The organism is Rhodanobacter sp. FW104-R8, from assembly GCF_001617365.1.
In the GTDB taxonomy this organism is placed as follows: domain Bacteria; phylum Pseudomonadota; class Gammaproteobacteria; order Xanthomonadales; family Rhodanobacteraceae; genus Rhodanobacter.
The window spans coordinates 1-87156 of the sequence record NZ_LVJR01000017.1 but is presented as its reverse complement, the minus strand read 5'-3'; the positions used below and the strand labels follow the sequence as shown (position 1 = coordinate 87156).

Annotated in this window: 59 protein-coding genes, 1 pseudogene and 1 CRISPR repeat array; of the genes and pseudogenes, 35 read left to right on the top strand and 25 right to left on the bottom strand. The window is 68.3% G+C overall.

The window, feature by feature from the left end:
• The 3 genes and pseudogenes from RHOFW104R8_RS04410 to fabG all read left to right on the top strand — a co-directional run.
• Positions 1-1321 (top strand): annotated as a pseudogene (locus RHOFW104R8_RS04410) (MMPL family transporter); the annotation flags it as partial.
• A gap of 207 nt (positions 1322-1528) precedes the next feature.
• Positions 1529-1921, top strand: a complete 393-nt coding sequence (locus RHOFW104R8_RS16865; protein ID WP_082823526.1) for a phosphotransferase — start codon at positions 1529-1531, stop codon at positions 1919-1921.
• A 62-nt stretch (positions 1922-1983) separates the two neighbouring features.
• On the top strand, positions 1984-2721 hold the full coding sequence (fabG, locus tag RHOFW104R8_RS04405; protein ID WP_068096178.1) for a 3-oxoacyl-ACP reductase FabG: 738 nt from the start codon (positions 1984-1986) through the stop codon (positions 2719-2721).
• 6 nt (positions 2722-2727) lie between these two features.
• On the opposite strand, the gene RHOFW104R8_RS04400 is transcribed toward fabG, so the two are convergent.
• From RHOFW104R8_RS04400 to RHOFW104R8_RS04390, 3 genes are read right to left on the bottom strand one after another with little or no spacing between them, the layout of a single operon-like run.
• Positions 2728-3483 (bottom strand): glycosyltransferase family 2 protein, encoded by a 756-nt coding sequence (locus RHOFW104R8_RS04400; protein ID WP_068096176.1) that lies wholly within the window; start codon positions 3481-3483, stop codon positions 2728-2730.
• Positions 3480-4277 (bottom strand): beta-ketoacyl synthase chain length factor, encoded by a 798-nt coding sequence (locus RHOFW104R8_RS04395; protein ID WP_068096174.1) that lies wholly within the window; start codon positions 4275-4277, stop codon positions 3480-3482. The genes RHOFW104R8_RS04400 and RHOFW104R8_RS04395 overlap by 4 nt, the downstream gene beginning before the upstream one ends.
• Positions 4274-5467, bottom strand: coding sequence for a beta-ketoacyl-ACP synthase (locus RHOFW104R8_RS04390; protein ID WP_068096172.1), 1194 nt, complete (start codon positions 5465-5467; stop codon positions 4274-4276). Before RHOFW104R8_RS04390 ends, RHOFW104R8_RS04395 begins: the two co-directional genes overlap by 4 nt.
• A 305-nt stretch (positions 5468-5772) precedes the next feature.
• Between RHOFW104R8_RS04390 and hemF the strand changes: the two genes are divergently transcribed.
• The gene (hemF, locus tag RHOFW104R8_RS04385) at positions 5773-6687 is read left to right on the top strand and encodes an oxygen-dependent coproporphyrinogen oxidase (protein WP_068096170.1); all 915 of its coding nucleotides are present in this window, start codon (positions 5773-5775) and stop codon (positions 6685-6687) included.
• Between the two features lie 88 nt (positions 6688-6775).
• Here hemF and RHOFW104R8_RS04380 read toward each other — a convergent pair whose 3' ends face one another.
• The gene (locus tag RHOFW104R8_RS04380; protein ID WP_068096168.1) at positions 6776-7447 is read right to left on the bottom strand and encodes a hypothetical protein; all 672 of its coding nucleotides are present in this window, start codon (positions 7445-7447) and stop codon (positions 6776-6778) included.
• Between the two features lie 146 nt (positions 7448-7593).
• Here RHOFW104R8_RS04380 and gpmA point away from each other — a divergent pair, with 146 nt between their 5' ends.
• Together gpmA and RHOFW104R8_RS04370 are read left to right on the top strand one after the other, a co-directional pair.
• Positions 7594-8337 carry a 2,3-diphosphoglycerate-dependent phosphoglycerate mutase gene (gene gpmA, locus RHOFW104R8_RS04375; protein WP_068096166.1) on the top strand — a complete coding sequence of 248 codons (744 nt, stop codon included), beginning with the start codon at positions 7594-7596 and terminating at the stop codon, positions 8335-8337.
• A gap of 223 nt (positions 8338-8560) precedes the next feature.
• The gene (locus tag RHOFW104R8_RS04370; RefSeq protein WP_068096164.1) at positions 8561-9103 is read left to right on the top strand and encodes a hypothetical protein; all 543 of its coding nucleotides are present in this window, start codon (positions 8561-8563) and stop codon (positions 9101-9103) included.
• A 32-nt stretch (positions 9104-9135) separates the two neighbouring features.
• Here RHOFW104R8_RS04370 and RHOFW104R8_RS04365 read toward each other — a convergent pair whose 3' ends face one another.
• The 4 genes from RHOFW104R8_RS04365 to RHOFW104R8_RS04350 are packed head-to-tail and all read right to left on the bottom strand — an operon-like array spanning position 9136 to position 12765.
• Positions 9136-10440, bottom strand: a complete 1305-nt coding sequence (locus RHOFW104R8_RS04365) for an amidohydrolase (protein ID WP_082823524.1) — start codon at positions 10438-10440, stop codon at positions 9136-9138.
• A 53-nt stretch (positions 10441-10493) separates the two neighbouring features.
• The gene (locus RHOFW104R8_RS04360) at positions 10494-10880 is read right to left on the bottom strand and encodes a peptidase C13 (RefSeq protein WP_068096160.1); all 387 of its coding nucleotides are present in this window, start codon (positions 10878-10880) and stop codon (positions 10494-10496) included.
• 40 nt (positions 10881-10920) lie between these two features.
• Positions 10921-12045, bottom strand: coding sequence for a cell division protein ZapE (zapE, locus tag RHOFW104R8_RS04355; RefSeq protein WP_068096158.1), 1125 nt, complete (start codon positions 12043-12045; stop codon positions 10921-10923).
• A gap of 30 nt (positions 12046-12075) precedes the next feature.
• Positions 12076-12765: an alpha/beta hydrolase gene (locus RHOFW104R8_RS04350; RefSeq protein ID WP_068096219.1), complete on the bottom strand. Its 690-nt coding sequence runs from the start codon at positions 12763-12765 to the stop codon at positions 12076-12078.
• A 48-nt stretch (positions 12766-12813) separates the two neighbouring features.
• Between RHOFW104R8_RS04350 and RHOFW104R8_RS04345 the strand changes: the two genes are divergently transcribed.
• Positions 12814-13407, top strand: coding sequence for an ACP phosphodiesterase (locus RHOFW104R8_RS04345; RefSeq protein WP_068096156.1), 594 nt, complete (start codon positions 12814-12816; stop codon positions 13405-13407).
• Between the two features lie 202 nt (positions 13408-13609).
• Here RHOFW104R8_RS04345 and RHOFW104R8_RS04340 read toward each other — a convergent pair whose 3' ends face one another.
• Positions 13610-14131 carry a cytochrome c5 family protein gene (locus tag RHOFW104R8_RS04340; protein ID WP_068095090.1) on the bottom strand — a complete coding sequence of 174 codons (522 nt, stop codon included), beginning with the start codon at positions 14129-14131 and terminating at the stop codon, positions 13610-13612.
• Between the two features lie 483 nt (positions 14132-14614).
• Between RHOFW104R8_RS04340 and RHOFW104R8_RS04335 the strand changes: the two genes are divergently transcribed.
• From RHOFW104R8_RS04335 to RHOFW104R8_RS04325, 3 genes are all read left to right on the top strand, one after another.
• The gene (locus RHOFW104R8_RS04335; protein WP_068095088.1) at positions 14615-15856 is read left to right on the top strand and encodes an efflux RND transporter periplasmic adaptor subunit; all 1242 of its coding nucleotides are present in this window, start codon (positions 14615-14617) and stop codon (positions 15854-15856) included.
• 101 nt (positions 15857-15957) lie between these two features.
• Positions 15958-19197: an efflux RND transporter permease subunit gene (locus RHOFW104R8_RS04330; protein WP_068095085.1), complete on the top strand. Its 3240-nt coding sequence runs from the start codon at positions 15958-15960 to the stop codon at positions 19195-19197.
• Between the two features lie 148 nt (positions 19198-19345).
• The gene (locus RHOFW104R8_RS04325) at positions 19346-22477 is read left to right on the top strand and encodes an efflux RND transporter permease subunit (protein WP_068095083.1); all 3132 of its coding nucleotides are present in this window, start codon (positions 19346-19348) and stop codon (positions 22475-22477) included.
• A 117-nt stretch (positions 22478-22594) separates the two neighbouring features.
• Positions 22595-32305: a CRISPR direct-repeat array (repeat unit 36 nt; unit sequence GCTTCAATGAGGCCGCAGCGAATCGCTGCGGATCAC).
• Positions 32306-32533: 228 nt separating this feature from the next.
• Here the strand turns inward: RHOFW104R8_RS04325 and cas2 are convergent.
• From cas2 to RHOFW104R8_RS04285, 9 genes are all read right to left on the bottom strand, one after another.
• Entirely contained in the window at positions 32534-32803 is a 270-nt protein-coding gene (gene cas2, locus RHOFW104R8_RS04320) for a CRISPR-associated endonuclease Cas2 (protein WP_235604358.1), read from the bottom strand.
• Positions 32804-32849: 46 nt separating this feature from the next.
• Positions 32850-34568 (bottom strand): CRISPR-associated endonuclease Cas4/Cas1, encoded by a 1719-nt coding sequence (locus RHOFW104R8_RS04315; protein WP_068097639.1) that lies wholly within the window; start codon positions 34566-34568, stop codon positions 32850-32852.
• A gap of 102 nt (positions 34569-34670) precedes the next feature.
• Complete coding sequence (locus tag RHOFW104R8_RS04310; RefSeq protein ID WP_068097596.1) at positions 34671-35927, bottom strand: type II toxin-antitoxin system HipA family toxin; 1257 nt, start codon at positions 35925-35927, stop codon at positions 34671-34673.
• The gene (locus RHOFW104R8_RS04305) at positions 35924-36241 is read right to left on the bottom strand and encodes a helix-turn-helix domain-containing protein (RefSeq protein ID WP_068097593.1); all 318 of its coding nucleotides are present in this window, start codon (positions 36239-36241) and stop codon (positions 35924-35926) included. The genes RHOFW104R8_RS04310 and RHOFW104R8_RS04305 overlap by 4 nt, the downstream gene beginning before the upstream one ends.
• Positions 36242-36453: 212 nt before the next feature.
• Positions 36454-38625, bottom strand: coding sequence for a type I-U CRISPR-associated protein Csb2 (gene csb2, locus RHOFW104R8_RS04300; protein WP_068097590.1), 2172 nt, complete (start codon positions 38623-38625; stop codon positions 36454-36456).
• Positions 38625-39770, bottom strand: a complete 1146-nt coding sequence (gene cas7u, locus RHOFW104R8_RS04295; protein WP_068097588.1) for a type I-U CRISPR-associated RAMP protein Csb1/Cas7u — start codon at positions 39768-39770, stop codon at positions 38625-38627. The genes csb2 and cas7u overlap by 1 nt, the downstream gene beginning before the upstream one ends.
• A gap of 52 nt (positions 39771-39822) precedes the next feature.
• Positions 39823-40698, bottom strand: coding sequence for a type I-U CRISPR-associated protein Cas8c (gene cas8c / locus RHOFW104R8_RS16860; protein ID WP_082823523.1), 876 nt, complete (start codon positions 40696-40698; stop codon positions 39823-39825).
• Positions 40698-43541: a type I-U CRISPR-associated helicase/endonuclease Cas3 gene (gene cas3u, locus RHOFW104R8_RS04290; protein WP_068097586.1), complete on the bottom strand. Its 2844-nt coding sequence runs from the start codon at positions 43539-43541 to the stop codon at positions 40698-40700. Before cas3u ends, cas8c begins: the two co-directional genes overlap by 1 nt.
• 485 nt (positions 43542-44026) lie before the next feature.
• The gene (locus RHOFW104R8_RS04285) at positions 44027-47383 is read right to left on the bottom strand and encodes a DEAD/DEAH box helicase (protein WP_068097583.1); all 3357 of its coding nucleotides are present in this window, start codon (positions 47381-47383) and stop codon (positions 44027-44029) included.
• A 143-nt stretch (positions 47384-47526) separates the two neighbouring features.
• On the opposite strand from RHOFW104R8_RS04285, the gene RHOFW104R8_RS04280 reads away from it, so the two are divergent.
• Positions 47527-49752: an NADP-dependent isocitrate dehydrogenase gene (locus RHOFW104R8_RS04280; RefSeq protein ID WP_068097582.1), complete on the top strand. Its 2226-nt coding sequence runs from the start codon at positions 47527-47529 to the stop codon at positions 49750-49752.
• A gap of 142 nt (positions 49753-49894) precedes the next feature.
• A complete protein-coding gene (locus tag RHOFW104R8_RS04275; protein ID WP_068097577.1) occupies positions 49895-50896 on the top strand; it encodes a TraB/GumN family protein in 1002 nt (333 codons plus the stop codon).
• Between the two features lie 92 nt (positions 50897-50988).
• Here RHOFW104R8_RS04275 and RHOFW104R8_RS04270 read toward each other — a convergent pair whose 3' ends face one another.
• Positions 50989-51933 (bottom strand): aldo/keto reductase, encoded by a 945-nt coding sequence (locus RHOFW104R8_RS04270; RefSeq protein WP_068097572.1) that lies wholly within the window; start codon positions 51931-51933, stop codon positions 50989-50991.
• Positions 51934-52018: 85 nt separating this feature from the next.
• The gene (locus RHOFW104R8_RS04265) at positions 52019-52198 is read right to left on the bottom strand and encodes a hypothetical protein (protein WP_068097569.1); all 180 of its coding nucleotides are present in this window, start codon (positions 52196-52198) and stop codon (positions 52019-52021) included.
• Between the two features lie 112 nt (positions 52199-52310).
• Between RHOFW104R8_RS04265 and RHOFW104R8_RS04260 the strand changes: the two genes are divergently transcribed.
• The 6 genes from RHOFW104R8_RS04260 (at position 52311) to RHOFW104R8_RS04235 (ending at position 57640) form a co-directional block, all read left to right on the top strand.
• The gene (locus RHOFW104R8_RS04260) at positions 52311-53228 is read left to right on the top strand and encodes a LysR substrate-binding domain-containing protein (protein WP_068097562.1); all 918 of its coding nucleotides are present in this window, start codon (positions 52311-52313) and stop codon (positions 53226-53228) included.
• 85 nt (positions 53229-53313) lie between these two features.
• Positions 53314-54426: an S-(hydroxymethyl)glutathione dehydrogenase/class III alcohol dehydrogenase gene (locus RHOFW104R8_RS04255; RefSeq protein WP_068097559.1), complete on the top strand. Its 1113-nt coding sequence runs from the start codon at positions 53314-53316 to the stop codon at positions 54424-54426.
• A gap of 198 nt (positions 54427-54624) precedes the next feature.
• On the top strand, positions 54625-55287 hold the full coding sequence (locus RHOFW104R8_RS04250) for an NYN domain-containing protein (RefSeq protein WP_068097556.1): 663 nt from the start codon (positions 54625-54627) through the stop codon (positions 55285-55287).
• A 130-nt stretch (positions 55288-55417) separates the two neighbouring features.
• Entirely contained in the window at positions 55418-56305 is an 888-nt protein-coding gene (locus RHOFW104R8_RS04245; RefSeq protein ID WP_153021773.1) for a class I SAM-dependent methyltransferase, read from the top strand.
• Positions 56306-56319: 14 nt separating this feature from the next.
• A complete protein-coding gene (locus RHOFW104R8_RS04240) occupies positions 56320-56853 on the top strand; it encodes a pseudouridine synthase (protein WP_068097546.1) in 534 nt (177 codons plus the stop codon).
• A gap of 40 nt (positions 56854-56893) precedes the next feature.
• Entirely contained in the window at positions 56894-57640 is a 747-nt protein-coding gene (locus RHOFW104R8_RS04235; RefSeq protein WP_068097544.1) for a class I SAM-dependent methyltransferase, read from the top strand.
• Positions 57641-57643: 3 nt separating this feature from the next.
• Here the strand turns inward: RHOFW104R8_RS04235 and RHOFW104R8_RS04230 are convergent, their stop codons facing one another.
• On the bottom strand, positions 57644-58441 hold the full coding sequence (locus RHOFW104R8_RS04230) for a TatD family hydrolase (protein WP_068097631.1): 798 nt from the start codon (positions 58439-58441) through the stop codon (positions 57644-57646).
• A gap of 304 nt (positions 58442-58745) precedes the next feature.
• Here RHOFW104R8_RS04230 and gspE point away from each other — a divergent pair, with 304 nt between their 5' ends.
• The 13 genes from gspE to RHOFW104R8_RS04165 all read left to right on the top strand — a co-directional run bounded on the left by gspE (position 58746) and on the right by RHOFW104R8_RS04165 (position 75105).
• Positions 58746-60479: a type II secretion system ATPase GspE gene (gspE, locus tag RHOFW104R8_RS04225; RefSeq protein WP_068097539.1), complete on the top strand. Its 1734-nt coding sequence runs from the start codon at positions 58746-58748 to the stop codon at positions 60477-60479.
• A gap of 165 nt (positions 60480-60644) precedes the next feature.
• Positions 60645-61862 (top strand): type II secretion system inner membrane protein GspF, encoded by a 1218-nt coding sequence (gene gspF, locus RHOFW104R8_RS04220; RefSeq protein WP_068097537.1) that lies wholly within the window; start codon positions 60645-60647, stop codon positions 61860-61862.
• 31 nt (positions 61863-61893) lie between these two features.
• Positions 61894-62319 carry a type II secretion system major pseudopilin GspG gene (gene gspG, locus RHOFW104R8_RS04215; protein WP_082823522.1) on the top strand — a complete coding sequence of 142 codons (426 nt, stop codon included), beginning with the start codon at positions 61894-61896 and terminating at the stop codon, positions 62317-62319.
• Between the two features lie 92 nt (positions 62320-62411).
• Positions 62412-62879, top strand: coding sequence for a GspH/FimT family pseudopilin (locus tag RHOFW104R8_RS04210; protein WP_255373128.1), 468 nt, complete (start codon positions 62412-62414; stop codon positions 62877-62879).
• A 101-nt stretch (positions 62880-62980) separates the two neighbouring features.
• Positions 62981-63406, top strand: coding sequence for a prepilin-type N-terminal cleavage/methylation domain-containing protein (locus RHOFW104R8_RS04205; protein ID WP_407071428.1), 426 nt, complete (start codon positions 62981-62983; stop codon positions 63404-63406).
• Positions 63403-64044, top strand: coding sequence for a prepilin-type N-terminal cleavage/methylation domain-containing protein (locus tag RHOFW104R8_RS04200; protein ID WP_068097529.1), 642 nt, complete (start codon positions 63403-63405; stop codon positions 64042-64044). The genes RHOFW104R8_RS04205 and RHOFW104R8_RS04200 overlap by 4 nt, the downstream gene beginning before the upstream one ends.
• A complete protein-coding gene (locus RHOFW104R8_RS04195) occupies positions 64041-64910 on the top strand; it encodes a general secretion pathway protein GspK (protein ID WP_068097526.1) in 870 nt (289 codons plus the stop codon). The genes RHOFW104R8_RS04200 and RHOFW104R8_RS04195 overlap by 4 nt, the downstream gene beginning before the upstream one ends.
• Positions 64907-66061 carry a PilN domain-containing protein gene (locus RHOFW104R8_RS04190; protein ID WP_068097523.1) on the top strand — a complete coding sequence of 385 codons (1155 nt, stop codon included), beginning with the start codon at positions 64907-64909 and terminating at the stop codon, positions 66059-66061. Before RHOFW104R8_RS04195 ends, RHOFW104R8_RS04190 begins: the two co-directional genes overlap by 4 nt.
• Entirely contained in the window at positions 66058-66705 is a 648-nt protein-coding gene (gspM, locus tag RHOFW104R8_RS04185; protein ID WP_068097520.1) for a type II secretion system protein GspM, read from the top strand. Before RHOFW104R8_RS04190 ends, gspM begins: the two co-directional genes overlap by 4 nt.
• Positions 66702-67430 carry a general secretion pathway protein GspN gene (locus RHOFW104R8_RS04180; RefSeq protein ID WP_068097517.1) on the top strand — a complete coding sequence of 243 codons (729 nt, stop codon included), beginning with the start codon at positions 66702-66704 and terminating at the stop codon, positions 67428-67430. Before gspM ends, RHOFW104R8_RS04180 begins: the two co-directional genes overlap by 4 nt.
• A 3-nt stretch (positions 67431-67433) precedes the next feature.
• On the top strand, positions 67434-69758 hold the full coding sequence (gene gspD, locus RHOFW104R8_RS04175; RefSeq protein WP_068097514.1) for a type II secretion system secretin GspD: 2325 nt from the start codon (positions 67434-67436) through the stop codon (positions 69756-69758).
• A 43-nt stretch (positions 69759-69801) separates the two neighbouring features.
• The gene (gene hrpB, locus RHOFW104R8_RS04170) at positions 69802-72336 is read left to right on the top strand and encodes an ATP-dependent helicase HrpB (protein ID WP_407071427.1); all 2535 of its coding nucleotides are present in this window, start codon (positions 69802-69804) and stop codon (positions 72334-72336) included.
• 141 nt (positions 72337-72477) lie between these two features.
• Positions 72478-75105, top strand: coding sequence for an EAL domain-containing protein (locus tag RHOFW104R8_RS04165; protein ID WP_235604361.1), 2628 nt, complete (start codon positions 72478-72480; stop codon positions 75103-75105).
• 54 nt (positions 75106-75159) lie between these two features.
• On the opposite strand, the gene RHOFW104R8_RS04160 is transcribed toward RHOFW104R8_RS04165, so the two are convergent.
• Positions 75160-76566 (bottom strand): M20/M25/M40 family metallo-hydrolase, encoded by a 1407-nt coding sequence (locus RHOFW104R8_RS04160; RefSeq protein WP_068097613.1) that lies wholly within the window; start codon positions 76564-76566, stop codon positions 75160-75162.
• A gap of 163 nt (positions 76567-76729) precedes the next feature.
• The gene (locus RHOFW104R8_RS16855; RefSeq protein ID WP_235604362.1) at positions 76730-78610 is read right to left on the bottom strand and encodes a PKD domain-containing protein; all 1881 of its coding nucleotides are present in this window, start codon (positions 78608-78610) and stop codon (positions 76730-76732) included.
• An 801-nt stretch (positions 78611-79411) separates the two neighbouring features.
• On the opposite strand from RHOFW104R8_RS16855, the gene RHOFW104R8_RS04150 reads away from it, so the two are divergent.
• A complete protein-coding gene (locus RHOFW104R8_RS04150; RefSeq protein ID WP_082823517.1) occupies positions 79412-80644 on the top strand; it encodes a TIGR03862 family flavoprotein in 1233 nt (410 codons plus the stop codon).
• Between the two features lie 9 nt (positions 80645-80653).
• Here the strand turns inward: RHOFW104R8_RS04150 and RHOFW104R8_RS04145 are convergent, their stop codons facing one another.
• Positions 80654-81616 carry a LysR family transcriptional regulator gene (locus RHOFW104R8_RS04145; RefSeq protein WP_068097511.1) on the bottom strand — a complete coding sequence of 321 codons (963 nt, stop codon included), beginning with the start codon at positions 81614-81616 and terminating at the stop codon, positions 80654-80656.
• Positions 81617-81867: 251 nt separating this feature from the next.
• On the opposite strand from RHOFW104R8_RS04145, the gene RHOFW104R8_RS04140 reads away from it, so the two are divergent.
• Genes RHOFW104R8_RS04140 through RHOFW104R8_RS04130 form a run of 3 tightly spaced genes read left to right on the top strand, consistent with a single transcriptional unit; the run spans position 81868 to position 86348 of the window.
• Entirely contained in the window at positions 81868-83007 is a 1140-nt protein-coding gene (locus tag RHOFW104R8_RS04140) for a DmsE family decaheme c-type cytochrome (protein WP_068097509.1), read from the top strand.
• 12 nt (positions 83008-83019) lie between these two features.
• Complete coding sequence (locus tag RHOFW104R8_RS04135) at positions 83020-85635, top strand: MtrB/PioB family outer membrane beta-barrel protein (RefSeq protein WP_068097506.1); 2616 nt, start codon at positions 83020-83022, stop codon at positions 85633-85635.
• Between the two features lie 11 nt (positions 85636-85646).
• Positions 85647-86348: a cytochrome c4 gene (locus RHOFW104R8_RS04130; protein ID WP_068097504.1), complete on the top strand. Its 702-nt coding sequence runs from the start codon at positions 85647-85649 to the stop codon at positions 86346-86348.
• Positions 86349-86360: 12 nt separating this feature from the next.
• On the opposite strand, the gene RHOFW104R8_RS04125 is transcribed toward RHOFW104R8_RS04130, so the two are convergent.
• Positions 86361-87134: a glutaminyl-peptide cyclotransferase gene (locus tag RHOFW104R8_RS04125; RefSeq protein WP_068097499.1), complete on the bottom strand. Its 774-nt coding sequence runs from the start codon at positions 87132-87134 to the stop codon at positions 86361-86363.
• Positions 87135-87156 lie beyond the last annotated feature (22 nt).

Here is an 87156-nt window from a genome sequence, read left to right as displayed (position 1 = left end):
CAGCGTGCGCACGCTGTGGCCGCTGCTGCTCACCGCGATCGCCTCGGCCTGCATCGCCTACCTGGCGTTCTACGCCTCCGGCGTGAACGGGCTGAAGCAGCTGGCGGTGTTCACCATCGTCGGCCTGCTGGTGGCCGGCTTCAGCACGCGCTACCTGCTGCCGCACCTGCTGCCGCGGCGCGTGCGCGACGTCGCCGACATGCGCTGGCTGGCGCGCGCGCGCGAGGTGGTCGACCGGTTGCCGCGGCCGCGCTGGATTCCCGCCGCGGTCGCCGTGGCGATCGTGCTGATGCTGGCGCTCGCGCCCGCGCCGTTCTGGCAGGACAACCTCGCCGCGCTGACCCCGTTGCCGCAGGATCTGCTGCAGCACGACGCGCGCCTGCGCGAGGCGCTCGGCGCGCCGGACGTGCGCTACCTGCTGGTGCTGCAGGCGCCGACCGAGCAGGGCGTGCTGGCACTGTCGGAAACACTGCAGCCGCGGGTGGATGCGCTGCTGGCGAAGCAGGCCGCCGACGCGCTGGAACTGCCGTCGCGCTATCTGCCCAGCGTGGCGGTGCAGCGCGAACGGCAGCAGAAGCTGCCCGACCGCGCCACGCTGCAGCGCGCGCTGGATGAGGCCTTGCAGGGTCTGCCGTTCCGCGCCGACCTGTTCCAGCCGTTCCTCGACGATGTGCAGGCGGCGCGCCGGCTGCCGCCGCTGACACCGCAGCGCTACGCGCAGGCGCCGCTGGGCCAGCGCCTCGCCGCGATGCTGGTGGAGCGCGACGGCCACTGGCTGGGCCTGGGCACGGTCAGCGGCGTGCACGACGTGGCTGCGTTGCAGGCGCTGGGCGAAAACACGCATGGCGCAGTGCGCCTGATCGACCTCAAGGCCGCTTCCGAGTCGCTGGTGGTCGGCTACCGCACGCGCATCCTGCAGGCGCTGCTGGCCGCCGCGGTGCTGCTGGTGCTGACCATCGCGTTCGCGCTGCGCAGCCTGCGCCGCGCCTGGCACGTGCTGGCGCCGATGACGCTGGCCACCTTCCTGGTGCTGGCGGTGGAGCGCGTGGCCGGCGTCGAGATCTCGCTGTTCCACCTGGTCGCGCTGATCCTCGCCGGTGGCCTCGGCCTGCACTACGCGCTGTTCTTCGAGCGCGACACCGGCGACCCGGCCGAGCAGCGGCGCACGCTGCACGCCACCCTGGTTTGCGTGCTGTCCGCGCTGCTGGTGTTCGGCATGCTGGCGTGGGCCACGATCCCGGTGCTGCGCGCGATCGGGCTCACCGTGAGCCTGGGCGTGGCGTTCCACTTCTGCCTGTCGATCCTGATGGCGCCGCATGCCAGGAGCCTGTCGGGCTTTGGTGGTCGAGGCGAAAATCTGGCTGAGCGAGGCCAGATTTTCGACGGTTCGCCGCCCCACAGTGGTTCTATGGGGCAAGACTCGGCGGAAATACGGATCGCTCAGACGGATTTGCAGCCCGGCCAACCGAAGTCCGACAGGCTCCTCGCGAAGACTGACTGGGCGCACCTGATCCCGCACGCGGGCGCGATGTGCCTGCTCGACGCGGTGCTGGCGTGGGACGAGCGGACGATCCACGCCACCAGTGCAGGCCACGCGCGCACGGACAACCCGTTGCGCGGCGCGCACGGTCTGCACGCAGTGCACCTGGCCGAATACGGCGCGCAGGCGATGGCGGTGCACGGCGCGTTGCTGGCGCGTGCGCGCGGCCGCGTCGGGATGCGCGCCGGCCGGCTGGTCAGCCTGCGCGAGGTGCAGCTGCACGAGGAATATGTCGATCGGCTCGACGGCCATCTGGACGTCCATGCCGAATGCCTTTACGCCGACGACGGCGGCGCGCAGTATGCGTTCCGCGTCGAGCATCGCGGCCGGCTGCTCGCCAGCGGGCGTGCCGCGGTGATCCATCCGGCCGACGCCGGCTGACCGCCGCGAGCGACGCCCCGGGGCGCTGCGCTAAACTCGCGCTTTTCACCGGGCCGCAAGCCATGACCGAACCCGCGAACCCGCGCCGCGCCCTCGTCACCGGCGGCAGCGGCGAACTCGGCGGCGCGATCTGCCATGCGCTCGCCGGCGCCGGCTGGCACGTGATCGTGCATGGCCACCACAGCCTGGCCCGTGCCGAAGAAACGGCGGCGGCGATCGTCGCCGCCGGCGGCAGCGCGCAGGCGGTCGCATTCGACGTCACCGATGCGGAAGTGGTGCATGCCGCACTGGACGTGCTGCTGTCCGAAGGGCCGATCCTGGCGCTGGTCAACAACGCCGGTATCCACGACGACGCGCCGATGGCGGGGATGAGCGACGAGCAGTGGCATCGGGTGATCGACGTCTCGCTGCACGGTTTCTTCCACGTCACCCGGCCGCTGCTGCTGCCGATGGCGCGCGCGCGCTTCGGCCGCATCGTCTCGATCGGCTCGGCGGCGGCGCAGTTGGGCAACCGCGGGCAGACCAACTACGCGGCGGCGAAGGCCGCGCTGGTGGGCGCCGGCAAGTCGCTGGCGCGCGAGATGGCCTCGCGCGGGATCACCGTCAACGTGGTCGCGCCCGGCGTGATCGAAGGGCGCATGGCCGAGGCGGCGTTCCCGCCCGGGCGCATCCGCGAACTGGTGCCCGCGCAGCGCGCCGGCAAGCCGGAGGAAGTCGCCGCGCTGGTGGCGTTCCTGTGCTCGGACGCGGCCGGCTACATCAATGGCCAGGTGATCGGCGTCAACGGCGGGATGGGCTGAGCCGGCTCAGGCCGCGGGGTCGTCGACGACGCGCGGCATGCCGCGCGAGCGACGGTAGCTGGCGACGATATCGCCGTAGTGGAACACCCGACCGATGGTGTAGAGGGTGATGCGGGTGACGTCGCGCACCGGCTTGAGGTGGCTGGGGCGGAACGCGCCGTGGTAGCGCGAGGCGATCGGCACCGAGACCACGCCGAGCTTCTTCTCGCGCGAGGCGGCGATCAGGAGCGCCGCCTCGAACACGAAGTGCTCCGCCGGCAGGTCGACCAGCGCCAGCGCCGCGCGCGGATACCAGCGTTGCCCGCTCTGGGTGTCGGCCACCGGTTGCGCGCAGGCCCACGAGATGCCCCAGTCGGCCACCGCGTTGGCGCGGCGGCGACCCTTCGGCTGCTGCTCGCGGTCGAGCAGGCGCGCGCCGATCACGATGTGCTGCGGGTAGCGCCGTGCGGCGGCTACGATGCGCGGGATGTCGCTGGCCAGGTGCTGGCCGTCGCCGTCCATCGTCAGCACCGCGTCGTAGCCCTGCCGCAGCGCCTCGTGGAAGCCGTGGCGCAGCGCCTCGCCCTTGCCGCGGCGTTCGTCGTGGCGCAGCAGGGTCACCGGCAGCGCGGCGACGATCCCGGGCGTGCGGTCGTCCGAGCCGTCGTCGATCACGATCACCGGCACGCCGAGCGCCAGCACGGATTCGACCACCGACTGGATCGCGGCCTCCTCGTTGAGGCAGGGAATCAGCACGCACCAGCGTGCGGCGGGGATATTCAAGCGACCCGTTCCATGTCGATGACCAGTCCCAGTGTAGCGGCAGCGGCCAGCCGGCAGCGGCCGCCGCGGCCGGCGAGCAGGGCCAGCAACGGTAGGGCGGCGGCCGAGGGGTTGCCGCCGCGCCAGCCGGCGAGCGGCTCGGGCAGCGGCGTGTCGATGGCGTCGGCGCCCGGCTGCAGGTCGAAGTCGAGCCGGGCCAGCGTGGCGGCGCCGGCTTGGGGCGCCAGCACCAGGGCGCAGCCGAACGGCTGGCGGCAATCGGAGACTTCGCCGAGCGGGCCGCTGCCGGCGATGTCGCTGCATGCCAGCAGCACCGGCCGCTGTTCGGCCAGCACCTGGCCGGCCGCCTCCAGCAGGCCGGCGCCGAAGCTGGCGCGCCGGGCGCAGATCGCGGTGGAGGGCGCGTGACAGCCGGTGGCGATGGTCCAGTAGCCGACCGCGGCGTTGTGCACCGAGTTGTGGAAGCGGGTCGGCGACAGTTCCGCCGGCGCCTGCGCCAGGGTGGCGCACATGTAGTCGGTGATTGCCTGGTCGCCGTGCGCGGAGGCGAACACGCAGGCCAGCGAGGCGGCATCGCGGCCGCTCATCGCCACCGCCTGGCCGGCCACCTCGACCGCCAGCAGCACGCTCTCCGGCGCGCGCCGGCGTTCGTTCGGCGGCAGGACGGCGGCGGCCGGCCGCGGTGGCGGTGCTGGTGGCGTGGTGCCGGCCAACAGCGCGCGCAGCGTGGCGAAGTCGGCCAGTTGCGGCGACCACAGGCCGATGCCTTCCACGTAGACGCGCAGCGCGCTCACGCGGCGAATCCCGCGCGGGCGAACGCGAGGCAGGCGTTGTTGCCGCCGAAGCCGAACGAGTTGCTCAGCGCCACGTTCACGCGCCGCTGCTCGTTGCGCCAGGCGAAGTGCGCGCCGCAGATCGGGTCGGGCGTATCGCCGCCGAGGTTGCCGGGCACCAGGCCGTGCTCGATCGCCTGCAGCGCGATGGTCGCCTCGAGGATGCCGGCGGCGCCCAGCGTGTGGCCGGTGAAACCCTTGGTCGAGCTGGCCCGCGTGGTGGCCGGGAACGCGCGGCCGACCAGCGCCGCTTCCACTTCGTCGTTCTTCTGGCTGGCGGTGCCGTGCAGGTTGATGTAGTCCACCTGCGCCGCGTCGAGGCCGGCGCGCGCCAGCGCGTCGCGCAGCGCCAGCTCGGCGCCGAGGCCGTCCGGGTGCGGCGTGGACATGTGGTGCGCGTCGCTGGACTCGCCGTAGCCGAGCAGCCGCGGCGCGTGCGGCGCCGCCTCGACGCGCTCCAGCAAGGCGAAGCCGGCGGCCTCGCCGATCGAGATGCCGTTGCGCGCGGCGTCGAACGGCCGGCACGGCTCGGGCGAGACCAGCTCCAGCGCGTTGAAGCCGAACAGCACGCTGTCGCACAGGGTGTCCACGCCGCCGACCACCGCCGCGTCGACCAGGCCGAGGCGGAGCATCCGCTCCGCGCTGGCGAACACCTTGGCGCTGGACGAGCAGGCGGTGGAAACGGTCAGGCACGGCCCTTGCAGCGCGAGCGCGGCGGCGGCGAAGGCGGCCAGCGAATGCGGCGCGTGGATCGCCGGGCGCAGCATGTCGTCGGGCATGCCGCCGTCGGGATCGAGCCGGCGATAGGCTTCCTCGGTGGCGCCGATGCTGGCGGTGGAAGTGCCCAGCAGCAGCGCCACGCGGGCGGCGCCGTAGCGCGCGCGCGCCGCCCGCACGCGGTCGAGGAAGCCGTCCTGGTTCAGGCCCAGCCAGGCCAGCCGGTTGTTGCGGCAGTCCCAGGCGGCCAGCGCGGCGGGCAGGGCGGTGTCCTCCACGCCGTCGACGCGGCCGATCCAGCACGTCAGCGGCGCGCTGCCGAAGTCGTTCGGGCGCAGGCCGCCGCGGGCGCGTTCGAGCGCATCGAGCTGCGCCGCCAGGCCGCTGCCCACGGCGGACGTGGCGGTGTACGCGGTGACTGCGAGCGGCGTCATCGAAGGAAGCATCGGGAAAGCGTAGCGGGCACCCCCGCGGATGCCTAGCCTGCGCGGAACGGGCATTCAGCCAGCGAACTGCCGCGGATGGCGCCCCGCGGCTATGCCGACGCGTCCACGTTCCGCACTTCCGCGGATCGCCGCGTCCGCGCCGTCGCGCAATCCCGGGCGCTGCCTGCGCGACCGCGGCGTGCGAGGTGCCGCGCTGCGCCGCTGATCTGGCACAGGTCGGCGCGGCGCCGCGCCGCGGGGGCAACCGCCGGCGCCTTGTTAAGCTTGCCGCATCGACAACGACGGGTAAGACGATGAACGAGCAAGCCAACCGGGCCGAAGCCTTCCTGCGTGAGCTGCAGGACCGCATCTGCGCCGCGATCGAGCAGGCCGATGGCGGCGCGCGGTTCACGGAGGACGCATGGACGCGCGACGCGGGCGGCGGCGGACGCACCCGCGTGCTGCGCGACGGCGCGGTGTTCGAGCAGGCCGGGGTGAACTTCTCGCGCGTGCACGGCCACCCGCTGCCGCCCAGCGCCACCGCGCACCGGCCCGACCTGGCCGGCGGCAGCTTCATCGCCACCGGCGTGTCGCTGGTGCTGCACCCGAAGAACCCGCACGTGCCCACCACCCACGCCAACGTGCGCTACTTCGAGGCCAGCAAGGAAGGCGTGGAGCCGGTGTGGTGGTTCGGCGGCGGCTTCGACCTCACTCCGTTCTACCCGGTGGACGAGGACGTGCGGCACTGGCACACGGTGGCGCGCGACCTGTGCGCGCCGTACGGCGCGGACGTCTATCCGCGCTACAAGAAGTGGTGCGACGACTACTTCTACCTGAAGCACCGCGGCGAAACGCGCGGCATCGGCGGGCTGTTCTACGACGACCTGAACGAGGGCGGCTTCGAGCGCTGCTTCGCGTTCACCCGCGACGTGGGCCAGGGGTTCCTCGACGCCTACCTGCCGATCGTCGAGCGCCGCAAGGCCACGCCGTACGGCGAGCGCGAGCGCGAGTTCCAGCTGTACCGGCGCGGCCGCTACGTGGAATTCAACCTGGTCTACGACCGCGGCACGTTGTTCGGCCTGCAGTCCGGCGGGCGCACCGAGTCGATCCTGATGAGCCTGCCGCCGCGGGTGCGCTTCGAGTACGCGTACCAGCCGGAAGCCGGATCGGCCGAAGCGAAACTGGCCGAGTACCTGCAACCGCGCGACTGGCTGGCGTCGCCGTTGTAGGAGCCCGCTGGCGGGCGATGCTCTTGTGCTTTCGCGTCGGGCATCCAGAGCAAGAGCATCGCCCGCCAGCGGGCTCCTACGCATGGTGCTACGGCGTGGCCCCGCTGAACTTCTCCGGCGTGGCGCCCTTCATCGGGCCGATCTGCGCGCTGTCGCTGACCTTCAGCACCACCTCGCGGCGGAACTCCAGCGTGCCCTGCACCACCGCGTGCGGACCGATCACGACTACCGGCTTGCGCTCGCTGCCCCAGTGGAACCAGCCGTTGTTCGGCTTGTCGACCAGGATGCCGCCCTCGACGCGCGAGCCGGCGCCCACCGTGATGTCGCCCGCCACCGTGCCGATGCCGCCGGCGACATGGGCGCCGTCCAGCACGATCGCGCCGTTGACGTTCCCGACCCGGCCGCCGACGTCGGCGCCGCGGGCCAGATGGATGCTGCCGTTGACCGCGCTCACCTCGCCGCTGATCCGGCTGGCGCTGCCCAGGGTGATCGCGCCGTTGACCGTTCCCAGCTTGGCCGCCTGCGTCCTGTCGCCCAGCTCGATCGCCCCGTTGACCGTGCTGGCCTTGCGCACGCTGGCGCCATCGGCGATGTGCACTGCGCCGTTGACCGTGCTGACGTCGCCGGCCTGCTGGCCGGCCACGACCTGCACCGAACCGTTGACCTTGTCGATGTCGTTGTCGCGCGCGCTGGCCAGCGGCGACAGGCCCAGGCCCAGCGCGAGCGCGGCGAAGATGAGGATTGGCGGGAATCGGCGCATGGCGGTCTCCTTTGGAGTGGGGTTACCACGCTAGGATGCGCCGCCGTCGCGGAAGGTTGGCCATGACCTGTGGCAGGGGCCGCATTTGACGCTGCCCGGGCCGGCCTGCACCATTGCCGGTTTATACCTCATTGTTGGGCGCTCCCATGTACAAGCTCGTCCTGATCCGCCACGGCCAATCGCAGTGGAACCTCGACAACCGCTTCAGCGGCTGGGCCGACGTCGACCTCACCGAGCAGGGCATGGCCGAGGCGCGCGAGGCCGGCCGCCTGCTGCGCGAGGGCGGCTACCATTTCGACGTGGCGCACACCTCGGTGCTCAAGCGCGCGGTGCGCACGCTGTGGGGCGTGCAGGACGCGATGGACCTGATGTGGATCCCGGTGCTCACCGACTGGCGCCTCAACGAGCGCCACTACGGCGGCCTCACCGGCCTGAACAAGGCCGAGACCGCGGCGAAGTACGGCGAGGACCAGGTGAAGATCTGGCGGCGCAGCTACGACATCCCGCCGCCGCCGCTGGAGCGCGCCGCGAACGAGTCGGTGCACGACCCGCGCTACGCGAAGCTCGACCCCAAGGACATCCCCGACACCGAGTGCCTGAAGGACACCGTGGCCCGCGTGCTGCCGTACTGGCACGAGGTGCTGGCGCCGGCGATCAAGTCCGGCCAGCGCGTGTTGGTGGCCGCCCACGGCAATTCGCTGCGCGCGCTGGTGAAGTACCTGGATGGCATCTCCGACGAGGCGATCGTCGAGCTGAACATCCCCAACGGCGTGCCGCTGGTGTACGAGTTCGACGACCGGCTGAATCCGTTGCGCCACTATTACCTCGGCGACGCCGACGCGATCGCGGCGAAGATGGCCGCGGTGGCGAACCAGGGCAAGGCGAAGTAACGCTGCCCTCGCCACATTCCCGTAGGAGCCCGCTTGCGGGCGATGCTCTTCAGCTCTTTCCCTCAGTTCTCATCTCTCGCCAAAAGCATCGCCCGCAAGCGGGCTCCTACGAGAACCTGCATCTGCGGATCTCCCGGCACCGGCGAAGAGGTGACAATCGTCAGTCGTCCCGCGCGGGTCTGCCGCATTAAGCTGGTGGCCGACCCATCACCCGGATAGTGCCATGCCCGCGCACCTGACCAACTACCTCGTCATGCTGCCGATTCTCGCCTGGATCGTCTGGCGGCGGGTGAGCCGGCAGTTCGGCCGCCAGCCGATCCGGCGCAGGCGGATGATCTTCCGCATCGTGGTGTTCGTGCTCGTCGGCGGCCTGCTCGCACTCAGCGGATTCCACCACGCCGCACTGGCCGAAGGCCTCGCCGCCGGCGCGTTGCTCGGCGGCGCACTGGGCCTGCTCGGCATCCGGCTGACCCGCTTCGAGACCGATCCGGCAAAGGGCGACTGCTACGTGCCGAATCCGTGGATCGGCGCGCTGCTCACCGCACTGCTGCTGGGCCGGCTGGCCTGGCGGCTGCTGGTGGCGTGGCCGCAGATGCAGCAGGCGCCGGCGCCCGGCGCGATGCCGCCGGCCAACTACGCTGCCAGCCCGCTGACCATGCTGGTGATCGGCCTGCTGGTCGGCTACTACATCGTCTACTTCAGCGGCCTGCTGATCCACCACCGCCGCTTCCAGCGGGCGCACCCGGGCAGCAGCACCGAGCTGTAGCCCGTGGCGGGATCGGCATGCAGGCGCGTCGCTCAGGAGGCCGGCGCGTCGAGGTAATCCAGGCTGGCCTGCAGCATCGACGCCATGCCGATCTGCAGCGCGTCCTCGTCGAGGAAGAATTTCGGCGAGTGGTTGGCCGGCGCCTTGGACGCGTCCTGGCCCCGCGGCGTGGCGCCGACGAAGAAGTACACGCTGGGCAGCTTCCGCGCGAAGTAGGCGAAGTCCTCCGAGGCCATCGACGGCGGGGCCTCGATCACGTGTTCGCCGCCGATCGCCTTGCGCAGGCTGTCGCGCACGCGCGCGGCGAGCGCGTGATCGTTGACCAGCACCGGGTTGCTGTCGCCGAGCGGGATCTGCGTCTCGACGGTGGCGCCGTTCGCGGCGGCGACGTGTTCGGCGATGCCCCTGAGGTTGTCGATCGCCTGCTGGCGCATGCCGGCGTCGAACGTGCGCAGGGTGCCCTGCAGCTCGACCCGGTCCGGCACGATGTTGTAGCGCGAGCCGCCCTCGACGATGCCGAAGCTGAGCACTGCCGGCAGCTTGCCGATGTCCAGCTTGCGGCTGACGATGGTCTGCGCGGTGCCGATGATCTCGGCGGCGGTGACGATCGGGTCGACCCCGTTCCATGGCATCGCGCCGTGGGTCTGGCGGCCGTGCACCACCATGCGGAACCAGTCCGAGCCGGCCATCGTCGGCCCCGGCCGCACCGACACCGTGCCCACGTTGAGCGCGCTGACCACGTGCATGCCGAACATCGCGTCGGGCTTGAAGTCGCGCAGCAGGCCATCCTTGAGCATCAGGGAGGCGCCGCCTTCCTCGCCGTCCGGCGCGCCTTCCTCGGCCGGCTGGAACACGAACAGCACCGAGCCGTGCAGCCGGTGCTTCATGCCGCTCAGCGCCTGCGCCATGCCCAGCAGCATCGCGGTGTGCGCGTCGTGGCCGCAGGCGTGCATCACCCCGACGGTCTTGCCGCGGTACTCGCCCTTCGCCTTCGAGGCGAACGGCAGGTTCACTTCCTCGGTCACCGGCAGGGCGTCCATGTCGGCGCGGATCGCCAGCCGCGGCCCGGGCAGGTCGCCCTTCAACAGGCCCACCACGCCGGTGCGGGCGATGCCGGTGTGCACTTCCAGCCCCAGCTTCTTCAGTTCCTGCGCGACCAGCGCCGAGGTGCGTACCTCGCGGTTGCTCAGTTCGGGATGCTGGTGGATGTCGCGCCGCCACGCGATGACCTGCGGCAGTTCCTGCTGCGCCATGGCCTGCGCGCCGGGAGCGTCGGCGGCGTGCAGCGGTGCGATGGCGGCAGCGGCCAGCGCCAGGGCGAGGGCAGTGCGGTACATGGGCGTCTCCATGGCGGGGGTGGTCGATGTTAGCGCGCCGCCGTGCCGCTGGCTCAGGGCACGATGCTGAAGTCGATCTCGATCGGATAAGGTGCCGGCGCGGCCGGTGGCGGCGGCAGCGTCCAGCCCGCGAACCGGCCGGCCATGCAGGTGGCGACCGGGGTCGGCGGCAGCACCTCGATCCGGGTCGGCTTGCCGTCGGCCCGGAGGTCGGCGACCAGGGTGAACGGCGACTTGTCGGCCGGCGCATGGCTGGCGATGCAGCCCTTCAGCGCGGCGGCGGTGGGGCCGGTGATCCTGTCCCACAGCTGCTTCTGGTAGGCCGGCCCGGTGGCGGCGGCCTCCGCCAGCCGGCCCTGCGTCACGCGCGTACTGAAATCCTGGCCGGGCGGCAGGCCGGTGGCGGCCAGCAGCAGTGCGACAGCGAGCGGAAGAGGCATGGGTGGCTCCGGTATCGATCCGTGCAGGCACGGTAGCAGTTCATTCGGGCCGATGTTCCAGTGCCAGGTAGGCCTCGCTCTGCATCTCGATCAGGCGCGACTCGGTGCGACCGAACTCGGCGCGCAGGCGTTCGCCGTCGTACAGCTCGGTGATCGGCGCGGCGGCGGACAGCACCAGCTTGACGTGGCGGTCGTAGAACTCGTCCACCAATTGCACGAAGCGCTTCGCCGCATCCTCGCTGTAGATGGTGAACTGCGGCACGTTGGCGACGATCACCGCCGGGCCGGCCTTCGCCAGCGCGATGTAGTCGGCCACCGCGCGCGGGCCTTCGCACAGCGCGGCGAACTCGAACCAGACGATGTCGTCGGCGCGCTTGACGAACGGGATCTCGCGGTCGTTGACGTGCAGCGTGCCGCCTTCCTGCACGTTGCCGCCGGCCTGGCCGGCGAAGATCCGCTCCAGTGCGCGGTGCGCCTCGGCGCCCGGCGGGGTGAGGTACACCGGCGCGCGGGTCAGCGCACGCAGGCGCCAGTCGTGGGAGGAGGCCATCTCGGCCACGTGGCAGTGCCGCTCGATCAGCGCGATTGCGGGCAGGAAGCGCGCGCGCTGCAGGCCGCCCTTGTACAGGTTCGCCGGCGCGGTGTTGGAGGTGGTGACCAGGGTGACGCCGCGCGCGAACAGCGCGTCGAGCAGGCCCGACAGGATCATCGCGTCGCCGATGTCGTTGACCAGGAACTCGTCCAGGCACAGCACGCGGCAGCGCGCGGCGAGGCCGGCGGCCACCTCGGCCAGCGGGCTCTGCCGCTCGCCCAGCGCGCGCAGGCTCTCGTGCACCTCGCCCATGAAGCGGTGGAAATGCCGGCGCAGCACCACGCCGTGCGGCAGGCTGGCGGCGAACAGGTCCATCAGGAAGGTCTTGCCGCGGCCCACCGTGCCCCACAGGTACAGCCCCGGCACCGCCGCGGGCGGGTCGCTGCCGAGCAGCGACTTCAGCCGGCCGAGCAGGCCATTGCCATTGCCGTTGCCGGCAGCGGCGCACAGCGCCGCGTGCATGCGGTCGAACTCCGGCAGCAAGGCCAGCTGGGTCGGGTCGGACTCCCAGCGGTGCGCGGCGACGCCTTCGAGGTAGCGCGCACTGGGCGCGAGCGAGGGGTTTTCACTCATGGAGCGGACGGGCCGTGGAAAGAGGGGGCGTCAGGCATGCCGCGGCGGCGGCAGCCAGGCGTGCACGGCATGCTTCACCGCGCCGCGCAGGTCCATCAGCCGGCGATGGAAGAAGTGGCTGGTCTCGGGCATGCGCACCAGCTCGGGCCGCTGCTCCAGCGTCTCGACCCAGTCGAACACCGCCTGCGGCTCGACGATCTCGTCGGCCTCGCCCTGCACGATCAGCCACGGGCAGGTCGGCAGCGCGATCGCGTCGAACGGCCAGCGCCCCACCGGCGGCGCGATGCTGACCAGCGCGTCGGCGCGCAGCCGCACCGCGTTGGCGATGGTCACGTAGCTGCCGAACGAGAAGCCCGCCAGCCACAGCGTATCGTTCGGGCGCACGCGGCGCACCCAGGCCACTACGGCCGCCAGGTCGTCGCCTTCGCCGCGGCCCTTGTCGTAGTCGCCCTGCGAAGCGCCGGCGCCGCGGAAGTTGAAGCGCACGGTGTCCAGGCCGGATTCGCGCAACGCGCGCTCGACCATCGTCACCACCTTGTTGTGCATGCTGCCGCCCTCGATCGTGAGCGGGTGGCAGACTACCGCCACGCCGCGACGCGCGGCAGCCGGTTCGGCGACATCGCTGATGGTCTCGAGCTTGCCGGCGCGGCCGTCGAGCATGAAACTGGCGGCGACATCCGGAAAGCCGGCAGGTGCGGCGGGGAGCTCGGTGGGAGTCATGCAGGCGATGATAACCGCCGGGCGCGCCGGCTGCCGCGGACGGCGCGGATGAACCACCTGGCCCACGTGCTGCTGGCCGGCGACGACGAGGCCCTGCGGCTGGGCGGCATGCTGGGCGATTTCGTGCATGGGCGGCCGGAGGCGGGCCTGTTCCCGTCGCGGGTGGTCGCCGGCATCCGCCTGCACCGGGCGATCGACGTGTACACCGACGCCCACCCCGAGGTGCTGGCGGCGAAGGCGCTGCTGCCATCGCCGTATCGCCGTTATGCCGGGATCCTGCTGGACATGTGGTTCGACCGCTGCCTGGCGCGCGATTTCCCGCGCTGGAGCGCGCAACCGCTGCCGGAGTATGCCGCCGCCCTGCGCGCCCTGTTGTGGCGGCAGGATGCGCTGCTGCCGCCGGCGCTGCGGCGCTTCCGCGGCTACATGGAAGCGCATGGCTTGCCGGCCGGCTACGTCGACGACGCGGTGCTGGGCGAGGCGCTGGGCGGCATCGGGCAGCGCCTGAGCCGCGGCAATCCGCTAGGTTCGGCGCTGCCGGTGCTGCTGGAGCGGGAAACCGCCTTGCAGGGGCGCTTCGAGGCGTTCTTTCCGGAGTTGCGGGGCTTTGCGCGGGAGTGGATCGAGAAGCAGGCGGGGTGAGCGTTGGCTCGCAGGTCAGGCAGGGAGCCGCTGGGTGCCCTCCCCTGCATGCAGGGGAGGGCTGGGGAGGGCAAGTGTCCGCTTACAATCTTCTCGCAAGCCGTGGAACCCCCTCCCAACCTCCCCCTGCAAGCAGGGGAAGGGGCAAACGAAAACGCCGCCCGGTGGGCGGCGTTTGCTTTCACTTTATTGAAGCGGGGGGTTATTTCACCTGGTCGGCGATCCAGTGCACGGCGTTGGTCACCTGCTCGGTGGTGAGCGCCGGGTTGCCGCCCTTGGGCGGCATGAAGTTGCCGTCCGGGCCGTGGTAGCCGTCGATCGCATGCTTGACCAGGGTGTCGATGCCCTGGGCGACGCGCGGGGCCCAGGCGGTCTTGTCGCCCAGCTTGGGGGCGCCGGCCACGCCGGAGGTGTGGCAGCTGGTGCACAGGTGGTCGAAGATCGCCTTGCCGTCGGTGGTGCCGCCGTAGGCGACCTGCGAGGCGGCGGCCTTGGCGGCGGCATCGGCGGCAGCCTGCATCGCGGCGCGCCCGGTGTCGCCGGCGTACACGGCGCCGGCCGGCGCGATCCGCGCGGCGACCATGGCCGGCTGGTTCGGGTTGGTTTCCTTCGGCTCGTGGTCGTGGATCGCCAGCGCCGTGAAGATCAGTACCACCGTCAGTACCGCCAGACCCCCGATCATGATCGAGAACTGGCGCAGGACGCTCTGATCGGATTTGCTCATGGGACCGCTCACGCACGTACTCCTGTCAGTGGGCCGGACGGAACGCCACGATGGCTGCCCCGGCCTGCCTGAATTGCCTGTTGCCGTGTCGCACCAGCGCGATGGATTCGCCCCGGTGTGGGTCGCCGCCAGTGGGTGTGCGGCGTGGATCATGTCTGCCGGCCGACCCGTTCACGGATCGGGCAGCCGAACCAGTCGCGGATTATAGACGAAGCGCGCGGCAAGTTTCAGGCCTCCGTGGCGATCCGTCGCCATGCCGCGGCGGCCGGCGCCGGGTCCGGAAACGGCCGCCGCGGGCCGGCCACCCTGCCATCGGTCATGGCGCCCCCCTGTCAACCGGCATTGTTCAATTCCGTTGAACTGCGCCTATGCTCCCCCCGCAAGGCGCCACCAGGCGCCGACTGAAAGACGCCAGTCACCTCACCGACGCGTGCCGCGTGGTGGAGTGCCGGCCGACCGCACCGTTTAGCCCAGGAGTTTCGCATGTCGCGTTTTTGGAAGATCGCGTTGATCTTGATTGCCGTGATCGTGGTGGCCGGCGTGGGATTGCGCCTGCTGCACAAGCCCGCCGACCCGGGGTCGGCAGCGACGGCGGGCGCCGGCAAGGGCAAGGACGGCAAGGACGAGACGCCGCCGGTGCCGGTCACCGTGGTGCCGGTGGTCAAGCAGAACGTGCCGGTCTACCTGACCGCGCTGGGCACGGTGCAGGCGCTCAACACGGTCACCGTGAACCCGCAGGTGGGCGGCCAGCTGCTCAGCCTGGAGTTCACCGAAGGCCAGCCGGTGAAGAAGGGCCAGTTGCTGGCGCAGATCGACCCGCGCACCTACCAGGCCGCCTACGACCAGGCCGTGGCGAAGCAGCGCCAGGACCAGGCGCTGCAGGCCACCGCGAAGAGCAACCTGGCGCGCAGCCAGGACCTGGCCGCCAAGGGCTACATCTCCAAGCAGGATCTGGACACCCTGCGCAACACCGCCGCGCAGTACGAGGCCGCGGTGGCGGCTGACGCGGCCAACGTGCGCGACAGCCAGGTGCAGCTGAACTACACCCGCGTGCTGTCGCCGATCGACGGGCTGGCCGGCATCCGCGCGGTCGACCCCGGCAACGTGGTCACCACCACCAGCGCGATCGTCACGCTGACCCAGCTGCATCCGATCAACGTGATGTTCACCTTGCCCGAGCAGAACCTCGACCTGGTGCGCAGCGCCGCCGCCAAGGATGGCGCCGCGCTGCAGGTGACCGCGCTGGACCGCACCGACGCGCACCCGATCGCCGGCGGCGGCGTGCTCAAGGTGATCGACAACCAGATCGACACCAGCACCGGCACGTTCCGCCTGAAGTCGGAGTTCCCGAACGAGAAGAACGAGCTGTGGCCGGGCCAGTTCGTGAACGTGCAACTGCTGGTGAACACCGTCGACGGCGGCCTGGTGATCCCGGCGCAGGCGGTGCAGCGCGGGCCCGACGGCGACTACGTGTACCAGGTGCAGGCCGACAGCACGGTGAAGATGCAGCCGGTGCAGGTGGCTGGCGAGGTGGGCGACAGCCATGTGATGGTCGGCAGCGGCCTCAAGGTCGGCGACCGGGTGGTCACCGAAGGCCAGTTCCGCCTGAAGCCGGGCAGCAAGGTCAATGCGCTGAAGCCCGGCGAAGTGCCGGCGACGCCGACCGCGGCCGAATTGGAGAAAGCCAAGCAGAACAGCAAGGGTGGCGGTCGCCGTCGCGGCTGAGCGGCCGCGTGCCGGCCCGGCATGACACCGCCGCTGCGTGAACCCGGCCGTGCCCCGGCCATGATCGCGGCGGAAACCGCACCTACACGTTACGGATAGCCATGGGATTCTCGACTCTCTTCATTCGCCGGCCGATCGCCACCTCGCTGCTGATGGTGGCGGTGCTGCTGCTCGGCATCCTCGGCTACCGCCAGCTGCCGGTCTCGGCACTGCCGGAGATCGAGGCGCCCAGCCTGGTGGTGAGCACGCAGTATCCGGGCGCCAGCGCCAGCACCATGGCCGCGCTGATCACCACGCCGCTGGAGCGCAACCTGGGGCAGATCTCCGGGCTCACCATGATGAGCTCGGATTCCTCCGCCGGGCTGTCCACGATCATCCTGCAGTTCTCGATGGACCGCGACATCGACATCGCCGCGCAGGACGTGCAGGCCGCGATCAACCAGGCCAAGGGCACGCTGCCGGGCAACCTGCCGTACCCGCCGGTGTACAACCGCGTGAACCCGGCCGACGCGCCGATCCTCACCCTCAAGCTCACCTCCGACAGCCGCCAGCTGCGCGAGGTGAACGACCTGGCCGACTCGATCATCGCGCAGAAGCTGTCGCAGGTGCAGGGCGTGGGCCTGGTCTCGATCGCCGGCAACGTGCGCCCCGCGGTACGCGTGCAGGTGAACCCGGCGCAGCTGTCCAACCTCGGCCTGACCCTGGAGGACGTACGCAGCGCGCTGACCCAGGCCAACGTCAACGCGCCCAAGGGCACGCTGAACGGCAAGACGCAGAGCTACTCGATCGGCACCAACGACCAGCTGAAGGACGCGGCCGAGTACAAGAACACCATCATCAGCTACAAGAACGGCTCGCCGGTGCGCCTGTCCGACGTGGCGAACGTGGTCGACGGCGTCGAGAACGACCAGCTCGCCGCGTGGGCGGACGGCAAGCCGGCGGTGCTGCTGGACGTGCGCCGCCAGCCCGGCGCGAACATCGTGCAGACGGTGGAGCAGATCCGCAACGTGCTGCCCGAGCTGCGCAGCGCGCTGCCCGCCGACGTGCACCTGGACGTGTTCGCCGACCGCACGGTGACCATCCGCGCCTCGGTGCACGACGTCGAGTTCACCCTGATCCTCACCGTGTTCCTGGTGGTGGGCGTGATCTTCGTGTTCCTGCGCCGGCTGTGGGCCACGGTGATCCCGTCGGTGGCGGTGCCGCTGTCGCTGCTGGGCACGTTCGGCGTGATGTCGTTCACCGGCATGTCGCTGGACAACCTCTCGCTGATGGCGCTCACCGTGGCCACCGGCTTCGTGGTGGACGACGCGATCGTGATGATCGAGAACATCGTGCGCTACATCGAGCAGGGCAGGGACGGCAAGGAGGCGGCCGAGGTCGGCGCGAAGGAGATCGGCTTCACCGTGCTGTCGCTGACCGTGTCGCTGGTGGCGGTTTTCCTGCCGCTGCTGCTGATGCCCGGCGTCACCGGCCGGCTGTTCCACGAGTTCGCCTGGGTGCTCACGATCGCGGTGACCATCTCGATGCTGGTGTCGCTGACGCTGACGCCGATGATGTGCGCCTACCTGCTCAAGCCCGACCAGCTGCCCGAGGGCGACGACGCGCACGAGCGCCACGCCGCGGCCGGCAAGCGCACGGTGTGGTCGCGCACGGTCGGCATCTACGAAAGCTCGCTGGACTGGGTGCTGGATCACCAGCGGCTGACCATGCTGGTCGCCGGCGCCGCGGTGGTGCTCACCGTGTTCCTGTACATCGTGATCCCCAAGGGCCTGCTGCCCGAGCAGGACACCGGCCTGATCACCGGCGTGGTGCAGGCCGACGACAACATCGCGTTCCCGCAGATGGAGGACCGCACCCGCGCGGTCGCCGAGGCGCTGCGCAAGGATCCGGCGGTGGCCGGCGTGGCCGCCTTCATCGGCGCCGGCACGATCAACCCCACGCTCAACCAGGGCCAGCTCAGCATCGTGCTGAAGGACCGCGGCAAGCGCGGCGGCCTGGACGTCCTGCTGCCGCGCCTGCAGCATGCGGTGGCCGGCATCCCCGGCGTGGCGCTATACCTGAAGCCGGTGCAGGACGTGACCCTGGACAGCCGCGTCGCCGCCACCGAATACCAGTACTCGCTGTCCGAGGTGAACGCGGCCGAGCTGGCCGGCTACGCCAACCAGATGACCCAGGCGATGCGCCAGCGGCCGGAGCTGGCCGACGTCGACAACAACCTCGCCAACAACGGCAACGCGCTCAAGCTGACCATCGACCGCGAGAAGGCCAGCCGCCTCGGCGTGCCGGTGCAGACCATCGACGACACCCTCTACGACGCGTTCGGCCAGCGCCAGATCTCCACCATCTTCACCCAGCTCAACCAGTACCGCGTGGTGCTGGAGGTGGCGCCGGAGTTCCGCACCAGCGACGACCTGCTGACCAAGCTCACCGTGCGCGGCAACGGCAACGGCGCGCTCACCGGCAGCAACGCAACCAGCTTCGGCCAGCTGAAATCGAGCAACTCGGCGACGCCGTCGGGCATCGGCAACACCGGCAACATCGGCTTCCAGATCGGCGCCGGCGGCAACATCCCGCTGTCCGCGCTGGTCAGCGCGCAGGTGACCAGCGCGCCGCTGGTGGTCAGCCACCAGCAGCAGCTGCCGGCGGTGACGCTGGCGTTCAACGTGGCGCCGGGCTATTCGCTGTCCGACGCGGTGGCGGCGATCCACCAGGTCGAGGCACAACTCAACTTCCCGCCGCAGGTGCGCGGCGAGTTCGTCGGCAAGGCGGCCGAGTTCACCTCCTCGCTGGGCGACGAGGTGCTGTTGCTGCTGGCCGCGATCGTGGTGATCTACATCGTGCTGGGCGTGCTTTACGAGAGCTACATCCACCCGCTGACGATCATCTCCACGCTGCCGCCGGCCGGCGTCGGCGCACTGCTGGCGCTGATCATGTTCGGCATGAGCCTGTCGGTGGACGGCATCGTCGGCATCGTGCTCCTGATCGGCATCGTGAAGAAGAACGCGATCATGATGATCGACTTCGCGATCGAGGCGCGCCGCACCGGCATGAACGCGCGCGACGCGATCCATCGCGCCTGCCTGCTGCGCTTCCGCCCGATCATGATGACCACCGCGGCGGCGATGCTCGGCGCGCTGCCGCTGGCGCTGGGCAACGGCATCGGCGCCGAGCTGCGCCGGCCGCTGGGCGTGTCGATCGTGGGCGGCCTGTTGCTGTCGCAGCTGGTCACGCTGTACACCACGCCGGTGATCTACCTGTACATGGAGCGCTTCTCCGACTGGCTGGAGGCGCGCCGCGAGCGGCGCGCGCTGATCCGCAGCCAGGCCGGCCACGCGGCATGACCTTGGCCGGTGCGCCCCCGCCCCTGCAAGGCAGGGGCGGGGGCGCTCTTGGCGCGAGGCGCACCGATCAACCTTTTCGCGGAATGGACGTTGAGGATGGGATGATTCCCCCACGCGTTGCCCGCCAGCCTCCGCCCACGTTGGACCCATGAACATCTCCGGCACCTTCATCCGACGTCCGATCGGCACCTCGCTGCTGGCGATGGGCCTGTTCGTGGCCGGCGCGATCGCCTACTTCCTGCTCGGCGTGGCGGCGCTGCCGAACATGCAGTTCCCGGCGATCTTCGTGCAGGCCAGCCAGGCCGGCGCCGACGCCAGCACGATGGCCTCCACCGTGGCCGCGCCGCTGGAGCGGCACCTGGGCCAGGTGCCCGGCATCGACACCATGCGCTCGTCCAGCTCCGAGGGGCGCACCTTCGTGTTCATGATGTTCCGCACCGGCACCGACCTGGATGCCGCCGCGCGCGACGTGCAGGCGGCGATCAACGCGGCGGCGCCGGACCTACCCAGCGGCCTCAACGGCGCGCCCAGCTACCAGAAGGCGAACCCGAACGACGACCCGATCATCGCGCTGGCGCTGACCTCGGACACGCAATCGGCAGCCGACCTGTACAACCTGTCCGACACCCAGCTGGCGCAGCGGCTGCGCCAGCTGCCGGGCGTGTCGTCGGTGGAGATCGCCGGCGCGGCCACGCCGGCGGTCCGCGTCGACGTGAACCTACGCGCGCTGAACGCGATGGGCCTGTCGCCCGACCAGCTGCGCAACGCGCTGAGCGCGGCCAACGTGACCTCGCCGGAGGGCTTCCTGTCCAACGGCACCACCACCATGTCGATCAGCGCCAGCGCCCAGCTGCACAGCGCGGACGACTTCGCCCAGCTGGTGATCGCCAGCCGCAACGGCACGCCGGTGCGGCTGTCCGACGTGGCGAAGGTCTACGCCGGCCAGCAGGACGCCTACCAGGCCGCCTGGTTCCACGGCAAGCCGGCCGTGCTGATGTACGTCTACAAGAAGGCCGACGCCAACATCATCGCCACCGTCGACCTGGTCAAGCAGCAGTTGCCGATGCTGCGCGGCTACCTGCCGCCGGGCACCGTGCTGACCCCGTTCTTCGACGGCACGCCGACCATCCGCGCCTCGCTGCACGAGGTGCAGGCCACCTTGCTGATCTCGCTGGCGATGGTGGTGCTGACGATGGCGCTGTTCCTGCGCCGGCTGGCGCCCACCCTGATCGCCGCGGTGGCGGTGCCGCTGTCGTTGGCCGGCGCGTTCGTGGCGATGTATATCCTCGGCTACACGCTGAACAACCTCACCCTGCTGGCGCTGGTGATCGCGATCGGCTTCGTGGTCGACGACGCCATCGTGGTGATCGAGAACATCATCCGCCACATCGACGAGGGCATGCCGCGCATGCAGGCCACCCTCGCCGGCGCGCGCGAGATAGGCTTCACCATCGTGTCGATCACCGCCTCGCTGATCGCCGTGTTCATCCCGCTGCTGTTCGCCGGCGGCATCACCGGCATGTTCATGCACGAATTCTCGGTGACCCTGGTGGCGGCGATCGTGGTCTCGGCGACGGTTTCGCTGACGCTGACGCCGGCGCTGTGCGGGCGCTTCCTCCGCGGGCATGCCGCGAAGCCGGAGGCGCGGCCGTCGCGGCTGGCCCGCATGCTGGACGGTTTCCACGCCAGCATGCTGCGCGCGTACACCCGCGCGCTGAACTTCTCGCTGCGCCACGCGCTGGCGTTCTCGCTGACCCCGCTGGTGCTGATCGTGGCCACGTTCTACCTGTTCGGCGTGGTCAAGACCGGCCTGTTCCCCGCGCAGGACACTGGCCTGATCTGGGGCCGCGCCACCTCCAGCGCCACCGTGTCGTTCGGCGAATCCGAGCAGCGCCTGAAACGGCTCACCACCATGCTGATGGCCGACCCCGACGTGGCCACCGTGGGCTCGCGCCTGGGCAGCAGCCGGCAGGGCACCAGCGGCTCGTTCAACATCGACCTGAAGAGCCGCGCCGAAGGCCGCGAGGACGACACCTTCGCGGTGCTGGCGCGGCTCAGCGCCAAGGCGGCGAAGTACCCCGACCTCAACCTGCGCTTGCGCCCGGTGCAGGACCTGCCCAGCGGTGGCGGCGGCACCAGCCAGGGCGCGCAATACCAGGTCTCGCTGCAGGGCAACGACCTGGCCAGCCTGCAGGAATGGCTGCCGAAGCTGCAGGCCGAGCTGAAGAAGAACCCGAAGCTGCGCGACGTCGGCACCGACATCGACGAAGCCGGCCTGCGCCAGAACATCGTGATCGACCGCGACAAGGCCGCGCGGCTCGGCGTGTCGATCGGCGCCATCGACGGCGCGCTGTACGACGCGTTCGGCCAGCGCCAGGTGTCCACCATCTACTCCGACATCAACCAGTACCAGGTGGTGGTCAACGCGTTGCCCGTGCAGACCGCTACGCCGGAGGCGCTCAACCGCATCTACGTGCGCTCCAACAGCGGCCAGATGATCCCGATCACCGCGTTCGCGCGGCAGGAGCCCGGCCTGGCGCCGTCGCAGATCACCCACGAAAACCAGTACACCACGATGGACCTCAGCTTCAACCTCGCCCCCGACGTGAGCATGGGCGAGGCGATGGCGATCATCCAGGCCACCGTGCAGAACATGCGCATGCCCGGCGACATCCGGGTGAAGATGGGCAGCGACTTCCGTCGCTTCCAGCAGTCGCAGAGCGGCATGGGCTGGCTGATCCTCGCCGCGGTGCTCACCGTCTACATCGTGCTCGGCATGCTGTACGAGAACCTGATCCACCCGGTCACCATCCTGTCCACCCTGCCGGCCGCCGGCGTGGGTGCGCTGATGGCGCTGTGGATCACCGGCACCGAACTTTCGGTGGTGGCGCAGATCGCGCTGGTACTCTTGATCGGCATCGTCAAGAAGAACGCGATCATGATGATCGACTTCGCCCTGGTCGCCGAGCGCGAACACGGCAAGCCGCCACTGGAAGCGGCGCGCGAAGCGTGCATCGTGCGCTTCCGCCCGATCATGATGACCACCATGGTCGCCATCCTCGCCGCCCTGCCGATCGCCATCGGCCTCGGCGAAGGCAGCGAACTGCGCCGCCCCCTCGGCATCGCCCTGATCGGCGGCCTGCTCATCTCGCAAAGCCTCACCCTGCTCAGTACGCCGGCGCTGTACGTGATCTTCTCGTGCCTCGCCGAGCGGCGCAGGGCGTGGTGGGCGCGGCGGCAAGGGCGCAAGGTGGTACGGCGGCAGCTGGCGGGGATGTAAGAGGATCACTACATCACGTGGCCGCAGCGGGCCCACATGTCGCCGTGCCTTAACGAGGCCGCAGCGGTTGTTGTGGCTCACCGTGTGCTCCGTGGCGGCGACCAGCGCCGTCACGGAGCTTCAATGAGGCCGCAGCGAATCGCTGCGGATCACGGAGGACAATCAAGCTATCCCGACGCTTATTACAACAGCTTCAATGAGGCCGCAGCGAATCGCTGCGGATCACACCAAGCAGATCGATGAGCACCGTCACCCGATGTTCGAGCTTCAATGAGGCCGCAGCGAATCGCTGCGGATCACGCGCGCCATCGGCGGGGTTGCCTGCGGCGTAAGCCACGCTTCAATGAGGCCGCAGCGAATCGCTGCGGATCACTCAGTGGGTGTAGGTAGATCCTGCGCGATATCCGGCGCTTCAATGAGGCCGCAGCGAATCGCTGCGGATCACAGGCCCCTCCTATCTCAGCCAGCTCAAATCCGGAAAGCTTCAATGAGGCCGCAGCGAATCGCTGCGGATCACGTTCTTGGGGTTGATGCGGATCCATTCCCCGGTGATGCTTCAATGAGGCCGCAGCGAATCGCTGCGGATCACTTGCCGAGCAGGGCCGCATCGGCGCCGATGTGATGCAGCTTCAATGAGGCCGCAGCGAATCGCTGCGGATCACCTACAACGAGCGCACGCCGCTGGCCGCGCGCTCGCTGCTTCAATGAGGCCGCAGCGAATCGCTGCGGATCACCGGCGGCGGCGTGGCTACTCCATGCGCCATCCTTCGCGCTTCAATGAGGCCGCAGCGAATCGCTGCGGATCACCGTCCTGCAGCGGAACAGTCTAGGCATTGAGATACATGCTTCAATGAGGCCGCAGCGAATCGCTGCGGATCACCGCAGCGGCGAAATGGTCCGCGTGACGATTCCGCGTATGCTTCAATGAGGCCGCAGCGAATCGCTGCGGATCACGCCAGAAGCATCCGTAGTCCAGCCACAATACCAAGGCTTCAATGAGGCCGCAGCGAATCGCTGCGGATCACCAAACACAGGTTATGGCCGGCGAGTGCTACGTGAAGCTTCAATGAGGCCGCAGCGAATCGCTGCGGATCACACCATCGGCGGCGCGTTTCTCGGGTTCAAGTACCTGAAGCTTCAATGAGGCCGCAGCGAATCGCTGCGGATCACACCCGCCATCTGAATCTTTTGCTGCCACTCACCGCGGCTTCAATGAGGCCGCAGCGAATCGCTGCGGATCACGACCGGGTAGCTGGCGTCTGGATACGGACCAACGACGCTTCAATGAGGCCGCAGCGAATCGCTGCGGATCACCGAGCGTGACCAGGATGTCCTGCAGTACCAGGGCCAGGCTTCAATGAGGCCGCAGCGAATCGCTGCGAATCACCACGTTGTCAAGTCTTGTCAAGCGTCGGAAACACTGGCTTCAATGAGGCCGCAGCGAATCGCTGCGGATCACGTGTTCCAACTACTTCCGTCGTCGCACCCCATGAGAGCTTCAATGAGGCCGCAGCGAATCGCTGCGGATCACCCTTATCGCCATGCACCGGGCAATCCACCGAGTACCAGCTTCAATGAGGCCGCAGCGAATCGCTGCGGATCACGTCCGGGGCCACGGCGGAGCTGCTACAGGCAGCCGAGCTTCAATGAGGCCGCAGCGAATCGCTGCGGATCACGTACGTGCGCAGCATCGACTGCCGCACCGCCAGCGGGCTTCAATGAGGCCGCAGCGAATCGCTGCGGATCACTGAAATGGTATTGTCCGTATGCAATAGCTGCAGGATGCTTCAATGAGGCCGCAGCGAATCGCTGCGGATCACCGGAGCCGTTGGCCCTGGGGTTTATCACTAATGCAACGCTTCAATGAGGCCGCAGCGAATCGCTGCGGATCACCGACCTCTTCGCAGAGATCGCCGCAACGGGTAAGCTGCTTCAATGAGGCCGCAGCGAATCGCTGCGGATCACGTCTCCACCACCACCACCACGTGGGGCTATGCGGTGCTTCAATGAGGCCGCAGCGAATCGCTGCGGATCACGTCGACCCGGCGGCGAAAGCCGCCGGCAAGATCGAGCTTCAATGAGGCCGCAGCGAATCGCTGCGGATCACCAAGCCACCGTGACCGCACATGCGCGCACCCTTCGGGCTTCAATGAGGCCGCAGCGAATCGCTGCGGATCACTACACCTACGAAAACATCAAGCGCAGCGGCCTCAGTGCTTCAATGAGGCCGCAGCGAATCGCTGCGGATCACGATGGCACATGGGTGAACGAATGGTCGGTGGCCGGGCGCTTCAATGAGGCCGCAGCGAATCGCTGCGGATCACATCGTTGGCCGGATGCCAAGCGGCAAGCATGGTGCCGCTTCAATGAGGCCGCAGCGAATCGCTGCGGATCACATTACGGGCGCGGATACGACGACACAGGCAACCGCGCTTCAATGAGGCCGCAGCGAATCGCTGCGGATCACGCAAGCTCGGAAAGTGAGTTCATCGCGCGATCCAGGGCTTCAATGAGGCCGCAGCGAATCGCTGCGGATCACGTTCGCCAGCGGAAAACGCCAAGATTCACGACCACTCGCTTCAATGAGGCCGCAGCGAATCGCTGCGGATCACGATCAGAGCGTAGATTTTCCGGTGGCCAGCGTCTGCGCTTCAATGAGGCCGCAGCGAATCGCTGCGGATCACCCGCCGTTTCAGCGGAGGCATACAGCCCGGTGCGGGGCTTCAATGAGGCCGCAGCGAATCGCTGCGGATCACCAGCAGACCAGCATCAATTCGTTCGTGCCCCGCATGGCTTCAATGAGGCCGCAGCGAATCGCTGCGGATCACCTCAGTCGATGGCCGCGTACAGCGAATCAGCACCAGCTTCAATGAGGCCGCAGCGAATCGCTGCGGATCACGGTTGTGGCCTGCAGGTAGCCGGTGGCGATGCCGGCGCTTCAATGAGGCCGCAGCGAATCGCTGCGGATCACAACAACGGATTGTTTACTCTCTCGACAATGGCCTCATGCTTCAATGAGGCCGCAGCGAATCGCTGCGGATCACCGGCGTGATGGACCGCGCCATCGGTGCGATGCGAGGTGCTTCAATGAGGCCGCAGCGAATCGCTGCGGATCACGTGAATGTGCTGGCACCAGTTGTCAACGATTGCTTGAGCTTCAATGAGGCCGCAGCGAATCGCTGCGGATCACGGCCGGCTTTCGTTGTGTGTGCGTCGCCGTAGTTGCTGCTTCAATGAGGCCGCAGCGAATCGCTGCGGATCACGCAAACGCGGCCTTCGCGCCGATTGTCGCGGGTACAGCTTCAATGAGGCCGCAGCGAATCGCTGCGGATCACCGCCGATCAGCAGCAGGGCCGCGATGGCGATGAAGGTGCTTCAATGAGGCCGCAGCGAATCGCTGCGGATCACCGCCGGCCCGGTCGTCAACCCCGGAGCATTGCTGTGGCTTCAATGAGGCCGCAGCGAATCGCTGCGGATCACATCTGATCCGCAGCACGATCGAGCAGGCCGTACAGGCTTCAATGAGGCCGCAGCGAATCGCTGCGGATCACCGCAACGTCAGGAGCGATCATCGTCGGAGCGATCGCAGCTTCAATGAGGCCGCAGCGAATCGCTGCGGATCACCGAGATGTGTGAGTGGGATCCGCTCGACAAGTCGGCGCTTCAATGAGGCCGCAGCGAATCGCTGCGGATCACCACATGAGCGTGGCGCGCTATCTACGTGAGCACTACGCTTCAATGAGGCCGCAGCGAATCGCTGCGGATCACCGTCGCCGTCTGCGCAGCCGCCACCATGCCGGTGCGGCTTCAATGAGGCCGCAGCGAATCGCTGCGGATCACCGCATGGGCTCGTGTGGTCGGCGCCACGGGTGCCGAGCTTCAATGAGGCCGCAGCGAATCGCTGCGGATCACGACGTGACAGAGTGGGGCACCGGATGGGGCAGGGTGGCTTCAATGAGGCCGCAGCGAATCGCTGCGGATCACCGCGCAGCAATGACGAGCGCCGGGCGCAATGGGCCGCGCTTCAATGAGGCCGCAGCGAATCGCTGCGGATCACACCCGGTGGCCAAGGCCAAGCGCTACGAGGCGATCCCGCTTCAATGAGGCCGCAGCGAATCGCTGCGGATCACCCCCCTTGACGTCAAGCCCCCTCTTTCGCCACCAGCGCTTCAATGAGGCCGCAGCGAATCGCTGCGGATCACGCTGCAAGGCGCGAACGCCGAGTGGGCCGACAAGTGGCTTCAATGAGGCCGCAGCGAATCGCTGCGGATCACACGCTGACCCTGCGGCCCTTGGCGACGCTGCGAGTGCTTCAATGAGGCCGCAGCGAATCGCTGCGGATCACGTCGTGTGGCTGCTCGCCGAGATAAACGCGGATCGGCTTCAATGAGGCCGCAGCGAATCGCTGCGGATCACCCCATGCTCACGCCGTCACCTGCTTGGCGATGTTCGGCTTCAATGAGGCCGCAGCGAATCGCTGCGGATCACCGCACCGACCTCGATCGTGCTGCGTGTCTTGTCCGGCGCTTCAATGAGGCCGCAGCGAATCGCTGCGGATCACCGCCCTCACTGAAGTACGGCGCGGCGTTGGCGTACTTGCTTCAATGAGGCCGCAGCGAATCGCTGCGGATCACAGACCTGCAACCTTGATGGCCTTGCTGGCGTCATCGCTTCAATGAGGCCGCAGCGAATCGCTGCGGATCACTACCCGGCTAACCCGAGGACATTCCCATGATCGACGGCTTCAATGAGGCCGCAGCGAATCGCTGCGGATCACAGATCATCGTGCACGGGATCAAGCCCAGTTCCTCACGCTTCAATGAGGCCGCAGCGAATCGCTGCGGATCACCGCGTGGCTAAGTCGATGGACGACCGCGACCTGCTGCTTCAATGAGGCCGCAGCGAATCGCTGCGGATCACGAGATAGCAGAAGACTTGCGACGCTGCGCGACTGGAGCTTCAATGAGGCCGCAGCGAATCGCTGCGGATCACGCAACGGCTTGTGATCGTCGGACGCAATGGAACGGGGCTTCAATGAGGCCGCAGCGAATCGCTGCGGATCACGATGTACGCGGGGTTTGCTGGGGGCGTTGGCGTCAGCTTCAATGAGGCCGCAGCGAATCGCTGCGGATCACTTGCCAAGCTGACCACGCGCGGTAATATAGACTAGGCTTCAATGAGGCCGCAGCGAATCGCTGCGGATCACCTTGTTCATCACGTTGTTGCCGACGTAAGCGCCCTTGCTTCAATGAGGCCGCAGCGAATCGCTGCGGATCACATCAAGCCCTCCAGGAGCTTCGGCAGGAAAAGCTTAGCTTCAATGAGGCCGCAGCGAATCGCTGCGGATCACGGCGACATTGCCGCGATGCTCAAGATCGGACCAGTCGCTTCAATGAGGCCGCAGCGAATCGCTGCGGATCACGAGTTGTTGCTGCGAAAGAACCGAGAGGGCGAGCAGCTTCAATGAGGCCGCAGCGAATCGCTGCGGATCACCGCTGACGCTGACGCCGGCAAGCGCCGCGGTAACCTAGCTTCAATGAGGCCGCAGCGAATCGCTGCGGATCACCGCGGCGTCTTCTTCGGTTACGCAACCGACACGTCTGGCTTCAATGAGGCCGCAGCGAATCGCTGCGGATCACGGGTACCAGCCGCGAGGCGGCGCACGCCACCGACAGGCTTCAATGAGGCCGCAGCGAATCGCTGCGGATCACGGCGTATGACTGACCGCCGCGCCATCGGAATAACTGCTTCAATGAGGCCGCAGCGAATCGCTGCGGATCACGGCCATGAACATCATTGACCGCGTCATTGAATGCCTGCTTCAATGAGGCCGCAGCGAATCGCTGCGGATCACTTACACCGTCATGGCAAGAAAAACTCATTGGTGCCGCTGCTTCAATGAGGCCGCAGCGAATCGCTGCGGATCACATTTGAAAATAACTACTGCCGCTACCATTCACATTGCTTCAATGAGGCCGCAGCGAATCGCTGCGGATCACGGCGTTTTGGTAACGGCGCCGAGCGCGAGATGCACAGCTTCAATGAGGCCGCAGCGAATCGCTGCGGATCACGCCTAACCCCCACTGATATTTTCCCCCTCAATTATCCGCTTCAATGAGGCCGCAGCGAATCGCTGCGGATCACGTGTCGATGATCATCGCCTACGCGATGGTGCCGTCGCCGCTTCAATGAGGCCGCAGCGAATCGCTGCGGATCACGACGCTGTGATGTGCGGCGTCGCTCGGCAAACTTGGCTTCAATGAGGCCGCAGCGAATCGCTGCGGATCACCCATGGGCAAGGCGCTGGAGAAGAACGTGGCCGCACGGCTTCAATGAGGCCGCAGCGAATCGCTGCGGATCACGCCTCTGAGGTAACACCATGACCCCCGACACGTACAGGCTTCAATGAGGCCGCAGCGAATCGCTGCGGATCACGCGTTGCAATTCGCCGTCGTGTGATTGCAGCCGGGATGCTTCAATGAGGCCGCAGCGAATCGCTGCGGATCACCACAGCCAGCAGAGCGGGGCGCCAACGAATCGAAAACGCTTCAATGAGGCCGCAGCGAATCGCTGCGGATCACGTACGCGAAGAAGTCGGAGGAACAGGGCGACAAGATGCTTCAATGAGGCCGCAGCGAATCGCTGCGGATCACGACCGCGCAGGTCAACGCGAATCGTTGTCGCCAGCAAGCTTCAATGAGGCCGCAGCGAATCGCTGCGGATCACCGACCTCTCGCAGTATGTGGTGGTACGGGATACGGCGCTTCAATGAGGCCGCAGCGAATCGCTGCGGATCACATGCACGAAAAGGAGATTCAGGCCACCCAGGCGTTCGCTTCAATGAGGCCGCAGCGAATCGCTGCGGATCACAAAATTGCGGCTGTCAATCTAACGTATGCGGTACGCGCTTCAATGAGGCCGCAGCGAATCGCTGCGGATCACCTGCCGCGATCGCGGGCAGCGCGATGCCGATGCCGGGCTTCAATGAGGCCGCAGCGAATCGCTGCGGATCACCAGGGGCCGGGCGCCAGACCACGTGCCGACGGGATTGCTTCAATGAGGCCGCAGCGAATCGCTGCGGATCACCACGGCTGGAACGACGGTCACCTACTACCTGTATTTGCTTCAATGAGGCCGCAGCGAATCGCTGCGGATCACACCGGAAAGGACATCGAGGAACTGGAAAAAAACTCCGCTTCAATGAGGCCGCAGCGAATCGCTGCGGATCACCAGCTGCTCGCCGCTGGGTGCGTTCTGGCCGGTCTTGCTTCAATGAGGCCGCAGCGAATCGCTGCGGATCACCGATACTGCCGCGACGTGCTGCAGCGCCACCCCACGCTTCAATGAGGCCGCAGCGAATCGCTGCGGATCACCGGGTGTGGGCTACGAGCAGGCATATCAGCGAGCGCTGCTTCAATGAGGCCGCAGCGAATCGCTGCGGATCACATCGTTCGACCCGCTGCTGTCGCTTACCGGCACGCAGCTTCAATGAGGCCGCAGCGAATCGCTGCGGATCACCGCCAACGATGACCACGATGCCGCAAACCACCCAGTCGCTTCAATGAGGCCGCAGCGAATCGCTGCGGATCACGAGGTGGTGCCGCCCGTGCGCTCCTCGTTCTCGTCGCTTCAATGAGGCCGCAGCGAATCGCTGCGGATCACGACGGTCACGGTCGAGCGCGTGAATGGTGCTGAGCGTGCTTCAATGAGGCCGCAGCGAATCGCTGCGGATCACCGAAGGAAACATGCATTCTGCGCGACAAGGTGAAGCGCTTCAATGAGGCCGCAGCGAATCGCTGCGGATCACTGGGCATTGTGCTGGGCGCTATTTCAGGGCAGCTTGCTTCAATGAGGCCGCAGCGAATCGCTGCGGATCACTCAGGAGCATCTGGCGGCTCCAGTCGACATCGACGGGCTTCAATGAGGCCGCAGCGAATCGCTGCGGATCACCTCGCGTTTCGCTTGAGTGCCACTGGTACACCTACGCTTCAATGAGGCCGCAGCGAATCGCTGCGGATCACGTTTCTAACGCTCCTACCGACGCCTACGGTTTAATTGCTTCAATGAGGCCGCAGCGAATCGCTGCGGATCACAGAGTGCGAGGTACTGGATAGCATCCGCCATATGCGAGCTTCAATGAGGCCGCAGCGAATCGCTGCGGATCACGCCCGTATGCGGCGGAGAAGGCCGCGGCCGCGAAACTGCTTCAATGAGGCCGCAGCGAATCGCTGCGGATCACGCAATAGATAGCGGGAAGTCTAGGCGCGCACACCTAGCTTCAATGAGGCCGCAGCGAATCGCTGCGGATCACTTGAAAATATCCGGGAAGAATTGACAGATCACGAGGCTTCAATGAGGCCGCAGCGAATCGCTGCGGATCACCCAATATTCTGTCACAGATCGTCTTTACCGATTTGCAGCTTCAATGAGGCCGCAGCGAATCGCTGCGGATCACCGGCAAAGATGGGTTAGGAAACCCAGCAAAATTATAGCTTCAATGAGGCCGCAGCGAATCGCTGCGGATCACCGAGAACGTATCGCCTGGGTGAGTATAGATCGGATGGCTTCAATGAGGCCGCAGCGAATCGCTGCGGATCACACAGGTATAGTGGGTACGCCAAATACACCAGGAAAGCTTCAATGAGGCCGCAGCGAATCGCTGCGGATCACCGATGAGCTGATGGCGAAGGTCGATCCCGACACGCTGCTTCAATGAGGCCGCAGCGAATCGCTGCGGATCACCGTACAATGCGGGCAGGACGCGTTTCTGGATCGCTGCTTCAATGAGGCCGCAGCGAATCGCTGCGGATCACACACCCGTGAAGGTATTACGGTAAAGCCCAACAATGCTTCAATGAGGCCGCAGCGAATCGCTGCGGATCACTTAAAGTGATTTACAACAGAGAGGTGTGGAACATGGCTTCAATGAGGCCGCAGCGAATCGCTGCGGATCACCGAAGGCCCACGAGAAGCCGTTGCCGATTGCCAGCCGCTTCAATGAGGCCGCAGCGAATCGCTGCGGATCACGCGACGTCTGGACGGTGGCCACCAAACCGTACTCGGCTTCAATGAGGCCGCAGCGAATCGCTGCGGATCACGCACGGTTCACGCCCAGCAAGAAAAGCAGACAGTCGCTTCAATGAGGCCGCAGCGAATCGCTGCGGATCACGTCAACGCCGTGAGGCCGAGGACCGCGCACGGCAGGCTTCAATGAGGCCGCAGCGAATCGCTGCGGATCACCAACCAGTGGCTGGCGGGCAAGTACCAGGGCGACAACGCTTCAATGAGGCCGCAGCGAATCGCTGCGGATCACGCGGCCAGCGCGCGCGTGCCGCCTCGGCATGGCGCGGCTTCAATGAGGCCGCAGCGAATCGCTGCGGATCACCGGCAGGGCAAAAGAAAGGGCGACCGAAGCCGCCAGTGCTTCAATGAGGCCGCAGCGAATCGCTGCGGATCACTCCCCTCCGCCTGCCAAGACCCCCAAGCGCGGGCTGATGCTTCAATGAGGCCGCAGCGAATCGCTGCGGATCACCGCCGATGGCGTTGTCTGCTGTCGTGTCGACCACTTTCCGCTTCAATGAGGCCGCAGCGAATCGCTGCGGATCACGGCAGGAGTTCCTTGGTGCTAAAACGTATGACGTGCTGCTTCAATGAGGCCGCAGCGAATCGCTGCGGATCACGCGCGTAGCAGATGGCTGGCCGGCGATTCTGCCGACGGCTTCAATGAGGCCGCAGCGAATCGCTGCGGATCACAGCCTTGCTCACCCGAGCAACTTCAGCCAGCGCGTTCGGGCTTCAATGAGGCCGCAGCGAATCGCTGCGGATCACCGCCATGCCGTAAGTCCTTGTGCGGTCTGGCTGTTCGTCGGGTTTGTGCGAGGGGTGTCCCGCACAAGCGCAAGGCAGGCTAGCGCGCGTGATGCTTGATGGCAACAGCGGCGGGTAAGTATTGGATTTTCAATGAGCGTTGTGATGCGAGAGGTGGCCCGGTTTTGTGGCATCACCGGAGCGCTCGCGTGGGGTGGGCGAAAGAAGGTGGGCGGTGGCGGGTGGCCGTCACACGATGATCGGCTCGCGGGCCACTGGTTCGAATTTGTCACCGAGACTGACGACACGGGGTTTGACCTTGTCGGCGGGGCCGAGATCGATGATCAGCAGGGCATCGGTGCGGCGCAGGATGATGCCGTCGAGAAGTTGCAGCATCTCGGCGTGTCGTCGGCGGCTCAGTCGGCACTGGAATACGGAAAGTTGCAGCCATTCGCCGAAACCCTTCATGGTCTTGAATACGCGGCGCAGGCGCTTGTCGTCGCGAATGTCGTAGGTCACCAGGTAAAGATGCTCGTCCATCGGGGTCTCGTCGATTGCGACGCGCTCAGCGCGTGGTGAAGTTGGGGTAGTCGTCCAACTCGCCCAGCAGGAACCGCCCCAGCAACCGAGCCTGCAGTTCGAGCAGGCGGCGGTAGCTCAGGCGGTAGCCGAACAGTGGATGGGTGACTTCATGACTGAGCCGACGCTCAAATGCCGCGATGAAACGCTTGCGTCCCTCCGGGGTGAGGTTGACGCTGCCGGCGGCGCTGACGAAGTCGCTGGGATGGACTTCGCCGTTGTTGATCACCTGGATCACCACCGAATCGGCGAGCAGCGGGCGGAAGGGCTCCATCAAGTCCAGTGCGAGGGCCGGACGGCCGTAGCGCGGCTGGTGGTAGAAGCCGCGGAAGGGGTCGAAGCCCACCGATTGCAGTGTCACTGTCAGCGTCCGCGCCAGCAGGGTATAGGCGAATGACAGCATCGCGTTGATCGGGTCGGTCGGCGGGCGCCGGTTGCGCAGGGTGAAGTCGAACGACAGCAAGGCTTCGTCTTCGGCGACCGCGGGTTTGAGCGTATTGCGGAAGTTTCCGAAGTAAAGCGCGGCGGCGCTGCCCTCGATGCCGAGCAGGGTCTCCAGGTTTTCGGCGTGCTCGCTCTGCTTCTGGATGCGCTTGAGGTCGGCCAGCAGGCGTTCTGGTTTTTCCTCCGGCTTCCAGTTGCGGCGCAACTGGGTGCGACTGTTGGCGATTTTCGCGGCCACCAGTCCGCGTGCCACGCGCAGGCAGGCGGCATCGTTGAAGCTGATGCGGTACTGCGCGGTGCGAAGTTCCACGTTCTTGTGGCCGTTGCCGACCGTGTGGCCGTAGAACCAGCCGCCATAGCTGTGCCAGGTGACGGGGATGTCCCGTTGCATCAATTCGCCCAGGCACGGCGAGGTGACGTAGACATTGCCCATCAGAACCACTTGCGAAACCTCGCCGATGCGGGCCGTGGCCAGCACCTGGTCGTCCTTGCTGACCTCCAGCACGTCACCTTTCTTCGCCAGCTTGGCGTTGAATTGCTGGATGTACAGCGGCAGTGCCTCGTGATGCGGCACCGCCAGCGGGCGCGGCGCCAATTCGGCGCGATGCAGGTACTGCACCTCGTCGGGCAGGCAGATGGTCACCAGCGAGCAGCGCGGGCATTTGGGGCTGTCCACCAGCGGATCGGGAATACGTCCGCCGGCGGCCATCGCGCGCAGCTCCGCGATCGCGTTGCGGGTCAGCGCGAGCAGCTCGTCGTCGAACGGAACGGCGACACGCTCCTTGCTCGCCACGTAGTAGATCGCACCCTCGTCGCACACGTAGCCGTGCTCGCGCAGCAGCAGGCCCTGTGCGCAGAGTTGCACCCGTTCCGGGTCGTAGACGCCGCGTGCCGTGTGCGGCCGCTTGCCGCGCTTGTAGTCGACCGGGGTGACGGTGTCGCCTTCGCCTTCAATCAGGTCGAGCTTGGCGATCAGGCCGATGCTGTTGGACGACAGGGTGACCGAGCGGGCGTGGATCTCGACCTGCTCCTCGCGCGCCTTGTCGGCCGCGGGCAGGTCGCCGGAAGGCTTGTCGACGCGTTGGTGGCGGTGGCGGCCATCGACGGTATCGACCGAATCGGCCCACTCGCCCTGCACCCATTCCAGGTAGGCCAGTCGCGGGCAATACACGTGCTCGTTGAGCATGCGCACCGGAATCAACGGCTGGTCGCCGCCCAACTCCGGGAATGGCAGTTGCAGGTCCCCTTGCTTCGGTTCCATCGAGCGTCCCCTGTGGCCGTCGCCCATCCCTCGCAAGTTTTTACTCTCGCCGGCATGACGCGGCAAGCGCGAAAAGGAGTGCCGTGCGTGCGAGTTGCGCCCTCAGTCGCGGGTTTCGTCGATAACCATGCCGAGTTGGCCCTGCGCCACGCGCCCCAGCTTCAATTCGTTCGCCAGTGCGCGCCAGTGGCTGACCGCGTCACGCACGCCCTGCTCGATGGCCGTGGCCTCGTGCGCGTCCAGGCGGTAGTAGTGGTGCGTGGCGTGCAGATGCCGCACCGACGGTGTGGGGTTGGCCGCGTCGATGGCCAGCGTGTGTTCGCGTTTGTCGGGGTTCGGGTTGACGTCGAACGCAGGTGCCAATTGCCAGCCGTGCGCGTTGCGCAGAAAGCCGTGGTTGCGCAGATGGTCGTCGCGGTTGCCGACCAGGATGGCGAATACGGCGCGTCGATAGAGCTGGGCCAGATCCGCGGCGATGCTGGCCGGGTCGCCGTGCAGCTGGATCGCCTGGGCCAGATCCAGGTAGCTGCCGGCGTCGCCGTCGTTGCGCATCAGCAGGGTCATCGCCGAGGCGTACAACCGGCGCGAGCCGTTCGCGCGGTCGAACCGTTGCACCGCGAAAGTGCGATGGCCGCGGCCGAAGCGCAGCAAGCGGGCCTCGGGCACCACGATGCCTGCGTCGCGCGCGAGGCGCCAGGCCAGGTATTCCCATGCACCCACGTCGCGCCGGTCGTCGTGGGCGGGAAACTTGGCCAGCCACAGCATGCTGTCTTCGGCGCTGAACGAGGCCTTCGGCCGCGCGCCGCCCAGGCTGCTGCCCGGTGCGATCAGCTGCGCCAGCCATTGCGCGTATTCGGGGCGATCCTCGGCATCGTCGCGGCTCAGCGCGCGCGCAACGGCCTCGAGTTCGCGCAGCCGCGCGGCCGGCGGCGCGCTGCGCTCGCGGTCGTCCACATAGGCGTGCGGCGGCGCGCCGTCGCGCAGGCGCAGCGCGCCCATGCGGGCGAGGTCGCCGACGCCGGTGAGAAAATCCCACTCCGACAAGCGATGCGTGCGCCGCCCCGCTTCCTGCGCCTCGATTACCTCGCGCCGCTCCATCAGCATGCGGCCCCAGCGATCTGGCGCGGTGTCGCGAAAGATGCCGAACAGCGGTCGCCCGCGCGCGGGGTAACTGCGGCCCGGCAACAAGGGCAGCTCCGGGTCGATCGCCACGCTGTGGCGTTGCGCCAGGTAATCCGCATCGTAGACGAAGCTGATCACCTCGGACGAAGCGCCACGTTCGCGCTGCAGGCTGCCGACCATCACCGGCGGCCCCAGCGTGGCGTCGTCCAGCACCACATCCAGATGCTCGCGTCTCACGACGTGCGCGACCTGCCGCGCGGTGCGCCGACCTGGTGGATGTCCTGCAGCCGTCGGCCGACCTCGTCGTCCTTCGCCAGCAGCTCGATGTCCTGATCCAGCCCCAGCACCTGCAGCGTGCGCAGCAACGTCGCCAGGCTGCTCGACGGCTCGCCCTGTTCCAGCTTGCGCAGAGTCGGCAGCGACACGTCCGCCCGCGTCGCCAACGCCGCCTGCGTCATCCGCCGCCGCAAGCGCGCCGCGCGCAAGCGCTCGCCCAGCAGGGCGAGCTGGCGGGAGGTGGCCGGGAAGATGGGTGGGGTGCGCTTTGGCATGGAAAATAAAATAGTCATTAGTCGAGTAAATGACAAGTTTATATTCTATTTTTACTATTCAGCGCGCCGGTCCGAGTAGGTCCAGTGCGTAGTGGTGGGAAGCCGAGCGCAAATGGACCTTGTGCGGGTTCGGTGAAGATCAGGCGCCAGAACCCGACAGCCGGTCGAGCTGATCGAGGCCGCACTGGTTGCGGAAACGGTAGGAGGTAATGTCACGTATGATCACGTTCCTTAACGCAGCAAGTGAATAAGCCGCCACCGAAATGCATCGTCTTGCCCAGCATCACGGGACCTGGCACGGCCACGCTGAATCTCAACAACAAATTCGCGCCTTTCTCCTCTACCGCCAGCGGCACAGGCAACTGACGGCGCTGCACTTCTCGCAACACATCGTTTTGCAGGGAATCGCGGCCATTTCGCTTGGCGTGGCGTGTGGGCGCGTAGGGTGTGGCTACTGCCCATGCTTTGGATGGGGCGAACAGCGGGTCGGTATCTGGGTTGACTTCCACCCGTTTCAGTCCGAGCTTGCCGGCACGCCCCGCGCGCAATTCACTCAAACCGGCCAGTGCACGCGCCAGCGTTTTCAGATGGTCGCATTCATCCTTGAATGGTTTCCGGTGTTCAATCACGTGCGGGGCAATCACCAGCAGGCGCTGGCGCGCCAAGTCGGGCACGAAAGCCAGATGCGCGTGCCCGCCACGCCGCGCTGTGGAGCCATCGGCTTCGTGACCGGTGAAAAAAACGGGAAGCTTTTCCCGTGCACCCATTTCGTTCTGCACTCGCGTCATCACGGCCCGGCGCAGAGCGCGAGCCAGTTGCAAAGGTTCGGCGTCGGCGGCCAGGCCATCCACGATGCTGAATGCCAGTACGCCTTCTACTTGTTGAACCGGAGCCATCAAGCCCAGACCACTGTAACGCCCGTTTCCCAGCAGCAGCGGCCCGCTGACGGCTTCGGCAAATTCGATTTCTACGTGCCAAAGCTGGTGCTTTGAAAAGCGCGTACCGGTCGCAAAGGCTTCGGCGCGTTCGCCCTTGGCATAGAAGGGTTCGCGCTGCACGCGAAGACCGGCCACCTTTTCACGCCGGCCGGCATGGTACAGCGCCTGTATGACGGCATAGCAGGCACACTGCTGTTCATCGGCACGCTCTTTGCCGCCCTTGGCTTCCTCGCGCAATTTGGCGGGATTGATACGCCGCCGCTTTGCATCCTCCGGCAAAGCCAGCGGCGTCACGCTGCGCCACAGGCGAGAAGTACGTTCTTCCGTCACGCCGTAATGCGCCAGCATGGAGTCGCCATCCGCCTTCACCAGTTCGACCGGTGAGGAGAGGATTTCGCCGGTTTCTTCGTTGAGCACGGGCGAAATGACTTCCAGGCCCGCAAAGCCCCAGGCAACATCGTCCGCGCGTATCGGGCAATCCGGCGGCACCTCCACCAGCACGCGGCGAATGTCAGGGTCGGCATGGACATGGCCGATGGACGGTAGCGGGATGATACGGATGCGCTGTGTCTTGTCGGCTTCGGTGGCGTTGCGGCCGATCAGCACCTTCTCCACCACACCGCTGCCATTGAAGTGCTTTTCAAGCCGCGCGCATGCGCCGTCACGCAACGTCCGAACCAGTGCCGCCGCGCTTTTCAACGGCCAAGGCGCAAAGGGTGCGCCGGGCGCGGTGGTGCACCGCAATTCGAACAGCAGGCGCGCTGCCGGGCTGTTGTAGGAAACGGTACGAAAACGCGGTCTGGGTGCATTCGTAAACTGGGTTTTGCTGTTGACGTGCGTGAAGCGTTGAGCGTTCGCTTTGTGCCGAATTTCGAGGCTATCGAGCGAACCGTCGTCAGGGCAATCCAACGCCAGGCCCTTGCCGCTCTCGGATGGGCGGTAGATGACGCTGGGATAGTCGCCCAGCTGCTCTTCGACCCTTGCTTCATCGACCAGTTCACCAATTGCCCAAGCCATATCCACGCCACGGCCAAGTTGATAGAGGTCGTTGGCAATGTTGCAGATGCACTTGGCCTGGCTTTCGTCGCCGTCAAAGTGCCAGATGTAGAGCAGCGGCACGGTGGCGTCAAACAGGCGCGGGCGGATATGCTTGGTCGCGCTGCGGATTTCCGCGATGCGCCGAACGTCGCCACCCTTGGCATCCAGATCGTTGTTCGGCACGAACAGATTGACGTTCTGCCCGCTGTGCGCTGCAGGCGCAGCGATAGTTGGTGCGCCAAGCTTTTCCAGCCACTTGAGCGCATTGCGCTTGTCGGTATCCAGCCCCGGTAACGTCGCTGCCGCCACCAGCGCCTGGAACAGGCGCGCCGGCGATGGCGGCCAGTCGCCCGTGCCATGGTAGCGGTTGTCGTGGAAGCGGACGGAGATGAGGAGGGCGCGGGTCATTACTCGGTGGCCTCATCGCCCGTGTTTTCTGTTGATTCAGCTTTTGCCTTCCTATCCTTTTTGCCTTTTCCACCGGCAGCCTTGTCCTTCGTCACCGCAGCATCGGCTTTCGCCAAATCCTTGTTGAACTTCACGGCCTTGTCGCCCACTCTTGACGCACCCACACTGAATGCTGCTGCCTTCGCGGTTGCGTAGCTCTTCGCTAGGTCATGGGTAAGCGTGCTGGCCTTGCTGCGTTGACCGTCACGGTTGATGACTTGCCACGATGCAATCGTGGCCGGAACCAACAAGCAGCCTTGCCGCAGAAAGCCATCCAGCGGCGCAGTGGCCGCCACCAGAGACAGGCCAAGCAGATAGCGGCGCAGCTTTGCTGTGCCCTCCAGTTTTTCCGCTTGCAATCTACGCAGCGCGATCAAGTTGATGGTGATGTCCTGTTCAATGCCATTGCGACACACGATGCCGCCTGGGGCCGCCCCGCTTGGCACATGAACGAACCCGCGCTTGGCAAGCGGGCTCTTGGGGTCGCCCTCCTGCTTGGCTTTCTCTTCATCACTGAACACGTCGAGCGCACTGTAATCAATGGGCGGGTTGTATTGCGCCGCGCGCGTCAAAACATCCACATCCCAGGCACGAATTACGGACTGCACCAGTCGCGGTAGCTTGGCTTGCGTATCGCGCGAATCCCAGACACCAAACACCAGCGAAGTCGGCGCGAGCTTGGCGATGAGCTGGGCATTGCCGGAATCGACCATTGCCTTGAACGCCGCTTGCGCTTCGCCTTTTAGGTCGGACGAACGAATCAGCGCATCGCCCAGCCGGTGGCCTACTTCGAGTATCGATACCCGTTTGTCTTGCGCGTACTCGATCTCGATTTGCGGAACCAAGGCCGCGTAGTCCGCTTGCTTGAACATCGGTTCCATGCGGTTGGCCCGTGAGCCCACGCTGTCGATGGTCGCCATCTTGGTGCCGTCAGACAGGGTGTCGATGTTGTAACCAATATCCGCATAGGTCGGCGGAAAGATCACGCCGCCTTCGCCTTCCACGGGCAGCAGCTTCTGCTTCAGGTGCAGGGCGACGGGACCGTTCGGGTCGGAGGCCCATTGATCGAGTAGTTCGGTGGTGACGGTGGTTTCAGCGGTACTCATGGACGTTCTCCTGTTAGACGAAAGATTGCGATAGCGTTGATGGCGATATGGGTCATTCTTCGGTTACGGTCGTAATGCAGCGAGCCTGATTTTCCTGGCCCGGCCAACCCAGATTCATGCGAAAGAAACGCTGTGGAAACGGCATGGCGTGCGCGCCGAGCGCAGTACGTAAGAACGGCAGGGGCAGTAGCCCAACATTTCGCGCATCACTGCCAATGACGCTATAGCGGTACAAGAGCTTGTTGCGCCTGTCCGGCCGTTGTGGGCGCGCATGATTCAAGCCTACGGCTGCAAACAACTCCACCAACGGGTAGCCGACCATCTCCATTTCCGCATGCTCATTTGGTGAAAATCCCGCATCCAGTGGGATGTAGTCCCTGCGCCAATCAAACCGGAAACTACTGCTTTGCGGCGCAGAAAGTGCAAACGGGTCTTCGTATGCTGCAGTTGCTCGATCTTTCACTAGATCCAAGGCATCACGCCACAAAGCGGCGCCCGGATACCCGCCAGCCCCGGCCCAGAACTTCACGTTATCGCGCACCGTTCCGTCGCCCCAGTGATTTACTTGAAACACTTTGCCGTCCTTGGAAAGCTCGATGGGCAAGGTGGCAGGGCTATTCGGCAAGGGGAAAGGAAATGCCTCATTACGACCAAGCTCTCGGGTATGCACATTCCACTTTTTCGTGTTCAATTCATTGAACGAGGGAGACACCGACTCCAAATCTGCCTCCGCTGCAAAGCCAATTGCAGCCTTGACCGGGTCTTCGTCTCCATTCGCCATGAGGCAAAACCTGGCCTGCTTCGGGTTGCTCCAGTTAAACCCCGCCTCGGCATCGCCCAGCAACATATCAGCCAGTTCCATGAAGCCGAGGCAGGCGAACACTTGGCCGGGGTTGAATAAATCCACGGGGATTTTCGATTCGGCCATCAGTTCTTCTCTCTCTTGTCGTTGTCACGCGAGGCCTGCGCATCGGCGGCGCGCAGCAGTGCCTCCCACCACGCCAGGCCCCACGGCCCCCAGCGCTTTTGCAGGCGGGCAAAGCGCAAGGCCACTTCGCGGGCGCGTTCTTCCAGTGCGGAGGGGGGCGCATCCTCGCAACCGGCGGTGGCGATCAAGGGCCGTGCGTAGCCGTGGTGCGCGGCGATCAGGTGCAGGGCGAGGTCCTGCAATTCGTTCGGGAGCTTCTTGAACTCGACGTCGTCCAGCGCACGCGGCAGCGAACCGAATTCATGCCGGTAGCCGCCCAGCACGGCCTGATTGATGGGGCCGCGCGTTTTTGCCAAGTCGTCAGATATGCCGCATTTCTTCTTGTCACGTTCCGCGTTGAATGCTCGTTGCCAGCGTTTGGCGCGCTTGCCTTCGTCATGCAGTCGCGCGGCGGTCACCAGCATGGCGATGTAGTCATCCGGCAAACGCAGTCGCTTGCCGATCGCTTCTGCGCACTTCGCCGCCCAACACTGGTGTTCGGCCAGCGCCTGTGGTCGCCCTTCGGCGCGGTCGTTCTCGGTGTTGGAGGCGTTGCGCCATTTCTGGATGGAGAGCCAGAGCGTGGCCTCGCCGTCGTCGTTGCGCTTCCGGTCGAAACGCAGACTTTCGCGCCAGACGTCGTCGCTGTCTTTGTCAGGTTCCGCGGCGCGTTCGATGATGCGAAAGTGGATGACGGGCGTGGCTGCGTCTGCACCCATCCAAGGCTCATCACCATCGGCAGTGGGAGGCACCTCATCTGCGCCATTACTGAGCAAGCCACCGTTGAGCCCACCGAAGCTGGCAGACATCACCAGCGTTTTGCCGGACAAGAGCGACTGGAACCTTTTCTTGTCGTAGTCCGACGCGCCCTTGGACAACGGGACATCCTTTCGCTTCAGTACCTGAACAGCCTCCCCATCTGTCCCAAGCAATATCCCGATGATGTCGTCCGGCATGTGCGTATCTGCTCGCGTCTGCAACCACCCCATGATGCGGAACGTCTCCGTCTCCAGCTTCTCGCTGGTGTGGATGGGCGCAGCCTCGAAGAAGTCCTCGATTTCCTTCTCCGCCACCTGCGGCTTTGTGCGCACAGGCAGGTATTTGCGCCAAACCACCGAGGTTTGTGGCAACTCATCCACCCAGCCACGTAGCCAAGGCACAACTTCGGGGCGCCCGGTGTGCTCGGGCAAAGAAGTCATACTCCAGGCATCCACTAGCGCGCGATTGAGCGCTGGGCGCAGCGGCATGGGGGAGCTGGCATCGGCGATGAGTTGGGCCAGTTTTTCGTCCTTGCCGGCTTGTTCGTTCAGTTGGCGCAGGGATTCGGGGCTGACGTCGAAGCTGTCGTCTAGGTGCTTCTGCAAAGCCTCTCCGAAAGGTGCTTGCAACTTCTTTTGCTCCATCTGGGCCGTCTCGACTGACTTTTGATAGTCCTCAATGGCCCTATGTTCTTTGTCGTTACGCAGCCCCTCTGGTTTATTTAGCGCATCTTGCGCCGCCTTTTTGGGTTTTGGCTCCGATTCAAGGAGCACCACGATGTCCGCCCGCCGCCCTTCGCCGCCGCGCCGATTCACGCGTCCAAAACGCTGCACCATGCGCTCCCACGCCACGAGGTCGCAGACCATGTGGTCGGCATCCAGGTCGATCCCGACTTCGCCCGCCGAGGTGGCCACCAGAAAGGCGGGCGCGGTTTGCTCGCCCATGCCCGCAAGGAAGCCTAGGTCTCTCAATCTCTGTTCTGCGTTGATACGTTCCCTCACCCGGCGCGCGCCAACGAAAAGCTCCGTCCTTCCATCAACAGGGGTTTTCTTGGCTTTATTGTTCAGTGCGGCCTCGACCTTCTCTGCCACGTCGCGAGAATTGCAATAGACGATGACGCGTACGGGCTTGAAGGTTGTCTTGGTGTTCTCGTCATCGTTCTGCCCATGAGTCTCTCGCGCCAGGGCCCAGGCTTGCCAGGCCAAGGCGTCTTCAAGGTTTCTGCCACCCCGCTCGAGCAGGGTCAGGCGCTTTTTCGCGAATAGACGTTCCAGCACGGTGGCATCGTCGGGATCGTGGAAATCCTTTTCTTCCAGCGTAAATGGCTGCAGCGTCTGTCTGCGCCCGGTGGCCGACAACGGCAATAGTTGAAATTTCGGAATCAGTCGGCCGAGCCCTTCATCCCTCGGACCATATCGCTTGGTGTTCTCGGTTATCTCGGCCAGCAGCGCCTCGAAGGGCGGCACCAGGTGCGCTTCGTCCAGCAGCACCAGCGTGTCCGCACCCAGCAGTCCGGCGTGGTATGGCCGCATCTTGCGGCTAACGCCGTAGCCCTCGAACAACTGGCGCGAACCGATCATGTCCACCGTGCCGACGACGATGGCCAGGCGCGAGGGGTCTTCCAACCAGTCGCGGTTGTCCACGAACTGACCGCGCAGGGTGGAGATGGGCAAGAGTTCGCCTTCGCCCAGGCCTAAGGCAGCAGCAAGCTCGCTGGCTTCAGGTTTGCCCAGATTCGCTCGCAAGTCTTCGGCGAACTTCGTCGCCTGATCAACCACGGTGCGCCGGTCCACAACATAGACCAGGCGGCGGGGCAAGCTGACTCGACCTGACTTCATCTGCTGCGCCAGCGCAATCATCCAGATCGCCATGACCGCCGTCTTGCCTAGGCCGGTGGGCAAGCTGACCGCCGAAGGCAATGAACCCTTGACGAAGTGTTCGTCATACAGGCGCTGTTGCCACCGCATTGGCTTGAATCCTGTCAGCGTTTCGAATTGCTGGGCGAACACCGTCGCATCCCTCTTGGTTGCAGGCATGTCGTTCATGGGTATCGAATCTTTCCTTCTTGTCAGAAGCTTGGCGTATCCCCAGATTGGCCGGACGCCCGGCAAAAGAAAGCATCAAATTCCATATCGATTTCCCGAGGCATGACGGCGGTCGCCACGGGCGGGGTGCGCGTGGCGGCTGATGGTGGAGCGAGATAAACGGGAGCAGGAGAGTGCTCCCGACACTTGCCGGGTGGATTGAGCGGTGTATCGCCGTAGTGCAGCGACCGTTTCGCACCTGTCGGTGCGAAATGGTGACCGGATATGCGTATCCATGCATGTCCCCCTGGTGTCGGAGCCTACGCCCGCGTTTGCGGACATGGCAAATGCTTGTCGCATGCGGCAGTCGCATATCCTGCGACGCAGCCGGCATCACTACACGCATCCTCCGGTCTGGAGACTTCGTTTTCAGCGCGTCTTGGTCAACACACAGGTGGGAGCGCGCTGTCCCTGGTGTTGTGCGATGTGGGGCGCAGGTGTGGCAGCTAAAGCGGTGCGAACAGCTCGCGCAGGTCATCCTCGTCAAAGCGCAACTTGGTGCTGGCGCCGCCGCCTTCGAGCACGGCGTGCGCCAGCTCGGCCTTGCGGCCCTGCATAGCCTGGATCTTTTCTTCCACTGTGCCGCTGGCGATCAGCTTGTAGACGAACACCGGCTTGTCCTGGCCGATGCGGTGAGCGCGGTCGGTGGCCTGGGCTTCCACCGCGGGGTTCCACCACGGGTCGTAGTGGATCACGGTGTCGGCGGCGGTGAGGTTCAGGCCGACGCCGCCGGCTTTCAGGCTGATCAGGAACAGCGGCACGTTGCCTTGCTGGAAGCGCTTGACCAGGGCGGTGCGTTCGCGCGCCGGGGTCTGCCCGGTGAGGGTCTGGTGGGCGATGCCGCGTTTGGCGAGTGCTGCTTCGATCAGCGCGAGCATCTCGGTGAACTGCGAGAACAGCAGCACGCGGCGGCCGTCGTCGAGCAGGCCGTCGAGCAGTTCGAGCAGGGCGTCGAGCTTGGCGCTGGCCCCGACCTTCTTCGCGCTGGGCAGCTTGACCAGGCGCGGGTCGCAGCAGGCCTGGCGCAGTTTCAGCAGCGCGTCGAGCACGATGATGCCGGCCTGCGCCAGGCCGCGTTCCTTCACCACCTGCTGCACGCGCTGGTGCTGGGCCAGGCGCAGGGTTTCGTACAGCGCGCGCTGGTCACCTTCGAGTTCCAGCGTGCGCACGATCTCGCTCTTGGGTGGCAGCTCGGTGAGCACGTCGTCCTTGCGCCGGCGCAGCAGCAGCGGGCCGATGCGGCGGTTAAGACGTTGCTGGCGTTCGTTGTCGCGACGCTTCTCGATCGGCGTGCGGTACAGCCGGGCGAACTGGCGCTGACTGCCGAGCAGGCCCGGTTCCACCGCGTCGAACTGCGCCCACAGTTCGCCGAGGTGGTTTTCCAGCGGGGTGCCGGTCATCGCCAGCCGCCGCGTGGCAGGGATCTCGCGTACCACCTGGGCGGCCTGGCTGGCGGCGTTCTTGATCGCCTGTGCCTCGTCCAGCACCAGCAGGGCGAAACGTGTTTCCACCAGTTTGTCGCGGTCGCGCGGCAGCAGCGGATAGGTGGTGATGACCAGGTCGTGCGCGGCGATGTCGTCGTAGCGATCGGCGCGGTCGGCGCCGTGGATCACCAGTACGTTCAGCGCAGGCGCGAAGCGCGCGGACTCGGCCTGCCAGTTGCCGACCAGCGAGGTGGGGCAGATCACCAGCGCCGGCTCGGCCAGTCGGCCGCGCTGCTTTTCGCCGAGGATGTGCGCCAGCACTTGCACGGTCTTGCCCAGCCCCATGTCGTCGGCGAGGATGCCGCCCAGGCCCGCTGCGCCGAGGAAATCCAGCCAGGCCAGGCCGTCGCGCTGGTAGGGGCGCAGGGTGGCCTTGAAGCCTTTCGGTGCCTTCGCGCTGCGCGTGGCGCCATCGAGCAGATCCAATTGCACGCGCAGCGCCTCGCCGCCGCGCCAGCTGAGTTGAGCATCGTCGGCCAGCGCCTGCAGGCGGTGCGCCTGGCTGCGGTGCAGGCGCAGCGCCTCGCCCCCTTCGAGCCATTCCAGCAGCGGCTCGATCAGCGCGCGCAGGCGCGCCAGCGGCATCTCGACGCTGCGTTTCTCGTCCACCATCACGCGCCAGACGGCGCCCTTGCTTTCGCGTGCGGGGGCGACGCGGGGAAAGGCCGGGTCGGCCAGCACGCGGCGCAATATCGGCAGCAGGTCGACGCGCTGGCCGCCGATGTCGATGCCGAGCGAGACGTCGAACCAGGCGTTGCTGCTGGTCTGGATGTCGGCGTGCCAGGCGTCGATGTCGACCAGTTCGTCGTGCGGGAAGCCGGGCTCGTACTCGATGCGAAAACCGGCGGCGGCGAGCTGGTCGATGGTGTCGCGCCAGTCGTGCGGCGCCAACGGGGGCTTGCGCGGATGGGGACGCAGCGCGCGGTCGTTGGCGGCGACATCGTGGCCGTGCAGGTGGTACTCGTACAGCGCCTGGCCGGGGCGCAACGCGCCAAACTTTTCCAGTTGCCCGGCCGCCTGTTGCTCGGCGGCCAGGTCGCGATGGATCTCCTGCAGGTGGCCGTCGTGCAGCCGCCGTTCGACCGCACGCCTGCCGTCGGTCGGCGGCAGGCGGAGGCCCGCATAGTCGAAGTCCAGGCGCGCGAAGCCGATGTCGTGTGATTTTCCGGACCAGGTTTTCAGCGTGACGGCGCGCAGGTTCAGCACTGGCTGCGGAGGCACGCGCACGACCTGGGCCGGACCGCGGTCGATCGGGCTGGGCAGCGTCCGGGGCAGGTCGCCGCGCTGCAGCCGCTGGCGCAGTGCGGCGACCTGCGCAGGCTGCAGCACGGGCGCGTGTGACAGGCAGTCCAGCAGATGCGGGTCGCCATCCACGCGGCTGTAGCGACCCTGCGCGGGTTGCACGTGCCACAGGCCGGCACCGCGCAGCAGCACGCCGTCGCTGGCCGCCACGCACGCGCGCAGTTGCTGGCTGCCGTCGGTGGATTCCTGCCAGTACAGCTGCAGCGGTTGCGGTTCGGCGCGCTGCAGCGGTGTGGATCCGCGTTCAAACCAGACCGGGAAGTGCGCCAGCAGATATTCCAGCGCCTGCTCCTCGTGGGCGGCGCGGATCGGCGCCCAGCGCTGGTTGCCGACGGGCACGTACTGGCGCTGTACCAGGGTGACCAGGGCGGCTGCCGCCGCGGCCGGCCAGCCGCCGGCCGGCGTGGGAACGGCGCCGTGGCGGCTATCCAGCTGCAGCGGTTGCGGGTCGACCAGTCCGCTGCGGGTCGGCTGCTTCGACGGGCGCAGCCAGGCGGGGTAGGCCAGCAGGCCCGCGATCGGCGACATGCCGTCTCCGCGCAAGATCACGCCGAAGCGGCGTTCCGGTTCGGCTTCGTGGTTGCCGGCAGGTGGCCGCAGCGTCTGCAACCAGTGCTCCCACGACGTCAAACCCTCGTTGGCGCCCGCCGTTTCCGTGCCGGCGCGCGGTGTGCTCAACCAGGCCGGTTCGGTGGGCTTCGCCGTCCCTGTGCCCTCGCCGGCCGCCACCATCAGCATGGCGGCGGCATGTTTGCAGTCGACGCCCACCGGGCAGCTGCAGTCGGTGTCCACGGTGAGCCATTTGCCGTGATCGTTCACGTCCACCCGGCAGTCGTACCGCTCGCCGCGGCTGCCGTCGATCTGCGCAGTGAGCACATGGGCGTCGCCCTCGATGCGACTGTGCAGATTCGACACGCTGCCGTCACGGGCATAGGCGCGGGCGCGTTCCAGCGTGCGTTCGTCGAAGCTGGAGCGCCACTCGGCGCGTTGCAGCAGGTGGGCGAATTCGTCGTGCATGTGCCGATGATCCGGGTGCGTCCGGCAAACACCGATTCTGGCATGCGGACCGCTTGGTCGGTGGCCCCATGTCGGTATTCGCGCGACAATGAGGAATTGCCATCCGCGGTTCTGCCGCCCTTGCCAGGGAATCCCCGCACGCCATGTCCCAGACCCCCAAGATCATCTACACGCTGACCGACGAAGCCCCGTTCCTCGCCACCGCCTCGCTGCTGCCGATCGTCGCCGCATTCGTCGGCACGGCGGGCGTCAAGGTGGAGACGCGCGACATCTCGCTGGCCGGGCGCATCATCGCGCTGTTCCCCGAGGCGCTGAAGGCAGAGCAGCGCATCGCCGACGATCTCGCCGAACTCGGTCAGCTCGCCACCACGCCGGAGGCGAACATCATCAAGTTGCCGAACATCAGCGCCTCGATGCCGCAGCTGAAGGCGGCGATCAAGGAGCTGCAAGGCCAGGGCTACGCGCTGCCGGATTACCCGGACGAGCCGAAGGACGCGCACGAGAAGGACGTCAAGGCGCGCTACGACAAGGTCAAGGGCAGCGCGGTGAACCCGGTGCTGCGCGAGGGCAATTCCGACCGCCGCGCGCCGGCCTCGGTGAAGAACTACGCGCGCAAGCACCCGCACAAGATGGGTGCGTGGAGCAGGGATTCGCAGACCCACGTGGCGCACATGGACGGCGGCGACTTCTACGGCAGCGAGCAGTCCGCGCTGGTCGAGCAGGCCGGCAACGTCAGCATCGAGTGGTTCGGCAAGGACGGCAGCCACAGCGTACTGAAGGCGAAAACCGCACTGCTCGCCGGCGAGATCATCGACGCCGCGGTGATGAGCCGGCGCGCGCTGGCCGGCTTCATCGACGCGCAGATCGCGGACGCGAAGCGGCAGGGCGTGCTGTTCTCGCTGCACCTGAAGGCCACCATGATGAAGGTGTCCGACCCGATCATGTTCGGCGTGGCGGTGGGCGAGTTCTACAAGGACGTGCTGGCGAAGCACGCCGCGGCGCTGAAGCAGGTCGGCTTCAATCCGAACAACGGCATCGGCGACCTGTACGCGCGCCTCGGTTTGCTGCCGGAAGCACAGCAGGCGGCGATCAAGGCCGACATGGACGCCGAGTACGCGCAGCGCCCGGGCGTGGCGATGGTCAACTCGGACAAGGGCATCACCAACCTGCACGTGCCCAGCGACGTGATCGTCGATGCGTCGATGCCGGCGATGATCCGCGACTCCGGCAAGATGTGGAACGCGCAAGGCCAGCTGCAGGACGTCAAGGCGGTGATCCCCGACCGCTGCTACGCCGACGTCTACCAGGCGGTGATCGAGGACTGCAAGGCGCACGGTGCGTTCGACCCGGCCACCATGGGCAGCGTGCCGAACGTGGGCTTGATGGCGCAGGCGGCCGAGGAATACGGCTCGCACGACAAGACCTTCCAGGTCGCCGGCGACGGCGTGGTCAAGGTGCTCGACGAGGCCGGCAAGGTGCTGCTGCAGCACGACGTGGAAGCTGGCGACATCTGGCGCATGTGCCAGACCAAGGACGCGCCGGTGCAGGACTGGGTGAAGCTGGCGGTGGGCCGCGCGCGGCACACGCCGGCGGTGTTCTGGCTGGACCCGCAGCGCGCGCACGACCGCCAGGTGATCGCCAAGGTCGAGCGCTGCCTGAAGGACTACGACACCAGCGGCCTCGACATCCGCATCATGGATCCGGTGGCGGCGACGAAATTCTCACTGGAGCGCATCCGCCAGGGCCTGGATACCATCTCGGTCACCGGCAACGTGCTGCGCGACTACCTCACCGACCTGTTCCCGATCATGGAGCTGGGCACCAGCGCGAAGATGCTGTCGATCGTGCCGCTGATGGCCGGCGGCGGCCTGTTCGAGACCGGCGCCGGCGGCTCCGCGCCGAAGCACGTGCAGCAGTTCCTGGAAGAGAACTACCTGCGCTGGGATTCGCTGGGCGAGTTCCTCGCGCTGGCCGCCTCGCTGGAGTTCATGGGCAGCCGCCACGGCAACGCCGAGGTGGACGTGCTGGCGAAGACGCTGGACCAGGCCAACGGCAAGTTCCTCGACACCGACAAGTCGCCCTCGCGCAAGGTCGGCGGCATCGACAACCGCGGCAGCCATTTCTACCTGGCGCTGTACTGGGCGCAGGCGCTGGCCTCGCAGGACGTGAACGCCGCGCTGAAGGCGAAGTTCGCTCCGCTGGCGAAGGCGCTGACCGGGAGCGAGGCGGCCATCGTCGACGAACTGGTGCGCGTGCAGGGCAAGCCGGTCGACATCGGCGGCTACTACCACCCGGACATGGCACGGGTGAGCGCAGCGATGCGTCCCAGCGCGACGTTCAACGCCGCGCTGGCCCTGCTGGGGGCATGACGCGCTGAGGCAATGGCCGCACACGAGACGGGGCGTCGCAAGGCGCCCCGTCTCGTGTGCGATGCCGATGTGCATGTCGCCGGCCATCTGCGGCTCAGGATCGGCCTGCCACAATGCCCGGCGTTTGGCATGGAGCGATCCGATGCGTCTGTTGCACGTGGCTTTCCTGTTCGCGCTGGGCGGCATGCCGCCGGCGTTTGCGCAATCGGCCGCCGCGCCGCCTCCCGAGGTGGCCAACCTGCCCGTGGTGGTGGTGAGCGGCGTGCAGCCCGGGCCCGGCCTGTGGAAGGTATCGAAGGACGGGCACGTGATGTGGGTGCTCGGCACGCTGTCGCCGCTGCCGCGCGCCATGCAGTGGCAATCGCGCGAGGTGGAGCAGGTGCTCGGCGCCTCGCAGCAGGTGCTGCGGGAGCCCTCGGTGCAGCTGAAGGCCGACGTCGGCTTCCTCGGCAAGCTGTTCCTGCTGCCTTCGGCCTACAGTGCGCGCAAGAACGATGACGGCGCGACCCTGCAGCAGGTGCTGCCGCCGCCGGTGTATGCACGCTGGCAGGTGCTGAAGCTGAAGTACCTGGGCGACGACCGCGGCGTCGAGCGCTGGCGGCCACTGTTCGCCGCGCAGGAGCTGTACAAGAAGGCGCTGAAGGCGAACGGGCTGAGCCGCTCCGGCGGGGTCGAGGCGAGCGTGGACGAGCTGGCCAAACGCAGCGGCGTGCCGGAACTGCCGACCGACTACCACGTGCTGATCGAGCACCCGCGCGCGGCGATCAAGGCGTTCAAGCAGGCCGCGCCGCGCGACACCACCTGCTTCATCCGCACCCTGGACAGCGTCGAGCACGACATGCCGGCGATGACCGCGCGCGCCAACGCCTGGGCCACCGGCGACCTGCAGGCGCTGCGCGAGTTGCCCGACAGCGATCGCCACGATGCCTGCGTGGCGGCGGTCGCCGGCGCCGGCTTCGCGCAGACGCTCGGCCTCGACGACGTGCCGGCGAAGCAGCGCGCGACATGGCTGGCCGCCGCGCGCAAGGCGCTGGCCGGCAACGCGCAGACCTTCGCCTTGTTGCCGATGGACGAGCTGCTGAAGCCGGATGGCTACCTGGCCGCGCTGCAGGCCGAGGGCTACCAGGTCGACGCGCCGGAGTGAGCCACTTTTCGTAGGGCGGGCACGGCCCGCCGGCTCTTGCTTCGCATGGTGCGGTAATGAGGAGCGGCGGGCGGTGCCCGCCCTACGAATGGTCAGGCGCTGGCCAGGTCCAGTTGCGCGATCTCGTTGTCGCTCAGCTGCAATGAAGTGGCGCCGAGCAGTTCGCGCAGCTGCTCCACGCTGGTGGCGCTGACGATCGGCGCGGTGAGGCCGGGCCGGGCGATCAGCCAGGCCAGCGCGACCTGCGCCGGGGTGGCGCGATGCGCGGCGGCCACCGCGTCGAGTACGTCGAGCACCTGCAGGCCGTGCGGGTTGAGGTACTTCTTCACTGCGCCGCCGCGCGCGCGGCTCTTGGCCAGGTCGGCCGCGCTGCGGTACTTGCCGCTGAGGAAGCCGCTGGCCAGCGCGTAGTAGCTGATCACGCCGACGTGCTCGCGGCGGATCAGCGGCTCCAGCTCCTGCTCGTAGCCGGCGCGGCTGACCAGGTTGTATTCCGGCTGCAGGCTCTCGTAGCGCGGCAGGCCGTGCCGCTTCGATACGGCGAGCGCGTCGGCGAAGCGTGCGGCGCTGAAGTTGGAGGCGCCGATCGCGCGCACCTTGCCGGCCTCGATCAACCGGGCGAACTCGCCCAGGGTGTCCTCCATCGACACGCTGGCGTCGTCGTCGTGTGCCTGGTACAGGTCGATGCAGTCGACCTGCAGACGCTTCAGCGAGCCGTCCACCGCCTGGCGGATGTTCACCGGCGACAGGCCGGGGTGTTCGGCCCACTTGGACACCTTGGTGGCGAGCACCACCTGCTCGCGCTTGCCGCTCTTCTTCAGCCACTTGCCGATGATGGTTTCCGACTCGCCGCCGCGGTTGCCGGGCACCCACGCCGAATAGACGTCCGCGGTGTCGATGAGGTTGCCGCCGGCGTCGACGAAGGCGTCGAGCAGCTCGAACGAGCGCTTCTCGTCGGCGCTCCAGCCGAACACGTTGCCGCCGAAGGCAAGCGGGGCGATGGAAAGCGGCGAGTGGCCGAGCGGGCGCTGCTGCATGGAAAACCTCGAACGGGGTTGGGGATACCCCGTCCGAGGTGGTTGCGGCCGGCGCCGGAATCAAGCGCCGGCGGTCGCCCCAGGGTCAGCGTGGCTGGACCAGCCGCGGCCAGGTTGCCGCGCAGCACGTCGCCACGATCGCCTTGACCTTTTTGGCGGGAGGCTCGGGTCGATCCTTGTTGCTGCTCGCATCGGGCAGCCAGTCCGGGTCGACATGGGTGATGTGGCCGTGCAGGAACAGCAGGTCTTTCCAGAGCGAGTTCATGGGGGGAAGCCTCCTGAAGTGGAGCCTTGGACTTGGGGAGTGCTCAAGGTACACACGCGGAAGGCCGCCAAAAAGCGATATATTCGCAAGCCAGACTTGAGGGATATTCAAGATGGGAAAGTTGCCGCTGGGCCTGTTGCAGCAGTTCGTGCTGGTCGCCCGGCAAGGCAACCTGTCGCACGCCGCGGCGCAGGCCAACCTCACCGTCAGCGCCTTGAGCCACCAGATGCGCCAGCTGGAGGAGCGCCTGGAGCGGCGCCTGTTCGAGCGCGGTCCGCGCGGCGTGAAGCTGACCGTCGACGGCCGCCACCTGCTCGAGGCGGTGGGCGAGCATTTCGACGGTATCGAGCACGCGCTGGCGCGCTATCACACCCGCCACCACGATGGGCTGACGCTCAGCGCCAGCCCCGGCATCATGTCGAGCTGGCTGGTGCCGCGGCTGCCGCGGCTGGTCGCGGCCCATCCGGACCTGGAGCTCAGCCTGCAGTCCAGTTCGACCCTGGTGGATTTCGCGCTCGAACCGGTGGACGTGGGCCTGCGTTACGGCCGCGGCGAATGGGCGGGCCTGCACAGCGAGCGGCTGTTTGGCGAGTGGATCGCGCCGGTCGCCGCGCCCGCGCTGGTGGCGCGGATGGGCGATGCCGACCCGCGCGATTTGTCGCGCTGGCCGCTGCTCGGCGAGCCGACCCCCTCCACGCGCTGGCACGACTGGTTCACCCGCTATGGCGGCACCCGGCCGACGCGCTACGTGGCGCAGTTCGACAGCCTCGATGCGCTGCGCCACGCCGCGCTGGAGGGCCTCGGCGTGGCGCTGGGGCGCATGGTGACCTCGAAATCGCTGATCGATGCCGGCCGGCTGCAGGTGCTGGGCGACGAGTACATGCCGGTAGCGGAGGCGTACTGGCTGGTGTATCCGCCGCGCTCGCTGGAGCACCGCGGCATGCAGGCGTTCCGCGAGTGGCTGCTGGCCGAGGCGGACGATTACTGCCGGCAGATGCCGGCGCTGGGCTCGGGCATGACGATCGACTGATCCGGCCGCGCCGGCTGGCGCCTGGCGAGGGGGCAGTTACCATAGGCGGTTACATGCCGCCGCATCACCCCGAGGAGTCCGCATCATGAAATCACGCGCCGCCGTCGCCTGGGCCGCAGGCCAGCCGCTCAGCATCGAACAGGTCGACGTGGCCGGGCCGAAGGCCGGCGAAGTGCTGGTGCGCATCGTCGCCACCGGCGTGTGCCACACCGACGCGTTCACCCTGTCCGGCGCCGACCCGGAAGGACAGTTCCCGGTGATCCTCGGCCACGAGGGCGGCGGCATCGTGGAGGAAGTGGGCGAAGGCGTCACCTCGATGAAGGTGGGCGACCACGTGATCCCGCTGTACACGCCCGAGTGCGGCGAGTGCAAGTTCTGCCGCTCCGGCAAGACCAACCTGTGCCAGAAGATCCGCGCCACCCAGGGCCAGGGCCTGATGCCGGACGGCACCTCGCGCTTCTCGCTCAACGGCAAGCCGCTGCTGCACTACATGGGTACCAGCACGTTCAGCGAATACACCGTGCTGCCGGAGATCTCGCTGGCGAAGATCAACCCCGCCGCGCCGCTGGACAAGGTGTGCCTGCTCGGCTGCGGCATCACCACCGGCATCGGCGCGGTGCTGAACACGGCCAAGGTCGAGCCGGGCGCATCGGTGGCGGTATTCGGCATGGGCGGCATCGGCTTGTCGGTGGTGCAGGGCGCGGTGATGGCGAAGGCCGGGCGCATCGTGGTGGTCGACAGCAACCCGGCGAAGTTCGAGATGGCGAAGCTGCTCGGCGCGACGGACTTCATCAACCCGAAGGACTATCCGGACACGCCGATCCAGCAGGTCATCGTCGAACTCACCGACGGCGGCGTGGACTATTCGTTCGAGTGCATCGGCAACGTGCAGGTGATGCGCTCGGCGCTGGAGTGCTGCCATAAGGGCTGGGGCGAGTCGATCATCATCGGCGTGGCCGGCGCGGGGCAGGAGATCAGCACGCGGCCGTTCCAGCTGGTCACCGGCCGGGTTTGGCGCGGCTCGGCGTTCGGCGGGGTGAAGGGTCGCTCGCAGCTGCCCGGCTACGTCGAGCGCTACCTGGCCGGCGAGATCAGGATCGACGAGATGATCACCGAGGTGCTGCCGCTGGAGCGCATCAACGAGGCGTTCGAGCTGATGCACCAGGGCAAGGTGATCCGCTCGGTGATCCGCTACTGAAGACGCGATGCCGAAACGGCTGGCGCAGGGCGGGCACGGCCCGCCGCTCCTGCCGGGAATCGGCGGGCGGTGCCCGCCCTGCAAGAGCGGTGTCCCGCGGTGCGGATGAGGCTCTAGAATAGGCACGCGCCGCCGGCCCCATTCTGCTGGCGGCGTTCATTCCTTCTTTCCATGCCAGCACATCCATAAGGTTGTCCGATGAACCGCACCGCCATCCTCGTCGACGGCGCCTTCTTCCTTGCCCGCTACCGCAAGGTGTACGGGGAGCGCGATGCCGGCGATGCGCGCGCGGTGGCGAAGACCCTGTTCGGCATGGCGCTGGAACACCTGAAGGCGGTGGACCGCCCGCGCGACCAGCTCTACCGCATCTACTTCTACGATTGCCCGCCGCTGGAAAAGAGCTTCGTCAAGCCGATCAGCGGCGACAGCATCGACTTCGGCCGCACTGGCGCCGCCGCGTTCCGCCGCGAGCTGCACGACCAGCTGCGCCGGCAGCGCAAGATGGCGCTGCGGCTGGGCCGGCTGGCCGAGCGCGGCGAGTGGCAGCTGAAGCGCGGCACCTACCAGCAGCTGCGCGAGGGCAGCCTGCACTGGGACGCGCTGGGCGACGAGCACTTCGAGCCGGACATGCGGCAGACCCAGGTCGACATGAAGATCGGCATCGACATCGCCGCGCTGACCTACAAGAAGCTGGTCGACCAGATCATCCTGGTCGCCGGCGATGCGGATTTCATCCCGGCCGCGAAGCTGGCCCGCTACGAGGGCATCGACTTCATCCTCGACCCGATGTGGCAGGGCATCGCGCCGGACCTGCACGAACACATCGACGGCCTGCAGTCGGTCTGCCCGCGGCCGTTCTGAATCGTCTACCGGGCCTGCACAAGGGTTGCGCGATAGTGCGGCGGGTCCGGGCGGCCACCATGCCAAGGAGTTATTCATGAATCATGGGACACAAGCGGCCAGGACGGGGTTGGCAAACCTCGTGGCGGCCATGTTGCTGGCGGCCTGCCTGGCGGGGCCGGCGGCCGCTGCCCAGGCGGTACCCGTCGCCTCGGCCCAGCCGGACCAGCCGACCGACGTGCTGGTGCCGCCGACCAGCGCCCGCGACTTCACCGCCTCGCAGCTGGACGGCGTGCTGGCCGGCAGCTGGCGTTCGGCGGCGAACCGCGCCCGCGACGTCTACCGCCACCCCAAGGCCACCTTGCAGTTCTTCGGCGTGCGGCCGGACTTCACGGTGATCGAGATCACCCCCGGCGGCGGCTGGTACGCCGAGATCCTGGCGCCGCTGCTGCGCGACAACGGCCGCTACGTCGCGGCGGAGAAGGCGCCCGCCGCCGACGCCGAGGCGCGCAGCGACGACAGCGCGCTGCGCCGCAAATTCGCCGCCGACCCGGCGCACTACGGCAAGGCGGCGATCGTCACGTTCGACCCGAAGGCGCCGGTGCTCGGGCCGCCCGGCTCGGCCGACCTGGTGCTGACCTTCCGCAACGTGCACAACTGGGCGGTGGCGGGGACCGCGCCGGCGATGTTCAAGGCGTTCTTCGCGGTGCTGAAACCCGGCGGCGTGCTGGGCGTGGTCGACCATCGCGCCGACGACGGCGCCACGCTGGAGGGGGTGAAGTCGAGCGGCTACCTGCCCACCCGCTACGTGGTGAAGCTGGCTGGCGAGGCCGGCTTCGTGCTGGACGAGAGCAGCGACATCAACGCCAACCCGAAGGACACCAAGGACTATCCGAAGGGCGTGTGGACGCTGCCGCCCACGCTCACCCTGGGCGAGCAGGACAAGGTGAAGTACCAGGCGATCGGCGAGTCCGACCGGATGACCCTGCGCTTCGTGAAGCCCGCGGCGCCGGCGCCGGCGACGGCCTCCACGCCCTGAGCCGAAGCGGCGCCATGCTGATCGCGCTGAACAAGCCGTACGGCGTGCTGTGCCAGTTCACCGACGATCGCGGCCGCCCCACGCTGGCCGGCTACGTGCGGCAGAAGGGCGTGTATGCGGCGGGCCGGCTGGACCACGACAGTGAGGGCCTGCTGCTGCTCACCGACGACGGCGCGCTTGCGCACCGGCTCACCGACCCGCGCCACAAGGAGGCCAAGACCTACCTGGTGCAGGTCGAGGGCGCGATCGACGAGGCGGCGGTCGCCGCGCTGCGCCGGGGCGTGGTGCTGAACGACGGCCCGACCCTGCCGGCCGAGGCCGCCTTCGCCGCCGAGCCGGACTGGCTGTGGCCGCGCGACCCGCCGGTGCGCTTCCGCAAGGCCATTCCCACCAGCTGGCTCACGCTCACCCTGCGCGAGGGCCGCAACCGCCAGGTGCGCCGGATGACCGCCGCGGTGGGCTTTCCCACCCTGCGGCTGATCCGCGTGCGCATCGGCGAGCATGCGCTGGACGGCCTCGCGTCCGGCGAGACGCGGGTGGTGGGTTGAGGCGCGATAATCGCGAAACCCGTTCCCACGGAGTTCCTAGATGGAGTTCAAGGACCACTTCTCCGGCCACGCTGCGCTTTACCGCGACGCCCGCCCGCTGCCGCCCGCCGACTGGTTCGACTGGCTGGCGGCGCAGGCGCCCGACCTCGCGCTGGCCTGGGACGCCGGCTGCGGCAACGGCCAGGCCAGCCTGGGGTTGGCCGCGCACTTCGAGCGCGTGGTCGCCACCGATCCCAGCGCCACGCAGATCGCGCAGGCCGCGCCGCATCCGCGCATCGACTACCGTACCGAGCCGGCCGAACGCAGCAGCCTCGCCGCGGGCAGCGTGAGCCTGGTCGGCGTGTCGCAGGCGCTGCACTGGTTCGACCTCGACGCGTTCCACGCCGAGGTGCGCCGCGTGGCGAAACCCGGCGCGCTGCTGGCGATCAGCGCCTACGGCAACTGCAGCGTGAGCCGCGCGGTCGATGCGGTGGAGCGCCAGCTCCACCACGACATGCTGGGCCCGGACTGGCCGCCCGAGCGCACGCTGGTGGAAACCGGCTACCGCGACTTGCCGTTCCCGTTCGCGCCGGTGGAGGCGCCCAGCTTCATGATGCGCGCGGACTGGAACCTCGCGCAGTTCCTCGCCTACCTGCATTCGTGGTCGGCCGCGCAGCGGCACCAGAAGCGCACCGGCCGCGACGCGGTGCAGGCGGCCGCGCCCGCGCTGGCCGCGGCCTGGGGCGATCCCGAACGGGTGCGCGCGGTGCGCTGGCCGTTCTTCGCTCGGGCGGGACGGGTAGAGTAGCGCTCAGGCCGCTCCGGCCAGGCCGAAGAACGCCAGCGCCGTCGCGGTGCTGTTTGCCGCGGTGACTTCCGCGCTCTCGCCGCGGTCGCGGGCGACTTCCTCGCAGATGTGCTTCAGGTACATCGGCTCGTTGCGCCGGTGGCTGGGCGGCGGGCGCACCGTGCGCGGCAGCAGGTACGGCGCGTCGGTCTCGAGCATCAGCCGGTTCGCCGGGATCGTGCGCACCAGTTCGCGCAGGTGGGTGCCGCGGCGCTCGTCGCAGATCCAGCCGGTGATGCCGATGTGGCAGTCCAGCGCGAGGTAGTCGGCAAGCGCCTCGCCGGTGTCGGTGAAGCAGTGCACCACCGCGGCGGGCACCCGGTCGCGCCAGCGCCGGAGCAGGGCGACGAAATCACCGTGCGCGTCGCGCTGGTGCAGGAACAGCGGCTTGCCCACGTCCGCGGCGATCGCCAGCTGGCGTTCGAATACCGCCAGCTGCACCTCGCGCGGCGAGTAGTTGCGGTGGTAGTCCAGCCCGGTCTCGCCGACCGCGCGCACCTGCGGCTGCGCCGCCAGTTCGCGCAACGCCGCCTCGGTGGCGTCGTCGTAGTCGACCGCGTGGTGCGGGTGCACGCCGGCGGTGGCGTACAGCGTGCCGGGATGCGCCTGGGCCAGCGCCAGCGCATGTTCGCTGCCGTCGCGCGAGGCGCCGGTGACGACCATCCGGCCCACGCCGTGCGCCTGCGCGCGCTGCAGCACGGCGTCGAGGTCGTGGCGGAACGACTCGTGGGTGAGGTTGGCGCCGATATCGAGCAGCTGCATGGTCTGGCCGGTCATCGAAAGCGGCATTGTCCCAGACCCCGGCGGTGGCGCAAACGCACGGCCGGCCGCGGGCGCGGCGCGAGCCTGCGACCCGGGTCACGCCGGCGGCGGCACAGGAAATTTTCCTAGGCCACGGAGGTCCAACGCTGCGGGCGCAGGCCTCACAATGGACGTTTGTGCCGCCGTGGCGGCCGGCGGCGGGCCGCGTTCACCCGCCGCCGGCCGGATGTGCTAACTATGGTGCTTGCCGTTTCGCCGCCGGGGAGCGCCGGCGGCTTTTCGCAGATATCGAGCGGGGTGGAGGATGTCGGCAGTGATCGAGCCGGCGGTCGGCGGGTCGGGTCGGGTCGTGGATGACCGCGAGGCGGAAGTCTGCGCGTGGCTGGTCGCGCGCGGCCGCCTGAAGGACGGCGACCTCGTCCGCGCGCGCCGGCTGCACGAGGAATCGGCGGAGGGCACGCTGACCACGCTGATGGCGCGGCTGGGCCTGGTTTCCGAGCGCGACCTGGCCGAGGCCTGGGCCGAACTGCTGCAGGTGCCGCTGCTGGCCGCGCGCGATGCGCCGGAACTGCCGCCGGCCGAGCTGGAGCTGTCGCTGCGCTTCCTGAAACAGCAGCACGTGGTGCCGGTGCAGGATGGCGAGCACGGGCTGGCGCTGATCGTGGCCGACCCGGCCGATCCGTATCCGCTGCAGGCGGTGGAGCTGGCCGCCGGGCGGCCGGTGGCGCTGCGCGTGGGCCTGCGCTCGGAGATCGACGGGCTGATCGAGCGCTATTACGGTTCCGGCCGCTCGGCGATGGGCACGATCGTGGAGAACCTCGACGGCAGTGCGGCGGAAGAGGACGACGTCGAGCACCTGCGCGACCTCGCCTCCGAGGCTCCCGTCATCCGGCTGGTCAACCTGATCCTGCAGCGCGCGGTCGAGCAGCGCGCGTCGGACGTGCACATCGAGCCGTTCGAGAACCGGCTGAAGGTGCGTTACCGCATCGACGGTGTGCTGCACGAGGTGGAGGCGCCGCCGTCGTCGTCCACCGCCGCGGTGATCTCGCGCGTGAAGATCATGGCGCGGCTGAACATCGCCGAGCGCCGGCTGCCGCAGGACGGCCGCATCCAGCTGCGCGTGCAGGGCAAGGAGCTGGACCTGCGTGTGTCCACCGTGCCGACCAGCTTCGGCGAGTCGGTGGTGATGCGCATCCTCGACCGCGAATCGGTGGTGTTCGACTTCGCCTCGCTGGGCTTCACCGACAGCTTCCAGTCGCGCTTCGTCGAGGTGCTCAACCGGCCGCACGGGATCCTGCTGGTGACCGGCCCCACCGGCTCGGGCAAGACCACCACGCTGTACACCGCGCTGTCGCGGATCAACACGCCCGACGTGAAGATCATCACCGTCGAGGACCCGGTCGAGTACCAGATCGAGGGCATCAACCAGATCCAGGTGAAGCCGCAGATCGGGCTGGATTTCGCCGGCGCGCTGCGCTCGATCGTGCGCCAGGACCCGGACGTGATCATGATCGGCGAGATGCGCGACCTGGAAACCTGCCGCATCGCGATCCAGTCCGCGCTCACCGGCCACCTGGTGCTGTCCACCCTGCACACCAACTCCGCCGCCGGCGGCATCACCCGCCTGCTCGACATGGGCGTGGAGGATTACCTGCTCGGCTCCACTGTCAACGGCATCCTGGCGCAGCGGCTGGTGCGCCGGCTCGATCCGGCGACGGCGGTGCCATATGAGCCCTCGCCCGAGGTGATCGCCCAGTTCGAGCTGGAGAAGTACGCGGACGGCAAGCCGATCCGGCTGTGGAAGCCCGGTTCCAGCACGGCGAATCCCAGCGGCTACCGCGGCCGCCAGGCGATTATGGAGTTCCTGGTGATGAGCGACCCGCTGCGCCGCCTGGTGATGCAGAAGGCCGACGCCGGCGAGATCGAGAAGCAGGCGCGCGCCGAGGGCATGCGCACCATGTACGAGGACGGCATCGCCAAGTCGCTCGCCGGCGTCACCACGCTGGAGGAGGTGCTGCGTGTCACGCAGGAGGGCTGAGGCGCTCCATCCCTTCTCCCTTTGGGAGAAGGTGCCCGAAGGGCGGATGAGGGTCCGGGCGGAGTGTGGCGTTGCGCCGTGCCGGAACCCTCATCCCTCTCACCCGCAAGGGGACTCCCTTTGGGTCGCCAGCGGGAGAGGGGTCGAAGTGCGCGGTTTGGTCGCATGAGCCAGTTCCAATACAAAGCCGTCAGCGAAGCCGGCGAAGTCCTGCAGGGCCAGATGGAAGCCGCCAGCGTCGAGGAAGTGATCGGCCGCCTGCAGGACCAGGGCCATACGCCGTTGGAAGCGTTGCCGGCCGACGGTGCGGGCGGTGGCGGCGGCTTCGCCGCGCTGTTCAAGCGCGGTCCGTTCAGCGGCGACCAGCTGGCCCAGTTCACCCATCAGCTGGCGACCCTGCTCGGCGCCGGCCAGCCGCTGGACCGCGCGCTGGGCATCCTGCTCGACTTGCCCGAGGGCGAGCACGCGAAGAAGCTCGTCGAGCGCGTGCGCGACCGCGTGCGCGGCGGCAACAGCCTGTCCTCGGCGCTGGACGAGGAGCATGGCGTGTTCCCCAAGCTGTACGTCAGCCTGGTGCGCGCCGGCGAGGCGGGCGGTTCGCTGGAAGAGACGCTGCGCCGGCTGGCCGATTACCTGGAGCGCGCGCAGCAGCTGCGCGGCAGCATCGTCAATGCGCTGATCTATCCGGCCTTCCTGCTGGCCGGCGTGCTCGGCTCGCTGGTGCTGCTGCTGGCCTACGTGGTGCCGCAGTTCGTGCCGATCTTCGAGGACATGCAGGTGCCGATCCCGTGGATCACCGCCGCGGTGCTGGCGCTGGGCAACGCGCTGCAAGCGTGGTGGTGGCTGATCCTGCTGCTGCTCGGCGGCGGCCTGTTCGCCTGGCGCGCGCGGTTGCGCGATCCGGCGATGCGGCTGGCCTGGCATGCCCGGCTGCTGCGGCTGCGCCTGGTCGGCCCGCTGCTGCTGAAGGTGGAAACCGCGCGGATCGCGCGCACGCTGGGTACCTTGCTGAAGAACGGCGTACCGTTGCTGAGCGCGTTGACCATCGCGCGCCAGGTCACCGGCAACCGCGCGCTGGACGCGGCGCTGGAGGCGGCGCACGAACAGGTCAAGGGCGGCGCCGGGCTGAGCCTGGCGCTGGGCCAGTCGAAGCTGTTCCCGCGGCTGGCGATGCAGATGGTGCAAGTCGGCGAGGAAGCCGGCCAGCTCGACACCATGCTGCTGAAAGTCGCCGACACCTTCGAACTCGAGTCCAGGCGCGCGATCGACCGCCTGCTGGCGGCGCTGGTGCCTGCGCTGACCATCGTGATGACCGTGCTGGTGGCGATCATCATGGCCGCGATCCTGCTGCCGCTGCTCAGCCTCACCAGCAATATCCAATAGACATTCCATTCGCACATTCGAGGTGATCCCCATGCGGCAAAGGCAACCACGACGTATCGGCTCGAACGCCGGTTTCACCCTGCTCGAAATGCTCGCGGTGATCGTGCTGATCGGCATCATCGGCGCGGTGGTGGTGACCCAGGTCGGCAAGAACGTGGACAAGGGCAAGTACGGCGCCGGCAAGGCGCAGCTGATGACGCTGAACCAGAAGATCGAGAACTACGCGCTGGACAACGGCGCGCCGCCGCCACAGCTGGAAGGGCTGGTGACGAAGCCGGCGAACGCGCCGAACTGGCAGGGCCCGTACGCGAAGGAGTCCGACCTGAAGGATCCCTGGGGCCACGCCTTCGGCTACCAGTACCCGGGCGAGCACGGCAGCTTCGACCTAATCTTCTACGGCCAGGACGGCAAGCCCGGCGGCGACGGCTACAGCAAGGACGTGGGCAACTGGCAATGAAGCCGGGATTCGGTGAGCGACGGGATTCGGATCCGGCAAGAACGGGCGCCCCCGCACTTGCCTGGTGCGCTCTACTGAATCCCCAATCCCCAATCCCGAATCCCGGCCGGCGGCGCGCCGCCGGCTTCACCCTGCTGGAAATGCTCGCAGTGATCCTGTTGATCGGGATTGCCGCGGCGGCGGTGTCGATCGCGGTGACCCAGGGCCTGGCCAGCGCGCGCGCACGCGCGGCCGGCAGCGAGCTGGCCGGCGCGCTGCGGGCGACCCGCGTGCAGGCGATCGTGCGCGGCGAGGAGCAGCATTTCGACGTGGACACCCGCGCGAACAGCTACGACGACGCGAAGCGGCATGGCGTGCGTCTGCCGAAGGGCCTGCGCGTGAGCATCACCAGCGCGAAGCAGGACCAGCCGAACGACCACACCGGCCGCATCCGCTTCTTCCCCGACGGCAGCTCCACCGGCGGGCGCATCACCCTGCGCAGCGGCCGGCGCGAATGGCACGTCAACGTGGCGTGGCTGACCGGCGAGGTGCGCGTGGTCGATGCGGTGGCGCAGCGATGAGAGCCGGGATGACCAGACATTCGTCTGTTGAAAGCGGGGATTCGGGATTCGGGATTCGCAAAAGCGGGCGGCCGGTGCTGGCGCGCCTTGCCGAATCCCGAATCCCGAATCCCCAATCCCGCCAGCAGGGCTTTTCCCTGCTGGAGGTAATCGCCGCGATCATGCTGCTGGCGATCGCGTTCACCGCGCTGATGAAGGTGGCCGGCGCATCCATCGCGCTGGGCCGCAACGCGGCCGCATACAGCGAAGTGGCGATGCATGCACGCAGCCTGCTCGACAGCGCGTTCGTGGGCGAGGCGGTGAAGCCGGGCCAGCATGCCGGCCGCTTCGACCGGCAGTACCGCTGGCAGCTCGACGTGACGCCGTGGAACGCGGCCGGCCCGGCCGCGCCCGGTGCGTCGCTGCAGCTCTACCAGCTCGACCTGGCCGTGTCGTGGGGGCCGCCGGCGCATCCGCGCACGGCGCACTTCCGCACGCTGCGGCTGGGCACGCCGATGCCCGCCGGCAACGCCCAGGCCGTCCGATGAAGCGCGCGGCCGGCTTCACCCTGCTGGAAGTGCTCGCCGCGCTGGTGCTGCTGGCGCTGCTGCTGGTCGGCGTGTATTCGGGCCTGCGCACCGCCACCCGCAGCGTGCGCTCGGGCACGGCGGCGATCGAGCGGGTCGACCAGGTGCGTTCGGCGCAGCAATTCCTGCGCCGCGAACTGGCGCAAAGCATGGTCCAGCCGATCGGCCGCACCGACCATGGCGAGCCGATCTATTTCGAGGGCAGCGCGCGCGAGATGCGTTACGTGGCCCCGCTGCCCGGCTACCTCGGCAAGCTCGGCCCGCAGCTGCAGCGGCTGCAACTGGTCGACGACGGCCACGACGGGCTGCGGCTGGAGCTGAGCTTGGCCCTGCTGCCGCCGGACGGCCAGCCGCCGCAGCCGCTGGGCGAGCCGCAGGTGCTGCTCGATCGCATCGCCAAGGGCGGTTTCAGCTACCGCGGGGTCGACGAGCAGGGCGACCCTGCCCCATGGTCCACGACATGGCCTGATGGCCGCCGGATGCCGCAGCTGGTGCGCATCGAGCTGCAGGCGCAGGGTGGCATGGCGTGGCCGCAGCTGGACGTGCCGCTGCGGGCGAATCCGCTCCTGGTCAACCTGCCCGGCATGAGGGGGCGATGAGCCGCCGGCCGTTGCCGCGGCGTGCCGGCCAGCGCGGGGTCGCCCTGCTGCTGGTGCTGTGGGCGTGCACGCTGCTGGCGATCCTGCTCGGCGGCTACGCCGCGCTGGTGCGCACCGAAGGCCTGCAGGCCCGCTACGCGTTCGCCCAGGCCCAGGCGCATTACGCCGCCGAGGCCGGCCTGATGCGTGCGCTGTACGCCTTGCGGGATCCGCAGCCGACGCAGCACTGGATCGGCGATGGCCGGCCCTACACCTTCCACTACGACCAGGCCACCGTGGTGGTGCGCGCGATCGACGAAGGCGGCAAGGTCGATCTCAACGCCGCCTCGCCGGAGGTGCTGCGCGGCCTGTTCCAGGCGGCCGGGCTGGAACAGGCCGCGGCGCAGGCGCTGGCCGGCCGCGTGGTGGACTGGCGCAGCCCGCCCCTCCTCGAAGGCGCGGCCGCCAGCCAGCGCGCCGCCTACCTGGCAGCCGGGCACGGCTACGGCCCGCGCGGCGGCCCGTTCGCCAGCATCGAGGAACTGCAGATGGTGCTGGGCATGACCCCGGCGCTGTACCGGCAGGTGGCGCCGGCGGTAACGATCTGGTCCGGCAACCCGAGCCCGGACCCGAACATTGCGCCGCCCCTGGCGCTGGCCGCGATCCCCGGAATGACGCCCGAACGGATGAACGAGATCCAGGCCGCACGGCGGAAGAATGCGGACGACCCGCGGCTGGTCCTCAACGGCGGAACCGCGCATAGTATTCGTTCGGAGGCCACGCTGGCCGACGGCACGCGTGCGGTCCTGCGCGCCACGATTCGCCTGCAGGAGGGGCAGGTGCAACCGTATGCCGTGCTGCGCTGGCAGGAGGGGGAGGCGGAATGAGTACGGCAATGCAGTCGCTGCGGCCGTTGTTGGATCGTGCACGCCGCGGCTGGCGCGCTTCGCCGCTGCCCGCGTTCCTGGGCTGGTGGGGCGGCGAGCTGCGCGGCCTGCTGCCGCTGCGCTGGTACGGCTGGTTCGGCAGCGGCGCGGACTGGCACCTGCTGCAGCACGCCGACGCGGCATGGACCCTGCGCCGCAGCGGCCAGGGCGATGTGCTGGCGAGCTGGAACGACGACGGCGCCCCCGCGCCGGCCGCCGCGCTGGGCGCGGCGCTGCAGCGGGTGGACCGCGAGGATCTGCGCCTGGCGCTGCTGCTGCCGGCGGCGGCGGTGTTGCGGCGCACGCTGGCGCTGCCGCTGGTCGCGCGCGACAACCTGCGCCAGGTCGCCGCTTTCGAGATGGACCGGCAGACCCCGTTCACCGTGGCGCAGGTGTACTACGCCGTGCGCGAAACGGCCGCGCCCGCCGCGCCCGGCCGCCTCAACGCGGAACTGGTGGTGGTCACCCGCGGCACGCTGGATCCGCTGCTCGCGCGCCTGCAGGCGCAGGGCATCGCGGTCGACGCGGCGGACGTGGCGGCGGGCGACGGCCGCCTGGGCGTCAACCTGCTGCCGCCGGAACAGGTGCCGCATCGCGCCCGCCCGCGCCGCCGGCTGAACCTGATGCTGGCCGCCGCCTGCGTGCTGCTGCTGGCGCTGGTGCTGGGCGAGTGGCTGCACAACCGGCAACTGGCGCTGGCGCAGATGCAGGCCGAGGTCGAGGCGATGCGCGGCGAGGCGCAGCAGGTGGCGGCGCTGCGCCAGCAGCTGCAGGACGACGCCGGCGCCGCCGGTTTCCTGGCCCGGCGCAAGCACGATACGGTGGCCATGCTCAGCCTGTTGCAGGATGTCACCGAGCGCCTGCCGGACAGCGCCTGGCTGGAGCGCTTCAACGTCGACAACGCCGGCCAGATCGGCCTGCAGGGGCAGAGCCAGCAGGCGGTGAAGCTGCTCGACGCATTGAAGGATTCGAAGCTGATCACCGGTGCCAGCTTCCAGGGCAGCATCCAGCCCGACCCGAGCAGCGGCAAGGAACGCTTCTACATGACCGCGCGCGTGAACCAGCCGAAACCGGCGGCGGCCGCCCCGGCGGCCCACGGGGACGCGCCATGAAGATCACCGCGATGAATCCGCGCGACAGCCGCATCGCGGCGGTGATCCTGCTGCTGCTGGCGCTGGGGCTGGCCTATCTGGTGCTGCTGCACTGGTGGTTCGTGGTGCCGTTGCAGCAGGTGCGCGACGAGATGGCCGACCTGCGCGACACGCACAGCCGCTACGCCGCCGCGATCGCCGAGAAGCCGGCGCTGCAGCGGCGGCTCGCCGCGCTCGGTTCCGGCCAGGCCGCCAGCAACGCGTTCCTCGCCGCCGCCGATCCGAACGCCGCCGCGGCCGACCTGATGCAGCGCGTGATCGACGTGGTCGCCGCCCGCGCCGGCGGCGGCCATTGCGCGGTGACCCAGAAAATGCCGCTGCCGAACCCGCCGTCGACCACCGGCGAGCCGTACCGCAAGGCGGCGGTCAGCATCAGCCTGAACTGCGACATGGAGCCGCTGGCGGCGGTGCTGCAGGCGCTGGAGCAGGGCACGCCGTACCTGTTCGTCGACGACCTCAGCATCTACCGCAACCCGGTGACGCAGCAGCAGAACGGCACCGCGGCGCTGGAGGTGCAGTTCAGCCTGTCCGGCTACGTGCGTCCGGCGCGTCCGGCGGCCGCGCCGTCCGGCCGCACGCCCGTCGACGCGGGAGCCGCGCCATGAACGCCGCCAACCAGCGCCAGCTGACGCCCGTGCTGGTCGCGCTGGCCGTGCTGCTGGGCGCGGTGCTGCTGTTGCTGCTGGCCGGCCTGGGCCGCGGCGTGCGCTGGGATGCGCCGCGCACGCCGGCGTCGCTGCCGCCGGCCGGCCAGCCTGCCAGCCTGCCGCCACCGGTGCCGCTGCAGCAGTACGCGCTGGTCTGGCAGAAGCCGTTGTTCAGCCCGGACCGCAAGCCGGTCGCGCGCGCCGCCGACGGCGGCGGCAATCTCGGCGACCTCGAACTGACCGGCATCATCCTCACCCCCGAGCTGCGCATGGCCCTGCTGCGCGACAGGAACGGCGACCATCGCGAGGTGCGCGTGCGCGAGGGCCAGGCGTTGCCGGACGGCGGCGCCACCCTGCTGGAAGTGCATCCGCGTTCGGCGGTGTTCGCCGCGTCCGCGGGGCGGACCGAGTTGAAGCTGCCGGCCGGTGCGCCGTTCGACGGGCAGAAGGTCGCCGGCGCGGGAACCGCGGCGCCGCCGCCGGCCGCGTCTGCCGATGCGGTGATCAGCATCGGCCCGCACGGGGCCGGAAGGCAGAACCTGCGTTCCAGGGGCGGCCGCGATTCGCAGGCACCGCCATCGCCGGAGGGTCCGGCGCGGCAGAAAAGCCTTGACCGGCTCAGGGAAAACATCCAGAAACGTCGTGCTGCCGATGCTGCCGCAGCCAATCAAGGGGTACGTTGATCCATGTTCCGCATGCCTACTCAGCAAATCCTGCGCAGCGTCATGCTGGCCGTCGTGGTGGTGCTGGCCGGCTGTGCCAGCCTGCCGCCGCCGGCGGACAACGGTGCCCTGCAGCGCGAGGCGCTGGCCGGCACGCAGAATCCGGTGCCCGCGCCGCTGCCGCTGAACAACGGCGCGTCGGACGGCAGCACGGCCACACCGCAGTCGCAGGTGAGCCGGGGCAGCGGGCAGTTCATCCGGCCCGGCGCGCTGGCCCAGCCGCGCCCGGCGGCCAGCGGCGGCGGCTCGGTGACCTTCAATTTCGAGAACCAGCCGGTACAGGCGGTGGTCAAGGCGATCCTGGGCGACCTGCTCAAGCAGAACTACACCATCACGCCGGGCGTGCAGGGCAACATCTCGTTCTCCACCGCCGAGCCGGTGGATGCGGACCAGGCGCTGCCGATCCTGGAGACCCTGCTGTCGTGGACCCACAACGCGCTGGTCAGGCGCAACGGCGGCTACGTGGTGTTGCCGGAGAAGGAGGCCGTGGCCGGCAACCTGGTGCCCAGCCTCGGCGCCAGCGCGCCCACGGGCGGGCTGCAGTCGCGGCTGTTCCCGCTGCACTACATCTCCGCCACCGAGATGCAGAAGCTGATCAAGCCGTTTGCGCGGGCGGATTCGATCTTGCTGGTGGACCCGGCGCGCAACCTGCTGGTGATGTCCGGCACTCCCGACGAGCTGGCCAACTACCAGCGCATGGTACGCACCTTCGACGTGGACTGGCTGCGCGGCATGTCGGTGGGCGTGTTCAACCTGCAGTACGCCAGCGTGGGCGAACTGATGCCGAAGCTGGACGGCATGTTCGGCGAGAAGGGCAATACCCCGCTGGCCGGCATGCTGCGCTTCATCCCGATCGAGCGCACCAACGCGCTGGTGGTGATCAGCACCCAGCCGGAATACCTGCAGGAGGTCGGCGACTGGATCACCCGCATCGACCGCGGCGGCGGCAACGAGCCGCAGCTGTTCGTCTACGACGTGCGCAACATCAAGGCCTCGGACCTGGCCCGGTACCTGGCGCAGATCTACGCGAGCGGCGCCGGCAGCGGCGGCGGCGACAGCGGCGGCCAGGTCGGGCCGGGCCTCGCCGCGGCCACCCTGGGCAGCGCGGACAATGCCGGCGCGACCAGCATGGGCAGCACCGCGGGCAGCTTCGGCAACCCGGGCGGCGCGGGGCGCGACAGCGGCCCCATCGGCGTGGGCGGCAACGTCGGCACGGTCGGCGGCAGCGGCCGCGACAGCACCGGCGGCGGTGCGGGCGGAGCTTTCGGCAGCCGCGCGGCCGGCTTCGGCGGCGCGGCCGGCGGCGCCGCGCCCAGCGAACAGCAGTACAGCTCCAGCGACGGCAGCGTGCGGATCAGCTCGGTCGACGGCAGCAACCAGTTGCTGGTGCGCGCGCGGCCGTCGCAGTGGGAGGAAATCAAGTCGGCGATCCACAAGCTCGACAACGTGCCGCTGCAGGTGCAGATCGAGACGCGCATCCTAGAGGTCAGCCTCACCGGCGAGTTCCAGTTCGGCGTGCAGTGGTACCTGGAGGGGCTGACCGGCAGCACCACCGACAGCAGCGGCAACATCGTTCCCGGCCAGCCGTACCGGCACCGCCAGCTCGGCCTGGGTCAGGGCGGCAACGCGTTCCGCGGCGAGCCGTTCTTCTATTCCTTCCTCAACAGCGACCTGCAGGTCGCCGTGCGCGCGATGGAGACCAGCGGCAACACCAAGACGCTGTCGGCGCCGTCGATGGTGGTGATGAATAACCAGGTGGCCAGCATCGCCGTCGGCAACCAGATCCCGATCAACCAGACCAGCGTGAACACCGGCATCGGCACGGCCACCAGCTACAGCCAGGTCAGCTACCTGAGCACCGGCGTGATCCTCAACGTGCAGCCGCGGATCAATCCCGGCGGCCTGGTCTACATGAACATCAGCCAGGAGGTCAGCCAGGCCGACAAGTCGGTGCCGCTGGTCAACGGCAACCCGGCCATCTCGCAGCGCAAGCTGGCCACCCAGGTGGCCGTGCAGAGCGGCCAGACCGTGTTGCTGGGCGGCCTGATCCAGCAGGCCGAGGGCAACACCGACACCGGCATCCCCGGGCTCAACCGCGTCCCGGTGCTGGGCCGGCTGTTCGGCAACACCAGCCGCAGCCGCAACCGCACCGAGCTGATCGTGCTGATCACGCCGCGGGTGATCCGCGGCGGCGCGGACGCCAAGCAGATCACCGACGACTACCAGAGCAAGTTCGAATCGCTGGCGCCGCTGCGCGCACCGGCCGGTGCCGGCACGAAGCCCAAGTGATGTTCTGACCGATCGGGGCGGGCGCGCGGCGGCGCCCGCTATCATGCGCGCGATGAGCAGTGCGCCGCCTCCGTTCCCGATCACCCCGCTGCTGCCGCAGATTTGTGCGTCGCTGGCGGCGCAGCCGCGGCTGGTGCTGGAGGCGCCGCCGGGCGCCGGCAAGACCACCCAGGTGCCGCTGGCCCTGCTCGACGCACCGTGGCTGGCCGGGGGCAAGATCGTGATGCTGGAGCCGCGCCGGATCGCGGCGCGCGCCGCCGCGCAGTTCATGGCGCAGCAGCTCGGCGAAGCGGTCGGGCAGACCGTCGGCTACCGCATCCGCTTCGAGTCGAAGGTGGGCGCGGCGACCCGCATCGAGGTGGTCACCGAAGGCATCCTCACCCGGCTGATCCAGCACGACCCGGAGTTGGCAGGGATCGGCGCGATCGTGTTCGACGAGTTCCACGAACGCCACCTCGCCGGCGACCTCGGCATCGCGCTAGCGCGGGACGTGCAGGCTACGCTGCGGCCGGATCTGCGCCTGCTGCTGATGTCGGCCACGCTGGATGGCGAGCGCATCGCGGCCTGGCTGGATGCGCCACGCATCAGCAGTCCGGGCCGCAGCTTCCCGGTGCGCATCGACTATCCGCCGGCACGCACCCAGGAAACCGTCGAACATCAGCTGGCCCGCGTCGCGCGGCAGGCGCTGGAGGAAAACGGCGGCGACGTGCTGGCCTTTCTGCCCGGCCGGCGCGAGATCGCGCGCGCGCAGGCGGTGCTGGCGCAGACGCTGGTGCGCGACGACGTCGAACTGGTCGCGCTGCACGGCGAGTTGTCGCTGGCCGAGCAGCAGCAGGCGCTGGCTCCCGCCGAACCGGGCATGCGTCGAATCGTGCTGGCCACCAACGTGGCCGAGTCCAGCATCACCCTGCCGGGCATTCGCGCGGTGATTGACAGCGGCCTCGCGCGCGAGCCGCGCTTCGATCCGAACTCCGGCTTCACCCGATTGGAGACCGTCAGCATCTCGCAGGCCTCGGCCGACCAGCGCGCCGGCCGTGCCGGCCGCGTGGCGGCGGGCACGGCGTACCGGCTGTGGCCGCAGGGCCGGCGGCTGGAGCCGGCGCGCACGGCCGAGATCATGCAGGCGGAGCTGTCGGGGCTCGCGCTGGAGCTGGCGGCCTGGGGCGTAACGGCGAGCAGCAGCGCCGCGCTACCGTGGCTCGATCCGCCGCCGTCCGGCGCGCTGGCGCAGGCACGCGAACTGCTGGTGAGCCTTGCCGCGCTGGACACCGATGGGCGCATCACCGCGCTGGGCCGGCGCATGCTGGAACTGGGCGCCACGCCGCGGCTGGGCGCCGCCGCGTTGCGCGCACCGTCCGAGTTGCACGCGCTGATCGCCGACCTGCTGGCGCTGATGGAGGCGCGTTCGCCGCTGCGTGGCACGCAGGCGCGCAGCGACGATTTCCGCGCCCGCGTGGCCGCGCTGCATGCCTGGCGCGACCGCCGTGGTCCGGCCTCGCGCGGTGAGGTCGACAGCGGCGCGCTGGCGGCGATCGAGCAGGCCAGCAAGGGCTGGCGCCGGCGCCTGGACGTATGTACCGCGGCCAGCGGCGTGCCGGACAGCCATGCAGTCGGCGACCTGCTGCTGCACGCGTTCCCCGACCGCATCGCGCGCCGCGACGACGGCAACCCGCTGCGCTACACGCTGGCCAACGGCCGCGGCGCGCGCCTGCACGAAGACACCGCGCTGCTGGGCGAGCCCTGGCTGGTGGTGCTGGACCTGCGCCTGGACGTGCGCGACAGCCTGGTGTTCGCCGCCGCGCCGTTCGATCCGCGCGTGCTGGAGCGCGACTTCCCGCAGCGCTTCACCCGCGAACGCACGCTGCGCTGGAACGACCAACGCGGCGCCACCGAGGCGTTCGATGAACAGCGCTTCGGCGCGATCGTGCTGGAGCGCCGCAGCGTGCCGGTGAAAGCTGCCGATGCATTGCCCGCGCTGCTGGCCGCCGTGCGCGCCCGGGGCCTCGACGCGTTGCCGTGGAGCGATCATGCGCGGCGGCTGCGTGCGCGCATGCAGGCGCTGCGCGCGTGGATGCCCGAGCTTGGCCTGTCGGATGTTTCCGAGGCGGCGCTGCTGGCCTCGCTGGAGGACTGGCTGGCGCCGTACCTCGACGGCCGGCACCGGCTCGACGCGCTGGGCGCGGAGGACTTGTCGCAGGCGCTGGCGTCGCGGCTCGACTACGAACAACGCCGCATGCTCGATGCGCAGGCGCCGGAAAGCCTGCTCGTGCCGAGCGGACAGAGCCGCCGGCTCGAGTACGCCGAAGGCGAGCCGCCGGTGCTGGCGGTGAAGCTGCAGGAGCTGTTCGGCGTGGCCGACACGCCGCGCGTCGGCGGCGGACGCATCCCGGTCACCCTGCACCTGCTGTCGCCGGCCGGCCGGCCGATCCAGGTGACCCAGGACCTGAAGGGTTTCTGGGAGCGCACCTATCCGGAAGTGAAGAAGGAACTGAAGGGCCGCTACCCGCGCCACCCGTGGCCGGACGACCCGTGGACCGCCACGCCGACGCATCGCGCGAAGCCGCGCGGAGGGCGCTGATCCGTCGCCGCGTGGATGAGCGCCGGTGCGGTTGTGTACCATCGGCGGGAACGGCATCGCGCGGTGACCTCCTTGCCCGGCAAAAAGCATCCCGACGACTCGCTTCCCGTACCGCCGGATGACGGCGGCGCAGGCGATCAGGTGATCCCGCAACCCCCGCGGTGGCATGTGGCCGCCTACCTGTGGGGCCTGCTCGCGCTGCTGCTGGGGCTCTCGCTGGCGCTGGCCGTGCACGAGCAGCAGAAGCAGCGGCTGCAGGCCGAGCGCACGCTCGTCCGCAACGAGCTGGCCAACAAGGCCTATGTCGCGCTGCAGGGCCGGCTGCGCGCGGCCGAATCGCTGCTGCGCGCCGCGCAATCGCTGTTCCTCTCCTCGGAGGAGGTGGACGCGGGCGAATACGCCGGCTTCTACGCCAACATGCGCCCGCGCGAACAGTTCCCCAGCCTGCTTGCCCTGGCCTACGCCCGGCGCGAACTGCGGCCGGACGGCGAGCATTACGTGACCCGCTGGGTCGAACCGGCGGCCGGCAACGAGACCGTGGTCGGGCTCGATGTGGGCACGCAGCCGCGCAATCTCGCCGCCCTGCTGGCCTCGCGCGACAGCGACCGGGCGACCCTGTCGGCGCCGTTCCATCCGCTGCAGTTGGCCGGCTCCGGCGTGGTGGGCGAAGGTGTCACCCTGCGGCTGCCGATCTACAGCCCGGGTCCGCCGCCGCGAACCGTCGACGAACGGCGCGCGCGCATGCGCGGCTCGATCGCGGCGTCGTTCCGGCTGGACGGCATGGTCGGCAATTCGCTGCCCGATTCGCTGACGCGCAACCTGCGCCTGCAGGTCAGCGACGTCACCGGGCCGGAGGCACTGCCGCTGTTCGATTCGGGCCACGGCGCCGTGTGGCTGGGCGACGGCTACCGCTATGAACGCAAGCTGGCCTACGGCGGGCGCGTATGGAGCGTCCGCATGTGGCCGCTGCCGCGCCACGCCGGTGCGGGTGCGGGCGGATGGGGCCGCACGACCCTGTGGGCCGGCGTGCTGTCCAGCATCCTGCTGGCGCTGCTGGTGTACTCCGTCGTCAGCACCCGCCAGCGCGCGCTCGAGCTGGGCTGGCGGATGAGCCGCCGCTATCGCGAGAGCGAGGAGCGCTTCCGCGCACTGAACGAACTGCTGCCGGCGCTGGTGCTGCTGGCCGAGGCCGATGGCGGGCGCATCACCTACGCGAACCAGGCCGCGCGTGCGCGCCTCGGCGAACATGTGGTCGAGCGCCGCCTGCCCGACCTGTTCGAGGATCCGGACCTGCGTGCGCGGCTCGGCAGTGCCGCGCCGCGCGATGGCGAGTGGACCGAGACCCCCCTGCACGGCGAGGCGGGCGCGCGTTTCTGGGCCGACGTGGCGATCTCGCGGATCGCGCTGGACGGGGGCGCCAGGCTGCTGATGGTAGCCAGCGACATCAGCGAGCAGCGCCGGCTGACTGAGCGGCTGAGCCACCAGGCCAGCCACGACGCGCTAACCGAGCTGTACAACCGGCGCGAGTTCGAACTTCGCCTGCAGGCCGCGCTGGAGGAGATCGGCGCCGCCGCGCCCGCTGCGCTGCTGTACCTGGATCTGGACCAGTTCAAGCTGATCAACGACACCTCCGGCCACCTCGCCGGCGACCAGCTGCTGGCCCGGCTGGCGGCCGTCATGCGCCGGCAGCTGGGCGCCGGCGACGTGCTGGCTCGGCTGGGCGGCGACGAGTTCGGCGTGCTGGTCGCCAACGTGGCCGACCGGGCCGCCGCCGAGCAGGCGGCCGAGCGCGTGCGCCGCTGCATCGACGGCTACGTGTTCAGTTGGGAACAGCGCAGCTACCAGGTCAGTGCCAGCATCGGCGGCGTGCTGATCGATCGCCCGGGCGTGCTGGTGAAGGACCTGCTGGCGCAGGCCGACACCGCCTGCTACATGGCCAAGGAACTGGGCCGCAACCGCGTGCACTTCTACTCCGAGCGCGACGACGAGACGGTGCGCCGGCACGGCGAGATGGAGTGGGCGAACCGGCTGCGCTGGGCGGTCGACGAGGGCCGGCTGGTGCTGGCCTACCAGGAGATCATGCCGCTACCGCTACCGCCGGTGGCCGAGGCCGGGCCCAGCGTCGAGCTGCTGCTGCGCTTCCGCGACGAGTCGGGCGAGCTGGTGGTGCCGGGCGTGTTCCTGCCGGCGGCTGAGCGCTACGGCCTGATGCCGGCGGTCGACCGCTGGGTGATCGAGACCGCGCTGGCCCACTTCGACCAGCTGCATCCGGCAGGCGCGGGGCTGCACATGGCGGCCATCAATCTTTCCGGCGCCAGCGTCGAGGACGAGGCGCTGGCCGGCCGGATCATCGGCTGGCTGCGCCACTACAAGGTGGACCCGTCGCGGGTGTGTTTCGAGATCACCGAGACCGTGGCGGTGCGCAACCTGTCGCAGGTGGTGCGCTTCATGGAGCAGCTGCGTGCGGTGGGCTGCAGGATCGCGCTGGACGATTTCGGCGCCGGCATGTCCTCGTTCACGTACTTGAAGAACCTGCCGCTGGACATCCTCAAGATCGACGGCAGTTTCGTGCGCGACATGCTGACCGACCCGGTCAGCCATCTCATGGTGCGCGCGGTCACCGACATCGGCCACCGGCTCGGCCTGCAGGTGGTCGCCGAGTGGGTGACCGACCGGGAGACCGTGCAGGCGCTGGCCGAACTGGGCGTCAACGGCGTGCAGGGCTTCAGCCTGCACCGTCCCGAGCTGGCGCGGTTCCAGCACGATTAGGCGGCGGATGCCCCGCTTCGCCGCCGGCCCGGCGTGTGGGCCGGCCGGCGCGGCTCAGTGGCCGGCGCCGCTGGTGGCCGGCGCCGGTGAACGCGCAAAGCTGCCGGCGTCGCCGGGAAACACCACCGGGCTCTCGTAGCCGTCGGCCGAGACCGACGACACGCCGAAGAACCAGTCGTCGATCACCACGTCCTTCAGCACCGCCCGGTCGACGTCGCCTACCGCGTAAGCGTGCTGCCACTGCGGTGCGGTGGTGTTGCGCCAGTGCACGCGGTAGCCGGCGGCACCGGGCACCTTGTGCCAGGTCAGCGTGGTGTCGGTGGCCACGGCGCCCTCGATGTCGATGCCGGCCGGCGGCGCCGGCGCGCGGCTCAGCGCGGCCATGGTGAGGGTATTGAGCGCGGTGACGCGCGCGAGGTAGCGGAAGTCGATGCCGTCGAGGGTGTCGCCGTAGTGCACGCCGCGATCCCGGTCGGTTTGCCCGATGCGCAGGTCCTGGTGCTGGCGGGTGTAGTCCTCGTGCGCCTCGGTGACCCGCACCGCCGGATAGCCGGCCTCGAGGAACGGCACCTGGTCGCCGCCGCGGGCGTAGCGGTCGGTGCGATAGACCATGCGCACCTGGAGGTCCGGCAGGTACGCGTCGGCGATCGCCGCCATGTAGCGGGCCACGTTGCGCGAGGGCGAATCCACCTCGCCGCCGTGGTAGCGGCGATAGTTCGCCTGCGCCGCGGTCTCGTTGCTCCGGGTGCCTTCGGAGAACACGCGCACGGTGGTGCCATCGGCCACGCCGTTCTGGCCGCGGCTGTTGCCGACGATGTCGTTGTTGAGGTCGGCCTCGACCCGCCAGCCGTGCGCCACCGCGTAGTCGGCCAGCACCTTGCCGCCGTACAGTCCCTGCTCCTCGCCGGACAGGGCGGCGAACACCAGGGTGGCGTCGTTGTCCTGCGTCGACAGCAGCCGCGCGGCCTCGATCAGCGCGGCGACGCCGGAGGCGTCGTCGTTGGCGCCGGGTGCATCGCTGGTGGCGTTCATCACGTCGCTGACGCGCGAATCCAGGTGGCCGGTCATCACGATCACCCGGTCCGGGTCGCCCTTGCCGCGCTTGATCGCGACCACGTCCATCACTTCGGTCGGCACCGGAATGCGCTTGCCGCTGAATGCCTGTGATGGCGTGGCCACCTCGATGCAGCCGCCGCAGTCGCGCGAGATCGCCTCGAAGCGCGCCTTCACCCAGCGCCGCGCCGCGCCGATGCCGCGCGTATCGGACTTGGTGTCGGACAGCGTGTGGCGGGTGCCGAAGCCGACCAGCTTCGTGATCGTGGCGCGCAGTTCCGCTTCGCTGGGAGCGCCGGCCAGCGCATGCAACGCCGGTTGTTCGTGCGGCAGGGCGGGTGGCGCGGCGTGGGACGCACTCGTCGCGAGCAGCGCGGCCAGGAACAGGCTCGGCAGGGTTCGATGCATGGTGAAGATCCGCTGGCGGTGAGCCGCCACCATACAACGGGATGGCGCCGCGCAGCGTGCCTGTGCCGCGTCGCGGCGACGCGGACGAAACAGGGCCCGGTCGTTGCCGGCCGGGCCCTGGATCCGCTTCTTCGCGTGCGGCGGCGAGCGCCGCCGATCGCGCTTACTGCACGGTCAGCGTGATGTCGTCGAGCACGAACGAGGTCTGCAGCGACGAGTCTTCGCTGCCGGTGAACTTGATCGTCACCGTCTGGCCGATGTACGGGGTGAGGTTGGCCGTATGCACGGCGTAGCCGGTGGCCGCATTGACGTTCGAGTAGGTGGCCAGCGTCGCGAGCACCGAGCCCGAGCTGTTCAGCACCTGCACCTTCAGCGTGTCATACGCGGTCGAGCCGCTTTCCGCCGTGTCGATGTGCAGGTAGTACGACAGGGTGGCCGAGGTCTTACCGCTCGGAATGGCCACCGACTGCGACAACGTGTCGGTGTGGGTCGTGCCGTAGCCGTCCAGCCAGGCGAACCAGGAACCGCTGTGGGCGACTTCGCCCGAGCAGCCGCTGTTGCTGCACAGCGTGCCGGAGCTCATCGCCCACGGCGAGGCCGCGCCGCTCTCGAAGCCGGTGTTGCCGAGCAGTTGCGACGGGCTGCCGCTGGAGACCGTCACCGAGGCCGTCTTGGAGCTGGTCTTGGCGCTGACGCTGTCGGTCACCGTCTCGGTCACGCTGTAGGTGCCGGCGGCGGCGTAGGTGTGGCTGGGGTTGGCCACGGCCGAGCTGCTGCCGTCGCCGAAGGTCCACGCGTGCGACGAGAGGGTGCCGCCGGTGTCAGTGGAGGTGTCGGTGAAGTTCACGGTCAGGCCGCTGATCGTGTCGGTGAAGTTGGCCACCGGCGTGCCGCCGCCGCTGCCGCCGACGATCGGATGCGAGATGTCGCATTCGTTGGTGTCGTTGGACCAGGTCGACTGCATGGCATAGGTGCCGTTGCCCATCACCACGTTCTGGGTGGCCGCGTTCGACGGCGTGGTGAGCCAGGCGCACTCGTCGCCGTTTTCCTGGCCGTTGTAGGTGGCGTTGCCGGTGTGGTTGGTCCAGCCGCCCGCCGGGTTCTGGTCGGTCACCGTCTCGGCGTACTCGTGACCTCCGACGATCGAGAAGCCGTCGAGGTTGCCCTGTGCGCCGGAGTTGACCGAGCCGGTGCCGCAGCTGGAGCCCATGTCGTAGACGTACGGCATGTTGGTGAAGGCGACGTCGCCGACGGGCGAGGTCACGCTCTGGTCGCCGTTCCAGTCGTGCCAGGCGCAGAAGCTGCCGGTGGGGGTGTTGAACCCGTCCGGGTGCGTGCCGGTCGGCGACAGGATGACGTACTGCACGTAGCGGTTCGAGGCGGCGGTGGTGTTGCCGAAGTGCTGCGCCGCCTTGATCGCCTCCTGCGCGAGCTGCGCGCCGGTGGCCTGCGATGGCGAAGCCACCGAGTTGTCGTACCAGATGTTGACGAAGGTGCCGCCGGTCGGATAGCCGACGGTGGGCGCGCCGCTGGGGCAGAAGGTGGCGCCGGTGGATACCGAGGAACCGTCGCAATACTGCGTCATCACGCCCGACCACAGTTCGCCGCCGGTGCCCAGGCCCTTGAACAGGTTTTCCAGGTAGGGCACCGCGCCCACCGGGTCGTTGGACAGCGTCATGTTGCCGCTGGCGTTGGTGCTGGCCGTGCCCCACTGGCTGCCGTAGACCACGATGTAGACCTTCGGCGTGCCGCTGGTGACGCCGATGCCGTCGACGCCGCCGCCGTAGCTGAGCGTTTGCGGGCCGGTGGCGGCGGCGGTGGTGGCCGCCTGCAGCGCCTGGTACTGCTTCATCCGGGCATGGGCTTCCCTGGTGGGAAACACGCCATGGCGGTAAGCATGGCCATAGGCCGGCGAGTAGGGGTTGAGGGTCGGGTTGCTGGCCGCGGCAGGCGCGGCGGTGCTCTGCGCGGGTGCTGCATAGGCGGCCGCCGGCGTGGTGGCCGCGGCGATCGCGACCCCCGCTGCGATGGCCCATGACTTCAATCGGAAATTGCCTGGCATTTCGAACTCCCAAGGTTTTTTGAGGACAAACGGACCCTATGGGGACCGTGAGGACCTCATGCATGGAGTGCCGTGGACAGACGCGGCACAAGGAATTTTCTTGGACTGGCCTGCGATCCCGCGCCCCGCACGCGACCCTTCCCGGAGTTGCCCGCGGGGTCGAATGCCGATTCGGAATGATCTTGCAGAAGTGACGACGGAATCATTCGCCAAGCTCCCCATTGGCGAACGCGGCGACGGTATGAGTTGCAGATGAAACCAGTCAATAGGACTTTTTGAAGTGGCCGGTGATCACGATCACGTAATCGGGTAATTGCGTTGCCATACCTGCACCGTAAATATTTTCAATCGTCGCGGTGCCGCGGCGCGCCTGTGCGGATGCTTGGGGCGCATCCCGTGGCCGGAGCGGCACATGATGATTTTCATTCGCCGTATCAGATAGATGGATGAGTTGGGCGCGCGCCTGCTGCGAGCATTCCTGTCCGGCCGGGCGGGAGGGAAACGTGGTCTATCCGGCCCCGCATGGGGTTCGACGAATGCGTAATTCCATGCGTTTGGAACGATATTAATCCGAATCGATTTCGCAATATGTTTCGTAGTTTTTGCCGGGTTATGGCCGCGACAATCCACAAAATTCGGACGGTTGATTAATCCGGTTTATTTCCGATTCAGTTGGTTGCCGCCGGGAAACGCCGGGTCAGGTGAACCGATGAAGGTCCGGATCGCCGCCGGGTTGCCCGGTCGCCGGTTCATTCCGTTCGGGCGGCATGCGACCATCTGCGGATGAACCGGACGAACCCCCACCGCCTGGCGATCATCGGCGGCGGTCCGGCGGGGCTGATGGCGGCCGAGGCCGCGTGCGCGGCGGGCGTGGCGGTCGACCTGTACGACGCTAAGGGTTCGGCCGGGCGGAAATTCCTGCTGGCCGGCAAGGGCGGCCTCAACCTCACCCATGGCGAGCCACGCGCGCGTTTCGTCGAACGCTATGCGTCGCGCCGCGACGAGGTGGGGCGCTGGCTCGACGTGTTCGACGCGGACGCGCTGCGCGGCTGGGCGCGCGGGCTCGGCGTGGAGACCTTCACCGGCAGTTCGGGCCGGGTGTTCCCGGTCGACCTGAAGGCGGCCCCGTTGCTGCGCCGCTGGCTGCATCGCCTGCGCGAATCGGGCGTGACCTTCCACATGCACCACCGCTGGCTGGGCTGGAGCGATGGTGCGCTGCGCTTCGCCACGCCGCAGGGCGAACGCACGGCGGCGGCCGCTGCGGTGGTCCTCGCGCTCGGCGGCGCCAGCTGGCCGCAGCTGGGCTCCGATGGCGCCTGGGTGGCGCCACTCGGGGAGGCGGGCGTCGAGATCGCCCCGCTGCAGCCGGCGAACTGCGGCTTCGAAGTGGCGTGGAGCGAGCATCTTTCCGGCCGCTTCGCCGGCGCCCCGCTGAAGCCGGTGGTGGCGCACTGGGTCGACCGCCACGGCGTGGCCCATTCGCGCCAGGGCGAGTTCGTGCTCAGCGAATACGGTATCGAGGGCAGCCTGATCTACGCGATCGGCGCCGAGCTGCGCGGGCAGATTGCCGAACGCGGCGAGGCCTCGTTGGCGCTGGACCTGGTGCCCGGCCGTACCGTGGCGGCGCTCGCCGAACGCCTCGCCGCGCCGCGCGGCAAGCACAGCATGGGCGACTGGCTGCGTCGTCGCGCCGGGCTGGACGCGGCGAAGTGCGCGCTGGTGTTCGAACTCACCGACAAGCCCACCCTGGCCGATCCGCCGGCGCTGGCGACGCGGCTGAAGGCCATGCCGCTGCGCCTGCGCGCGCCGCGGCCGGTCGCCGAGGCGATCAGTACGGCCGGCGGCGTGCGGCTGGAGGCGCTGGACGAGGACCTGATGCTGCGCGCCCGCCCCGGCGTGTTCTGCGCGGGCGAGATGCTGGACTGGGAGGCGCCCACCGGCGGCTACCTGCTCACCGCCTGTTTCGCCAGCGGCCTGGTCGCCGGCCGCGCCGCGGCGCGCCGGCTGGGCGCGTAGCCGGCGACGTCAGCCGGTGGGCAGGTTCGCCGGCCCGGGCTTCGCGTTCTCGGCCAGCACGCCCGATTGGGTGCTGCGCAGTACCTGCGGCATGCGCTGCGCCACGAAGTCGATGAAGCTGCGCAGCGCCGGGGTGTGGCCGTGGCGCGAGGGATACACCGCGTGCACGTTGCCCGGGGGCAGCGACCACGCCGGCAGCAGCGGTACCAGCCGGCCTTCGGCGATCGGTTCGCGGCAGACGAACTGCGGCAGTTGCGCCGCGCCGACGCCGCCGACCACCGCCTGGTACAGCACCTGCAGATCGTCGCTGACCAGGCTGGGATGGTGCTCGATCTGCTGGGTGCGGCCATCGGCGGCCTGCAGGTGCCAGAAATGCCGGCCATCGGCATTGATCACGCCGACGCTGGAAAGGCGCTTCAGGTCCACCGGCTGCAGCGGCTGGCCCTGGCGTCGCAGCAGCCCGGGACTGGCCACCAGCATCTGCGGGTCCATGCCGTAGCTGCGCATCACCAGGCTGGAATCCTTGAGCGAATCGCGCACGCGGAACGCGATGTCGTAGCCGCCGGCGATCACGTCGGCCTGGTGATGGCAGATGTCGAGGTCGACCTGAACCTCGGGATGCTGCCGCAGGAAGTCGACCAGCACCGGCGCCAGCAGCAGCTGCGCGAACAGCACCGGGCAGGCCACGTGGATGCGCCCGCGCGGTGCGGCCTGGGCCTCGTCGATGACGCGCTGGGTCTGCTCGGCGGCGGCCAGCAGCTGCCGGCATTGTTCGTAGTAGCGCTGGCCGATCTCGCTGACGTGCGAGCGCCGCGTGGTGCGCTGGATCAGCCGCACGCCGAGGCCCGCCTCCAACCGGGCCACCCGGAAGCTCAGCTGCGACTTGGCCACGCCCAGCGCCTTGCTGGCGGCAGTGAACGAACCCAGTTCCACTACCTGCACGAAGTAGTAGATGTCGTTGAGATCCTGCATGGCACATCCCTGCGATGGCGCTGTCGGGTGTGGGCTAAGCGGCGGAATATCTTGCTGCGTTGCAAAATCGTGAAGGATTGTTCTTTGATCCTGGATATTAAACGCAACATCGCAGGGCTTATCAATCTCATTCGCCGAGGGGAATACTGCGGTGCAGGACAAGGCCGGATGCGTCGAGGGGGGCATGCCGGACGGGTGCGCCGCCGGCCGATCGCGATCGGGTGTTCACGCTAGCCAAGGGGTTCCAAGCCATGCGTGTGATTTCGCTGTTTCTTGCAGCCTTGCTATGCGTGATGCTGGGCGCCGCCACGATGCTGCTGGGCTCCCGGGACCTGCAGGCCCAGCAGGCGGCAACGAGCGACCCCGCCGCAACGGGCAACGGGCATGCGCCGGCCAGCGGGCTCAGCCAGAGCGACATCGCCAGGATGCTGCCGGCCACCGACATGGGCGCGAACGCGGCACGCCAGAACAACCCTCATCTCGCTTCGATGGGCGACAGCCCGGCCACGCCGTTCGATGGTGCGCCGATCCCGGCCAACCCGCTGGCACCGAACGCCGACGCGGTCGGTGCGAAGACCTGCGTGGCCTGCCACGCGCAGGAGAACGTGCAGGCCTCGCACTCGCTGCACGTGGCCTCGTTCCGCGCCGGCGCGGCCAACACCGGCCCGCAGGCGGCCTGCGAAAGCTGCCACGGACCGGGTTCCGAACACGCCAAGGACCCCACCGCGCCGGGCAAGATCATCGCCTTCACCCACGATGCGAAGACCTCGCCGCAGACCCAGGCGGGCGTGTGCCTGAGCTGCCATGCCGGCGGGGCGCGGCAGCACTGGATCGGCTCGATCCACCAGAACCGCGGGCTGTCCTGCACCGACTGCCACAACCCGATGGCCAGGCTGTCGCCCGAGGGCGTGCTGGCGAAATCGTCGATCAACGAGGTCTGCGCGACCTGCCACCAGGACATCCGCGCCAAGTTCAACCGCCGCTCGCACATGCCGCTGCCGGAAGGGCAGATGGCCTGCACCGACTGCCACAACCCGCACGGCTCGATCACCAAGCCGCTGCTGAAGACCGACACGGTCAACGAGACCTGCTACACCTGCCACGCCGAGAAGCGCGGACCGTTCCTGTTCGAGCACGCGCCGGTGCGGCAGAACTGCCTCAACTGCCACGACGTGCACGGCTCCAACCAGCAGACCCTGCTGGTCGCGCCGATCCCGATGCTGTGCCAGCAGTGCCACACCATGACGCGCCATCCGAACGACCTGCAGGGCGCGGCCGGCCTCGGCACCGGCCCGCACCCGGACGAGCGGCTGATGGGGCGCGGCTGCCTGAGCTGCCACGCCAACATCCACGGTTCCAACAATCCTTCCGGACCGAAGTTCCACAAGTGACGGAGGCCGACGATGCTTGCGCAGAAAGGAAATCGCACGACGCCGAAAGCCCTGGCATTGGGATTGCTGGCCGGCCTGCTCGGCATGCAGTGCGCGATGGCCGGCGATACCAGCGGCACCATGCGCGTGGGCGACATGCAGTACGGCAACGGGCTCGACCTGCGCGGCTGGACGCCGATGCTGTACCCGGCCGACCCGGACGGGACGTCCTACCTGCATCCCGGCATGCTGCGCACGCCCACCGGCGCGCTGTATCCGTACCCGCCGATGGCCGATGCGGGCAGGCCGCTGGGCCAGGGCGACTGGACCTATGCCGGGCTGCTCCAGTTCGGCTACCTGCATGTCGGCGGTGACCGCAACGCGGAGTACTTCCGCCAGTACGACGACTGGAAGAGCGGCGCCGTGCTCGGCCTGTTCGCGCTCGATTTCAACAACCGCAAGACCGGCAGCTACGTGGATTTCCGCGGCAGCCGGATCAGCGGCGACGACCAGTTCTACCGCCTGCGCGGCGGCAGGTACGGCAGCTACCGGATCGAGGCGTTCTACCGCGACATGCCGCATACGGTGTCGACCAGTGCCTACCCGATCTGGAACGGCGTCGGCGGCACCGACCTGACCCTCCCCGCGCCGCTGGTTGCCGGTGCCAGCACGCCGGCGCAGGTGGCCGCGGCATCGGCAGCCACGCCACGGCGCAGCATCGGCCTCACCCGCACGCGCGCGGGGCTGGGTTACGAGGGCGTGCTGTACCGCGACTGGATCGGCTCGGCTTCGATCACCAACGAGAAGCGCACGGGCACCCGCCTGTGGGGCGGCTCGATGTTCTTCAACTTCCCGTTCCCCGACAACGGCGGCGTGCTGGAGACGGTGCGGCCGATCGACTTCCGCACCACCGATATCAACCTCAGCCTGCGCAACGTGGGCAAGGTGTGGCGCTTCCTCGCCACCTACAACGGCTCGTTCTTCCGCAACCACAAGGATCACCTGAACTTCGAGAGCCCGTTCCGCCTGTGGAACGTGGTCGGCACGCCGCAGGTGGCCGACATCAAGAACGGCCAGTTCTCGCTGGAGCCGGACAACGACTACCACAACCTGCGCCTGGACCTGTCGCGCGAGCTGAAGGGGAACGGCCAGTTCACCGTGGCCGGCGCGTGGGGCACGATGCGCCAGAACGACGCGCTGCTGGCGCCCACCACCTGCGTCGGCACCGGCGGCATCTTCATCGCGCCGCCGGTGAACTACACCTTCCAGTGCGCCAACTGGAACACCACCGCGGCGCTGTCGCGGAAGAACGCGAACGCACGCATCGACACCGGCCTCCTCGACGCCCGCGTCAGCTTCCATCCCACCGCCGCGTTCGGCTGGCACGCCGGGCTGCGCTGGTACCGCGAGGACGACAAGACCCGCTACCTCGCCTACAACCCGCTCACCGGCCAGTACGGCTACATCTCCGAGAACGGCTCGCAGGGCAGCGTGGTGCCGGGCGAGACCGGCATCTTCGACTCGCGCAACCCGCTGTACCGTTCGGCCAACGTCACCGTGCGCAATAACCCGTTCGGCTACACCGACACCCTCTTCGAGCTGGGCGGCGACTGGCAGTTCGGCAGCAAGAGCTCGCTCGGCGTCGTCTACACCTTCGATCACAACCGGCCGAAGTACCGCGAGCGCAGGCGCGTGGACGACCAGCGCATCAAGTTCGACTGGGTCAGCCGCGACGTGATCGGCGCCACCGTGCGCCTGAGCTGGGAGTACGCCAGGCGCGACGGCGACAGGTACAACTACGATCCGTACGAGCAGTTCTTCTCCAGGTCGCTGCCTGGCTTCGTCGTACCGGCCAACGGCATCGCCGTGCACACCGTTGCCGACATGCGCAAGTACGACCTGTCCAACCGCACCGAGAGCAAGGCGCGCGTGATCATCACCCATCCGTGGGGCGAGTCGGCCACGCTGTCGGCCACCTTCTACGGCAACCGCGACCGCTACGACGCCCTGATCGGCCGGCAGAACACCCAGACCACCGGCGCCACCGTGCAGTGGGACTGGCAGCCGACCCCGGCCACCACGGTGAACGCCTACCTCGGCGCGGAAAGCTCGCGCATGGGCATCTCCAACGTCAACGATGCGGACGGGCCGGACAACGGCAAGGCGTTGGGCACGATCGGCCAGACCAATCCGAATCTCGGCGGGCCGCTGTATCCGTACGCGAACCAGTGGTGGGAACTGGACCGCGAGAGCAACCGCAACGCGGGCCTGAGTTTCAGCCACGACTTCGGTCGCGTGCGCCTGGACGGCAGCTACAACTACACCGGTTCGTTCGGCCACGTCGGCTACAGCTACGCCACGATCGGCGCGCTGGCCTACCGCGACCCCACCGCGGTCGCCGCATCCGGCAGCGGTTTTCCCGACAACAAGTACCGCACCAACACGCTGGATCTGGGGGTGAACTTCACGGTCAACCGCAGCGTCGGCGTGCGCGTGTTCGGCCGCTACGAAACCGGTGCGTTCAGCGACTGGCATTACGCCGGTTTCGACAACACGCTCAGCTACGACCACAGGATCTATACCGACAAGGGTGGCCAGCTGCACTACAGCGTCAGCCTGGTCGGCGTGATGCTGAACCTTAAACTGTGAGGAGCGCCGGGATGATGTATCGCACTAGCCTCCTGCTGTTGTTCCTGCTGGCGTCGGGCGTTGCCGCAGGCGCCGGGGCGCAGGAGCCGCCTCACGCCGCCGCGCCGGCCAGGGTGGCGGACCTGCGCCGCATGCAGCCGGTCAGCGGCGACGCCCGGGCCGGCGCGGGCAAGGCCGCGGTATGCGCGGCCTGCCATGGCGCGCAGGGCGTGGCGATCGCGCCGAATTTCCCCAACCTGGCCGGGCAATCGGCCACCTACCTGTACGTGCAGCTGAAGGAGTTCCACGACGGCCTGCGCAGCGATCCGGTGATGAGCGGCCAGGCCGCCGCGCTGAGCGACGCCGACATGCGCGACCTGGCCAGCTACTACGCCGCGCTGGCGCCGAAGCCGGCCGGGCGCGCCGATGCCGCGTCACGCGGCGCGCAGCTGTACCTCGCCGGCGATCCCGCCAAGGGCATACCGCCCTGCCAGGGCTGCCACGGCGCGGACGCGCTGGGGCCGCGGCCGCACCCGAGCAGCGCGCCGCCGCCGCCGTGGGCGAGCTGGCCACGCCTGCGCGGGCAGTCCGCGCTGTACCTGGCCAAGGAGCTGGCCGACTTCAAGAGCGGCGCGCGCAGCGGCACCAGCAACGCGAAGGTGATGCAGGGCGTGGTCGAGACGCTGGACGCCGCCGACGTGCAGGCGTTGTCCGCCTACCTCGACGCGCTGTGACGCGGCCGGCGCTCAGCGCGCGGGCCGCTTCTTCAGCAGCCGGATCTCGAACAGCTTCGGCCAGCACTTGCCGGTGACGAACAGGCGCTTGTGCCGCGCGTCCCAGGCGATCCCGTTGAGCACGTCGTCGCCGGGATCCGGCAGCTGGCTGATGTCGAACAAGCCGCCGAGGTCGATCCAGCCCACCACGTGGCCGCTGGCCGGGTCGATCCGCGCGATGCGGTCGGTGAGCCAGACATTGGCGTAGATCTCGCCGTCGACCCACTCCAGCTCGTTGAGGTTGGTCACCGGCACGCCGTCGGCGGTGACGCGGATGCGGCGGACCACGGCCAGCGTTTCCGGATCGAGCACGCGCAGCACCGGCGTGCCGTCGCTCATGTACAGGTGCGTGTCGTCGCGGGTCAGCGCCCAGCCCTCGCCCGGGTAGCTGAAATTGCGTTGCAGCGCGAAGCTGGCCAGGTCGTAGACGAAGCCGGTCCCGCTCTTCCAGGTGAGCTGCACCAGGCGGTCCTTCCAGTCGACGATGCCCTCGCCGAAATAGCGCGCCGGCAGGTTGTGCCGCTGCACCGTCTCGCCGCTCGCCAGCTCCACCTTGCGCACGGTGGAGGAACCCGCCTCGCCGGTGCTCTCGTAGAGATAGCCGTCCTTGTAGAACAGGCCTTCGGTATACGCGCCGGTGTCGTGCGGATAGACGTGCACGACCCGGTAGCCGTAGACCGGGATGTCGGCGGCGTGCGCGGCCGCGCAGGCGAGCAGGGCGAGGAGGCAGGCGAACCAGCGCAGCATCGGGTCGGCTTCCGGACGGGTG

Excerpts from the sequence above, each read along its gene's own strand:
- RHOFW104R8_RS16865 (WP_082823526.1), top strand. The coding sequence starts at position 1,529 with ATGTGCCTGCTCGACGCGGTGCTGGCGTGGGACGAGCGGACGATCCAC.
- fabG (WP_068096178.1), top strand. The coding sequence starts at position 1,984 with ATGACCGAACCCGCGAACCCGCGCCGCGCCCTCGTCACCGGCGGCAGC.
- RHOFW104R8_RS04390 (WP_068096172.1), bottom strand. The coding sequence starts at position 5,467 with ATGACGCCGCTCGCAGTCACCGCGTACACCGCCACGTCCGCCGTGGGC.
- hemF (WP_068096170.1), top strand. The coding sequence starts at position 5,773 with ATGAACGAGCAAGCCAACCGGGCCGAAGCCTTCCTGCGTGAGCTGCAG.
- RHOFW104R8_RS04380 (WP_068096168.1), bottom strand. The coding sequence starts at position 7,447 with ATGCGCCGATTCCCGCCAATCCTCATCTTCGCCGCGCTCGCGCTGGGC.
- gpmA (WP_068096166.1), top strand. The coding sequence starts at position 7,594 with ATGTACAAGCTCGTCCTGATCCGCCACGGCCAATCGCAGTGGAACCTC.
- RHOFW104R8_RS04370 (WP_068096164.1), top strand. The coding sequence starts at position 8,561 with ATGCCCGCGCACCTGACCAACTACCTCGTCATGCTGCCGATTCTCGCC.
- RHOFW104R8_RS04365 (WP_082823524.1), bottom strand. The coding sequence starts at position 10,440 with ATGTACCGCACTGCCCTCGCCCTGGCGCTGGCCGCTGCCGCCATCGCA.
- RHOFW104R8_RS04360 (WP_068096160.1), bottom strand. The coding sequence starts at position 10,880 with ATGCCTCTTCCGCTCGCTGTCGCACTGCTGCTGGCCGCCACCGGCCTG.
- zapE (WP_068096158.1), bottom strand. The coding sequence starts at position 12,045 with ATGAGTGAAAACCCCTCGCTCGCGCCCAGTGCGCGCTACCTCGAAGGC.
- RHOFW104R8_RS04350 (WP_068096219.1), bottom strand. The coding sequence starts at position 12,765 with ATGACTCCCACCGAGCTCCCCGCCGCACCTGCCGGCTTTCCGGATGTC.
- RHOFW104R8_RS04345 (WP_068096156.1), top strand. The coding sequence starts at position 12,814 with ATGAACCACCTGGCCCACGTGCTGCTGGCCGGCGACGACGAGGCCCTG.
- RHOFW104R8_RS04340 (WP_068095090.1), bottom strand. The coding sequence starts at position 14,131 with ATGAGCAAATCCGATCAGAGCGTCCTGCGCCAGTTCTCGATCATGATC.
- RHOFW104R8_RS04335 (WP_068095088.1), top strand. The coding sequence starts at position 14,615 with ATGTCGCGTTTTTGGAAGATCGCGTTGATCTTGATTGCCGTGATCGTG.
- RHOFW104R8_RS04330 (WP_068095085.1), top strand. The coding sequence starts at position 15,958 with ATGGGATTCTCGACTCTCTTCATTCGCCGGCCGATCGCCACCTCGCTG.
- RHOFW104R8_RS04325 (WP_068095083.1), top strand. The coding sequence starts at position 19,346 with ATGAACATCTCCGGCACCTTCATCCGACGTCCGATCGGCACCTCGCTG.
- RHOFW104R8_RS04315 (WP_068097639.1), bottom strand. The coding sequence starts at position 34,568 with ATGGAACCGAAGCAAGGGGACCTGCAACTGCCATTCCCGGAGTTGGGC.
- RHOFW104R8_RS04305 (WP_068097593.1), bottom strand. The coding sequence starts at position 36,241 with ATGCCAAAGCGCACCCCACCCATCTTCCCGGCCACCTCCCGCCAGCTC.
- csb2 (WP_068097590.1), bottom strand. The coding sequence starts at position 38,625 with ATGACCCGCGCCCTCCTCATCTCCGTCCGCTTCCACGACAACCGCTAC.
- cas7u (WP_068097588.1), bottom strand. The coding sequence starts at position 39,770 with ATGAGTACCGCTGAAACCACCGTCACCACCGAACTACTCGATCAATGG.
- cas8c (WP_082823523.1), bottom strand. The coding sequence starts at position 40,698 with ATGGCCGAATCGAAAATCCCCGTGGATTTATTCAACCCCGGCCAAGTG.
- cas3u (WP_068097586.1), bottom strand. The coding sequence starts at position 43,541 with ATGAACGACATGCCTGCAACCAAGAGGGATGCGACGGTGTTCGCCCAG.
- RHOFW104R8_RS04285 (WP_068097583.1), bottom strand. The coding sequence starts at position 47,383 with ATGCACGACGAATTCGCCCACCTGCTGCAACGCGCCGAGTGGCGCTCC.
- RHOFW104R8_RS04280 (WP_068097582.1), top strand. The coding sequence starts at position 47,527 with ATGTCCCAGACCCCCAAGATCATCTACACGCTGACCGACGAAGCCCCG.
- RHOFW104R8_RS04275 (WP_068097577.1), top strand. The coding sequence starts at position 49,895 with ATGCGTCTGTTGCACGTGGCTTTCCTGTTCGCGCTGGGCGGCATGCCG.
- RHOFW104R8_RS04270 (WP_068097572.1), bottom strand. The coding sequence starts at position 51,933 with ATGCAGCAGCGCCCGCTCGGCCACTCGCCGCTTTCCATCGCCCCGCTT.
- RHOFW104R8_RS04265 (WP_068097569.1), bottom strand. The coding sequence starts at position 52,198 with ATGAACTCGCTCTGGAAAGACCTGCTGTTCCTGCACGGCCACATCACC.
- RHOFW104R8_RS04260 (WP_068097562.1), top strand. The coding sequence starts at position 52,311 with ATGGGAAAGTTGCCGCTGGGCCTGTTGCAGCAGTTCGTGCTGGTCGCC.
- RHOFW104R8_RS04255 (WP_068097559.1), top strand. The coding sequence starts at position 53,314 with ATGAAATCACGCGCCGCCGTCGCCTGGGCCGCAGGCCAGCCGCTCAGC.
- RHOFW104R8_RS04250 (WP_068097556.1), top strand. The coding sequence starts at position 54,625 with ATGAACCGCACCGCCATCCTCGTCGACGGCGCCTTCTTCCTTGCCCGC.
- RHOFW104R8_RS04245 (WP_153021773.1), top strand. The coding sequence starts at position 55,418 with ATGTTGCTGGCGGCCTGCCTGGCGGGGCCGGCGGCCGCTGCCCAGGCG.
- RHOFW104R8_RS04240 (WP_068097546.1), top strand. The coding sequence starts at position 56,320 with ATGCTGATCGCGCTGAACAAGCCGTACGGCGTGCTGTGCCAGTTCACC.
- RHOFW104R8_RS04235 (WP_068097544.1), top strand. The coding sequence starts at position 56,894 with ATGGAGTTCAAGGACCACTTCTCCGGCCACGCTGCGCTTTACCGCGAC.
- RHOFW104R8_RS04230 (WP_068097631.1), bottom strand. The coding sequence starts at position 58,441 with ATGCAGCTGCTCGATATCGGCGCCAACCTCACCCACGAGTCGTTCCGC.
- gspE (WP_068097539.1), top strand. The coding sequence starts at position 58,746 with ATGTCGGCAGTGATCGAGCCGGCGGTCGGCGGGTCGGGTCGGGTCGTG.
- gspF (WP_068097537.1), top strand. The coding sequence starts at position 60,645 with ATGAGCCAGTTCCAATACAAAGCCGTCAGCGAAGCCGGCGAAGTCCTG.
- gspG (WP_082823522.1), top strand. The coding sequence starts at position 61,894 with ATGCGGCAAAGGCAACCACGACGTATCGGCTCGAACGCCGGTTTCACC.
- RHOFW104R8_RS04200 (WP_068097529.1), top strand. The coding sequence starts at position 63,403 with ATGAAGCGCGCGGCCGGCTTCACCCTGCTGGAAGTGCTCGCCGCGCTG.
- RHOFW104R8_RS04195 (WP_068097526.1), top strand. The coding sequence starts at position 64,041 with ATGAGCCGCCGGCCGTTGCCGCGGCGTGCCGGCCAGCGCGGGGTCGCC.
- RHOFW104R8_RS04190 (WP_068097523.1), top strand. The coding sequence starts at position 64,907 with ATGAGTACGGCAATGCAGTCGCTGCGGCCGTTGTTGGATCGTGCACGC.
- gspM (WP_068097520.1), top strand. The coding sequence starts at position 66,058 with ATGAAGATCACCGCGATGAATCCGCGCGACAGCCGCATCGCGGCGGTG.
- RHOFW104R8_RS04180 (WP_068097517.1), top strand. The coding sequence starts at position 66,702 with ATGAACGCCGCCAACCAGCGCCAGCTGACGCCCGTGCTGGTCGCGCTG.
- gspD (WP_068097514.1), top strand. The coding sequence starts at position 67,434 with ATGTTCCGCATGCCTACTCAGCAAATCCTGCGCAGCGTCATGCTGGCC.
- hrpB (WP_407071427.1), top strand. The coding sequence starts at position 69,802 with ATGCGCGCGATGAGCAGTGCGCCGCCTCCGTTCCCGATCACCCCGCTG.
- RHOFW104R8_RS04160 (WP_068097613.1), bottom strand. The coding sequence starts at position 76,566 with ATGCATCGAACCCTGCCGAGCCTGTTCCTGGCCGCGCTGCTCGCGACG.
- RHOFW104R8_RS04150 (WP_082823517.1), top strand. The coding sequence starts at position 79,412 with ATGAACCGGACGAACCCCCACCGCCTGGCGATCATCGGCGGCGGTCCG.
- RHOFW104R8_RS04145 (WP_068097511.1), bottom strand. The coding sequence starts at position 81,616 with ATGCAGGATCTCAACGACATCTACTACTTCGTGCAGGTAGTGGAACTG.
- RHOFW104R8_RS04140 (WP_068097509.1), top strand. The coding sequence starts at position 81,868 with ATGCGTGTGATTTCGCTGTTTCTTGCAGCCTTGCTATGCGTGATGCTG.
- RHOFW104R8_RS04135 (WP_068097506.1), top strand. The coding sequence starts at position 83,020 with ATGCTTGCGCAGAAAGGAAATCGCACGACGCCGAAAGCCCTGGCATTG.
- RHOFW104R8_RS04130 (WP_068097504.1), top strand. The coding sequence starts at position 85,647 with ATGATGTATCGCACTAGCCTCCTGCTGTTGTTCCTGCTGGCGTCGGGC.
- RHOFW104R8_RS04125 (WP_068097499.1), bottom strand. The coding sequence starts at position 87,134 with ATGCTGCGCTGGTTCGCCTGCCTCCTCGCCCTGCTCGCCTGCGCGGCC.